Source organism: Fimbriimonadales bacterium (assembly GCA_035559795.1).
Lineage (GTDB): Bacteria > Armatimonadota > Fimbriimonadia > Fimbriimonadales > ATM1 > DATMAR01.
Genome location: DATMAR010000003.1, coordinates 576,714 through 692,056 on the forward strand (window position 1 = coordinate 576,714; position 115,343 = coordinate 692,056).

At 47.3% G+C, this 115,343-nt stretch carries 105 protein-coding genes and 2 tRNA genes (2 of these 107 cut by a window edge); 47 read left to right on the forward strand and 60 right to left on the reverse strand.

From position 1 onward, the window contains the following. Positions 1-2,123, forward strand: the 3' portion of a protein-coding gene (locus VNK96_03330) for a valine--tRNA ligase (GenBank protein ID HWP30746.1). The gene continues 580 nt to the left of window position 1, outside the view; 2,123 of the gene's 2,703 nt are visible here — the last part of the coding sequence; its start codon lies beyond the left edge, outside the window; its stop codon occupies positions 2,121-2,123. A gap of 175 nt (positions 2,124-2,298) precedes the next feature. Here VNK96_03330 and VNK96_03335 read toward each other — a convergent pair whose 3' ends face one another. The 7 genes from VNK96_03335 to VNK96_03365 form a co-directional block, all read right to left on the reverse strand. Beyond that, positions 2,299-3,567, reverse strand: a complete 1,269-nt coding sequence (locus tag VNK96_03335) for a ComEC/Rec2 family competence protein (GenBank protein ID HWP30747.1) — start codon at positions 3,565-3,567, stop codon at positions 2,299-2,301. A gap of 231 nt (positions 3,568-3,798) precedes the next feature. Then, positions 3,799-4,134, reverse strand: coding sequence for a DUF721 domain-containing protein (locus VNK96_03340; GenBank protein HWP30748.1), 336 nt, complete (start codon positions 4,132-4,134; stop codon positions 3,799-3,801). A 357-nt stretch (positions 4,135-4,491) separates the two neighbouring features. Beyond that, positions 4,492-4,962, reverse strand: coding sequence for a hypothetical protein (locus VNK96_03345; GenBank protein ID HWP30749.1), 471 nt, complete (start codon positions 4,960-4,962; stop codon positions 4,492-4,494). A gap of 28 nt (positions 4,963-4,990) precedes the next feature. Further along, positions 4,991-6,808 carry a hypothetical protein gene (locus VNK96_03350; GenBank protein HWP30750.1) on the reverse strand — a complete coding sequence of 606 codons (1,818 nt, stop codon included), beginning with the start codon at positions 6,806-6,808 and terminating at the stop codon, positions 4,991-4,993. Between the two features lie 29 nt (positions 6,809-6,837). After that, entirely contained in the window at positions 6,838-7,410 is a 573-nt protein-coding gene (locus tag VNK96_03355; protein ID HWP30751.1) for a hypothetical protein, read from the reverse strand. Between the two features lie 39 nt (positions 7,411-7,449). Further along, a complete protein-coding gene (locus VNK96_03360; protein HWP30752.1) occupies positions 7,450-7,917 on the reverse strand; it encodes a type II secretion system protein in 468 nt (155 codons plus the stop codon). Between the two features lie 78 nt (positions 7,918-7,995). Beyond that, the gene (locus VNK96_03365) at positions 7,996-8,340 is read right to left on the reverse strand and encodes a prepilin-type N-terminal cleavage/methylation domain-containing protein (GenBank protein HWP30753.1); all 345 of its coding nucleotides are present in this window, start codon (positions 8,338-8,340) and stop codon (positions 7,996-7,998) included. 476 nt (positions 8,341-8,816) lie between these two features. Here VNK96_03365 and VNK96_03370 point away from each other — a divergent pair, with 476 nt between their 5' ends. The 3 genes from VNK96_03370 (at position 8,817) to VNK96_03380 (ending at position 12,979) form a co-directional block, all read left to right on the forward strand. Next, positions 8,817-9,800: a DnaA/Hda family protein gene (locus VNK96_03370; GenBank protein ID HWP30754.1), complete on the forward strand. Its 984-nt coding sequence runs from the start codon at positions 8,817-8,819 to the stop codon at positions 9,798-9,800. Further along, a complete protein-coding gene (locus tag VNK96_03375; GenBank protein ID HWP30755.1) occupies positions 9,793-11,115 on the forward strand; it encodes a CBS domain-containing protein in 1,323 nt (440 codons plus the stop codon). Before VNK96_03370 ends, VNK96_03375 begins: the two co-directional genes overlap by 8 nt. A gap of 217 nt (positions 11,116-11,332) precedes the next feature. Beyond that, entirely contained in the window at positions 11,333-12,979 is a 1,647-nt protein-coding gene (locus tag VNK96_03380) for an AAA family ATPase (protein HWP30756.1), read from the forward strand. 48 nt (positions 12,980-13,027) lie between these two features. On the opposite strand, the gene VNK96_03385 is transcribed toward VNK96_03380, so the two are convergent. Both VNK96_03385 and VNK96_03390 read right to left on the reverse strand, forming a co-directional pair. Then, a complete protein-coding gene (locus tag VNK96_03385; protein ID HWP30757.1) occupies positions 13,028-13,651 on the reverse strand; it encodes a uracil-DNA glycosylase in 624 nt (207 codons plus the stop codon). A gap of 3 nt (positions 13,652-13,654) precedes the next feature. Then, positions 13,655-14,662, reverse strand: a complete 1,008-nt coding sequence (locus tag VNK96_03390; GenBank protein ID HWP30758.1) for an ATP-binding cassette domain-containing protein — start codon at positions 14,660-14,662, stop codon at positions 13,655-13,657. A gap of 65 nt (positions 14,663-14,727) precedes the next feature. On the opposite strand from VNK96_03390, the gene VNK96_03395 reads away from it, so the two are divergent. Next, positions 14,728-17,421, forward strand: coding sequence for an alpha-L-rhamnosidase C-terminal domain-containing protein (locus tag VNK96_03395; protein ID HWP30759.1), 2,694 nt, complete (start codon positions 14,728-14,730; stop codon positions 17,419-17,421). Between the two features lie 18 nt (positions 17,422-17,439). After that, entirely contained in the window at positions 17,440-18,825 is a 1,386-nt protein-coding gene (locus tag VNK96_03400; GenBank protein ID HWP30760.1) for a DUF512 domain-containing protein, read from the forward strand. 427 nt (positions 18,826-19,252) lie between these two features. Here VNK96_03400 and VNK96_03405 read toward each other — a convergent pair whose 3' ends face one another. From VNK96_03405 to VNK96_03445, 9 genes are all read right to left on the reverse strand, one after another. Continuing rightward, complete coding sequence (locus VNK96_03405) at positions 19,253-20,080, reverse strand: phosphatidate cytidylyltransferase (GenBank protein HWP30761.1); 828 nt, start codon at positions 20,078-20,080, stop codon at positions 19,253-19,255. Beyond that, positions 20,073-20,705 (reverse strand): response regulator transcription factor, encoded by a 633-nt coding sequence (locus VNK96_03410; GenBank protein ID HWP30762.1) that lies wholly within the window; start codon positions 20,703-20,705, stop codon positions 20,073-20,075. The genes VNK96_03405 and VNK96_03410 overlap by 8 nt, the downstream gene beginning before the upstream one ends. An 83-nt stretch (positions 20,706-20,788) precedes the next feature. Then, positions 20,789-21,430 carry an RNA polymerase sporulation sigma factor SigH gene (gene sigH, locus VNK96_03415; GenBank protein ID HWP30763.1) on the reverse strand — a complete coding sequence of 214 codons (642 nt, stop codon included), beginning with the start codon at positions 21,428-21,430 and terminating at the stop codon, positions 20,789-20,791. A 264-nt stretch (positions 21,431-21,694) separates the two neighbouring features. Continuing rightward, on the reverse strand, positions 21,695-22,519 hold the full coding sequence (locus tag VNK96_03420; protein HWP30764.1) for a hypothetical protein: 825 nt from the start codon (positions 22,517-22,519) through the stop codon (positions 21,695-21,697). A 72-nt stretch (positions 22,520-22,591) separates the two neighbouring features. Beyond that, positions 22,592-23,365 carry a TIGR00282 family metallophosphoesterase gene (locus VNK96_03425; GenBank protein HWP30765.1) on the reverse strand — a complete coding sequence of 258 codons (774 nt, stop codon included), beginning with the start codon at positions 23,363-23,365 and terminating at the stop codon, positions 22,592-22,594. Between the two features lie 130 nt (positions 23,366-23,495). Continuing rightward, the gene (locus VNK96_03430) at positions 23,496-24,437 is read right to left on the reverse strand and encodes a DUF4268 domain-containing protein (GenBank protein ID HWP30766.1); all 942 of its coding nucleotides are present in this window, start codon (positions 24,435-24,437) and stop codon (positions 23,496-23,498) included. 253 nt (positions 24,438-24,690) lie between these two features. Continuing rightward, entirely contained in the window at positions 24,691-26,259 is a 1,569-nt protein-coding gene (gltX, locus tag VNK96_03435; GenBank protein HWP30767.1) for a glutamate--tRNA ligase, read from the reverse strand. Positions 26,260-26,269: 10 nt separating this feature from the next. Continuing rightward, complete coding sequence (locus tag VNK96_03440) at positions 26,270-27,391, reverse strand: site-2 protease family protein (protein ID HWP30768.1); 1,122 nt, start codon at positions 27,389-27,391, stop codon at positions 26,270-26,272. A gap of 195 nt (positions 27,392-27,586) precedes the next feature. Beyond that, a complete protein-coding gene (locus VNK96_03445) occupies positions 27,587-29,548 on the reverse strand; it encodes a hypothetical protein (protein HWP30769.1) in 1,962 nt (653 codons plus the stop codon). Between VNK96_03445 and VNK96_03450 the strand changes: the two genes are divergently transcribed. The 4 genes from VNK96_03450 (at position 29,520) to VNK96_03465 (ending at position 32,737) form a co-directional block, all read left to right on the forward strand. Then, a complete protein-coding gene (locus VNK96_03450) occupies positions 29,520-30,737 on the forward strand; it encodes an alpha/beta hydrolase family protein (GenBank protein ID HWP30770.1) in 1,218 nt (405 codons plus the stop codon). The genes VNK96_03445 and VNK96_03450 overlap by 29 nt on opposite strands. Next, positions 30,734-31,507, forward strand: coding sequence for a GNAT family N-acetyltransferase (locus tag VNK96_03455; protein ID HWP30771.1), 774 nt, complete (start codon positions 30,734-30,736; stop codon positions 31,505-31,507). Before VNK96_03450 ends, VNK96_03455 begins: the two co-directional genes overlap by 4 nt. Before the next feature lie 108 nt (positions 31,508-31,615). Beyond that, positions 31,616-32,494 carry a type II secretion system protein gene (locus tag VNK96_03460; GenBank protein HWP30772.1) on the forward strand — a complete coding sequence of 293 codons (879 nt, stop codon included), beginning with the start codon at positions 31,616-31,618 and terminating at the stop codon, positions 32,492-32,494. A gap of 9 nt (positions 32,495-32,503) precedes the next feature. Beyond that, positions 32,504-32,737 (forward strand): hypothetical protein, encoded by a 234-nt coding sequence (locus tag VNK96_03465; protein ID HWP30773.1) that lies wholly within the window; start codon positions 32,504-32,506, stop codon positions 32,735-32,737. On the opposite strand, the gene VNK96_03470 is transcribed toward VNK96_03465, so the two are convergent. The 5 genes from VNK96_03470 to VNK96_03490 all read right to left on the reverse strand — a co-directional run bounded on the left by VNK96_03470 (position 32,734) and on the right by VNK96_03490 (position 38,255). Next, positions 32,734-34,080, reverse strand: a complete 1,347-nt coding sequence (locus tag VNK96_03470) for a phosphomannomutase CpsG (protein HWP30774.1) — start codon at positions 34,078-34,080, stop codon at positions 32,734-32,736. The two genes, VNK96_03465 and VNK96_03470, sit on opposite strands and share 4 nt — an antisense overlap. Positions 34,081-34,126: 46 nt before the next feature. Further along, positions 34,127-34,813, reverse strand: a complete 687-nt coding sequence (locus VNK96_03475) for an HD domain-containing protein (GenBank protein HWP30775.1) — start codon at positions 34,811-34,813, stop codon at positions 34,127-34,129. Between the two features lie 69 nt (positions 34,814-34,882). Beyond that, complete coding sequence (locus VNK96_03480) at positions 34,883-36,055, reverse strand: DnaJ domain-containing protein (protein HWP30776.1); 1,173 nt, start codon at positions 36,053-36,055, stop codon at positions 34,883-34,885. Positions 36,056-36,162: 107 nt separating this feature from the next. After that, on the reverse strand, positions 36,163-37,518 hold the full coding sequence (gene der, locus VNK96_03485; protein ID HWP30777.1) for a ribosome biogenesis GTPase Der: 1,356 nt from the start codon (positions 37,516-37,518) through the stop codon (positions 36,163-36,165). A gap of 50 nt (positions 37,519-37,568) precedes the next feature. After that, the gene (locus VNK96_03490) at positions 37,569-38,255 is read right to left on the reverse strand and encodes a hypothetical protein (protein ID HWP30778.1); all 687 of its coding nucleotides are present in this window, start codon (positions 38,253-38,255) and stop codon (positions 37,569-37,571) included. Positions 38,256-38,481: 226 nt separating this feature from the next. Between VNK96_03490 and cdaA the strand changes: the two genes are divergently transcribed. The 5 genes from cdaA to VNK96_03515 all read left to right on the forward strand — a co-directional run bounded on the left by cdaA (position 38,482) and on the right by VNK96_03515 (position 43,811). Further along, complete coding sequence (gene cdaA / locus VNK96_03495; protein ID HWP30779.1) at positions 38,482-39,315, forward strand: diadenylate cyclase CdaA; 834 nt, start codon at positions 38,482-38,484, stop codon at positions 39,313-39,315. After that, positions 39,293-40,234, forward strand: coding sequence for a CdaR family protein (locus tag VNK96_03500; protein HWP30780.1), 942 nt, complete (start codon positions 39,293-39,295; stop codon positions 40,232-40,234). The genes cdaA and VNK96_03500 overlap by 23 nt, the downstream gene beginning before the upstream one ends. A 2-nt stretch (positions 40,235-40,236) precedes the next feature. Then, positions 40,237-41,052 (forward strand): GNAT family N-acetyltransferase, encoded by an 816-nt coding sequence (locus tag VNK96_03505; GenBank protein ID HWP30781.1) that lies wholly within the window; start codon positions 40,237-40,239, stop codon positions 41,050-41,052. 31 nt (positions 41,053-41,083) lie between these two features. After that, entirely contained in the window at positions 41,084-43,396 is a 2,313-nt protein-coding gene (locus VNK96_03510) for an MFS transporter (GenBank protein ID HWP30782.1), read from the forward strand. A 76-nt stretch (positions 43,397-43,472) separates the two neighbouring features. Beyond that, the gene (locus VNK96_03515) at positions 43,473-43,811 is read left to right on the forward strand and encodes a hypothetical protein (GenBank protein ID HWP30783.1); all 339 of its coding nucleotides are present in this window, start codon (positions 43,473-43,475) and stop codon (positions 43,809-43,811) included. Between the two features lie 259 nt (positions 43,812-44,070). Here the strand turns inward: VNK96_03515 and VNK96_03520 are convergent, their stop codons facing one another. After that, positions 44,071-44,817: a sugar phosphate isomerase/epimerase gene (locus VNK96_03520; GenBank protein HWP30784.1), complete on the reverse strand. Its 747-nt coding sequence runs from the start codon at positions 44,815-44,817 to the stop codon at positions 44,071-44,073. 69 nt (positions 44,818-44,886) lie between these two features. Beyond that, entirely contained in the window at positions 44,887-46,281 is a 1,395-nt protein-coding gene (locus tag VNK96_03525; GenBank protein HWP30785.1) for a CCA tRNA nucleotidyltransferase, read from the reverse strand. Positions 46,282-46,325: 44 nt separating this feature from the next. On the opposite strand from VNK96_03525, the gene VNK96_03530 reads away from it, so the two are divergent. Genes VNK96_03530 through queE form a run of 5 tightly spaced genes read left to right on the forward strand, consistent with a single transcriptional unit; the run spans position 46,326 to position 51,122 of the window. Next, entirely contained in the window at positions 46,326-47,219 is an 894-nt protein-coding gene (locus VNK96_03530; protein ID HWP30786.1) for a hypothetical protein, read from the forward strand. A gap of 14 nt (positions 47,220-47,233) precedes the next feature. Continuing rightward, a complete protein-coding gene (gene fahA, locus VNK96_03535; GenBank protein HWP30787.1) occupies positions 47,234-48,523 on the forward strand; it encodes a fumarylacetoacetase in 1,290 nt (429 codons plus the stop codon). A 57-nt stretch (positions 48,524-48,580) separates the two neighbouring features. Beyond that, complete coding sequence (locus VNK96_03540; protein ID HWP30788.1) at positions 48,581-49,738, forward strand: GNAT family N-acetyltransferase; 1,158 nt, start codon at positions 48,581-48,583, stop codon at positions 49,736-49,738. A gap of 31 nt (positions 49,739-49,769) precedes the next feature. Beyond that, positions 49,770-50,480: a 7-cyano-7-deazaguanine synthase QueC gene (gene queC, locus VNK96_03545; GenBank protein ID HWP30789.1), complete on the forward strand. Its 711-nt coding sequence runs from the start codon at positions 49,770-49,772 to the stop codon at positions 50,478-50,480. Positions 50,481-50,483: 3 nt separating this feature from the next. Next, positions 50,484-51,122 carry a 7-carboxy-7-deazaguanine synthase gene (queE, locus tag VNK96_03550; GenBank protein HWP30790.1) on the forward strand — a complete coding sequence of 213 codons (639 nt, stop codon included), beginning with the start codon at positions 50,484-50,486 and terminating at the stop codon, positions 51,120-51,122. Positions 51,123-51,147: 25 nt separating this feature from the next. Here the strand turns inward: queE and VNK96_03555 are convergent, their stop codons facing one another. Beyond that, entirely contained in the window at positions 51,148-52,833 is a 1,686-nt protein-coding gene (locus VNK96_03555; GenBank protein HWP30791.1) for a ribulokinase, read from the reverse strand. Positions 52,834-52,923: 90 nt separating this feature from the next. On the opposite strand from VNK96_03555, the gene VNK96_03560 reads away from it, so the two are divergent. From VNK96_03560 to VNK96_03580, 5 genes are all read left to right on the forward strand, one after another. Then, the gene (locus VNK96_03560) at positions 52,924-53,310 is read left to right on the forward strand and encodes a hypothetical protein (GenBank protein ID HWP30792.1); all 387 of its coding nucleotides are present in this window, start codon (positions 52,924-52,926) and stop codon (positions 53,308-53,310) included. A gap of 70 nt (positions 53,311-53,380) precedes the next feature. Further along, entirely contained in the window at positions 53,381-55,147 is a 1,767-nt protein-coding gene (locus tag VNK96_03565) for an efflux RND transporter periplasmic adaptor subunit (protein HWP30793.1), read from the forward strand. A gap of 48 nt (positions 55,148-55,195) precedes the next feature. Further along, a complete protein-coding gene (locus VNK96_03570; protein ID HWP30794.1) occupies positions 55,196-58,486 on the forward strand; it encodes an efflux RND transporter permease subunit in 3,291 nt (1,096 codons plus the stop codon). A gap of 249 nt (positions 58,487-58,735) precedes the next feature. Continuing rightward, the gene (locus VNK96_03575) at positions 58,736-60,886 is read left to right on the forward strand and encodes an HD domain-containing phosphohydrolase (protein ID HWP30795.1); all 2,151 of its coding nucleotides are present in this window, start codon (positions 58,736-58,738) and stop codon (positions 60,884-60,886) included. Between the two features lie 244 nt (positions 60,887-61,130). After that, positions 61,131-61,799, forward strand: coding sequence for a DUF5602 domain-containing protein (locus VNK96_03580; protein ID HWP30796.1), 669 nt, complete (start codon positions 61,131-61,133; stop codon positions 61,797-61,799). 45 nt (positions 61,800-61,844) lie between these two features. Here the strand turns inward: VNK96_03580 and VNK96_03585 are convergent, their stop codons facing one another. Genes VNK96_03585 through VNK96_03595 form a run of 3 tightly spaced genes read right to left on the reverse strand, consistent with a single transcriptional unit; the run spans position 61,845 to position 64,689 of the window. Beyond that, entirely contained in the window at positions 61,845-63,236 is a 1,392-nt protein-coding gene (locus tag VNK96_03585; GenBank protein ID HWP30797.1) for an NAD(P)(+) transhydrogenase (Re/Si-specific) subunit beta, read from the reverse strand. Continuing rightward, positions 63,233-63,532 carry an NAD(P) transhydrogenase subunit alpha gene (locus VNK96_03590; GenBank protein ID HWP30798.1) on the reverse strand — a complete coding sequence of 100 codons (300 nt, stop codon included), beginning with the start codon at positions 63,530-63,532 and terminating at the stop codon, positions 63,233-63,235. Before VNK96_03590 ends, VNK96_03585 begins: the two co-directional genes overlap by 4 nt. Beyond that, on the reverse strand, positions 63,529-64,689 hold the full coding sequence (locus VNK96_03595) for a Re/Si-specific NAD(P)(+) transhydrogenase subunit alpha (GenBank protein ID HWP30799.1): 1,161 nt from the start codon (positions 64,687-64,689) through the stop codon (positions 63,529-63,531). Before VNK96_03595 ends, VNK96_03590 begins: the two co-directional genes overlap by 4 nt. An 86-nt stretch (positions 64,690-64,775) precedes the next feature. On the opposite strand from VNK96_03595, the gene VNK96_03600 reads away from it, so the two are divergent. Beyond that, entirely contained in the window at positions 64,776-66,053 is a 1,278-nt protein-coding gene (locus tag VNK96_03600; protein HWP30800.1) for an adenylosuccinate synthase, read from the forward strand. A 244-nt stretch (positions 66,054-66,297) separates the two neighbouring features. Further along, positions 66,298-66,371, forward strand: a tRNA-Gly gene (locus tag VNK96_03605). Positions 66,372-66,502: 131 nt separating this feature from the next. Here the strand turns inward: VNK96_03605 and speE are convergent. Beyond that, complete coding sequence (gene speE, locus VNK96_03610; protein HWP30801.1) at positions 66,503-67,423, reverse strand: polyamine aminopropyltransferase; 921 nt, start codon at positions 67,421-67,423, stop codon at positions 66,503-66,505. After that, on the reverse strand, positions 67,424-68,023 hold the full coding sequence (gene speD, locus VNK96_03615; GenBank protein HWP30802.1) for an adenosylmethionine decarboxylase: 600 nt from the start codon (positions 68,021-68,023) through the stop codon (positions 67,424-67,426). A 451-nt stretch (positions 68,024-68,474) separates the two neighbouring features. On the opposite strand from speD, the gene VNK96_03620 reads away from it, so the two are divergent. Further along, positions 68,475-69,353, forward strand: a complete 879-nt coding sequence (locus VNK96_03620) for an RNA polymerase sigma factor RpoD/SigA (protein ID HWP30803.1) — start codon at positions 68,475-68,477, stop codon at positions 69,351-69,353. A gap of 4 nt (positions 69,354-69,357) precedes the next feature. Here VNK96_03620 and flhA read toward each other — a convergent pair whose 3' ends face one another. Genes flhA through flgB form a run of 11 tightly spaced genes read right to left on the reverse strand, consistent with a single transcriptional unit; the run spans position 69,358 to position 78,636 of the window. Further along, positions 69,358-71,406 (reverse strand): flagellar biosynthesis protein FlhA, encoded by a 2,049-nt coding sequence (flhA, locus tag VNK96_03625; protein HWP30804.1) that lies wholly within the window; start codon positions 71,404-71,406, stop codon positions 69,358-69,360. Further along, on the reverse strand, positions 71,406-71,849 hold the full coding sequence (locus VNK96_03630; GenBank protein HWP30805.1) for a hypothetical protein: 444 nt from the start codon (positions 71,847-71,849) through the stop codon (positions 71,406-71,408). Before VNK96_03630 ends, flhA begins: the two co-directional genes overlap by 1 nt. Next, positions 71,846-72,424, reverse strand: coding sequence for a lytic transglycosylase domain-containing protein (locus tag VNK96_03635; GenBank protein HWP30806.1), 579 nt, complete (start codon positions 72,422-72,424; stop codon positions 71,846-71,848). Before VNK96_03635 ends, VNK96_03630 begins: the two co-directional genes overlap by 4 nt. Further along, a complete protein-coding gene (fliJ, locus tag VNK96_03640) occupies positions 72,421-72,843 on the reverse strand; it encodes a flagellar export protein FliJ (protein HWP30807.1) in 423 nt (140 codons plus the stop codon). The genes VNK96_03635 and fliJ overlap by 4 nt, the downstream gene beginning before the upstream one ends. Then, positions 72,836-74,176, reverse strand: a complete 1,341-nt coding sequence (gene fliI, locus VNK96_03645; protein HWP30808.1) for a flagellar protein export ATPase FliI — start codon at positions 74,174-74,176, stop codon at positions 72,836-72,838. Before fliI ends, fliJ begins: the two co-directional genes overlap by 8 nt. Position 74,177: 1 nt before the next feature. Further along, entirely contained in the window at positions 74,178-74,828 is a 651-nt protein-coding gene (locus tag VNK96_03650; GenBank protein HWP30809.1) for a FliH/SctL family protein, read from the reverse strand. Further along, complete coding sequence (gene fliG / locus VNK96_03655) at positions 74,821-75,831, reverse strand: flagellar motor switch protein FliG (protein HWP30810.1); 1,011 nt, start codon at positions 75,829-75,831, stop codon at positions 74,821-74,823. Before fliG ends, VNK96_03650 begins: the two co-directional genes overlap by 8 nt. A gap of 2 nt (positions 75,832-75,833) precedes the next feature. Then, a complete protein-coding gene (gene fliF / locus VNK96_03660) occupies positions 75,834-77,465 on the reverse strand; it encodes a flagellar basal-body MS-ring/collar protein FliF (GenBank protein HWP30811.1) in 1,632 nt (543 codons plus the stop codon). 42 nt (positions 77,466-77,507) lie between these two features. Beyond that, positions 77,508-77,816: a flagellar hook-basal body complex protein FliE gene (fliE, locus tag VNK96_03665; protein ID HWP30812.1), complete on the reverse strand. Its 309-nt coding sequence runs from the start codon at positions 77,814-77,816 to the stop codon at positions 77,508-77,510. A gap of 14 nt (positions 77,817-77,830) precedes the next feature. Beyond that, the gene (gene flgC / locus VNK96_03670; protein ID HWP30813.1) at positions 77,831-78,223 is read right to left on the reverse strand and encodes a flagellar basal body rod protein FlgC; all 393 of its coding nucleotides are present in this window, start codon (positions 78,221-78,223) and stop codon (positions 77,831-77,833) included. Next, positions 78,220-78,636 (reverse strand): flagellar basal body rod protein FlgB, encoded by a 417-nt coding sequence (flgB, locus tag VNK96_03675; GenBank protein HWP30814.1) that lies wholly within the window; start codon positions 78,634-78,636, stop codon positions 78,220-78,222. The genes flgC and flgB overlap by 4 nt, the downstream gene beginning before the upstream one ends. Before the next feature lie 231 nt (positions 78,637-78,867). On the opposite strand from flgB, the gene greA reads away from it, so the two are divergent. The 3 genes from greA to VNK96_03690 are packed head-to-tail and all read left to right on the forward strand — an operon-like array spanning position 78,868 to position 81,147. Continuing rightward, complete coding sequence (gene greA, locus VNK96_03680) at positions 78,868-79,362, forward strand: transcription elongation factor GreA (GenBank protein ID HWP30815.1); 495 nt, start codon at positions 78,868-78,870, stop codon at positions 79,360-79,362. Continuing rightward, positions 79,359-80,846: a lysine--tRNA ligase gene (gene lysS / locus VNK96_03685; GenBank protein ID HWP30816.1), complete on the forward strand. Its 1,488-nt coding sequence runs from the start codon at positions 79,359-79,361 to the stop codon at positions 80,844-80,846. Before greA ends, lysS begins: the two co-directional genes overlap by 4 nt. Before the next feature lie 25 nt (positions 80,847-80,871). After that, on the forward strand, positions 80,872-81,147 hold the full coding sequence (locus VNK96_03690; GenBank protein ID HWP30817.1) for a hypothetical protein: 276 nt from the start codon (positions 80,872-80,874) through the stop codon (positions 81,145-81,147). Positions 81,148-81,178: 31 nt separating this feature from the next. Here the strand turns inward: VNK96_03690 and VNK96_03695 are convergent, their stop codons facing one another. Beyond that, positions 81,179-81,550, reverse strand: a complete 372-nt coding sequence (locus VNK96_03695) for a hypothetical protein (GenBank protein ID HWP30818.1) — start codon at positions 81,548-81,550, stop codon at positions 81,179-81,181. 110 nt (positions 81,551-81,660) lie between these two features. On the opposite strand from VNK96_03695, the gene VNK96_03700 reads away from it, so the two are divergent. Continuing rightward, positions 81,661-83,505, forward strand: coding sequence for a bifunctional homocysteine S-methyltransferase/methylenetetrahydrofolate reductase (locus VNK96_03700; GenBank protein ID HWP30819.1), 1,845 nt, complete (start codon positions 81,661-81,663; stop codon positions 83,503-83,505). A gap of 8 nt (positions 83,506-83,513) precedes the next feature. Continuing rightward, on the forward strand, positions 83,514-84,575 hold the full coding sequence (locus VNK96_03705; protein ID HWP30820.1) for an XdhC family protein: 1,062 nt from the start codon (positions 83,514-83,516) through the stop codon (positions 84,573-84,575). A 1-nt stretch (position 84,576) separates the two neighbouring features. Here VNK96_03705 and VNK96_03710 read toward each other — a convergent pair whose 3' ends face one another. Both VNK96_03710 and selA read right to left on the reverse strand, forming a co-directional pair. Continuing rightward, positions 84,577-85,209 (reverse strand): HD domain-containing phosphohydrolase, encoded by a 633-nt coding sequence (locus VNK96_03710; protein HWP30821.1) that lies wholly within the window; start codon positions 85,207-85,209, stop codon positions 84,577-84,579. Beyond that, positions 85,206-86,561 carry an L-seryl-tRNA(Sec) selenium transferase gene (gene selA, locus VNK96_03715; GenBank protein ID HWP30822.1) on the reverse strand — a complete coding sequence of 452 codons (1,356 nt, stop codon included), beginning with the start codon at positions 86,559-86,561 and terminating at the stop codon, positions 85,206-85,208. The genes VNK96_03710 and selA overlap by 4 nt, the downstream gene beginning before the upstream one ends. 130 nt (positions 86,562-86,691) lie before the next feature. Here selA and VNK96_03720 point away from each other — a divergent pair, with 130 nt between their 5' ends. The 8 genes from VNK96_03720 to VNK96_03755 all read left to right on the forward strand — a co-directional run bounded on the left by VNK96_03720 (position 86,692) and on the right by VNK96_03755 (position 92,674). Further along, positions 86,692-86,937, forward strand: coding sequence for a twin-arginine translocase TatA/TatE family subunit (locus VNK96_03720; protein HWP30823.1), 246 nt, complete (start codon positions 86,692-86,694; stop codon positions 86,935-86,937). Continuing rightward, positions 86,888-87,793: a hypothetical protein gene (locus tag VNK96_03725; protein HWP30824.1), complete on the forward strand. Its 906-nt coding sequence runs from the start codon at positions 86,888-86,890 to the stop codon at positions 87,791-87,793. Before VNK96_03720 ends, VNK96_03725 begins: the two co-directional genes overlap by 50 nt. After that, a complete protein-coding gene (locus VNK96_03730; GenBank protein HWP30825.1) occupies positions 87,775-88,167 on the forward strand; it encodes a PqqD family protein in 393 nt (130 codons plus the stop codon). Before VNK96_03725 ends, VNK96_03730 begins: the two co-directional genes overlap by 19 nt. After that, on the forward strand, positions 88,164-88,763 hold the full coding sequence (locus VNK96_03735; GenBank protein HWP30826.1) for an FtsX-like permease family protein: 600 nt from the start codon (positions 88,164-88,166) through the stop codon (positions 88,761-88,763). The genes VNK96_03730 and VNK96_03735 overlap by 4 nt, the downstream gene beginning before the upstream one ends. Then, positions 88,760-89,515 (forward strand): ABC transporter ATP-binding protein, encoded by a 756-nt coding sequence (locus VNK96_03740; GenBank protein ID HWP30827.1) that lies wholly within the window; start codon positions 88,760-88,762, stop codon positions 89,513-89,515. The genes VNK96_03735 and VNK96_03740 overlap by 4 nt, the downstream gene beginning before the upstream one ends. Positions 89,516-89,684: 169 nt before the next feature. After that, positions 89,685-90,542 (forward strand): flagellar motor stator protein MotA, encoded by an 858-nt coding sequence (gene motA / locus VNK96_03745; GenBank protein ID HWP30828.1) that lies wholly within the window; start codon positions 89,685-89,687, stop codon positions 90,540-90,542. Between the two features lie 7 nt (positions 90,543-90,549). Then, complete coding sequence (locus tag VNK96_03750) at positions 90,550-91,341, forward strand: OmpA family protein (protein HWP30829.1); 792 nt, start codon at positions 90,550-90,552, stop codon at positions 91,339-91,341. 103 nt (positions 91,342-91,444) lie between these two features. Continuing rightward, positions 91,445-92,674 (forward strand): cysteine desulfurase family protein, encoded by a 1,230-nt coding sequence (locus VNK96_03755; protein ID HWP30830.1) that lies wholly within the window; start codon positions 91,445-91,447, stop codon positions 92,672-92,674. 80 nt (positions 92,675-92,754) lie between these two features. Here the strand turns inward: VNK96_03755 and VNK96_03760 are convergent, their stop codons facing one another. The 6 genes from VNK96_03760 to lpxK all read right to left on the reverse strand — a co-directional run bounded on the left by VNK96_03760 (position 92,755) and on the right by lpxK (position 98,810). After that, the gene (locus VNK96_03760) at positions 92,755-93,570 is read right to left on the reverse strand and encodes a hypothetical protein (GenBank protein ID HWP30831.1); all 816 of its coding nucleotides are present in this window, start codon (positions 93,568-93,570) and stop codon (positions 92,755-92,757) included. 175 nt (positions 93,571-93,745) lie between these two features. Beyond that, a complete protein-coding gene (locus VNK96_03765; protein HWP30832.1) occupies positions 93,746-94,732 on the reverse strand; it encodes a glycosyltransferase family 9 protein in 987 nt (328 codons plus the stop codon). A 148-nt stretch (positions 94,733-94,880) separates the two neighbouring features. Beyond that, positions 94,881-95,864, reverse strand: a complete 984-nt coding sequence (locus VNK96_03770) for a glycosyltransferase family 9 protein (GenBank protein HWP30833.1) — start codon at positions 95,862-95,864, stop codon at positions 94,881-94,883. A gap of 71 nt (positions 95,865-95,935) precedes the next feature. After that, positions 95,936-96,907 carry a glycosyltransferase family 9 protein gene (locus tag VNK96_03775; GenBank protein HWP30834.1) on the reverse strand — a complete coding sequence of 324 codons (972 nt, stop codon included), beginning with the start codon at positions 96,905-96,907 and terminating at the stop codon, positions 95,936-95,938. Continuing rightward, positions 96,904-97,833, reverse strand: coding sequence for a lysophospholipid acyltransferase family protein (locus VNK96_03780; GenBank protein ID HWP30835.1), 930 nt, complete (start codon positions 97,831-97,833; stop codon positions 96,904-96,906). Before VNK96_03780 ends, VNK96_03775 begins: the two co-directional genes overlap by 4 nt. Next, the gene (lpxK, locus tag VNK96_03785) at positions 97,806-98,810 is read right to left on the reverse strand and encodes a tetraacyldisaccharide 4'-kinase (GenBank protein ID HWP30836.1); all 1,005 of its coding nucleotides are present in this window, start codon (positions 98,808-98,810) and stop codon (positions 97,806-97,808) included. Before lpxK ends, VNK96_03780 begins: the two co-directional genes overlap by 28 nt. A gap of 108 nt (positions 98,811-98,918) precedes the next feature. Here lpxK and VNK96_03790 point away from each other — a divergent pair. Continuing rightward, positions 98,919-98,993 (forward strand) — tRNA-Lys (locus tag VNK96_03790). Between the two features lie 3 nt (positions 98,994-98,996). On the opposite strand, the gene VNK96_03795 is transcribed toward VNK96_03790, so the two are convergent. Continuing rightward, the gene (locus VNK96_03795) at positions 98,997-100,715 is read right to left on the reverse strand and encodes an Rne/Rng family ribonuclease (protein HWP30837.1); all 1,719 of its coding nucleotides are present in this window, start codon (positions 100,713-100,715) and stop codon (positions 98,997-98,999) included. Positions 100,716-101,021: 306 nt separating this feature from the next. On the opposite strand from VNK96_03795, the gene aat reads away from it, so the two are divergent. Next, positions 101,022-101,591, forward strand: coding sequence for a leucyl/phenylalanyl-tRNA--protein transferase (gene aat / locus VNK96_03800; GenBank protein HWP30838.1), 570 nt, complete (start codon positions 101,022-101,024; stop codon positions 101,589-101,591). Positions 101,592-101,851: 260 nt separating this feature from the next. Here the strand turns inward: aat and VNK96_03805 are convergent, their stop codons facing one another. From VNK96_03805 to VNK96_03835, 7 genes are read right to left on the reverse strand one after another with little or no spacing between them, the layout of a single operon-like run. Further along, entirely contained in the window at positions 101,852-104,044 is a 2,193-nt protein-coding gene (locus VNK96_03805; GenBank protein HWP30839.1) for a UvrD-helicase domain-containing protein, read from the reverse strand. Positions 104,045-104,053: 9 nt separating this feature from the next. Next, the gene (locus tag VNK96_03810; GenBank protein ID HWP30840.1) at positions 104,054-105,100 is read right to left on the reverse strand and encodes a deoxyguanosinetriphosphate triphosphohydrolase; all 1,047 of its coding nucleotides are present in this window, start codon (positions 105,098-105,100) and stop codon (positions 104,054-104,056) included. Continuing rightward, the gene (locus VNK96_03815) at positions 105,072-106,286 is read right to left on the reverse strand and encodes a glycosyltransferase family 4 protein (protein HWP30841.1); all 1,215 of its coding nucleotides are present in this window, start codon (positions 106,284-106,286) and stop codon (positions 105,072-105,074) included. Before VNK96_03815 ends, VNK96_03810 begins: the two co-directional genes overlap by 29 nt. A 3-nt stretch (positions 106,287-106,289) precedes the next feature. Continuing rightward, positions 106,290-106,985 carry a helix-turn-helix domain-containing protein gene (locus tag VNK96_03820; protein HWP30842.1) on the reverse strand — a complete coding sequence of 232 codons (696 nt, stop codon included), beginning with the start codon at positions 106,983-106,985 and terminating at the stop codon, positions 106,290-106,292. A 34-nt stretch (positions 106,986-107,019) separates the two neighbouring features. Continuing rightward, positions 107,020-108,042 carry a tRNA preQ1(34) S-adenosylmethionine ribosyltransferase-isomerase QueA gene (gene queA / locus VNK96_03825; GenBank protein HWP30843.1) on the reverse strand — a complete coding sequence of 341 codons (1,023 nt, stop codon included), beginning with the start codon at positions 108,040-108,042 and terminating at the stop codon, positions 107,020-107,022. Then, the gene (locus VNK96_03830; GenBank protein HWP30844.1) at positions 108,033-108,761 is read right to left on the reverse strand and encodes an HAD-IA family hydrolase; all 729 of its coding nucleotides are present in this window, start codon (positions 108,759-108,761) and stop codon (positions 108,033-108,035) included. Before VNK96_03830 ends, queA begins: the two co-directional genes overlap by 10 nt. Next, positions 108,743-108,982: a DUF2905 domain-containing protein gene (locus tag VNK96_03835; protein HWP30845.1), complete on the reverse strand. Its 240-nt coding sequence runs from the start codon at positions 108,980-108,982 to the stop codon at positions 108,743-108,745. Before VNK96_03835 ends, VNK96_03830 begins: the two co-directional genes overlap by 19 nt. Positions 108,983-109,076: 94 nt before the next feature. On the opposite strand from VNK96_03835, the gene mtnA reads away from it, so the two are divergent. The 4 genes from mtnA to dxs all read left to right on the forward strand — a co-directional run bounded on the left by mtnA (position 109,077) and on the right by dxs (position 114,053). After that, positions 109,077-110,048, forward strand: coding sequence for an S-methyl-5-thioribose-1-phosphate isomerase (gene mtnA, locus VNK96_03840; protein ID HWP30846.1), 972 nt, complete (start codon positions 109,077-109,079; stop codon positions 110,046-110,048). 114 nt (positions 110,049-110,162) lie between these two features. Beyond that, entirely contained in the window at positions 110,163-110,822 is a 660-nt protein-coding gene (locus VNK96_03845; protein ID HWP30847.1) for a lysophospholipid acyltransferase family protein, read from the forward strand. Then, positions 110,819-112,120 (forward strand): 3-deoxy-D-manno-octulosonic acid transferase, encoded by a 1,302-nt coding sequence (locus tag VNK96_03850; protein HWP30848.1) that lies wholly within the window; start codon positions 110,819-110,821, stop codon positions 112,118-112,120. The genes VNK96_03845 and VNK96_03850 overlap by 4 nt, the downstream gene beginning before the upstream one ends. Positions 112,121-112,148: 28 nt before the next feature. Beyond that, a complete protein-coding gene (gene dxs, locus VNK96_03855; GenBank protein ID HWP30849.1) occupies positions 112,149-114,053 on the forward strand; it encodes a 1-deoxy-D-xylulose-5-phosphate synthase in 1,905 nt (634 codons plus the stop codon). 16 nt (positions 114,054-114,069) lie between these two features. Here dxs and VNK96_03860 read toward each other — a convergent pair whose 3' ends face one another. Then, on the reverse strand, positions 114,070-115,343 hold the 3' portion of the coding sequence (locus VNK96_03860) for a nucleoside recognition domain-containing protein (protein ID HWP30850.1). Its footprint extends 148 nt past the window's final position; the window shows 1,274 of its 1,422 coding nt (coding positions 149-1,422); the start codon falls outside the window, past its right edge; it ends in the stop codon at positions 114,070-114,072.

A 115,343-nucleotide genomic window follows, 5' to 3' on the forward strand; every position in this document is an offset into this window, starting at 1 on the left:
TCGAAGTCTACGATGAAATTCGCAAAGGAAAACTCTATTACGTACGATATCCCTTCGCCGATGGAGAAGGATATATCGTCGTTGCGACGACTCGCCCCGAAACGATGCTTGCCGATGTCGCTGTTGCTGTGCATCCAGAAGACGAACGCTATCGAAAATTTATAGGAAGAAAATTAATCCTTCCGCTGGTCAAGCGAATCATTCCGCTCATTGCGGATGAATATCCTGATCCGAAATTTGGAACCGGCGCTGTAAAAATAACTCCTGCTCACGACCCGAACGATTTCGAAGTCGGTCAACGCATGGGGTTGGACTTTTCTAATCCTAATGAAGTACCCGTTTGCATAGATGAACACGCAAAAATTATCGCACCGGGAACGCCTTATCACGGCCTCGACCGATACGAAGCACGCGAAAAAATAGTCGAAGATTTAATTGCCGAAGGTCTTCTCGAAAAAGTCGAAGATTACGACGTCCCTCTAAAAATCAGCGACAGGAGCGGGCAAGTTATCGAACCTTTATTGAGCGAACAATGGTTCTGTAGAATGAAAGAACTCGCTCAGCCTGCAATCGAAGCGCTCCGAGACGAACAGATTCGTTTCATCCCAGAACGTTTCGCCGATGTTACGTTGCGATGGCTCGAAAACATCAAGGATTGGTGCGTTAGCCGACAACTTTGGTGGGGGCATCGCATTCCGATTTATTACACGGAAGACGGACATCAACCGATTGCGGCGTTTTCAGAAGAAGAAGCAGAAAAAAAAGCAGGATGCAAAGTCACACAAGACCCAGACGTATTAGACACGTGGTTCTCGAGCGCAATATGGCCCTTCGCAACGTTAGGATGGCCTGAAGATACCAAAGATTTGAGACGCTATTACCCTACCAATGTGCTTGTTACTGCGCGAGATATCCTCTACCTTTGGGTTGCACGCATGATTATAGATGGCCTCGATTTCATGAAGAAGATTCCATTTTATGATGTCTACGTACATGCAACTGTTCTGACGGAAACCGGTAAGCGAATGAGCAAATCGCTCGGCACGGGAATAGACCCCATCGAATTCATAGACCGCTACGGCGCAGACGCGATGCGATTCAGTCTTTTGGTGCAAGCAGGCCACAACCAAGAAATTCGTTTCGGTGAAAAACGCATCGAAGAGGCGAGAAACTTCTGCAACAAAATTTGGAACGCAAGCCGCTTTGTAATCATGAACTTGCCTTCTTCCAAAGATTCGGAAGAATATCGTGAATTCCAACAAAGACTCGAGGCTCTTTATAACAACCCTGAGGAAATTAAACTTTTTCTCGAATTGGAAGATGTATGGATTTTGTCTCGACTCCGCTCGTGCGCTCTTACGGTGGATGACTCTCTAAAAAACTACGACATGGCAGACGCTTGCAAAGCACTCTATTCGTTCTTTTGGAGCGAGTTTTGCGATTGGTACATCGAAATCGTGAAATCTCGTCTGCAAAATCCGGACACCCGCGTACTTGCACAATCGGTGCTCGTGTACGCACTCTCGGAATTCTGCAAACTCATGCATCCTTTTATGCCTCATATCACAGAAGAGATTTATCGAATCCTTCCCGGAATTGCAGAGCCGGAATTTTTAGACTATACGCTATTTCCATCTCTCCCGAGCGTTTTCACTGATACCGAAGCAGAAGCATTGATGGAGCGACAAATCGAAATCGTACGTGCCGCTCGTAACCTCCGTCATGAAATCGGAATCCCCCCCGGGAAGATCCTTCCGGAAATTTATATCGAGGGAGACGGCGTAAACGAAAACCTCCTTCGCTCGCAGGCTAATTTCGAAACCATACGAATCGGAAAACCGAAAGGAAACTTCGTCAGCGTAAATACGAATGGCGTGGATTTGCACCTGCCAGTCGAAGGACTCGTGGACTTCGACCGGGAAATTGTGCGTTTAGAAAAAGAATCGCAAAAAATTCAAGCGGAACTTGAACGATTGATGAGCCGCTTGAACGACCGTCGTTTTCTCGAACGCGCAAACCCAGAGATTGTGGAACGCGACCGAGAAACCGCAGATACCCTTTCCCAACAACTGCAAAAAATATTGGAACGAAAAAAACAGTTCGAAGAAATGAAAGAAAAGTAAGCCCCTTCTCTCTTTTTTCCATTCTCAATCCTTAATCCGAAACTAAAACGACGTAAGTGAAACCTAAAAACTCTGATTCCCCATATAGCGAAGCGAAGAGGGGGAACCTTCAAGGAGGGGTAAAAATACATCGCGACTACTCCCATCTCTAAAAATAAAAATTAACATCGCATCCCTACTGCTTCTCTTCCCAAAACGACGGAGGGATAATTACCGGACGACTCAATAAAATCAAGCCCAAAAAATAAACGACTGCCAAACTTCCCGGTAGCGATGCAGTCTTAATCGCCGCCCAGGGAAAAGAACCTAAAACATCACTTACAGAGGCTATCCAACTTGCAAAAGGACCTGTGATTAATCTATCGAACCCATAAGAAAGCGATTCCGAAAATGGTGCGCCGATCTGGGCAAGCGAATTACCCAAATATAAAAATGGAATGAACGGAGCGGTCAACAAATTAGCGAGCGGCGCGATTAAAGAAACATTTCCAAAATTCATCATCAAAAGAGGCGCTGCGGTTATCTGTGCGATGAGTGTGGTCATAACCCCGATGAACAACCAAACACAAACAACGCCTAACCCTTTCATCGAAAAACTTTTTGCCACTCTTCTAACAAAAAACAATACATGTGGCAAATACAAAAGCAACGACAAAACGATCATAAAAGTCAACTGGAATCCGACATCCCATATCGCTCCCGGCTCGTAAACCGCGTAACCCATACCCGCTGCAGCCCATGCGGAAAGTCCATCCGGACTTTTTCCGAATGCAGAAGAAATCAACATCACGAGCGTCATCAATGTAGCACGTACGACCGGAGGCCTCGCCCCCACTCCACCCATGTACGCTATGAGGATAAACAGAATAACGGCAACTATCAAAGCCCTCGGAATGGGAAGATGACTCAACAACAAAAACAACGCCCCGACGATAATAAGTACGTTTGCACCGCTCGTCGAAAGCATATGAAACGTGCCAGCGCGTTGCATATTTTCCATAAGGCTCTTATCCACTAATCCTTGCTGGCCAGCAAGCATCCCTATCGTCGCACCAGCCTCACGCTCCGGCAAATGCCTTCTTAATCGCTGCCATGTATCGTAAAACCATAACGAACCCAACGTTAAAACACCATCGCCTGGAGACAACATCTCGAAATTTCCGGAATAAGCAACATTCATCGAATAATTGACACCGCGCCTCTTCCAGAAAGAAGCGGAACTCTTGGGAAAACCGGAATACTCTACTATTCGCTCGAGTTCGCCTGTTACAGAAACCTTGTCTCCCGCTGCTACCAAAAACTCCTTCGGTGCAAAAACTAACACGCTCTCGTTTCGTACTCTCAAAACAAATCTCTGAAGTTTTTCTTCATGAGTTGGTGTATTCGATACGACTCCAACTATACGTTTCCAACCAGTTGGCAAACTCGGATTAACACTCTTCATGCTCATCGCGCTTATAAAACCGATAAGAAATAAACACGCACCTAATAGTAGATATCTCCGCGAGACGAACAAACCCAAAAACACACCAAGTATTGCAAGCGGATAAATAGGAACGATAACCCCAAAAAGGAAAAGGGGTGAACACGCAAGCAACGGACGAAACGCTATATGAGGATAGCGCTTTTCGAACTTTTCTGCAAACAAAAAAACAAACTTCGAGATTCCTTACCCTCAGTCTTCAGATTCTTTTCGAGAAATGTCCTTCGCGATATTTTGCACACGAAAGCGGATATCCTGAAATAGATTTTCTCCGGACCGCTCATTTAGACTGGCTAGAAGTTCCTTTTTACGCAACTGTAATTCTTGAACCCATAAAGAGGAACTCACCGAAACCCATAACACGCCGCGGCTATATCGATCCGGTGCGCTTTTCTTTGAAAGAATGCATCCTACGATATCTTCCCAGTGTTTTAGAGCGATTCTGGCTTTCGCCTCTCGCACAATCTCAGGTCTGCCAAGGATTTTTTCCAACGCTTTGCCTAAAACGGTCGGATGTCTTGTTTTCATATGTTAGAGTGAGTGGATCGAAAATGAGTATGGTCTTATCTAACCCTATAATTCCCTAATTTTAAAAGATTTTTAAGGGAGTTTTTGTTGTATTTAGGATGCAGAGCGAATGTGGAAAAACCTCCGAGTTCTAAGGTGAACTGAAAGAGAGAAAACAACTGGAAAACGCATGATGCTCTATGGAGAATGTGCTGAAAAATCGTCTTAAAACAGACGGTTATTCACTAAAGGCTAAAAAAAGCGATCTGAATCTAAGGTTTCCCACAGCGAACGCTCTCTTTCCCGGTGGTTTTGTTGAATTAATCCACCCTTACGAAGAAGCGAGACAATAGTAGATAACTATCTTGTCAGCCGTGTTTATTTCTTTGATTTTGTTCTGGTGAACTTCGGAGGAGCGTAATTTTTTTCGACCCATATACGAAAACCTATCCATGCGCCAAGTCCTAAACATGTAAAAAGCAAACCGAAGAAAAGCGAACGCCACCAAGTTTGTTTCCCTGCTGTTTGAATGGTCTCTTCCGCTGCTTTCAAGGCTTGTTCATCGTCAATTTTCCGCTTCCCACCACTCGGGAGAGATGTTACGGTTGGTTCATTATCCGTAGCACTTTTTTGTAACAGAGAGCTATCCGTCATGGATGGCGGCTCTATTGCACCGATTTGCGGAATGACTTGGTTGAACGAAAGTTCTTTTTCTAATTCTTGCTCATTGCGAACGCGGTCCTCTTTCCCGTCTGGTTCTGCTTTGATAATTGCAGAAAACCCACTTGCATAAAGGAAAACCGACAAACCGGCTGCAAAAAATCTCGCTATAAATTTTCTGTACACCATTTTCTTACTCCTGTTTTCTTTATAGTTATTAGCCTTTGTAAAGCCCTCTATCTTGCCAAACAGCCTGCGTTACGACTGGGCTTCTCGGTAGAAAAATATCTATAAGTGGCTGTTGAGTAGACGAGCGTTCACGGATTCTGTGGTCGTAGTTCATCACCATCGGCAGACTGTAAATCACCATCGCTTCATCCCTACTGATGATGGAGCCGTTGAACTTCACTCCCTTTCCGCCGTCCGCAAGTCTTCCACCACCTAAGAAATTCGTGTAAAGGATGCAATCTAAATTGTTGATCGGTTCGGCAATGGAATTTATTATTGCGTCACCGAAGACGCTTTGATAGCGTCTTTTGCCTGTCTCGTCTATTTGCATTGCGTCGAAAGGAGGTATCCAGTTCCCATTCTCGTCATATCGCCCCTTAGTAAATGGGGGGGTCATGTACTTCAAGGGATAAGGGAAGCCGAATTTTGCGGTATTCCCCATCATGATGCTTCCCCTTGCAGCCAATCCTAAAATGTCCTTCGCAGAGTTGTTCTTTTCTATCTGGTCGGGATTGTTTCCGCTGAAGATGGGGGGGTTTTTATAGTAGATGCTCCCTACGATATGAACATTTCGACCGGTGTAAATAGTCCCCTGTCCTTGAACATAACCTTTGATAACGCAATCCTGTGTGAATGTAACAGGGCCGTGGATTTTGATGGGATATCCGTTCGTGCCGATTAAGATCGCACTCCCCGCTACGACACCGTTCGTGTCTACGCGAACGTATTTTCTCAACGCGGTGCTATAGACTTCGACGTATGCGCCCTTCCCATAGTCAGGATTCGTAGCGCCATTATCGAATGTAGCCCTGGTATCTACATAAGTCGAGCTTATTGTGATGTATTTCGTGATGTCGTCCAAATCGGGCATTACCACTTCTTTCGTAGGAGTGGAGTCGAGGACTTTCCCGTCATAGGTTCTGTACCCTTTCGAATCTCCGATGACAGCGCCATATAAACGGTTGTTGATGACGGCGCCGTCTTTGTCGTAAAGGAAATCTCTCCATATTTCGAACTCTTCTGAACCTTTCACTCCATGTCGAGATTCGACCCATGCCTGTCGAACTTTGTCTTTGTCCGGTTGCGTGTTGTAATACGAATTAGACCACTGATTGGGTGTAAGGTTTACTAATCCCTTTGCCGGAGGAACGAGTTTATTGTTTGCTGCTGCAAACACCGACCCGTTAATCGTCGGAGTTCCTCCACTGAAATCGAAATCTCCGTTTGCCCGCATATCGCCATTTACGATGAGGTCGTTCGGACCGAAACCGTTCATCCAGCCGTAGTTGTTCACGAAATACGTGTAATCGAACACCTCACTGCGAGCCAAATTGAACGTCATCGTTACGTCAATGATTTTCCGAAACTCATCGGAATCCAACGCTCCGTTTTTATTCGAATCCTGCCAACCCACCGAACGAATAGTAACTAAGCGCTTGTAACTGTCAGGTTTCGAATACCCAATGATTGCCGTAGTATATGTGTCGTCTTTTTGAACGACTCCTGCAACAGGAAATTTCGGCAATACAGTACTAGCACCTGTCAAAACAATGTCCAGCTCATCGAAACTTTGCTTCATCTTGAAAGGCTTCCAAAGAGTGAGAACTAAATCTTGGATGCCTGCCTCGCATACATGCGATAGTCTCGATTCCAATTCGTTGAGTCTCGCTAAACGCACTGTGTGCGTTGCACGAGTAATATACGCAACAGTTGCCATCGCAACAATTGCCAAAACCCCCATTACGGAGATAAGAGCGATTCCTCGTTCTCTTTTTTGTTTTCGTAATACTTTTTGGGTGCTTTTCATACTAAATCCTCCCGTGAAAAGGATTTTTCTCAAAACCCGGCTGATGGGGCATTTCGCAAAACGACTATTTCGCGACATCGTCCGTAAGCCACATCGAGTGGATTGTCTTCACATTCTCGAAGCAAGCGTTTCGTAACGAGTTGCACCGCTAATTGGCGGATAATCGCTCCATTACCCGGAGTGAATGGGTCGTAATCCGTACCATCCGTATCCGTCAAAACGACATCGTGAAGCAATACTTTTTTATCCCCATCGCTAATTGAAACGAGTTCTGCTCCATCCGTGATTTCGAAACGTCTCTCTACTCCATCCCATACCATTGGATAAATAATGTTCCCATCTCCGTCCTTTTTGGGAAGCCTATATGTCACGCCTTCTCGGTCCGCATCTACCTCTACATAAAGCGCTTCACGAAGTGTGTCGCGCACATAGCGAAGTGCTTGCTGTACTTCCACTTCTGCTTGAATCCGCGCTTCACCCCGATACCAACCGGAAAGCGTAACCAAAAGAGCGACAATGCTCCCTAAGAGCACCAAACTGGTAATTGTCATGCTGAGAAGAGCCTCAGTGACCACAGCACCTCGAATTTTTCGAGATTTCATTTTCTTCTAACCCCTTGACTTCGTAAAATTGGATGTTTTTTAGAAGTTACCGATATAAGCACTCAAGGAAGAGTCGCGAACTGTTCCGCGTTCTGTCCATTCGACTTTCACGGTAACTTGTTTCAAGTCGAGTCTCAAATCCTTGATGAGTACGAAGCCCTTTCCCTGTGGCAACACTTGATTCGGCGCATCGGAATTCACACTGTCCGTATTAGAGAATTCGAACCTTTTCCAAGGCGGAATTGACGGAAGACCAGTGGGTGAATCCAGCAAACCGAGTGCAAAAAGACCATCGCCGGTTAAAGAAGAGTAACCACCGGCTTTTATCGCTTCGAGTTGTTTCTGCGCAATGTTTGTCGCTTTATTGAGATAGTCCGCTCGTGCGCGGCTCGTATTGGCGACGGGAAGAGTTGCTGCAATAATAGACGCGCATATTGCGACTAAGAAAATCGCGAACAAACTCTCCATTAACGAAAAGCCTCTCTCGTTCTTTTTTCTTTTTTTCATCGGCTTATTTCTCCTGAGGAAGGCAAAAGGGATAGCCGCCCATTAAGAACCGCTATCCCCCTCCAATACCCACGATGATTACAATGTGTGAGTACCACCAATCGAGCACGTTGGGTCTTCACCGACGTTTCCGACAGTGTACGTACCGCCCGATGGACATTCCGGAGTCTTCTTGATGTAGTCCGGAACCAAGTCACCCATGGTAACAGCATCGCCATCAGCGGCTTTGTTGTCCATCGCCCACTGCTCTTTACCTGCATCAATTTGGCGCAAATTCGATTGACAAGCCTTGGCGCGCGAAGTCTCACGAGCCTTGATGAAGTTCGGCACAGCGATTGCTAACAAGATGCCGATGATGAGAACAACGATCATGATTTCAACGAGGGTGAAACCCCGTTTGCGCTTGTTGATTAACCGATTCATACGTTTTTTCGAACCTCCTATAGGAATCCGTTAGAGTTAAGGGCGTGCGCCCGTTCAAAAAGTTGAATTCCACTAATACAACATCACCAGGCAGGTATTACTGCTAGATTGATTAGCGCTTTACCCACAAAGGCTTAGGCTCTCGTTCATATTTTCTTCAGGAAACTTCAACTTGAAACTTAAGAATCCACTTCAAGTTTTATGAATGCTGCGCCCCTCAGTTGCATAGAGCAAGCATAGGAAAGAATAAATTAAAAAGAGCATATCCGGGGGGGGCAAATTGTGTATTCGTAAAAGAATCCCCCAACAGATGTATAACGAGCTATTTTAGTTTCGTGGATTGAAGGCGTGATTTAACATATTTCGGAAATAAAGTTCCAGAATATCTTCAGGTTTTCCACACCTGTGCCCTTGCATGACTAAATCTCCATTGGATAAAGTAGTCCGCATCTTGACATGCGTAGAGGGGAAGAAATATGGAGAACAAGTGCTTGGCGAAACAAGGAAAGGGTTTTTACACATGGGCAGCCGATTCTTTTTCAGGAATTGCCGAATTCGATTCCAACCGTTCCGCGCTGAATGTCGCACGCGCATTCGCTCAAGGCTTTACTTCGTTTGCAGCGATTGTCGGACCTTCAGGTTGGGGTAAAACACTGCTGTTGCATTCCACCGAAAAGGCTTTGCAAAAACGTTTTCCCGGCGATGTCAAACGCCTTTCTTGTTCTGACTTTTTGTCGAATGCGCAACTTTATCAAAAAACGCGAGTGTTGATTCTGGACGACGTTCAAGAAATCTATCATTCTTTAAAAAACCGCCAATTGTTCTTCCGTCATCTAGAGCAGCGCATCCGCACGGGAAAACCCACATTCTTGGCGGCGTCTCCAAATGGCTTAACTACTCTTCGAAGTTTGCTCCCCTCTCCATCGCGATGGCAAGTAGTCACCCTCGATGAACCGAACATAGAAGAAAAGGTATCCGCAGTTCGTGAGATTTGCCACCTCGAGGGCATCCACCTTCGACCTGAGGCAATAAGGCTTATTGCGAAGAGCGTCGCAGGAAATGGGCGCTCACTTTTGGGGGCTTTGACCCGTCTAAAAATAAGCGTCGGGAATAAATTGAAGCGTCTCGACCCGCTCAGGCTGATGGGGCTCTTAGAGCCGTACCTGGCAGAAAAAACGTACGCTCACCTAAAAGAATTGACCGAGGAAGCCATTTCTCGATGCATGAACTTGCGAATTTGTAAAGGAAAACCAAAATGTTCATTGATGCTCGCGATTTATATCTTGCGTGGAGTTGCCGAAATTGGCGAAGAGAAGGTCGCAACCCTTCTCGATGTTGCTCCAGGAGAGGTTTTTCGCTTGTATAAGCAGTGCGAGCGAGCATTGAAAGACGGAGAACCAGGGTTGAAAAACTGCATTAGTCGTTGTTTATCGCGAATCAGAAAGAACCTTTATGGCTGATTTTTTCGGAAAATCGTTTTCTGCTTTCTCCCATGACGATACGTCTTATCCGCATCGAAAAGAGGGTAGCTCGCTTATCCCGCACATAAAAAGTGTTCGTGACCTTTCACTCTGGTCGCTATGGGTGAACCCAGAGCATCAAGTCAGAACAGCATTGATTATCATGAAAGGACATGGTGTGAGCGCATTGGGTGTTCTCGATAAAGAAGAATATGTAGGAGTTGTGTGTTTAGAAGATCTCGTCAGCGTTCCAGAAGATTGCAAAGTCGAAGAGGTCATGAGAAGGGAAATCGAAACCGTAGAACTAAATACGCCTCTCAATTTAGTTGCGGAACTGATGTCCAGAAAAAAACTCTCGAGATTGCCCGTTGTCGAATCCGGGCGTTTTTATGGGATTATCAGTGCGCACGATTTACTCCATGAGTTGGGCAGAAATTTCGATCCGCTTACGCGCTTACCCTGGAGTGATTCCTTGCGAGAATGGGGAATCAATAATTTGCGCCAAGGGAAAGAAATTTCCATTATCTTTATAGACCTCGATAACTACGGGGTTTTCAATAAACAATTCGGGCACATCGTCGGAGACCAAGTTCTCGAAACGATAGCTGAACTTTTGCGCTCTTTGATAGACCCCGCCTTGGAACATCTTTGTCGTTATGCTGGAGACGAGTTCGCGATTGGCACTCTCCGCCCCCGTGCAGAAGCAGAAAAACTTGCCAAAGAAATAAAAGCGAAAATAGATTCAATGAGAATCTCATCTGTCAATGGAAGCGTTAGCGCATCGGTAGGAGTTCAAGGCGGACGGAGAACGAAAGAAAGAAAAGACATCCACTACGCTGCAACCGTAGACAATTTAATTAATTTAGCGAGTAAATCATGTACCGCGTCGAAGCCATCTTCCAAACCAGAAGTTAAAGAAGTTAAAGAAACTACTGAAGAAAATACGCATCCACCGAAAGTGCATACCCCCCCTCGTTTGGTCGCTCTGAATGTAGGAAGGAATGCCGGCATCATGAAGGCGGTAGCGGTGCTCGAAACGGAAATAGGATTCATCCCTGGGGTGCACGTGGGTGCGTCTCAAGAAAGCTTTGCCGCCGCCGCCGCCGTTGCGGAAGCGCTAAAAGAACTTTTCCCGAATGCGGGAATTCGGTTGCTCGAGGTGATGGAGCGAAGAGCCGGTGCAGATTCCAGACAAGTCACAGTTCTAGCCGAGGCATTGGGCAAAAGGATTACAGGCTCTGCAAGGGTTACTCACACCGTCTCCGAGGCAGCAGCAGAAGCCACCTTGGAAGCGATTTTTGGCTCTTGTTTCTAACGGTTAGGTGGTTATAAGAAGCATCCTTTCAAAAAAAAAGATATCCCAGCCAGGAATTGTAATTGCTGTTATGGCGTTCATTAATTGAAACTACCTATAGCCCTTTACCTGAAACCTTGTAAGTTTATGTTTATTGTGGAATAAGTAGTACAATTACCTATAATCAAAACCTGGCAGGAGTATCTTTCGTCAAAATTTCGTAGAGAATAAGAAGTTTATGGAAAACCGAACAAAGACCAGACGCCTACTCGATGAGATTATTTCACTCATCCCTCAAGACAACACGCGCCTTCGGAACTATATAGCGGCTTTAGTAGACGCATTGGAAGAAGACGAAAAGAAGTACGAGGAGGTCGTAAGACTCGTCAAGGAGTACGAACAAGCCTATGAAAAACTGACTTCTCCTGCAAATAGAACCGGTGTTTTCCTGGAAATGCTAGACGAAGAGATAGCCCTTATCGCTGTGGGAGACAATGAGTTAGTCGTTTCTATAGACCCACGTATCGAGAAAAAGGAACTGAAAACAGGAGTACGCGTGAAGGTGAACGACGCCTATGCGATTATCGGAATCATGGAAACGCACACGGGCGGACAAATCATGAAGGTTACGGAGATTCTCGATGAAAATCGCTTGCGCGTGAGCCAAGACGCTACGGGAACCATCGGAAGAGTCGTCGTTCGCGCGCATTCGCTAATAGATGCGCAAATCAAACCCGGAGACGAGGTTCGCATCGAACCGAATTTCAAAGTTGCGACGGAGCATATTCCCAAAACGGAGACTCGTGAATACTTTTTCGAAACTGTGCCGGAAATTACCTGGGACAAAATCGGCGGTCAAGACGAAGCGATTGCACTCATCAAAGAAACCATCGAGCATCCTATCTTGTATCCGGAACTTTACAAGCAATACGATAAAAAACCGATTAAGGGAATTTTGTTATACGGACCACCCGGTTGCGGAAAAACATTGATAGGCAAAGCCACGGCATGGAATCTCACTAAAGAATACAGCAAAAAACTCGGAAGAGAAGTCAAAGAATATTTCATGCATATCAGCGGTCCAAAAATTTTGAACATGTGGCTCGGCGAAACGGAGCGAATGGTTCGCGAAATTTTCGAGACCGCACGCCAGCGCGCAAAAGAAGGCCATCTCGTTTTCATCTTTTTCGACGAAGCGGAGAGCGTTTTGCGTACCCGTTCCAATTCGAAATGGCTCAATATTAGCAATACCGTCGTTCCGCAATTCTGTGCAGAACTGGATGGGCTCGTGGATTTGGAAAACGTCGTTTTGATTTTGACGAGCAACCGTCCCGATTACATAGACCCTGCATTATTGCGTCCGGAAAGAATAGACCGCAAAGTGAAAATCGGTCGCCCGAACATGGAAGCGACGCGCGAAATTTTTTCGATTTATCTGCATCCTCGATTACCGCTCGACCCAGAAGCTCTCGCTGCAGAAGGGGGGGATGCCGAAGCGGCGCGTTCCTGCATGATCGACACGATCACATCTTTCATCTGGAGAACGAATCCGGAGACGGAGTTCATTCGTGTGTATTTTAGCAACGGCAGCATGCAAACACTTCATTGGAAAAATCTCATCAGCGGCGCATTAGTAAAGTCCGTCGTAGACAGAGCGAAGGATTTTGCGATTAAACGTGCCATTGCAGAACCGGATAAACCCCACGGGATTCGTTTGGACGATTTGAAGGAAGCCGTTCGCGCTGAGTATCGCGAAAACGAAATTTTCCCGAAAAGCGATTCCATAGAAGATTGGCTGAAACTGTTGGATTTCGAAGAAGAAAATGTAGTCGCCGTAAAACCGATTCGAGATTCTAAAACTGCCAAGCGAGACGCTGTGATTTAACGGCAACCGATTTCACCTCGACTTAACTTCGACGCGCCGGGGATTTTTTCATTCGATAGTAGTCGCAATGGTATACGCGAGAGCGATATCCTTTACGAGCAGCGAATAACCTCCGTCGCTCTCTTTGCCCCTTTGCCGAAGGATATAAGCAGGATGCAGTGTGGCAATAGCATATTTCGCATAACGACAAGGAAACAATTTTCCTCTATCTTTCGTGATTTGAAACCCTTTTTGGATTAATGCATTCGCACTCGGGGCACCAACACAAAGTATCACCTTCGGTGCGATAGCGCTTAATTGAGGAGCTAACCATTGTGAGCATGATTGTATTTCTTCGCTCGAGGGGGGGCGATTCGTCGCATGCTCGCCCAGCCAATCCGCAGCGCGACATTTTACGACGTTGCAAATATAAACATCGTTCCTATCGAGACCGTTGTCTAATAAAGCCCGGTCCAAAATCTGTCCCGCAGGACCTACGAATGGACGCCCAGTTTTGTCTTCTTGTTCTCCGGGCCCTTCACCCACCAAAACGAGCGGACTGCGCGGATTCCCTTCCCCGAAAACCACCGAACGACGCTTCAACGCAAGACCGCATGATGTGCATCCAGACGCGCGCTCCGCTAATTTGGAAATTACTTCTTCGATAGTTTCTTTGTTCTCTATCGCACTCATGTTTCATTTCCTTGTCGTTTCAGCAAAAGGTTCGTTTTGATGTCTTAAAAACATCTCACGCACGACGTCTTCGATATCTGCTTCCTCTATAGAAATATCCGCAATGGGAAATTCTTGAAGTAAACGCGATGCAATTACTGAAGTTTGATTGCGTGGAACTTCTATGATCGCTTCGTTATCACTCTGTTGAATCACACGTCCGTATTCTTCCAAAGAAGTTTTGATGCTTTCTTGAAAAATCAAATGTAATCTTTTCCCAGGGTTATAGGTATTCACGAGATGTGGTAAAGAACCATCGAAAATTAAACTTCCATGGTCAATCACAATCACCCGCTCGCAAACTTCTGCAACGTCTTGCATATAATGACTCGTCATCAATATCGTCGTTTCGTGCTTGCGGTTGTGTTCTTTGAGAAAATCGCGAATTCGTTTTTGAGAAACGACGTCTAATCCGAGAGTCGGTTCGTCCAAAAACAAAACGCGAGGATTGTGAAGAAGAGATGCTATCAATTCGCATTTCATTCTTTCGCCTAAACTCAAACGCCGAACTTGAATGTGGATTTTATCGCTGAGTTGTAGCATCTCTACGAGTTCATCTGTTCTTTTCTTGAAATCGCTATCAGAAACTTCGTAAATTTCTTTCAGCACGAGAAAACTATCCCATGCGGGCAAATCCCACCAAAGCTGCATTTTGTTTCCCATCACTAATGAGATCTGTTTTTGCATCTCCGGTCGCCGCTCCCATGGGATATATCCAAGAACCTCTGCACGCCCCGATGTCGGATATAAAATCCCCGTCAGCATTTTGAGTGTGGTGGTTTTTCCCGCTCCATTAGGACCCAAAAACCCCACGAGCTCCCCTTGGTCGATTTTTAGGTTAACATTTTTCACAGCCTCGATATGAACCCTTGTCGGTGCAAATAGACTTTTCAATGCACCAAAGACCCCCCCCTCTCGTTTCGTGGAAACGTAGGTTTTTGAAAGTCCTTCAGCCAACACAACTGGGTGCATTTTCTTTTCTGGTTATACCTACTGCCCTTTACGAACTAAAGTTCTGTGATAAATTCCATGTTTATATGTTTAAAGCGGCGAAATGGGTATGGGATTCGGAAAAGACAGTGGGTGAATGGAACTATTATACAGCCTTTCGAAAACCTTTTGTACTCAACAGTACACCTTCTAAAGCAGATTTATACATAACTGCAGATAGTCAATATTGGGTGTGGGTAAATGGAAAAAGAGTCGGCAGCGGCCCGATTCGAAGTTTCCCGAATCCGTGGTACTACGATTCTTATGACATAAGAAATTACTTAAAACCCGGAGATAACGAGATCCTCATTCTCGCCCATGCAATTGGCGTTGGAACCTTTCGCTATATTCCCGCACCATCAGGAGTTATCGCGGAGATTCAAGCCGACGGCAAACCTATAATCGGGACCGACTCTTCTTGGGAGTGTTCTCCTCGACCATTCGGAACTTTAAAAGAGTTTCGTATCTCTTGTCAGCAAGGATGGCTTGAACCCCCAGGATCCCCCCTACCCGAACTCATTCATTCTTGCTTTGCAAAGAAAACAACACCTGCAGTTGAAGTCACGCAAAACAGGGAACTAATAAAAGCCCCTCTTTCCATAGCCGATACTGGCATCGTTTCTGGAGTCTCTATAGCACGTTCGGCAGTGGTCAAACCGCCGGAAACGACCATCAATCTCTCGCTCCGACGTTTTTTGTTTCCTAATATCTTGGACGCTTCTCCGAGGGAAGTCTTTGGACTCGTCGGATTTTTGTTTCACGTGAAACATTCTCGAGAACTCATTTTCGAATTCCCGGCACCATGGTTTTGGATGGGCGCCAAAGGACGTTTGAACGGCGTGGAAATGACGAAAATCCCGACACGACACAGCTCGCTTGGGAACGGAACAGCACTCATTGGGCAGGCACAGCCAGGAGAGAATTTTATAGTGTTTGATGTTTCTGGAACGTCCCACGAGTGGACCTTGCAAACGACCGTCGACGACGTCGCTTTGCAAATCCCGGGCCCTTTCTATGTGCTCGGACCCTTCGATTCAGCGGAAGCAGTACAAAGCGCATACTCTATTTCCGATTTCGAAACGTTTACGAATCATCCCCTGGCAAAGATTGTCCCCTCAGATTCTCCTTGTGTTGATTTCGCTCCGGCGTTTTCACGAACAGCTTTCGCCAAGTTAATTTCCCCTGAACCTATCCCGCAACACCCCGATGAAATAAGACTCGGCAACCCGGGCGAAGGGGAATGCCAAATCATCCTCGACTTAGGGCGAATGACCGTTGGTCGCTGGGCTTTTGAAGCGGAGGCAGATGAAGACACCGAAGTCTTCTTCAACGAGTTCGAAGGCTTTCAAAACGGAGAGCCGGATTTTTGTTGGGAAATGAGCAATACATGGATAGTAAATGTACCAAAAGGTACATTTGCCTTCGAAAGCCTTCATCGGAGGGGTGGTAGGTTCGTTGTGATTCAGGGAAAGGACGTTTGTATAAGAAATTTTCGAGTTATTGAATCGACTTATCCTTGTAAGCCGATAGCAGTTTTTCAGTCTTCTGAAGAAAAGTTGAACAAAATTTTTGAAATGTGTGCCCTCACTTCGAAATTGTGCAGCGAAGACACATTTGTAGACTGCCCGACCTACGAACAAACTTTTTGGGTAGGTGATGCCCGTATCGAAGCGCTTGTCAATTATGCGGTTTTTGGGGACTATCCGCTCGCTCGAAGGTGTCTCGAACTTGCAGGAGAGAGTCTAACGCGTAGTCCACTCGTTGAAAGCCACGTTCCGAGCGCCTGGCCTGTGATCATCCCCGCTTGGAGTTTTCTTTGGGCTATCGCATGTTTCGAGCATTACTGGTTCACGGGAGATACCGAATTCCTCCGAAAGATTTATCCGAGAATGCTCCTTCAGGCGAAAAACGCCGCAAAGCATCTCAACGACCGGAACCTTTTCGAAATGGACGCTTGGAATTTGACGGATTGGGCGCCGATGGACCAACCGCACAAAGGGGTAGTCACAGCAAATCAAGGATGGCTTTGTTGGGCTTTAGATTCCACGGCGAAAGCCGCGACGGTTTTAGAAGAGCATAAAGATGCGGAATGGTGCAAAGAGGTCTCGCACCTTATCTCGGAAGCCTCAAACGAGTTTCTTTGGAACGACGAGAAAGGAGCATTTACAGACTGCTTGAAACCCTCCGGAGAACAATCCGACGTTTTTAGTGTGCAGACACAGTGCGTTCTTGCTTTAGCGAACATGCCAAAGCCCGAGAGAATGAGCAGGATCCAGGAGATTCTTACCGGAAAAGCTTCGGAGAGTTTCGTTCAGCCCGGCACGCCATTCTTTTACTTTTTCTTGTTCGAATATTTAGAGAAAATCAAAGAAAATGAACGAATTCTCGAAGTAATTCGCGAAAAATGGAGCTTTATGCTGGATAAGGGTGCTACTACGTGTTGGGAATTATTTCCTGGGTACCTTTCTGCGGGGAGATGGACTCGGAGCCAATGTCATGCTTGGAGTGCGGGACCAGGTTACTTCTTGAAAGGCAAGCAATTCGGTATTGTACCAATTAGTCCAGGATTTTCCAAAGTTCTTTTCTGCCCTTATCCCATTGGTTTATCGAAGGTTTCGGGTTCTTACCCAACGCCAAAAGGTGCGATATCCGTAGAGTGGGAGTATAAAGACGATGAATTCCGTTACTCTTTGACGGCACCAGAGGGAATAGAGGTCGTTACAGATTTGAGCAACGTGTAGGGTGGTTTAATCTCCTTCGTGTCTGAATTAATTGTCCCTAAACAAAAGGGTCTGGAAGTTTGTCGTGTTTCAGAAAATTCCCCGGCAGCAAGGGGAGGGGTTTTAGCCGGGGATGTAATTATAAAAGTCAACGACAAGCCCATAAAAGACGTCATCGATTTTCGCTACCTCTCTTCGGAAAAACATGTGCGCATCGGCCTTTTGAGAAATGGGAAGTACCTTCTAAAAAACATCGAACGAGATTGGGGGGAAGAGTTCGGTATCGAATTTCGCTTCGAGGTTTCGGATGGAATTCACACATGCAATAACAAATGTGTTTTTTGTTTTATTCACCAAATGCCCAAAGGCATGCGCAAAAGTTTATATTTGATGGACGATGATTATCGCCTTAGTTTTTTGCACGGAAATTACGTAACGCTCACGAACATGAGCGAGAAGGAATTCGAAAGATTAAAATCCCAAAAGATTTCACCCTTATACGTGAGCGTTCATGCAACGGATCCGAGATTGCGTGGTTTTTTATTAGGGAAAAACGAACCTCAGCCCATTCTTCCTCGCTTGAACGATTTGCATTCTCATGGAATCGACGTACATTGCCAGATTGTATTATGCCCAGGAATCAACGATGGAACTGCCTTAGAAAAAACGATACAAGACTTAGCGTCGCTTCATCCAAGAATGTCGAAAATGAGGGGGGGCGTTCTGAGTGTAGCGATAGTTCCGGTGGGACTGAGCAAATATCGGCATAATTTGTATCCTATCAGAGCGGTAACTTACGAAGAGGCGCAAAAATTGTTGAAGCAAACGGCAAAATGGCATAGACGTTTCCGTTCGGAATTGGGCACGAGGTTCGTTTTTCCCTCAGACGAATGGTTTTTTCTCGCAAAAAGGAGCGTGCCTTCCCGGAAATGGTACGAGGATTTTCCCCAACTCGAAGACGGCGTGGGCACGTGCAGATTGTTTTTGGATGAAGCCCAAAGAGGCCTCGCGAACTTGGCTCGTAAATCATCGAAGAAAAATATAGAACCCAAGATGCGTCTTACGTTGATCACCGGCGCTTTAGCGGGGGGGATTATCGAATGGTTCGCAGAGGAACTTTCTCGATGGACGAATTACGATGCGGATGTATGCGTGGTAAAGAATCACTTTTTCGGCGAAGGAATTACTGTTGCAGGGCTGCTAACGGGTCGTGACATCATTTCGACACTTCGAAATTACCCCCCCGAAAAGAAAGCGAGGGGAATTGTTCTTGTTCCAGATATCGCTTTGAAAGATGAGATGCTCTTTCTCGACGATTTGACGATTCATGATGTTCGTGCAGAAACCGGATTGGACGTTCGCGTCTGTCCTTCGAGAGCAAGAAATTTTTTTAGTTGGTACGAAAATTCACTAAAAGCAGCGTAAGTTGCGACTTCCGAAGAGTCGTCTTGCAAGCCTTATGTACTATAAATATCGCACATTAACCAAAAACCTAAAACCATTGACCTCGAGAACCTAAAGCAGGAGGACTATAACCCTATCCCTTAGCTCCAGAATTTAAAAAACACTGATTATAAGTTCGATTTGACCAAAAACCGGTTTCCCTTACGTAGCAAGAACCTTTAAAAGTGGGGAGTTTATTCTTTTTAATTCGTAAATGTTCAGAAACACGGTCATTTTAAAAAATTCACTAATGCTTTTAAAACTGGACCGGAATCGCCTAAAAAACGGTTCCCCTTGCGAAGCAGGGGGAACCTTTAAGGAGGGGGTTTTTCATCTAATGTTTAGGAAATACAAGCGGTGACCCACTTTCGTTCTCATTCTGAAAGAAAGTTTTTATGATCGAAATCGTTCACAGCGATAAAAATAAAGCGACGAAAGGGGCAGAAAAAATCCAGGAATCGCAGCGGTCGAGTATCCCCCCATGACCCGGTAGGAGATTCCCACTATCTTTAATTCCCCGCGTTCTCTTCCATGCACTTTCGACGAAATCGCCAATCTGTCCGAAAATCCCCACAATCCCCCCCACCATAGCGCCCTTGAAAATTCCTATGTCGAAAATAGATCCAAAAAGAATTCCGATCATCAGCGACGTTATGAAATTAGCAACAGCGCCTTCCCATGTTTTCTGCGGAGAAATATTCGGAGCGATTTTCCTCTTCCCGTATTTACTCCCAATAAAGAACGAAGCGCTGTCCCCACCCCAAAGGCATAGGAAAAAAAGCATGAGCATCGAGCCACTCGTGATCGTAAAGGAATTAGAAGTGTTGGGTAAATCGTAAGCGCGAAGTTGGACGATATTGATAAAAGGCAAAAGAATCCATAATAACAACCGAATAAGCGCTCGTACCTCCCCCCCCTTCCATAGCGTATCTCCCATGGCAACCAAAATCAAGCCACCGCAGGCAACGGAACTCCATGTGATATTCGGCTCGCTCTTAGATAAAAATATCGCTATCGGAAATGCACCCAATGCAATCCATGTCAAAGGACTTTTCGAAAAACCCTCTGCTCGCATGAATTCCCATGTGCAAAGTACGGCAAGAACTGCACAGACCGTCTTTATAGGGATCAAAGAATTCGCAAGAGCAGCGTACGTGAGTATGGGTATGCCGATCGCCGACGTGACGATGCGCGCAAACGTCCTACCAGTAACGCCAACGACGCGGTTTTCATTCATCGAGTAAACCCAGCTTCCAAAGCGCGATTTGAACGCGATTCGTCAAACCCAACTTCTTGAGTATTTTACTCACGATGTTTTTTATGCTTTGTTCGCTGAGGTTCAACTCTTGAGCGATGTCCCGATTCGATGCGCCTTTTGCGATATGATCTGCTATTTCGTTTTCACGCGGGGAAAGAGCAATCCCTCGGCGTCGTCTTTGTTCTTTTCGAACGAGAATGGGCTGTCGCCATTGCTTTCCTAATGCTATCGTCTTCACAGCTTCTAACAGAACTTTCGAACTTTGAGTTCTGAATACGACGGGCGCATGTTCATGGCTTAGAAGTGGAAAAAGGTCGTCAGGCTTGTCTGCAAGAAAAAGCAGCCTTTGTTTCTCGAAGGCTTTTTTCGACGCGCCCCCCGAACGATCTTCCATCTTCTTCAAAAACTCTGCGTCGAGAATGAGAAGATGCGATTTGGGCTTTTCGATAAAAGCCTTCAATTCATCAGGGCGAGTGAGGATTGTCGTAACCTCGTACCCTTCCTGTTCTAAGGCACGGGAAATCAACTCTGCCGAGAGGTGCTGGTCCGCTATCGCGATTGTGGTTTTTTCGGGTAAAAGCACCCTTTTTTCATGTGGTTTCATTTCAAAGCCAATAAAGGTAAATGTTTTGCCAATAAACGAATAGTCTTTTTGACTAACAGACGAGTAATATACCGGATCACACCTTAATCTTTCAAATATTGAGCAATTTTCTTCTTCACCCTTTGAAGCGCATTGTCGATACTCTTCGGACCGCATCGCAACTCAAGGGATATTTCCTCGTACGACTTCCCTTCTAAATAGCATTTTAAGACTTTTGCCTCCAAGAAACTTAAAAGATTAGGCACAGTTTCGAGAGGGAGTTTTCGATTCACGACTGTCTCTTCGAGATTCATGCACGAATCATCGGTAAGCACATCCACTAAAGCGCTGTTGCTGTCATCGGATAACGTTTGATGGAGAGATACGTAGCCATTCAAGAAAATATGTTTTTGCCTATTCGCTGTTTTTATGGCTGTGATAATTTGACGAGTTATACAAAGTTCGGCAAAGGGACGGAACTTAGAACGCCGCTCGCTCCGAAAATCACATATCGCTTTGAAAAGACCTATCATGCCTTCTTGGATGACATCTTCTTGGTCTGCTCCGAGAAGATAAAAAGTGCGTGCCTTGTTTTCGATTAGGGGACGATATCTTAAAAGAAGGCATTCCACCGCGCGCTCGTCTCCACGCTTCGCTCTTTGAACAGCCTCTTCGTCGGAAATTCCCCAAAGTTGTGGGAGTTCATCCGACAACACGAAAGCGGCAATCCTTTCACTTGCCCCCACAATGCACCTCCAAATCGTTGCAAAAAAATTCGAGTCTAAAAAGACCCGAGAAAACAATTTATAAAGAGTATAGAGGAACAGGATTCGTGATTGTCAAGGGTTTTGGAAAAAAGTCGGAGCGCTACGACGAATAATAGAAAATTTATCCACAACTTTCCCACATTTTTTTAGATTTGTCTTTTTCTTTGGTCTAACCCGTTGTCGGAGGAAAAAATCGAAACACTTTTTGCAAATTACTCTTTCTTATTGGTTGACAATTGATGTTTATGGGTTGACAACGACCGTGATCGTCCCTGTCCAGGGTTGCTTTAAACCGAACATGTCGCGAATTGTGCAGGTAATCGTGAACTCTCCCGGTATGCGGAATTTCCGATAAATGACTTGCCCGATAGCTTCTTCTTGAAGACCGTCTCTTGCATCGAAATCCCACACGTATTCCAGAATGCTGTATCCAGCCTCTGCAGTCGCATAGAGTTGAACCTCTTGTCCGCGTCCTAAATTTAATTCTCTGAAGGGTAGAGAACCCTGGATGGGAGTTTGGTCGGTGAGCACACGAATTTCTCCCACGTAAAACGTGGAACGCCCATCACCGCTGATGTAAATCGCCGAAAGAATTTGATTCGTTTTCGAAAAGCCGGGAATTTTTTGTAAGGGAATTCCTACACGTCGCCAGCGGTCTGTGTATGTCGTTCCCGAAGCTATGGGGAGAATGACCTCTGAGAGTTTTCCGTCCGTTGTCTTTAGAACGAGCCTGACATTTTCCATTTGTCGCACCTTGGATTCACCGCCAGGCGCAACCCCTATGACATACACACTCAAACCCAAAAGGTTTTCAGGGCTTTTAGAGGCTTCCGCCAACGAAATCGGATTTGGTAATTCGATAAGTCCGCCCTGGTAAAAATTCGTCGTGACGATTTTCAGCGAGCGACCACCGATAAGCGAAACATCACCGGAGTCTTCGATGCTCCCACTTCCCCATGGTGAGAGCTTCAGCCCGTTTTGGGATATGGGTGTCCCATTGTAAATGTTGATGTCCACTTGCTGGAATCCAGAACTGAACAGTAAGACTCCTAATGCGAATCCGAACATTTGTTTTGCCTCCGTTTGTGAACTGCCATTTTTACACAATGTGCTTTCTCTTTACATGGTCCTTTTTATTTTTCACGTGATGTCCTTCCAGAACACACGCTCGATATGCGTGGCTGTTCCATCCTCAGCGACTTCGATAACCACGCCATTGATGATTCCGGCGCCAGACGCTGGTTCGAACTTTTCTGGCATAAGGGTGAGGAACCGTTTGAGCACCTTTTCGCGCTCCATGCCGATTACGGACTCCTGTGCGCCGCACATTCCCACGTCGGTGATGTAGGCGGTTCTTCCATTTAAGATCCGTTCGTCAGCAGTTTGAACATGGGTATGCGTGCCTACGACGGCGCTGGCTCTATCGCTCATATACCATGCGAAAGCGTTTTTTTCAGAAGTCGCTTCTGCATGGAAATCTATCAGAATCGTCGTCATTCCGAGGTCACGAATCAGACGATCGGCAGTTCGAAATGGGTCATCGTATTCCGCCATGAAAATCCTGCCGCAGAGATTGATTACCCCTAACTGGTGGTCTCCTTTGGTTAGGGTCATCCAGCCTTTTCCGGGAGCATCAGAGGGAAAATTGGCTGGGCGAATAACGCAGGTCGTCTGGTCGAGATAGGGGGTGATTTCCTTTTTCGCGAAGGCATGATTTCCGAGAGTTATGCCGTCAATTCCCCAACCGAGCATCTCATCGGCGAGTTCAGGGGTGATTCCGATCCCCGCAGCCGCATTCTCGCCATTGGCAAGTACGAAATCGGGTTTATAAGTTTCTTTTAGTGAGGGCAAACATTGCTGAACACACCTCCTCCCCACCCTTCCTACGATATCTCCGAGAAACAGTATCCGCACGCTTTCGATAGTAGCACGAGACTTAGAAATTATTGGTGCTAAACAGAGTTATTTGACTCGACAGTTTCTGCCGTAACTGGCCTTACAAGTGGGGGACATGTCCCATGCAGCCAAGCACTTGCGATTCGTATTAGCGGTTTTTAAACGTCCTTAGACGAGGCAAAAATACATTTCTGAATTTGAGTAATTCTTGAATCGCCCAGGCTCGGATTTCGTCTAATTTTTCTACTTCATCAATCGAGCCATCTCGATAAATTGCAATTCGTGAGGCACGACGTTCATCCAATCTTTCCCAATCTAAAGATTCTCCCAGTTCGCTTTCGATGCTTTGTTTTTGCTCATAAAGCCAATCGAATAATTTTTTGTTTTCATCGGTTTCGCCCATGTCAAGATATAATTCTACTCGCACCCGCCCCCCGTATGAAAACGCTACTGCATAGGTTATTCCAGAAAAACCAGTTGGAAAAGCGTACCAACTTTGTGGCTGGGCTATTCTCGCTTTCGTGAATGAGTGCTTGGTTCTTAATTCGTCAATCAGCGACTGGAAAAATGCACGATATGCTTCCCCTCTTGCGGATGGGGTTTCTTTTCGACCTTCTTTTTTGGATTTGCGCCATTCATTGGGAAAAACAATCGGCTTGAAGTTGTAAGCCGGCTTAGAATCATCAATTTTGAATACTTCAATCTCGATGGCGAAAAACTGCGTGTCAGTATCGGTACGCTGATTCAACCACTCGATAGTTTGTCGATGTTCATCGCGCACGTTTTCAGAAATCCAGATTACTTTCGATGCGTCAAACCCTGCGGCATAGGTCAACATTTTTCCTAAGTGGTCGAAGTCGGTATCTCCGAATTGATTTTCAATGATAACAAGATGTCCTGTGCTTAAGTCTTTCGCAAGAATATCGAGGGAAAAATTACCGACGCTGGATTCTTGCTCAACCAATTCTAAGTCCATACCAACGGCTTCGCCGAGTTTATCCAAATTTTTCGCGAGCCAGGGCGTGAAATTGTAGGCTTCATGCTGCCAAATTTCTCTGATATTGAGTTTCTTGATTTGTCCAAATTCCATAGCGAGTCATTCCTATTTTTTAGTTTATTATTTATCAGAAGAAGATCACTTTAGGTATTCCCATGGCGTCGATCCAACACATCAAACACCATCTGTGGTCTTAAGTCCCGGCTGTCTGGTTGATGGAGTTCTTCGAAGATTTTACCTTATCCCAACCTTGTGCAGGCTCAAGCCATGAGCCGAACTCGTTACCTTACAATGGTGGCCTTGCTTGAGGGATCGTCGTTCTTATTATCCACTCGTTGCCCTATTCTTATTGCTTACTCAATACAATTTCTTTTGCGCGGTGGAGGCGTTCGAGGATGCGGGTGGGGCCTAGGAGTGCCATGAGTTCGAAAAGACCTGGTCCATAGGTGCGTCCTGTAAGTGCAACTCTGGTGGGGTGAATTGCCAAACTTCTTTTTTCTAAGCCGAGTTTTTCTGTGGCTTCTGTGATTGCCTTTTCGCAATCTTCCACCGTTAACGAAGTTTTGACTTCTGACGAAGTTTTGAGTTCGGTTAGGGTTTTATCTGCTTGCGTGGTTTCTTCTCGAGTGATTTTCTTTTCGAAATACGCAATCAAGAAATCGAAAAGTTTTAGCACGTATTCTTGTGAGAACCATTTTTCCACTGCGGCGGGATCGAGTTCGGGTTCTTCCTCGAAAAAGAAAGCGCATGCCGATGCAAATTCGGAAAGAAGTTTTACGCGTTCTTGTTCCAAAACTAACGCTTTGGTTACATATTCTTCTGGGAATTTTTCGAGTGCCTCATGGAAGATTTTTCTTTTCGGAGAAGAAAGGTATTCTTGATTTTTCGTCGTTGCATCATATTCTTTTACCGTGCGATACAATTCTTGGGGGGATAGTTGTCGAATGTAATGTCCATTCATCCACTGAAGTTTCGTGATATCGAAGATTCCCGGCGAAGGTTGGATGCCTTCGAGAGAAAACAACTCTTCCATTTCTCGGAGGGTCATCAATTCTCTTTCCCCCCCCGGAGACCAGCCTATCAGCGCAATGAAATTCACGACGGCTTGCGGCAGATATCCTTTTTCGCGAAACTCCAAGCATGCAACATCGCCGTGGCGTTTGCTCAACTTTGCGCCGTCGGGACCTTTGATGATCGGTGCGTGCGCGAAAACTGGCAGTTCCCAGTCCATTGCCCGATAGAGAACGACATGTTTCGGTGTGGAACTAATCCATTCATCACCGCGAATGACATGCGAGATTTTTTGATAATGGTCGTCCACCACATTGGCGAGGTGATATGTGGGCCAGCCGTCGCTTTTCAGAAGGATTTGGTCGTCAATGAGTGATGCTTCATATTCCACCAAGCCCCGGACAGCATCTTCGAAGGCGATAGTGCCTTCGGTCGGCATCGCCAATCTAATGACGTAGGGCATCCCGCTTTGTTCGAGTTTTTCGATTTCGCTTTGTTTTTTCCAGCGACAGCGGCGGTCGTACATCGTGGGGAGTTTGTTAATGCGTTGGTATTCGCGCATTTTCTCGAGTTCTTCTGGGGTGCAGAAACATTTATAAGCCGCCCCCCGTCGAAGAAGTTCTTGGCAAACTTTGTGATAGAGTTCTAATCGCTGGCTTTGAAAATAGGGTCCGTATTCTCCGCCTTTTTCTGGACCTTCGTCCCAATCGAGTTTTAGCCACCGCAAACTTTCGAGAATTTCTTCGACCGCTCCTTCTACTTTTCGAGTTTGGTCGGTGTCTTCGATGCGCAGGATGAATTTGCCCTTGTATCTTCTCGCCATGAGATAGTTGTACAGCGCAGTTCGAATGTTTCCGACATGTGGGCTTCCCGTTGGGGAGGGAGCGTAGCGTACGCGCACCATTTTACAGAAGTTACCCAGTTCGTGTTTCGATGGAAGTATTTCCGCTGCGCGCGTGTTCGAGCATCATGAATTCACTGAGGTTTTCGATGGTCAAAATGCCGACGAGGCGGTCTCCATCGAAAATCATAATCGGCGCACGGTTTCCTTCCATAAAATGATTCAATGCGGCTTCGAGAGGGTCTGTGGGGCTCATCCGTTTGAATTCTCTTTGCATAAATCCGGAAACGTAAGCGTCGTCGCCTCCTGTTTGCATACCTCGACCGATATCTTCTCGCGTTAGGATTCCTAAAATTTCGTCACCGAAAACGACGGGGAAGACTTGCTGAGAACCTGCAAGGAGCATTTGCGCTGCTTTACGCAGAGAATCTGTGTGAGAAATCGTTCGGAAATCCGTCATCATTGCATCGGCAACTCGTTTTTCTTTGACGAGTGAATATCCGACGGTGACGACCATTTCTTGTCCTGCGCCTAAAAAGATAAAGAAGGCAATCAACATCCACAACACATGTCCGATGAAAAGGGCAAAAATACCGAAGGCGATTGCTAAAAATTGACCAATCCATCCTGCGATCTGAGTGGCTGTGGTTTCCGGCATTTTTAGTGCGAGAAGAGCACGCAGTACACGCCCCCCATCCATGGGGAATGCAGGAATCATGTTAAAAAGCATCAAAACGATATTTGCGCTAAAGAGCGCATCCCAGAACGAAAATCGTTCGAGTGAAATGGCGACGGAAAAATCCGGCAATCTTTTTTCGAAAAGTAAAAGCCCGATGCCAATTAAAAAAGAAATTATGAGATTGACGAAGGGTCCTGCAATCGCAATCCAGAATTCTTGAGTTGGTTTTGGACGTCCTGCGAGTGTGGCGATGCCACCGATGGGGTAGAGGGTGATGTCTTTAGTTCGAATACCGAAGCGTTGCCCAGTGAGTGCGTGCCCTAATTCGTGCAAAACGACACAAAAGAAGATAGCGGGGATGAGCGCCATGATATGAGCGGAATGCGGGGCTTCTCTCGATACGAAGGCTAACCAAAACATAAAGAGAATGAAGGTGAAATGAAGCCGGATGGGGATTCCGGAGACTGTGGCGATTCGAATCGCCCAGATAGAAAAACCTTCCTGTCGTCTTTGCACGTTCTTATTCCTTATTTAAAGAGTACCCGTATCGAAATTGACCTATCCAGTCGAACCGATAAGTGGTGGCATGTAAATCGCGCCTTACGGCGTTACTACTACTATAAATCGCGTCTTACGACGCTCCTACATTTATTGTTTACGCTGGAGTCATTTTTTTCGTGCATGAACTAAAACATATTCATTCCCAAAACATTATTCATCCCAAAAAACGCCGAGTTGACTTTGAGCAGGTTTTTCATTTTGCTTTGCCCATTGAATACTTTTTTTCGAATTTCCGCACCAGGATAGAGAATCCGGATATTTGTCGTTTCCTGCCAAGTCTACGAACAATCCCAAGCAAAGTGCGAACTCTCTAAGGGTTCCGACGTCTCCTGGATTGGCTTTACCCAGCGTCGTTCCTCGAGAAATGTAAGAATCGTTTCCTTCGTAATCGAGAAAGACGCCGATACCGTTTGCGTTTCCTGCGCCTAAAGAAAGATTGGGAGCGATGTGTGTATCGTCACCATTTCTGTCTATTAAAAAACCTATGCTGAAATCGTGTCCAGCGCCTTGAGCCATATTCATGGTGGCAGTGTATGCATCGTTACCGTTGCTGTCTTCCAGCGCTCCGAAAGCAAAATGTGCGCACGCACCTTGCACATACCAAACTCCTCGATAGACATCGTTGCCATTTTCATCGAATAAAATTCCGATCCCTTGCCAGTATCCGACACCTTGAGCAAAAACACCGCAAGAATATTTATCGTTTCCGGAAAGGTCGAATAGAACTCCTAAACCGCCTCCGAGACTATGGCCATGGGAATAATCCGCACGAACGCCGAATCCCGTGCCTTGCGACATGTTGACGTTGTGTTCTTGTGTTTGCGCAGAAGGGAAATCGAGTTGTTCATCGTTTGCGCGGTAATCGTCATCGCCATTACCATCGAGCAAGAAACCGACACCACGCACGATTCCACATCCTTGCGTTTGAAAAAATCCGTTATATTTATCGTTTCCCGACGTATCGCATAAAATTCCGATGCCGCAATGTCCATAGCCTTGGGAATTGACATAAGCGTCGTAGATATCGTCACCTTCCTTATCGAGCAGGACACCGACGCCGTATTCGCCGCTTCCTTGGCTCGGGCGATAACTTCTATAAACATCGCTGCCTTTTGCATCAACGAGTATTGCGATTCCGAAGAGTGCCCCCCCAAAGGCGGGAATTCTGGTTTCACTTTTGCGTTTTTCTATTTCCGCGACAGGTGCTTTAGCGCAATCTTCCGAGGAGAAATATTTATCATTGCCCTGATTATCTATCAACACGGAAACCCAATTATTCGAAGAAGCGTTGCTTGCGCCTCCGAAGTACGTATCGGAACCACCGGTATCTATAATCAAAAAATATTTTCCAGCCGGAGTGATGTTGTCGTCTCCGCCTCGTAAGATAATTTTTCCTAAGGGAGTCGAGAACTCGACGGAATATTTTTTATCCGGTGGGACGTTAGCAATCCAGTCGGCGGCAATTTCGGTTGCCAGAAGGAGGTCGTGCGCTCCTGAGTAAAGATATTTTAAATCGGTGTTTTGTAAGTACTGCAATTCACGATTAAATTCATAGATTCCTTCGCTAGGATGCGATACATTTTCATAGGCTTTTTCTAAATTTGGAATTTGGTTGAATGCGAGTTCTCGAAACGGTTTCAATTCTTGGGTCGCTTTGAGAATTAAGGCTGCTGCTTGTTGGACTTCTTTAGGAACTGTTTTTAGTCGATTTATTTCGATTTTCCATTCTTTGAAGATTTGAGCGAGGGTGTCTTGATTTTTGGCTTGCTGTTGCCACTGTGCAGTGGGGTCTCCTAAGAGCGTTCTTCGTGTAGCTTCTCCTGTCCATGAGCGGGTTGTCATTAGGAGTTGACTCGGCTTAGGGTATGCGCTTTTCAAAGAGTTTTTCAGAAGGCCGAGATAAAACGGTGTTCGAAAAGGGTCTGATTCGAAGATGCGGAAGGAGGGAAGTGTAAACTGTTCGAAAGAATAAAAGCGGAGAAATTGCGGGTCGAATTTCGCGTGATCGCGAGATAAGCCTGCGAAGTTCAATACGTCATCGAAAATGTCTGCATATAAAGTAGGACACAAAAATAAAAGCAAGATGGTAATCGTTGCCGTTTTGCTCGCCATGAGTGCGTTTTACCCCTCGTGTGCGCAAGAACTTCCGAAGCCGTCAGCGGATCTTCCCTCGGTTACAAGCAGTCCGGAGCCATGGAATGATTTTCGTGAGTTCGTTCGTCCGAGTCCTCCTGAGAGAACGGTTACGCTTGTTCGTTTTGCAAGCCCGATTCAATCGAATGTGAAGGAAAACAACACTGTAGAAGCGGAAATATGGATACCGAGAGATGCACCGAGGCCAATGCCGGTTGTAGTGCTTCTTCATTATTGGGGTGCGAGTGATTTCGTCGTAGAAGAGCGTTTTGCGAAGGAGTTGAATTTTCGTGGAATCGCAGCCGTGATGATGACGCTTCCTTATCATATGCGACGTTCGCCTTCCAATGTTGCAAGCGGTACTTTGGCAATTCGTCCGGATACGAAGCATCTTCGAGAGGGGCTTACGCAGGCGGTTTTAGACGTAAAGCGTTTAGTGGATTATTTATCTACGAAATCGGAATTCGATATGCAACGTTTGGGAATTTCGGGCGTGAGTTTAGGTGGCATAGTTGCTTCGCTCGTGTACAACGTGGAGCCTCGTTTTCGATGCGCTGCAATTGTATTAGGCGGGGGGGATATCGCACACATTATTTGGAACAGCAGTTTTACCGTAGATATAAGGACAGATTTTCGGAAAAAGGGTTATACGGAAGAGCAACTAAAAGAAGAGTTGCGTCCCGTAGAACCTCTCGAATATATCGACCCTCATCGAGGGGATAACGTGCTCATCATCGGTGCAAAATACGACGAGGTGATTCCTCCGGAGAGTACGCAAAAACTCGTGAATGCGTACGGTAATGCGCAAGTGGTGTGGCTAACGACGGGACATTTCGGAGGTGCTTTGGTCGAGAGGAAACTTTTCAGAACTGCTACTGGTTTTTTCGAATCGAAATTCTTTGCAAAAACTTTTGAAATCCCCTCGACGATTTCGGCGCCTACATTGCGACTGGGAGTTGTGCTGGTTCCGGATTACGAATTGACGATTGCAGCGGGAATGGATGTTTGGAGACCGAAGAGATTGCGAAATATTGTCGTCAATGGTTGGATAACGCCAGAAGGTCCTTTATTGTGGGCGAATTTGGAGTTGGAAAGTGGGTTTAGTGTAGGTTTTGCTCTTACGAAGGAGAGATTGACATTCGGAATCGGTTGGAGTGTTGTGCTTTGACACCGACTCTTACAATAGAAAAATTAGAAGCATTGAGAAACAACTTTGCCGAAACGATGATTGGTTTGGCTCGTGGCGCACCAAGAGTTCGTATCACGAAAAGAGACGGTTATTGGATGAGCAGAAGTCCATTCGAACATCCGATTGCGAATTTTGCGGTGAGGCTCGATTTAAATCAGCAGGAGATAAAGACGTTGGTACGAATGGCGACAAAAAATCCTTCCTTTAGAATTTATGTTATGCCAAGAGATAACCCTGCGGAAATCGGAAAGGAATTCGAATCGTGGGGACTCGTTCCATCCTTTCGTATCGTAGGGATGGCGCTCGAGCGACCCCCCCTTTTTGCTGATTCGTTAGCAAGACTTGCGATGCGAGAGGAACGGGAAGAAATACTTCGATTCATCGTGGAACATTTTTTTTGGAAAAGCCCGCGCTCGATTAAAACAATGCTTTTTCAGGTGATGTCGAAAGCGAAAGCCCATGGTCATGAGATGTATGTAGTCCGTGATGAGAAGGGAATTGTCGCGGTGGCGAGCATTGTAGTTGCGGGAGATACAGCCGGGCTGTATAATATTTGCGTGCGTAATGACATGAGAGGGAAAGGCTTGGGTAGCGAATTGGTGCGACAGTTGTCTTGGTTGGGTGCTTCAAGGGGTTTGAAAGTAGTTCTCCAATGCGAGAAAGACTTAGAAAACTGGTATTTTTCGTTGGGTTTCACGACTCTTGGTGAGATAAAGGCTTATTCTTCGGCGGCGATTAAGGAAAGGTAAGTCAAAATGGAATGGGAAGAAAATTCAGAAAAAACTAAACCTGGTAAGGAAATATCCGAACTTTTGTCGAAAAAGGGTTATAATGCTTAGTAACAGGCGGGTGAACAAATGACTCGGCGGGGCTTTACGCTAACGGAACTTTTAGTCTCCGTAGCAATATTGGGAACGCTCGCTGCCTTGATGTTCCCAATATTTCGTTCCGCCATCGATTCAGCCAAACGTACCGAGTGTGGGGCGCATTTTCGTCAAATCGGCTACGCACTCACGCTCTATTTGGGCGATTACGATGACCGTGTGCCTCCCGTGAATTACCAACCGGTGAGGATGGACAACCCCATAGCAGACCGCACATGGGTTCAGACTCTTCTTCCTTATACGGGGTCACTTTCGTTGTTTATTTGTCCCTCGGACATCGGGCGAACTGGCTCGGAATCGCAAATGACGATCGAGAAGGACGGTACTGTTGCTGACCCATGGATTTTGTATTACGAGCAGTCTCTTCGTTCGAATTTGGGTTACAACTATCTCTATTTAAGTCCTTTGGTTTTTTTGAACAGCGGTGTTTGGGAAGCGTTTCCCATTCGTTTGAATGAAATTGCCAATAAATCGTTGACAATCGTGTTTATAGATTCGCTTTGGGATAGAACGAATAACGGTGTTCCTTACGGTGGGGGGAGCTGGGCAGTAGAGCCTCCTTGTCGTTATGCTATGTCTGGGGGGGAAGTTAAAGATACTTTCAATTTCCCGAACGGAACAATCATGTATTTCGGCTTTAAGCCAGAGGGATGGGCTCCGGAGGAATCGAAGATGTGGCAAACATACGGGGGGGCTTGGCCTTGGCATCGTGGGAGATTCAACGTGATGTATGCAGATACACGCGTAAAAAACGTTACGGTGAGCGCTCTCACTCAAGGTTGCGACTTCAAACCTTATTGGGAAGGGCTCATCGATGATAGTGAATTGTATCCTTGGGATATTACAGAGTAGGTTGCAGTAATGGCAAAATCTTTTTTCGCGAACAGGCACTGGACATATTGGTTATGGTATAGCGTTTGTATCGTTATGTCCATAGGGCTTGCGTATGGTATTGCATGGTGGACTACGAATACGAATTTACCGACGAAGGCATCGGAAAGAACACAAATCACCACAGCCATCTCGGTAGAAGAATCTCCCGAAGGTCCCGACGTTCTCGATACCGTGACTCCTCATAAACGCCAATCGCGTTAAGACGTGCTTTCCAGAATCTCCAATATTTCTTTGACTTTTTGTTTTACTAAATCCGGATCACCTCGACTTTCTACGTTGAGACGCACCACCGGTTCCGTGTTGCTCGCTCGCAGGTTGAAGCGCCATGTTGCGAATTCTATAGAGATGCCGTCCGTTCGATCTACTTTTCCTCCGGGAAAGGCTTTGAGTACTCGTTCTAAAGCCTCTTGTGGGTTTGCTATTTTTCGATTGATTTCTCCGCTGACCGGATATTTTTTCATCATTTCGGAAACCATCTCTTTGAGGGAATTTCCGGATTGGCTGACCAATCGGGCGATCATCAAAAAAGGGATCATTCCACTGTCGCAATACCAATGGGCTTTAAAATAATGGTGCGCACTCATTTCCCCCCCGTATTCTGCATTCTCTTTTCGCATACGTTCCTTGATAAAAGCATGTCCCGTTTTGCTAAGTACGGCTCTTCCGCCCATTTTTTCAACGATTTCCAAGGTGTTCCACGTGAGTCGTGGGTCGTAAATGATGGTAGCGCCGGGACGATGCCTCAAGATGTCTTGCGCTAATAAGCCTACGATGTAATAGCCCTCGATGAATGTTCCATCCTCGTCGTAGAAGAAGCACCGATCGTAATCTCCATCCCATGCCACTCCAAAATCGAAATTTCCCGCTTTCATCCGCGCTATGGTGCTGGCTCTGTTCTCTTCTAAAATAGGGTTGGGGACTCCGTTGGGAAATGTGCCGTCCGGTTCGAAGAACATTTCTTCGATTTTTAGAGGGATATGAGGAGCGAGTTCTCTCACGATAAGACCAGCGCACCCGTTTCCTGCATTCGCGAGTACTTTCAAGGGTTTCAAAGTTTCCGGTGGAACGATTCGCAAAAGATGTTGAATGAAGTCTCGCGAGACGTTTTTATTTTCGACTTTTCCTTTTCCGGTGCGTTCGAATTTTCCTTCTCGAGTTCTTCTTTCGATTTCGAGAAGCCCGGTATCTCCGCTGATCGGTCGGCTTTCTTCGCGAACGAGTTTCATACCATTGTATTCGGGGGGGTTATGGCTTGCGGTAATCATGACTCCTGCGCCGAATCCGTAATAGGCGGTTGCGAAATACACCATTTCTGTTCCGCACAAGCCGATGTTCGTTACGTCCACACCCGCGTCGCAAAACCCAGAGGTGAGCGCGTTAGCGAGTTCGGGACTGCTCAACCTGACGTCGTATCCGATGACTGCAGTTTTTGCGCCGGTTTCATCAGCTATTGCCCTCCCGATGCGATATGCAATATCGGCATTCAACTCATCGGGAAAAATGCCTCTTATATCGTATGCTTTGAAGCAGGACAAACGCTCCATGAATTCACTCTTCATACCTTAAATCGTTTTTTCTAAACTTTTCGGTTTATTGGAGAGCCACACCGTTTATCGTTAATTTAAAACGACATCCCAGCACATCCGCGCTTCTTCGACACATCACCATACGCGAAAGAAATATTTCGAAATATTCCATCACTGTCGCAAAATCGGTGTCAATTTCCAACACCAATTCGATGATGCGCGAACGAGGTTCTACTTCCACTCTGCTTTTTTGCACGGCGTAATTCACTCGGTCGTGAATATCGAAAGTTTCCATGATTGGATTCTGAACACGACTGTGATGAACATCGGATTTGTCTGCGATAATCAACGCGGCAGACATTCTGCTTACTGCTGTTCCTTCGTGTTCCTCGTGATTGCCGATGGCTCCTGCTATTTGCGCGATTTCGTCCGGCGCCATTCCCATGTCATAGAGAATGTTCGAAGCAATTACGGCTCCAATCATAGGGTGGTTCAAACGATTCACTACGTTTCCGATGTCGTGGAGATATGCAGCGATAGCACCCAATTCGGCTTCGCGTTCGGGAGCCTCGAGAGAATTCAAGATGTATCGAGTGATGCTGCTTACGATGTTCGAATGCCGATGACCATGCTCCGTATATCCCATAGCATTCAGCAGGTCGTTCGCACCTTGTATGTAACTTTTAACCCGTGAGTCGGCTTTGACTTCTTTTAGGGTTACGACTTTTTTGAGTTCTATGATTTCGCTCATTGAGAGTTCCGCTTATATTGATTATGGATGTTAGTGACGTTTCTATGAATCGCGTTCGGAGATTCTGTCTTATGCTTCCGCGACATGCTCCGCGATTTCAATAGACCAAATCGAGACGACTCTATCGAGTCCTCCGACAGCGAACAAGCGCCCATCTTCCGAGAAGGCGAGTGCCTTTATCGGACCTGTGTGACCTCCGAGATGTGCGATTTGAGTCGCTCCTAAGGCGTTCCATAAACGAGTTTCCCCTTTGCGGCATCCGCTTGCGAGCATCCAATTGGAGGGATGGAAGGCGATAGCCTCGATGGGTGTTTCATGACCCCATAGTGGTTTTCTGGTCTTTCCTGTACGCATTTCAACGATTCGGATGCTGTGATCCGCGAGCGCAATGGCGAGGAGGCTGTCGTCTGGTGAGAAAGCGGAATGTACAGGGGCGAAGCCGAAACCATCGAAAGAAGCCATTTCAATTCCGTGAGCGGCTTCGTAAACGGTAACTTTATCACTCCCACCGACAGCCAGCAATCCTCCATTGTTGCTGTATGAGAGAGTGGTTACGGGACCATCCGGAGAAGTCATTACGAATCGTGATTTGCCACTCGAGGCGTTGAAGACTTGAAGTGTTCTGTCAACACAGCCGATAGCGACATCACCTTTCGGGCTAATGGCAACTTGTGAAGCCCATTCGACCCTTTTCGTTTTGGAGTGCTCGAGACGGTGATTCGAAATTGCCCATGTCGAAAAAAGTCTATCGCCTGTTCCTGCTGCGATGATCTTGCGTTTTCCAACCGATTTGATGCTCGAGACTCCGCCGCCATTCAAGTCGAGTTTTCCTAAGGTTTGACCGGTGAAAGGTTGCAGAAAATGAAGAGCATTATCGAAACATACGGCGGCGAGTTCCTCTCTGCCTGTGAATGCGAGGCAATAGACGGGCGAGGGCAAATCCACGATAGAGAGCAGATGGCTGACTCTCACTTCTCCTGCTGCAGTCGGTGGAGGAGGTGAATTCGGGAATCCCGCTTCTTTTTCCGCATCGTATTTCGACCTTTTCGCGGCATCGGAGAGTACGCGGTAGGCTTCGATGACTTCTTGCATTTTTCTGAGAGCATCGGGGTCGCGATTTACGTCGGGATGGAGTTTCCGGGCGAGACGACGGTAAGCGCGCTTGATGTCTGTAAGACTCGCGGCTTTTTCTACGCCTAAGATGCGGTAGTGGTCAGGATTCACAAAACGATTCGACGCCACGGGATATATATTTTGACACAAATTTGGATGAAGAAAAGTTCCAAAAAGCAAACGCGAATTACGGAAGATAAATCCCCTACCCAGTGTGTGGGGGGGCTTATTGCTTCCTACGCGTTTTTAGGCTCGTGACTTTGGCGGAAAAGTAAACGAATAGGAGTCCCTTCGAGGGGAAATTCTTCTCGGATTTTGTTTTCTAAGTATCTCACATAACTGAAATGGACGAGGCTCGTGTCGTTACAAAACAACACGAACGTAGGGGGGGCAGTACCGACTTGGGTACCATAATATATGCGCAGTGGTTTGCCTTTTCTCGTGTAGGGTTTTTCGTAGGTCGCTTCTCGAAGAATGCGATTGAGAGTCCCTGTTTGAATTCGGAAATGATAATTTTCTATGACCTCCAGACAAGTTTCCAGTAATGCTTCCAATCCGGTTTTGGCAATTGCGCTTACGAAACACACAGGTGCGTAGGAGAGTTCCGGAATTTCGATATGTATTTTTTTAGTAAAGTTCTTCTTTTCCGCACTTTTTTTATGCGGATTCCCATCGGGTGGTTCGACGAGGTCCCATTTATTCACGGCGATGATGCACGCTTTACCCGCGGAATGCACCATTTTTGCAGTGCGTTTGTCCATATCTACGAAATCCAATGAACCATCTACGACGATGATTCCGATATGAGCGCGATGCAAGGCGCGTTCTGCACGCAACGTCAGATAGTATTCCAAAGAGCCTTGAACCTTTCCTGGGCGTCGAAGACCGGCGGTATCGATGAGAAGGATTTTTTGTCCGCGAAACGAAATTTCTGTGTCGATGGCATCGCGAGTAGTTCCCGGGATTTCGCTCACTATAGCGCGCTGTTCTCCGACCAATGCATTCAACAGAGAAGACTTACCGACGTTCGGGCGCCCTAAGATGGCAATTTTTATGGGTTCTTCTTCCTCATCGGTGGGGGTAGTTTCGGGAAGAAGTTGTATGGTTTTCTCCATTAGTTCGCTGATTCCGCGATTGTGCAATGCACTGATTGGAAAAATTTCACCGAGCCCTAAAGCATAAAAATCGCTTACGAGAGACTCGCGCTCGGGGTTATCGACTTTATTCACCGCAATTAAAATCGGTTTACCGATTTTGCGCAATTCGTCTGCAAGTTCTTGGTCTGCCGGGGTAACTCCATCGGTTACATCCACGACAAAGATAACGACATCGGCATCGGTCAACGCGATGTTCGCCTGGGTGCGAATTTGTTCGATGAGCGGGTCGTCTCGTGAAAAGAGTATCCCCCCCGTATCCACGACTTCGAATTTTTTATCGTCCCATTCGGCGACATGATAGAGTCTGTCTCGCGTAACTCCCGGTTGCGCTTCGACGACCGCTACTCGACCACCCACGATGCGGTTGAAAAGAGACGACTTCCCAACATTCGGTCGCCCTACGATAACGACGCACGGCAGTTTTTTCTTTTCCATTTGTTCTTAGTTTGAGTCGAAGGTAATCCTCTAAAGGAAAGTTAGAAATTTTATGCCGCTAATTTTTCTTGTTGCATTCGGCGAGCCTGATCGTAGTAGGCTTCCGAATAATCTTTACGCGTGGTGAGAATTTTTATACAGCGGATGCTTTTTTGATTCGTGAGAATCGAGTCGTAAATAAATCGAGCCGCTAAATCTGGATTGGCTCGATGTTCGAAATAATTCCAGTCATCGGTCGGGTCGGGGACTATGTATGTTGCGACATTTAATTTCTCCCCTTCTTTTATTGCGTTCGTAAAAGCGGTTCGGAATGAGTTTTTGGTTACTATTCCTTTTTCGTTGTAGATGTTCGTGATGATCAGGTAACGGCATGGCAGGCGACGCACAGGAAATGCGCGAGCTGTAGTCGGAGGGTATGGGGCGCCCCTTTCAATAGTATCGTCGAGGCGATAGTCAGCTTTGTCTCGAATCGTTTTCGCCATCCCCTCCCCGAGATATCCTGTCTCGTTACAAAAGGTGATGAAGGCGTCGCCTTTTATTTTTCTGAGGCTCCAGAGAGGGATGCAGTAGATTTCGACACGGCTATCCCCGATTTGAAATACCTGGAAAGGACGAACTTGAAGTTTATAAAAAAGGCCTATGCCCAAGGCGAAGACGATGAAAAGTAAGACTACGAGCCAAATCAAAGCATACGGACTTATCAGTGCAAGGTGTGTAAAAGAAGATAAAAGTGACATAGAAGTGTCGGTTTCCGAGGCTTTGCTCCTTCTTTTGTACCCTATGCGGCGATAGCGAAAACAAAGGCTCTCCTTTTTGAAGACTCTAACTGTTCTTTTCAACTATTCGCGGAGATAATGCTGAAACTTTTTACGTAAAAAAGTGTGTTATCTTTCGAGCAATCAACCTTCTTACTAAACGATTACTGAGTACACTTAATCATGTTCTTGGATTAGGCGGCAATCGGTGGAACGAATCTGGCAGCGATGGTGGGAAGACACTGGTGTAGCGGTTATTCAACTGCTCGATGTGCTTCTCGTCGCCTATCTAACCTACCGGCTGTTGCTATTAGTTCGGTCGTCGCGTGCATGGCGAGTTTTGGGCGGAATCGGCATTTATATGGTCGTTTGGTGGTTGAGCGACCGGTTCGGATTGCGAACACTCCATTTCATTTTGGACAAAGGTTTGGCGCTCGGGCCTGTCGCATTGGTCATTCTCTTTCTGCCGGAACTTAGGAGCGCAATCGAAGGGTTCGGGCGGTTGGGGTTTTGGGCAGTTCGTCGCCCAGGGACTTATCGTATGAGTATTCCGATCATCGAGGAAATCGTTTCAGCGGTTACTCAACTCAGCCAAAATCGTACGGGTGCTCTCATCGTCGTGGAACGAAACGACCTTCTTCCCGAGGTGGAAAAAAACGGCATTCCTTTGGATGCTCAAGTTTCCGCACCTTTGCTCTGTTCGATATTCTATGGCACGAACCCGTTGCACGACGGAGCTGTCATTATTCGCAGGGATCGTGTGGTTGCAGCGGGTTGCATGTTGCCGTTGAGCGAGACGAGATTGCGCTCTCATCTCCATTTGCGTCATCGGGCAGCATTAGGAATTACAGAAAATAGCGATGCGATTGCGATCGTCGTTTCCGAAGAACGTGGCTCGATATCTCTCGCTGTCGAAGGGACAATAAAAGAAGATTTGACTCCATCCCTGCTAAGGGAATATTTACATCAGTTTTTCATAGAAGAAGAAACGAAGAAACAGAAAGGAAAAGAGAAGACCGATGAAAATCTCATTGTTCGATAATTGGGTGTATAAAATCGCAGCGCTCATCATAGCGGTGATTTTATGGACGATGGTTTTGACGATCGAACAGCCAGAATTGCAACGGTCTTTCGATGCAAGGCTTATCTATATCAATATTCCTCCGACGTTGTCCGTTATCGATGGTCCGAGCACGATCCGTGTAGAAGTAAATGCTCTCGGGAGCAAAATCATAGAGATAGACCCGGATGAGGTGATGGCATTCGTAGATTTGCGAAATGCGGAAGCAGGGACGGCTACATATCCTGTCCGATTGAATTATGCCGAACGAATCCGGAGAGTAGCGAAATTAACCCCCCGTCCCGAACAAGTGGAAGTAACTTTAGAACACAACATAGACAAGACGTTACCCGTCGAAGCGCAATTCGTTGGAAAGAAGGAAGGTTTTCAACTGGATAGTTACAGTTTAGACCCACCCAAGATAAGAATTTTCGGTCCGGAAAGTTTGGTATTGAGCGCTGTAAAGGCTCGCGTTACGATAGATTTAGCAAAACTCGAGCCAGGGGGGGCGTACGAGCAACCTGTGGAAGTATTGGATAGAGAAAATCGTCCCATCGGGCGGTTAACCGTAGACCCCCCCCGTGTAACTTTTCGAGGTTCTTTACAGGGTCTCGTTCCGATGAAGACTTTGATTGTTTCTCCTGTTTGGAAAGGTTCGCCTAAAATCGGTTATCGAGTCGTGCGTTATACTGTCGAACCGAATCAGGTCAGAGTTTCTGGAAATGCTGCGCTATTAGCCGAATTGAGTACGGTGGAAACAGAACCGATAGATATTAATGAAATCGATAGCACGAAAGAATTTCGTGTTAAACTTGTCCTTCCTCCAGAATTAAAGGTGCAAGGTTCTCAATACGTTACTGTTGTCGTTGAAGTCGAAAAACAACCCAACCCTTCGCTTTAATCATGACGACATCGTATACACATACACTCGTCCGAACAATTCGTAGGGAGGAAGTAGATACATTTTTGCGTTTACTATGTGACGTATTCGATTTGGATTTTCATCACGCGAAAGTCGTGTTTACGAAAGAGCCATTTTTCGACCTCGAAAGAAAATGGGCAATATTTTTCGAAGGGAAAATGATCGGTTGTTTGACGACGGTTCCGGTGCAATTCGGTGATGGTCGTGCGATTGGAATTGCCGGTGTCGCCGTGCGAGAGGAATATCGGGGTCAAGGTTTCGGGAGTGAACTCATGCGAGCAGTCTTGCGAGAGAGCGACGCTCGTGGGGAAGGGCGCGCTCTTCTTTTTGCGCAAGAACCTCGATTTTACGAAAAGCACGGTTTTCGCGTTTTGGACGACGTGATTTCTGGGGAAATTATCGGCATGGGAAATGTGGAGGGGAATCGAGTTTTACCGATACAAACGGTGCGAAAGATTTATGATGCGTGGGCATCGGAATCTCCTATCCGACTTCGTAGGGATAGTCGCAGGTGGGATTTTTGGTCATGGTCCGGGAAAGTTCCTTATGAGATGGGAGAAGATGGTTACGTTTGTATGGAGGGAATGCGAATAAGGGAGCTTTTGCCGAAGTTTCAGCCATTCGGTTCGAAAAAACGCATAAGTTTGTGGAACGATGAGAAAAGAAGGGAATGGTACGGACTGAAAACTATGGTAGAGAAGCTCGAAATTCCTATTGGGAATTATTCAGTAGATTTGAAATTAATGGGGTTAGGGTTTAACGAAGTTCCCGAAATGTTTCTTTCCGACCAGTTTTAAAGTCGGTATGATTACCCACGAATAATTCACCGTGTCACAACCAGACCGGTTACAGGCGTTACGCGCTCTACGGACAGCCAATTACGATATGGCTTTTGCAACTGCGTTCGGAGCGCTCGTTGCAGGGAACTTTCTGGCTGAATTCATCCGCATTCTCACACGTGATGACCGTCTGCGTGCGTGGATTACGGCGGTGTCTGCTATTTTGGGTTTGCTTCAAATTCCGGGGAGTGTGCTTGCGGAGCGTTACGAGAGTTATAAAAAATACGTTGCCTACGGGGGTTTTTTCTGGCGTTTTTGGTGGATTCCCATCGTATTTCTTCCGTTGGCTCCTGAAAGCTTTCCGCGGCTCGAAGTCCTCACGCTTTGCATCGTTTTTCAAGCCATTTCGATTCACTTAGTTCAACCTACATACAATGCATGGCTTGGCGCACTTGTTCCCTCTTCACATAGGGCATGGTATTTTTCGCGGCGAGTTGCTTTAGCGACTTTGGTGGCTGCAGCGATTGGCTTTCCCTTTAGTTGGTTCGTAGATTGGATGCGGGGACGCGATTTATTAAACGTCGCGTTGAGTTTGAGTTTCGGTGTCGGAGTTTTATTCGGCTTCATCAGTTTTTATTTTTATATGCGCATGCCGGATACGAAACGCCAAGAAGTGAGAGCAGGTTCCATCCTGCATGATTTCGCTTCTTTGAGGCGACCGTTTAAGGACCGCACTTTTCGGCGTTTGTTGGTATTTCTCATCGTGTTTACTACGTCGCAGTTCATGGCAGGTCCTTTTTTCTTTTACTATGCGAGAGAGATTTTAGATATCGGATTGTTGGAATTGCAGGTTTACGGGGGGGTGCATGCGGTAACTTCCATTCTTGCTGCGCCTTTATGGGGATATCTCAGCGATAAGTATGGAAACAAACCTGTTTTATTTCTTTCGGGACTGCTCCTTTCGATTGGTCCGCTTATGTGGGTGTTCGCCATTCCTCAGGGGGGGCTATGGAACTACGGGATATTGACATTCGGCCATATATGCGCCGGTCTTGCTTGGACGGGTGTTTCTTTTGCGCAATTCAATTTTATGCTCGCTGTGCTTCGCCCTGAGATTCGAGAACCGGCTTTAGGCGTGATACAAGCATCGAATGCAGTAATCACGGGTCTTTCTCCGATGGCGAGTGGTTTTTGGTTGCATTGGGCTACGGGAATTTTCGGTGAGGCATGGAGTTATCAAGCACTGTTCGTATTGAACGGGGTTTTGCGAGCAGGTTCTGTGTTTTTGTTAGGCTCGATTACCGATCCGAGTTCTGCCAAGATCCCAGAATTTTTAGGACAAATCGCAGGAGTTCGACCAAAAGGAGTTTTCGCCATGCGCCGCTTATCCCTCGAGAAAGAACCTGAAAGAAAAGAGGAAGCCATTCGGCAAATTGGCGAAAGTGGAATGAAGTTAGCAGAAGTCGAACTGATTAAACTTTTGCATGACCCGTCTCCCAATGTAAGAAGACAAGCGGCAATCGCTATGGGGAAAGTGGGGGGGCGCGAATCGGTTTCGGCTTTGGTAGACCTTATTCAACACCATCCCCACCTCGTAGAGGAGGAAATGGTGGAGGCTTTGGGCGCGATAGGAGATACCGAAGCGATACCTGCATTGATTTCGCTTCTGAAAAATCCCTCTTCTGTTTTGCGTAGAGCGAGCGCGAAAGCATTAGGAAGGTTGGGTTCGAGGGAAGCGCTCGAGCCATTAATGGAAGCGGCGGAAACTTCGGGTGATGTGGAACTTCGACGTGCTGCAATTCAAGCACTCCGCATGATAGGCGATAGAAATTGCGAAGAAGTGATTATGCGCGCGTTGCGAGATGAGCATCCGTCGGTTCGCATTGCAGCCGCGGAAGCATGTGCGGAACTGGGATTGAAGCGTTGTGCCGACGTTTTGCGAGAGAGTTTGGCGAGTTATCGTGATGAAGCGGCTGGAGAAATGGCATATGCACTGGCGCATGTCGGAGATACCAACGATATTCCACTTATTTTGAAGGTTGCGTCGCAATTAGAATCGCCTGTCGTTCGATGGAGGTGTTTGCTTGCTGCAGCGCGCCTGCTCGGTGTAGAGCATCGGTTTTACGAGTTGCTGATGGGAGGAGTAGTTCAAAGAGATAATTTTTTGGTAAACCTCTTGCAGAGTCGGCATCGAGAGGTGCGAGGTCTTCGTCGAGCGATAGGGCTTTACCATATGGGGGAGGAGAAGGAGGCATTGAGACACCTTGCGCAAAATAACCCCGACAAATGGTTGCTGGCGTTAGCGGAGTACGCCCCTGAGGATGGGTTTTTGCTCGCTGCGGCGTTGCTCGAACGCTCCTGATAACAGGCAAATTTGGGTAAAACTAACTACGCATACTTCGGACGTCCGAAGTGTATGCTAATTTTAGGAGGTGTTTATGAAAAAGAAACTTTTGTTACTTTTGGTTGGTTTGCTCGCTGTTTCCGTAGCTCTTTACGGTTGCCCAAAAGAAGAGACCGGAGAAGGCGGTGCTACGGCTGGTGAAAAGATCAAAACAGCCGAACCTGGGACTCAAGAAACCGGAGCCACGGAAACCGGGACTGAAGCTGGAAAGACAGAAACCAGCACAACAGAAACCGGAGCAACGGGAACTACCGATACCGAAGCGAAGGATTCTGGGAGCACTGATACAGGCACGTCTGAATCAGGCAAGACCGACACGGGAACAACCGGAGGCGGCGAAACCGGCAGCACCGGGACTGACTCTGGCAACTAAAATCTCGTAGTTCGTTAGAGCAGTTGTCAAGTACAATTGTTCTAAAGATGATGACGGTGGATGTGCATGCATTCACCGTTTTCGTTTTTGTACTACTAATGTATAAGCCTCAAATAAAAAGCCTCAACAGCAGGAGCTGTTGAGGCATATAAGTTAGGAGCTTTTGAGGCATATAAGCTTTTGAGGCATATAAGCTTTTGAGCATAGATAAAATTTCTAAGATTTCTTCGGGTTTTCTGCAAAAAGGAAAAAACTTTATTTAGATTTCTGCGATAAACTTTTTTAGATTTTCTAAAGATAGCTTTGCGCTCACGAAAGGTGCGAGTTTAGGAAAGTCCATTTCGACAATAAGGTCTTTCGTGCCTGCGACTTTACAGGCTCTCAGAATTTTGTTCCATGGCAATGTTCCAGTTCCTATTTCCGTATCACTGCCATCCTGTGCGAGATCTTTTGCATGAATCTGATGCACTTTTCCTTTCATTTTTTGAATTAGTTCTACGGAATCGTAATTCGCTTTATGCACCCAGAAAACATCTATTTGCGCTGCTAACTTCGGTGCATGGGCGAACAAGATTTCCCATAATGTTTTTCCGTCGAAGTTTCGGAATTCTACATCGTGATTGTGATATGCGAGTTGCAAACCTGCGTCGGCGAAAATTTGAGCACTTTTTTCGATTTCATTTGCTGTTCTTATCCAGTCGTCATACGTTTTTCGCATAGATTCCGGCACGCCTGGAATCGTAACGATGTCACATTCCATTTCACGATGGTGTTCGATTACGATTTCGGGAGTTTGCAAGACGGATTCGATGGAGACATGAGAACCAATCAGCTTTAATCCGATATTGTCGAATTCGCGTTTTACTGCCGTTGGCGAGTGCCCTCCGAAACCTGCCGCTTCGACGTATTCGTAGCCGATATCTCGAACTTGTTTACAGGCTCCGAAGAAATCTTTTCCCGTTTCGCCTCGAATCGTATAGAGTTGGAGTGCAATTCTGAATGCCATAGCGATGTCAACTATTGCATTAACACGCGGTTATGTTATAGGGAGGTGTCAGGCGTTTTTGTGCGGGTGTTAAGTCGAAGTGTTCGACTGGAGAGATTTTTTGTAGGCTTCGTGGAGAAAGGAACGAGCGGCTGCTTTGTCGCCTGGGGGGATTTCCCCTTCTAAAACTGCCTGCTCCAAGACTCGTTTCCATTTTCCGACTTCCGGTCCTTCGGTAATGCCGAGTTCTTGCATGATTTCTTCGCCGTTCAGGGGTGAAGTCAAGCCCGCCTCTTTAATTTCCGTTTGCACTTCAGCGATTTTTTTTCGGATTGCGTCGAAATCTATTCCTTTCGGGATTTTGCCGACAGCACGCGCGTCTGCTTCGCATAGAAGGAGTAGAGGCTCTGTAAGTTCGCCCATATCTCGGATGAGTTTGCGCGCAGCGGATGCGGTGAAGGTGGGGGCAGAGCCTAAGCGCATATGATTCCGCACTAACTTCGCTACGCTATCGCAATCCGCCTTGGGGAATTTCAGTCTTTTCATAATTTCGTACGTCATCTCCCCCCCTACTCTTTCGTGTTCGAAAAAACGAATTCGTCCGTCTTCGTCTATGCTTTTGGTTCTCGGTTTTGCAATGTCGTGAAACAAAGCTCCTAATACTATGAGATATTTTTGGTGCGAATCGGGAATCTCGAGATGGGCTGCATTTCTCACGACATCTAAAGTGTGTTCCCAAACATCTTTGGTGTGATAAGTTCCCTGCTCAACACCGATGCCTTCTTCGAGTTCCGGAATAAATTTTGGTAAGAGTCCGAAATCCATGAGTTCTTCGAGACATTCTGCTGCGCTCGGATGGGAAAGCATCTTCGTCAGTTCCTCTTGAATTCGTTCCATGCTGACGATTTCGAGGCGGTCACGCTCTTGTTTAATCGCTTCCGTCAGGCCCGGAGCATAGGAAAGAGAAAGTTGATTTTTGAAGCGCACCGCACGAAGCATGCGCAGGGGGTCGTCTCGAAACGTCGCAGCCGGTTCTAACGGGGTTCTCAGGATTTTATGCTTGATATCCTCCAAGCCACGTCCTGTGAAATCGAGAATGTCACCGGTATGTAGGTTCTTGAAAAGGGCGTTTATCGTGAAATCGCGTCTCAATGCATCTTCTTCGAGAGTGGCTGGCACTACATCGGGCTTTCTGCTTTGCGGGTCGTAACTTTCTCGTCTAGGACTTGCGAGTTCGACTTTCGAGTGATTGACCATGACGAGCGCCGTTCCGAATCTGGGATAGGTTACGGGTTCGATGCTGCTGATTCCTTTTTCTCGGAGAAAATACCCAAACTCGAGTGCGTCGCCATCCACGAGGATGTCTATCTCTTGAGGACTCGGGAGACCTAAGAGCGGATCCCGCACGGCTCCGCCAACCAAATAGAGGCGGTTTTCCCACTGGGTACCGCGGGTTGCTTCGGCAATTTTCTCTGCCGCGTTCATTGAAAAGAATTATGCGTCCTTAGAGTCTGCTAATATCGAAAGATATGATGCCGCGTTCCGTTGCTGTTTTATTAGAGAACTGTTTGGATTACGCAGGAACGTTTCCCCCTGCTCGATTGGATTTGAAAGTGGCGTTCGAGAATTATCTTCGTTATCGAAAAGGAGCAGAAAGAGCGCTCGTGCGTTCTTTCGTTTGCCCTGTTTCGGTATTGAAGGATTTGCCTGAACGTGTCGAATCTGAAGTCGTTCTTTCTGTCATTGGAACGCGTGCAGAAAATTCGATAAAGGAAACCGTAGAGAAGGATTTTGCGTTGTTGAGTGATTTTTCTAAAACTCATTCGAGAGATTATCGGGTTCAATCGTACGAAATCCGAGCGAATTCACCGTTGGAAATCCACGGTTCATGGTTCGAAGACCTTCATCGAATGTTTCCGGGAATTCGAGCCTTCATCGAAATTCCATTCGACGAAACAACGCTTTCAGATTCCTTGAGTGCATTGAAAACTGAAAACTTATTCGGAAAGGTGCGTATTGCAGAACGAGATTCCGTACTCTCCGGCGAGCAATTGGCTCGATGGCTTGTTTTATGCGCCAATCTTCGTTTGCCTTTCAAAGCGACAGCGGGTTTGCATCATCCGATTTATTTGGATGAGAGGGGGACATACAAACATGGCTTTTTAAATCTTTTTTGCGCTGGGACGATTGCGTATTTCGGTGGGGATGAATTCGTCGTAAATTCTATTTTAGAGTGCGGGGATTCTTCCGAATTTCGTTTCTTAGAGGATGCGTTCGAGGTTCTCGGTCATCGAGCGGAGATCTCTCGCATTCGCGAGGCGAGGGAGTGGTTAATTTCTTTCGGTTCCTGTTCCGTTGACGAACCTATCGAAGGGCTCGAAGCGTTGGGATATTGGGAAGCGGCGCATGCAGAAATTCAATAATAATTTAAATCGAAGTGAATCCAACTAATCTTCCTCATCTTCGTTCGTGGGTTCCATATGGTCCCGAATGTGATTTCCCTATTCAGAATTTGCCATACGGTGTATTTTCTCGTCTCGGCGAACATGCGCGCGTAGGTGTGGCAATCGGGGATTATGTTTTGGATTTGAGCGTGCTTTACGATGAGGGGTTGCTTTCCTCAAGGCACGTGCCGCTGAACGTATTCGCTTTACCGCGGTTGAACGAGTTTATGGATTGTGGTCTTTTGGCTTGGAGAGAAACGCGTTCGAGGGTTTCGGAAATTTTGCAAGAGGATAATCCGATTTTGCGCGACGATACGATGCTCCGATTGCGGGCGCTCCTTCCTTTGCATGAGATAAGACTTCATGTGCCCGTTTCGATTTGCGATTACGTAGATTTTTATTCTTGTGAACAACATGCTACGAATGTGGGGAGAATGTTTCGTCCCGAAAACCCGCTTTTGCCGAATTGGAAGTACATGCCCATCGGTTACAACGGTCGTGTGTCGAGTATTGTCGTTTCTGGGACTTCGATTCGCCGTCCTAAGGGGCAAATTAAAACAGGTGACGCCCCTCCGAAATACACAGCGACGAAAAAATTGGATTTCGAAACGGAAGTGGGTTTTTTCACGGGGAAAAGGAGCGAACTCGGAAAACCAATTTCGATAGAGGAGGCGGAGGAATATATTTTCGGTCTCGTTTTGGTGAACGATTGGTCTGCGAGAGATATCCAGCAGTGGGAATATCAACCGTTGGGTCCGTTTTTGTCTAAATCGTTTGCGACTTCGATTAGTCCATGGGTTGTATCTTGGGAGGCGTTGGAGCCGTGGCGAGTGCAAGGACCGAAGCAAGAGCCAAAGCCGCTACCTTATTTGCGTTCGAAAGGGAAATGGGGGCTCGATTTGCAATTGGAAATCGCTTTGAAAACGGCAAAGGCTGCTTCTCCTAAAACGATATCGAAGGTGAATTTCAAAAAGATGTATTGGAATATGGCGCAGCAACTCGCGCACCAAGCATCGAACGGCACGAATATACAAGTCGGAGACCTTTATGCATCGGGAACCGTTTCGGGGGATTTTTGCGATGGGTCGAGCCCCCCACCGGCGACATTGGGATGCTTGCTCGAGTTGACCTGGGGGGGGAAGTTTCCGATTCGCTTGGAAACGGGTGAGAGCCGGACATTTTTAGAAGATGGCGATACGGTAATTATTCGGGGATATTGCTTAGGGGATGGATATCGTATAGGTTTCGGCGAGGTTTCCGGAACGATTCTTCCTGCTTTGTGATTTTCGAGACATTTGTTGCGATGGAAAATGCGTGAAAGTCAGTAATATCAGCAAAGAATGAAAGAACTTCATTTTCGACCTTATCAGCCGAGCGATTTCGAAGAGGTAGCGAATATCTGGTCGGTGGCTTTCAGCGCAGGTCGTCCTTATCGGTTCGGTGAAGAACTCGAAGGGGAAGAATCTAAGATATATGTTGCAGAAAAAGAAAAACGGGTGCTTGCAGCGTTTCGATTACATGAGATGAGGGTTACTCGTGGAGAGAGCGACTTACATTGCGCTGGTGTTGCGGCTGTGGCAGTGGCGATAGAAGCACGAAATACGGGCATCGGCAAGGAAATGTTGCGTTGGTCTCTGCGAGAAATGCAGAAAGCGAATTGGCACATTTCTTCGCTTTATGCTTTTCGAGAAAGTTATTATCGCGCATTCGGGTGGGCATGTGCAGGTAAGAGCATTCGTATTAAGTGCCCGAGTCAATTTCTAAGTAAATTTCAAACCGATTTACTTATTCGCAAGTTTCCATTCGAGAAATGGAAAGAATTAGAGTCTGCATATCTTCCTTTTGCGAGGAAATATTCGGGAATGACTTTACGGACGGCAAAATGGTGGCGGAGATTATTGGAGCACCCCGACAATCCCCCCCTGATCTACGCTATTGGTGAGCCCATTCAGGCTTATGCGGTTTTTCGATTGACGCAGGATTTTTGGGTGGAGCAGCAGATTCTCGAAAGTGCATGGAGCACTCGAGAGGGTTATTTAGGACTGTTAGCTCTGTTCAGCGCGATAGGAGTGAATCGAGAGTCGGTTTCATGGCACGAGCCATCGGATAGCCCTTTCGTTGCAGAAAGCCTGGATACAGGAGTAAGTGTTTCGATGTGGTCACCGACGATGTTTCGCGTTATCGATTTGCCGTCGGCATTTCGCGCATTGAAACCGGACGAGTCGGGTGAGTTTACCTTTCGTGTCTTCGACCCGGAACTTCCGGAGAACGAGGGACCTTGGCATGTGCGCTTCGGCTCGGGATGCGTGGAGATAGAGCGGACGCAGAGTGCGGATGTGGAAATCGAGGGGGGGCGACTTTCTCAGGCGTTTATGGGAGAGCCGTCTTTAGAGGATTTAGTGAGACAGGGAATGGTAAAAGTGCATTCCGAGAATGCTTTAAAACATATGCTTCGTTTACTCCACCCGAAACCGGTTTATTCTTTGGACCGCTTTTAGTGCTTTTTTAATAGTATAACTTTTCTTAGAGATGAGTTCTAACAAGGCTGTCGTACTGCTCAGCGGAGGGATGGATTCCGCTGTGTGTTTAGCCTTAGCCAAAGAAAGGGGCTATCGCACTCATGCTCTTTCTTTTCGCTATGGGCAGCGGCATTCGTATGAACTCGAATGCGCCAAAAGAATTGCGAGTTCTTTAGGAGTCGAAGAACATCGCATCATAGAGATTAACCCGAATGCCTTTGGGGAGTCAGCACTCACTTCTGATATCGAAGTTCCGAAAAACCGTTCACTCGAAGAAATAACAAAAGAGATTCCTGTTACCTATGTCCCTGCGCGTAACACGATTTTTTTAGCCTTCGCTTTGGCATATGCCGAAACGCTCGATGCATCGGATATTTTCATAGGTGTGAATGCTTTGGATTACAGCGGCTATCCTGATTGTCGTCCGGAATATATCGAGGCATTCGAGGCAATGGCGAATCTCGCTACGAAAGCGGCAGTCGAAGGAAAAGTAAAAACGAAGATTCACACACCATTAATACAAATGCACAAGTCGGAAATCGTTCGTGAGGGTTTACGTTTGGGAGTAGATTTTTCTTTAACGAACAGTTGTTACGACCCATCGGAGAGCGGTGAAGCATGCGGGGAGTGCGATTCTTGTTTGCTTCGACTAAAGGGATTTCGTGAAGTGGGGGTACCCGACCCGATAAAATATCGCATACGACGCGCAAGGGTTCGCTGATTTATGGCACGTGTATATTCGGTAAAAGAAATTTATTACACATTACAAGGGGAAGGCGCCAACGCGGGGCGTGCGGCTGTTTTTTTGCGTTTTTCAGGGTGCAATTTATGGAGTGGGCAAGAAGATGATCGCGCCGAAGCAATTTGTTCGTTTTGCGATACGGATTTCGTGGGTACAGACGGACCCGGCGGAGGGAAATTCGTTTCCCCACAAAAGTTGGCAGAAGCAGTTTCCGAGAAATGGAAACAGAAGGGGGGGCGGAAATTCGTGGTATGCACAGGCGGAGAACCGCTTTTGCAACTGGACATTCCGCTCATCCGTGCCCTGCATGAAAAAGGTTTCGAAATCGCCATCGAGACGAACGGGACGATTCCAGCCCCGCCTGGAATCGATTGGATTTGCGTAAGCCCGAAAGCCGAAGCACCTCTTCGCCAAATTTCAGGAGACGAATTGAAATTGGTGTTTCCGCAAGATGGGTTGGACCCAGCGCAGTTCGAAAATCTTTCGTTTAAACATTTCTTTTTGCAGCCGATGGATTGCAAAGATTTGGAGAAAAACATTCAGTTGGCTGTCGAGTATTGTTTGCAGCATCCGCGCTGGCGTTTAAGTTTGCAGATGCATAAATTATTGGGTTTACCGTAAGATGAACTTTGCGATGCAGTTATCTCTATATTTTTCTCGTGCGGTTTCGTATGGCAATCAGTTCTTTCATGACGGAATAAAGGCATTCGTTATAATCCGGCGTTCCGAAGGCATCATGGAGTTTTTTATAAAGGGCGTACAACTCTGCATAGATTTTTGCGTTTTCAGGATTCGGTTCATAGACGAAAGGCTTGACTCCAGCCATCGCCTGTTGCGCTTCGGGAACATTTCGATGCGCCCCCCCGACCACGGCTCCGAAGATTGCAGCGCCTAATGCGCTGCTTTGCGCGGAGCGGCTCACTTTCATGGGACGATTCAAAACGTCGGCATAAATCTGCATGACGAAAGGATTTTTCTCTGCTATTCCTCCGCAACCCACGACCTCTTCGATGGGCACTTCGTATTCTTCGAGTCTTTTGATAATCGTCAATGCGCCGAAAGCAGTGGATTCGACGAGGGCGCGATAGACTTCTGCAGAAGTAGTATGAAGCGTCATGCCTATGAGCAATCCGGAGAGCAGTGGGTCGGCTAAAACGTTGCGATTTCCATGATTCCAATCCAATGCGAGAAGGCCGCTTTCTCCGGGCCGAAGTTTTTCTGCGTTTTCCGATAGTTTTTTATGGGATTCCGAAGGCGTTGCTGCCTCTGGGCAAAGATTCGAAGCGAACCAATTGAAAATATCGCCGACTGCTGCTTGCCCTGCTTCCAAGCCCACCATATCAGGAATTACAGAACCGAAAACGATTCCCGAAATGCCAGGGATATCTCGAAGCGAACCTTGTGAGACGGCAATGTCGCAGGAACTCGTGCCGATGATTTTTACAAGAGTTCCCGGTTTTACACCGGAGCCGACCCCCCCCGCATGTGCGTCGATCGTTCCGACAGCGACGGGGATTCCCGCAGGCAAGCCGACGCGCTTCGCAATCTCTGCGCATAAAGTTCCTGCTGGTTTATCCGAAGGATAGGCTTTTTCGTAAAGCCTTTTCCGTAAGGCAGCGAGAGAAGAGTCGAGAGAGCCGAGGAATTCCTCGTCCGGCAGACCCCCCCATTCTTCGGAGTACATTGCTTTGTGCCCTGCTCCGCATACACTGCGAGCAATATGGAGTGGATTCGTATTGCCGGTGAGAATTCCGGGAATGAAATCGCAGAGTTCTATCCACGAAAAAGCGGCATCGAATACTTCCGGTGCAACCTTTTTGCAGTGCAAGATTTTCGACCAGAACCATTCCGAAGAATACGCCCCCCCGCATTTCGCCAAAAAGGGACGTTTCATTTTTTTTGCGCGTTCGGTAATGCTGGCGGCCTCTTCATGCGCGGTGTGATCTTTCCAAAGCCATGCTTGCGCGGCGAGATTGTCTTTGAAACGTTCTTGAAAGGATAGAGGTATGCCTTGTTCATCCACGGGGATTGGCGTGGAGGCAGTGGTGTCTACACCGATTCCTACGATTTGTTCTGGCTTGATCCCTGCTTTTTTTGCACTCGTTGCGATTTCGGTGAGAACTGCATAAAGCCCGTCTATGTAATCTCGAGGGTTCTGCCTGGCAAGGTTAGGGTCACGAGGGTCAGTGAGAATCCCTGCTTCTCCAGAAGGGTAGTCCCAGACGGCGGTTGCAACTTCTTCGCCTGTTGCCGTGTTTACCAGAATGGCGCGTGTGCTATTCGTGCCGTAGTCAAGACCGATAGAGTAAGTCGTATTGCTCGAATGTTGCATAGACGTCTTTCTAAGCATGATTATGAGCCGAAAGACCTACCTTTGAGGGTACATTTATTACTCTATCCGACCGTATATTAAGGTGAACGCTTGAAACCTACACTGCTCGGAGTAGCGATTGTCCTGATGCTTTCTCGCATGGGGGGCATGCTCTCGCAGTGTGTTTGTTCCGAGGAGAAAAACACTTCGGTTTCTAGCAAATCTGCCTGTCACGCCCAGTCCAAAGCAGACGGGTGTCAATGCTCTGTGCCGAATCACAAGGGCTGCAAGAAGGTCCTTTCCGCTCCAATCGAAGACGTAAGTGTGACGGCATTGCCGAGTTTCACTTGGCCAGAAATGGAAGCGGTATTGCTTTTCGAGACCATCGTGCTTCCTCTTAGTTTCGAGCAGCCATGTGATATTTTCGAACGCGGTCCACCGATTTCATTTTTCGATCAATCTACACACTTCCTGCGCGCACCTCCTCGACTCGCTTAATTTCGGGTAGCCCCCCCGTCTCGTCTTTCCAGATTTTTTGCCCATTTGCACACTTAAGCGAGGTTTAACTATGAAAATTGCATTCGAATTCGTAAAAAAACATTGGTTTACATTGTTGCTTCTTGCAGGAAGCGTTTATTTGGCACGTTGGATTGTCATAACGAAGCGTCCGCCCGGAGCGATGACGCCAATCGAGGCGCAGGCAATGGATATGACTACAATGAAAGCCCCCCCTGGTGTTCACCCTGTCGCTGTGGAAACAGTCGAGTATCAGGAGATTCAAGGGAAAGAAATCTTTCCTGCGACAGTGCAAGCCTACAACGATGAAGAAATCACCGCGCGCATTCAGGGAAGAGTTGCGCAGATTTTTGTATATCCCGGCGATACTGTGCGCCCTGGACAACTCCTCGCCCGCTTGGAAGCGGATGAATATGGAGCGCAATATGCAGAAGCGATTGCGCGAGCGGATGCTTCATCCGGGTGGGTAACGGTTGCTGAGCGGGAAGTCGAGAGGCTTCGAACAGCGAAGAGCCGCGCTCGAGAAGAAGCGAATGCAAAGCAGGCTTTTTTAAATCGCGCACAAGCCGAACGCGAAATGTCGCAAAGCGAACTCGAGCGTGCAAAAGAGGAAGCGAAATCGAAACAGGCTATGATTTCCGAACGCGAGGCGGAACTTATTTACGCTGAGCAAAAATTCGAACGCGATAAAAAACTCTACGAAGGGGGGGCGATTTCCCTAAACGAGTTTCAGGCTTCCCAATCGGAGAGAAAAACAGCCGCGGCGAAATTGGAAAGCGCGAAAGCCGAGGCGCGTGCTGCCGAGCGCATGATTGCCGTAGCGGAAAAGCGATTGAAGGCTGCAGAAGGTTCTTTGGAAGAAGCACGTGCACAACTCGCTTCAGCGAATACGTTCGTAAAAGAAGTCGAAAAGGAATTGCAAAAGGCTCAATCAGAAGTCATCGCGAGGCAACGCGAAAGTATCGCAGAGAGAAAAGGTGCAGGAATGGCTGGTGCATTTTCGAGTTATCGAGAACTACGCGCGCTCGGGAGAGGTGTCGTAAGCGAACGAGTGCTCAGTCCTGGAAGTTTGGTTATGCCTGGTCAGACAGTTTTGCGAATCAAGGTTACAGAAAAAGTTCGTATTCAAGTTCAACTTCCTGAACGTTTGTTGGACGTGGTGCGTGAAGGGACGCCAGTGGAAATCATCAGCAACGGGAATGCACGAAAGGCGTTCATCACCAGTATTTTCGGAGCGGTTCGTCCGGAGACGAGAACATTCACTGCGGAAGCGCTCATAGACAATTCCGAACGCATATACTTCCCGGGTCAATTCGTGGAGGTGGCGGTTGCGAAAGGAAAAAGAATTCATGCGCTTGCTGTTCGTTCATCTGCAGTAAAAACGGACGCGGATGGAAAACGATTCGTGTGGGTGATGGTCGAAAAAGAAGAAAAGAATGGTAAACCGACAGATTGGACATGCACGATGCATCCAGAGGTCAGCGAAAAGGGTCCCGGGATTTGCCCCATATGCAAAATGGACCTCGTTCCGCGAACGCGCACCGGGAAATACATCGCAACGCGTCGTTATGTAACGACAGGGGCTGAGGATGGAAAATACACTGCGATTCTCAGTGGCTTGCAAAAAGGCGATAAAGTGATTTGGGCTGGTCATGAAAACCTCACGGAGGGGGCAGCGGTCGAGGAAACGGAATGGAGCGAGAGCGGTCCGAAAAAACTTCCTATGGGAACAGGGAAGACGACGCATATTCATGGCGCCCCCCCAATGACTTCGGAAAAAGAAAGCATGCGAGAAGAAGAAGCTCATAAAGGACATTGATTGCATGCTGACTAAATACGCTATGACTCAATAAAAGTGAGGGAGTATGTGAACGAAGAAAAACAAGGTTTCAATTTCATACGCTGGTCGGTTGACCATCCCTATGCGATTGCTGCGTTTTATCTTGCGATGTTCGTGTTGGGTGTTTTAGCGATCGGTTATTGGATGCCGAGAAGGTTCATGCCGTATGTAGAGAGTCCGATGATCGGCATAGTCACCGAGATGCCCGGTCTGAGCGCAGAGGAGATGGAGCGATATTTCAGTGCGCCTATCGAACAGCGAATGATTAACATCCCCAACGTTCGCTACATTCGTTCTGTAAGCCAAGACAGTTTCAGCATGGTCACGTTGGAATTTCCTTATGGAACGGATATGCAAAAGGCGCAAACGGAAGTCCAAAGTTTGCTCAATATTGTTCAAGCAGATCTTCCGGCGACGGGTGCGAATTTAAAGCCTTCTTGGATTCTTCGCGTAGACCCGTTGAACCTTCCGGTTTTGACTTTGAGTCTCACGGGCGATGAAAAGATGGGCTGGGACCTCGCCCGTTTGCGTGATTTGGCAGATAACGAAGTGATTAATCGTTTGAAGGCGGCGAGTCGTGATGTATGGACGGTTTCCCCTTTCGGTGGTTATCGCCGACAACTTCAAGTTCGTGTTGACCGTGAAAAACTCGTTGCCTATGGTCTTTCGATTTTGGATGTACGAGATGCGATTGACGAATATAACGTTGCCAAATCTGCTGGCCAAGTAACTAACGAATCACAAGAGCCTATTTTCCGAGTAGACACTTTAGGAACGAGCGCGGAAATCGTCGGTTCTTATCCCATTAAAGCAATTGGTGACCAAGTAGTCAGGGTACGCGATGTTGCAGAAGTGCGAGACACGGTCATCGAGCATCGTTCTGCATATCACCATCTTTACCATGACCCTCGAAATGGCGCGCGTGTTGATAAAGCGATTGCGATTAATGTCTTACAAAACCCCGACGCATCCTCACCTAAAACGATTCAGGCGGTAATGAAGGTTGCAAAAGAATTAGAGAAGGATTATCCGGGAATTCATTTCGAGATTGCGTACGATAATTCCTCGTTCGTGAATGTTCTTTTCAAGAATATGTATGAAGAAATTGTCGTAGCAATCATTTTGACGGGTTTGGCTGTGCTTTTCTTCTTAGGAGAATGGAGGGGGACCATGATTGCGCTCACTGCAATCCCCACCTCGCTCGCTATGTCTTTGTTGGCGATGGCTCCTTTGGGGATGAGTCTCAATTCCAGCACGCTCGTGGGTCTTCTGATTGCAATAGGGCGTCTCGTTGACGACGCGATTATCGATATTCACGCGGTAGAAAGGCACATGCGAATGGGGAAAGACCGTCGTACCGCGACGATTGATGGAATAACGGAAGTTCGTCGCTCTGTTTTTGCGGCGACCATCGTGTTGATTATCGCGCTCGTTCCTCTTTTATTGAGCGGGGGCATCACGCAGTTGATGTTCGTGGGACTTTGTTTTCCGATTATATTCGGTTTGATTTTCAGTTTTATCGTCTCGATGACATTGACCGCTGTTCTTTGTTCAGTTTTCATGCAACTCCCCGAGCAGCGTCCGCAGACGTGGTTTACGAGATTATTTTTACAGCCATTCGAGCGCCGATTGGAAAGATTGGAGCATGCATACGAAAGATTGATTCGTTGGCTTCTTAAGCACCGGTTCGTCAACTTCGTACGAATTGGCATTACCGTTATTTTAGGATTTACGTTTTATTATTTCATCGGTTCTGAAATGATGCCTTTGGGAGACGTGGGACAAGCTAGTCTCCAGATGGAGATGCAGCCGGGAACTTCGTTTGCAGCCACGGAACGTGCCGTTAAGAAACTGGAACAGATTTTGATAGAGGAAGGGGTGAAACAAGGTTGGATAAAACATGCATCTATCGAAATCGGCATGGAAGGCGGACCCGGAATGACAGGGGGGGCTTATTTCACGGGTTATGGAATTACGATGGTGAACGGTGCGAGTGCGATGCTTTCGCTGAGTGACAAGGATAGCGGGCGACCCGATGTTTGGACGATTCTCGACAAGATACACGACCGCGCCATGAAAGAAATTCCCAATATAAGACGTATTCAACTCAAAGAAATGGGAAGCGATGTAATGGCTACTTCGCTTGCCCCTATCGCTCTCATTATTTATGGATACGACCTTGCAATGCTTCATCGGATGGGTAAAGAAGCTCTGAGGATTGCGAAAGAAGATGTGCGAAATCCGGCAACGAACAAAGTGGATATCTATCAGCCTTTTTTGAGTTGGGAAATGACGAAACCGACTTACACTTTGAAAATTGACGAAGAGAAGGCAGCGAGACACGGATTGACCCCTGCGAAGATCGCCGAACAAGCGTATTATGCATTGCGGGGGGGATTTACTAACGAATTTTATCGTTTACCCAATAAAAGAATAACCACAGTGCAAGTTCGCTACAAGGAAGAGCATCGCATGAATGTGGATGATTTGGAAGGAATGTATATCCAAGACATGAATGGCGAAGAAGTGCCGTTACTCGAATTGGTTCGTTTGGAAAAACGCGAAGCACCCACCGCAATCGAGCATGACCAATTGCGAAGAGTCATTGGCATCGGTGGATATTATCGAAAAGAGGGGCGCCCGAGCATGGATGTTACGATGGATTTGCAGATGCGAGCACAAGCGCAATTGAATTGGCCTCCCGGATACGGCATCGAGGCACGCGGCGATATGACGCAGATGATGGATTCCTTTCGCATCATGCTCTATGGATTGTTGATTGCTTTAGTGTTGATGTATTTCGTTTTGGTTGCGCAATTCGGTGGATTTTTACAACCGTTGCAAATGATTTTCAGCCTGCCTCTGGAATTGAGCGGTGTCTTTTTGATGCTTTGGCTGATGCATCAAGCCTTTAGCACCGTTTCTATTCTCGCTGTGATTATTTTGAGCGGCATGGACTTGGTTACCGCGATTTTATTGATAGACCTCATTTTGCATTTTCGCGCAGAAGGGATGCCCAGAAACGACGCGGTTGCAAAGGCGTGCCCTATTCGTTTGCGTCCGATTCTTATGACTTCTTTGATTACGATTCTCGTTATGGCACCCGTTGCGTTCTTCCCGAAGTCGGGTTTAGATGCATATCAACCGATGGGCACGGTCATTATCGGCGGACTCGTTTCCGGGACGATTCTTTCGCTTTTGGATATCCCGATTATGCATACCATCGTGGACGACATCGTGCGTTGGATCAGAGTTCGCTTTTTCAAAGTAGACCCTGCTTCCCTTCCTCCCATCGAAGGAGAAAAACCCAAGGAGTAGGTGCGGATTTCAATGGTATCGAAAAGGTATTGGCACCAACGACAATAAAATTTCATAGATAACTCGAGGGTTTTTCAATGTTTCATGGTTTCCTGCGTTCCATGTATTTTTAATCAAAGGAGAGGGAATTTTTCTATTTGGATTTGCCGATGATAATAAAGTAGGTGCTTAGGGGAGAAGCATATAACTTGAAGTTATTTGTGAGCGTTGCGTTAAGCATCTTTGGAAGTGGAGAAAGTCAGTTCATCTATGCGGAAATCACTTCGCGTTAAAATTCAAGTATTGTTCACGCTCGTGCTCTTTGCATTGGCGACGATCGTTGTCGTTACCATTGCGTTTATTGTAAAAAAGGAAATCGAGGCTCGAATAGAATCCAGCGTAGACAGATGTAGAGAGTATTTGACGAGCACTCTTCACGAAAATAAACTAAGCTTGTTGCGGCAGCTCAGGTTCGCTACAGGGTTATCGGCTTTGGAGGTGAACTTTTTAAACAAAAGTTCCATCTCCATCACAGAATTAAGTCGGTTTATCGTAGAACAATCGGGGGCAGATGGGCTGACGTTTACCGATATCCAAGGCGAAGTAATCGCAAAGGCGGGTGAGGTTACAGAAAAACTCACGATGCAATCCGAAAATCCTGGAGTTTCTATTGCTTTGAGGGGGGGGAGCTGGGCAGGGATAAGGAGTTATCCGTCAGGTTTGTTTTTGGTAGCGACGGTGCCTTATACCGAAGGAAATCGAATTTGCGGAACGATAACAATATATTCAAAGATCGGTTCGGAAATAGCCGAAAGCATCTATAAAATTTTAGGTGTGCATGTCGCGTTCGTAGACGGAAATAAAATCGTGGGCTCCTCGATGCCCATTTCCAGCCCATTGCCGATTCAAAGCGGCGTCTTTCACAAAGTTTTCGATGGGGCAAAAGAATACCTCGGGATTTACTCTTCACTTCCTGATTCATCGTACAACCCTCGAGCTGGATATGTGGCTTTTATCGACGTTGATGAAATTGTGACTCCCTATCGTAATATTTTCTATGCTTTTTTATGTGTCTTCTTGTGCATTCTCGCTATAGGAATGTTGATTTTCGGAAAATGCGCAGGATATATCACGCATTCTTTGGCACGACTCGTGGATGCTGCGTTGACTGTGCAGGAAGGGCGTTGGCCTGAAAAGTTTGAAGTAACGAGGGAAGACGAAATCGGTGTGTTGCAAACGGCGTTCAATGAAATGACGGACTCTTTGCAAGCCTCTCAACAACGACTTTTGGCAATGTCAGATTTAGATCCTCTCACGAATTTGGAGAATCATCGTTGCTTCAAAGAGTCTTTGCAAAGAGAAATCACGCGATGTGATGCATCGAAAGAGACTGCTTCTTTGCTCGTGATAGACGTAGACCGCTTCAACTCGTATAATTCCAATTATGGGCACCATGTGGGAGACGAGGCTTTGAAACTCGTGGCAGAAGTCTTGCGGGAAACCGCGCCTGAATTTGCCACTATCGCGAGATACGGGGGGGAGGAGTTTGCAATTTTACTTCCCCTTTATCATATAAACCAGGCGATGTCGCTGGCAGAAAATATACGAAACAAAGTCAAAGCAGCCTTCTCTGAAAGAGACATCCCTTGTGTAACAGTAAGTATAGGGGGGGCTGAATATCGTGTCAATACCACAGAGCCGGAAGGTTTATTGCTCGCCGCAGAAATTGCGATGAACCGTGCAAAACAACTCGGGCGCGACCGCATCGCTCGTTTCGACCAAGTTCCCGGAGTCAATTCCAGCGCCGACCCTTACCAACTTTTTCTCTACCTTCAAGACGGCTCTTTCGCTGCAATGCAGGCACTCGCCGCCGCTGTAGATGCCAAAGACCATTACACCCAAGGGCACTCCGATAGAGTCGCACGATATGCTGCACATTTCATGCGTTTCATCGGCGCATCAGAGCAGGAAATCGAATTAGCCTATCGAGCAGGCACGCTTCACGATGTCGGAAAAATCGGCGTTCCAGATTCTATCCTGCAAAAGCCAGGACCATTGACAGATGAAGAGCGTGAAGTTATGCAAACGCACACCGTAGTGGGGGAACTCGTCGTCCGTAAGGTCCCGCAACTCGAAGACGTGTTACCAGCTGTGCGTTCCCATCACGAACGTTGGGATGGAAACGGTTATCCCGACAAATTGAAAGGGGAAGAAATTCCGAAAATCGCACGCGTCATCGCCCTTGTGGATGCCTATGACGCGATGACGAGCGAAAGACCCTATCGCAAGGCATTATCGAAAGAAGAAGCCCTACGTGAAATCGAAAAGGCGAGCGGAACACACTTCGACCCAGTCCTCGCTCCGTTATTCGTTGAAATGATACGGCAGTCGGAGATTTCGGAAGAAGAATTCGCTGCGTAGACTGGATTTTAGGATTAAAAATTCTTTTTTTTGTGGTAAGATTATTTCAAATAAAATTCAAAGGGTTCCCTCGTTTAAGGGGAGGGAGCTAGATGTAGGAGGTTTTATAATAATGATTTTGCTTGTCAATCGCGTCGCCCTCCTTTGTTCTGCGGTGATAATGGGAAGCCTCATTCCATCGTTCACTTACGTCTGACCATTTTGTCAACAAGCCACAGGTGTGGCTTTGGGAGAACCCAAGATTATGGGGAATGGTCTTGTGTGGACATGGGTGCATCTCGACAAAGAAAACAAACCTAAAGCAGTCGGCATCTCATTCACGGAGACTGCCCTTACCGGGTTGCCAACGGAAAAACCGGATAACGGTATGGACGGTTATGAATTTACTTTGTCTTTGCCTAAAGAGGCTAGCGTTTTACCTTTTGACCACGTAGCGGTGGATTGGAATCCTAAAGGGCACATTCCTCCAGGAATTTATGACGTTCCTCATTTCGATTTTCATTTTTATATGTGTTCGACCAATGTGAGGAAAAAAATTGTTTTGGATTCGCAAGACATGAAGCGATGCCAAAAACAGCCCCCCGCTGAGTGTTTGCCGGAAGGTTACATCTATGCACCGCAGAGTGAAATTAAATATATGGGGGCGCATTGGGTGGATTTATCTTCACCGGAGTTCAACGGTAAACCCTTTACGCATACATTCATATACGGAAGTTATGACGGCAAGGTCGTGTTTATGGAGCCTATGGTTACGCTGTCTTATCTGCTGACGAAACCGAGTGTTAGCGCTCCGATAAAGCAGCCTCGCAAAGTTCAAAAACAAGGCTTCTATTATCCTTCGAGTTATTCAGTTACATACGACGAGGTGAGAAAAGAATACACGATTGCTCTCGGAGATTTCGTAAAGCGATAATTCCAGATCCTCCCCTTTGTAAAATAAGGGGGGGATCTTCAAATTTTAGTATTGGTTGACTGCAGAGATAAGTTTCGTGATTACGGCTTTCGCATCTCCGAAAACCATACTCGTGTTGTCCATCGTGAAGAGTTCGTTATCCACCCCTGCGAAACCTCGCGCCATAGAACGTTTAATAACAACCACGCTTCTTGCCCGATCCACATCGAGAATCGGCATTCCGTAAATCGGACTATTTTTGTCGTAACGAGCCGCAGGATTTACGACGTCATTCGCACCAACGACCAAAACGACATCCGTTTGCGGGAAAAGAGGATTGATTTCTTCCAAATCGTAGAGCAAATCGTAGGATACATCGGCTTCCGCTAAAAGAACATTCATGTGCCCAGGCATCCTTCCTGCGACGGGGTGTATTGCAAATTTCACATCGATTCCGCGTTCTTGTAACTTCGTGGTCAGTTCTTTTACGACGTGTTGAGCTTGCGCGACTGCCATTCCGTATCCGGGAACAATCACGACGTTTTCCGCATTAGAAAACATGATGGCGACGTCTTCGACGGTGTAGCTTTTGATGCTTTTTCCGGAGGAAAGGGATGTTGCCATCGTTCCTCCTTCCGCGCCGAAAGCGCCAAAAAGAACGTTTTCCAAAGAGCGATTCATCGCAGAGCACATCAAAAAAGTCAAGATGAGACCGCTCGCACCGACGAGTGCCCCCCCTGTAAGTAAGGCAGTGTTTCCTAAGACGAATCCTGCTAAGCCGGCAGCGACTCCGGTGAAAGAGTTGAGAAGAGAGATGACGACCGGCATATCAGCCCCCCCTATTGGAAGCACGAAGAGAATCCCGGTCAGTAAAGCGAGACCAATCATCGCGCAAAAAAGCCAAACCGAAGGAAGTCCCGTCCACAAAACACCGGCGAGAACCACGAGCGAGAAAAGGAGAAATAAATTGCTTTCTCGTTGCCCTTTGTAAGTAAGCGGTCGGGTCGTGATGAGTTCTTGGAGTTTTCCGAAAGCGATTAGACTTCCGGAGAAACTTAACGACCCGATGATTGCGCTGAGCACGGAGGTGATTAGCCCAACCCAAGGGAGGGACATTTCTGCGTTCACTGCGTTTCGGTATTCGCTAAGAGACACTAAGGCGACAGCCCCCCCTCCGACGCCGTTGAAAAGAGCGACCATTTGAGGCATGGCTGTCATTGCGACTCGGCGTGCCGCAACGAATCCGACGATGCTTCCCAGCAGTACTCCGACGACAATCCACTCGTAATGTCGAATCGCTTCGTTCAAAAACGTTACTGCGAGAGCGACTGCCATACCGAGCATGGCGAGCCAATTTCCACGTCTTGCCGTTGCTGGAGAATTCAACAGTTTGAGGGAAAGAATGAAACACAACGCTGCAAAAAGATATCCTGCTTCAATCCATTCTGCGCGAGTCACGATTTACTTTCCTTTTTCGCTGGTCTGCGTTTGAACATTTCCAACATCCTATCGGTAACGGCGAATCCCCCTACCACGTTGAGCGTACCGAAAATAACGGCAATCAAACCGAGGACGATCGAAAGCGGGTCTTCTGCACTTCCTAAAACGATGAGCGCTCCGACGAGAATCACTCCGTGAATCGCGTTCGTCGCCGACATCAACGGGGTGTGTAGAGTGGGGGGGACTTTGGAAATGATTTCTAAACCTACGAAAACAGCGAGGAGAAATATGGTGAGAGCAGTGATGAGCGTCATAAAGTAATTCCTCTTTCCATGGCTAAGCGAGTCGGTTCGTGCATAATTTTTCCTTCGAATGTTACCATTGTGGAACGAGTGATTTCGTCTTCCATGTCGAAATAAAATTGACCGTCTCGAACGAGATGGAGAAGAAATTCCGTAATGTTTTTCGAATACATGATGCTGCTGTGCGTTGCCATTTCGGATGGCAAATTTAGCGGCGCGACGATGGTGATACCATCATGCTGAGTGACTTCACCAGGGGTCGAAAGTTCGCAATTTCCGCCATTAGGAGCGGCGATATCGACGATTACGGAACCTTTCGGCATTAATTTCACCATTTCTTTCGTAAGCAAAACTGGTGCAGGTTTGCCTGGAATCAACGCAGTGGTGATAACGATATCGCATCGCGGCAGTTTCGAGGCGATTAATTCGAGTTCCTTTGCGTAAGTATCGGCAGAGACCTCTTTTGCATATCCGGATGCATCTTCGAGTTCGTCAGCGGTGAGTCCGAGACCGACGAAGCGGGCACCTAAACTTTCGACTTGTTCTTTTACAGCGGGACGCACATCGAACGCTTCTACGGTAGCGCCGAGGCGCTTGCATGTTGCAATGGCTTGCAAGCCCGCAACTCCAGCGCCGATGACAAAGACGTGTGCGGGGGGGAGCGTGCCAGCAGCTGTCATCATCATCGGCAAAAATTTCTGAACTGAATTTGCAGCTATCAAAGCGGCTTTATATCCGGCGACAGCGCTCATCGAACTCAAAGCGTCCATGCTTTGCGCGCGAGAAATGCGAGGCACGAGGTCCATCGCAAATGCGGTGATTCTTTTTTCTGCCAACCGCTTGACCGTTTTCGGGTTGCTCATGGGAAAGATAAAGGAAATCCAGACGCATCCCTCTTTTAGGTTTGCGAGGAGGTCGTGTTCGCTGTCGTCATCGGAAGGACCGGAAACCATAAGCACGCAATCCGCAGAAGAAAACAAAGCACGACGGCTCGTTTCTATGGAAGCGCCCGCTTGAGTATAGTTTTCATCGGAAAAGCCCGCATTTTCCCCTGCTTTCGATTCTATGGATACGGTTAATCCTTTGTTTACGAGAGTTTTGCATCCTTGTGGCACGAGCGCAATTCTTCTTTCGGAAGGGCTCGTTTCTTTGGGTACGGCGATTTTCAAAATTTCTTTCTCCTTAAAGTTTCGCAGAATATTGTACGCAAAATGGTATACTTTTTCAGCACGAGAGGATTAGTGCATTATTCCCAATGCCCACTATAGTCGTCGTGGGTGCCCTGTGGGGCGATGAAGCCAAGGGCAAGATTATAGACGTTCTTGCAAAAAATGCAAACCTGAACGTCCGTTTTTCGGGAGGTAACAACGCAGGGCATACCGTCCAAGTCGGGCAGAAGACTTATAAATTTCATCTCATTCCATCGGGAATTCTTCATCCCCAATGCACTGCGGTGATAGGTTCTGGGATGGTGGTGTGTCCGAAATCCCTACTCGAAGAGTGGAACGCACTTTGTGAGACGGGAGTTTCACTGGGGAAACTCGTCGTTTCGAGAAACGCACATGTGGTTTTTCCCTATCATCGAAAGCAAGAGGAGTTGGAAAATATTCGAACGCGAATCGGCACGACGGGGCGTGGGATCGGGCCTGCTTATGAGGATAAAGCCGCTCGCATCGGAATTCGAATGGGTGATTTCATTGATTCCGATGCCCTTTCGGAAAGACTGAAGGAAGTTTTGGAAAAGAAAAATCGCTTGTTTGCTGGTTTCGGCGAACCGAAAATGTCTATGGAAGAAATTTTAGCGGAATATTCTGGTTATGCCGAGCAAATCGCACCTTTCGTAGGGGGGGCGGAAAACTTGGTGAACGAAGCGGTTCGAAAAGGAAAGAACTTGCTCTTCGAAGGGGCTCAAGGTTTTATGCTCGATTTGGATTACGGGACATATCCTTTCGTTACGAGCAGTTATCCATCTGCAGCGGGTGCATGCATAGGGACGGGACTCCCCCCCAATGCTATCACGAACGTTATCGGGGTTTGCGCCGCATACAGTACTCGAGTAGGCGCAGGTCCTTTCCCTTCGGAATTGAACAATGAAACGGGTGAAAGAATACGCCAACAAGGCAAGGAATTCGGGACGACCACCGGGAGACCTCGCCGTGTAGGCTGGTTGGATTTGGTCGCTTTGAGATTTTCTGCGCGCATTAATGGTTTCAAGAGCCTTGCAGTAACTCGTTTGGATGTGCTTTCCGGGTTTTCTGAAATCGGCTTATGCACCGGCTACGACTTAGACGGTGAACACACGGATGAATTTATTTGCGAGACTCGACAATTACAGCGCGTAGCACCTCGCATCGAGACATTCGATGGTTTCGATGGTGAACTATCTTCGGCGCGTTCCTTGAGCGATTTGCCTTCCGAGGCGCGTGTCTTTTTAAATCGCATCGAAGAATTTCTCGAAATACCGATTTCTATTGTATCGGTAGGACCCGAAAGAGAGCAGACCATTATCGTTCGACCGGATTTGCTTTGGTGAGTGGAACATTTCGATTCCCCTTATTGTAGGAGCGCCGTAAGGCGCGACATTCGAGCGCTTTGGTAAGTGCAAAGTTCTCCTCGATTCTCTCTGTAGGAGCACCGTAAGGCGCGATATCAAAAACTTTGTAAGTGTCGAAGTTTTCTCGCACGAAGTTTCCCGAGGTATCCTTTCGTATGGAGCATTTCTGAAGGTTCTTACGGGAATTGTCGTTCCACAAGACACGTTTTAGAGTTGTAGATGCGCGGCTGTAGCTCAATGGTAGAGCCCCTGCCTTCCAAGCAGGTGACGTGGGTTCGATTCCCATCAGCCGCTCCAATTAGATTAGGGAAGTTGTGAGTTTTATAGGGCGAGAAGCCTCCCTATTTCGTACGTCTTATTGGCTCATCCCAAAGGATGCGAATTCGCGGATGACGATGTCGCGACTTACGGCGCTCCTACAGGATGCGTTATGCTGACCAAACGAAAGGTTCCGCATCCGTGACGACTCGGCTATTTTTTTCTATCGCTTCCAGCAAGTAATCCGGGGGGGTGAAGACAGAGGTATGAAAGCGAGGAGTGTAGTAGCGTGTAGAAACTCCGCGTTCTTTATGTCTTTTTGCAATTTCCGATTCTGTGAGTTGCAATGGGTCGTATTTATTGCTTGCCAATACGAAGCCCCATGCCATCATGAAGGTTGTCATAATGGCGTAATACGGCCGGACGATCGGGAAAACCTCTTTTAGTGTTTGTACACAAGCGGCGAAGCATTCGGGATAAGAAAGATTTGCGCATCCCGCTTGCATTGCGTATACGCCATCCTCGGTCAAACGGTCGCGACAAATCGAAAAGTATTCTTTCGTGAAAAGGTAAATCGCCGGTCCTTCTTCGACGGGGTCTGGCAAATCGCTCAAGATCACATCGAATCGTTCGTCTGTCTCCTCCAAATATTTGCGCGCATCTGTATGTAGGAGAGTGGTGCGCGGGTCGTCGAAGGCACCTCGATGCCATTCCGGCATATGCTTTTTCGTCATTTCGACCAACTCAGCGTCTATGTCCACCATAACCGCTTTGGTAACCGTGTTATGGGAGAGTGCTTCTCGAAGGGTGGCGCCTTCTCCCCCCCCTGCTACGAATACGGTTTTCGGATTGGGATGCAGCGTCATCGCGGGTTGGCTCATACATTCGTGAAAAATGTACTCATCCAAAAGACTGCTTTGGATTTTCCAATCCAAAAACAGCGTTTTCCCGAAGCGGGGAATTTCGACGATTTGATATTCCTGATACTTCGTGTTTCCTGCTGCTAATATTTTTTCTACGGTGAAGGACCATTCGATCGCTTTTGTATGAGTTTCGCTGATGAAAAGCCCTTCACGCTGCGAGAAACGCATTTATTTTTCCACCTCGTTTTGCAATCCTCGACGAACTAAAAGAAAACGGACGCGCTTAGGTTGAAAATGTTTTCTCAGTGCTTCCAGCGCTTGTTCCACTTTTACTGCTTCGCTGCAATAAAACAAATCCACGGCGGCATAGCGATGCTCGGGCCAAGTGTGAATCGTGTAATGAGACTCTTGAATGATTACTGCGCCTGATACGCCGAACGGTTTGAATTCGTGGAAAGAACTCGTAACGACCGTTGCGTTGCTTTTTTCGGCTGCGTCCTCCATTGCTTCTCGCACGGAATCTTCTTGTTCCAATGTTTCTCTTGCGCAGCCGTAGAGTTCGACGAGCAAATGACTTCCCAACGCGGGTTTCATGCGAGGGTCTTCGGGATTTTTGAAATCGTCTCGACTTACCCAATCGCGAAAACGGACAGCGTCGTCGCTTGGAAGCACGAGCCAACCTCGCCCGATGGTTCTGGGACGGAGGGCAGTTGCGTTTTTGATTTTGGAAAACAGCCTGCCAAGCCAAGCGCTAAAGGAGAAAACCCTCGAGGAACCGGCTACTGCCGAAAGGACGAAAAGCCCGATAAAGGCACTTAGTATCGCCATCGCCGACACCCCTTTATTCGGTCACAGAGGCGCCCACGCGCCGACCCAACCCCCGGCATAAAGTCCGGGTTTACGCAAGTTAAGCCATGCTTATACATTTTTGTTTTTTAACGTGGAAGCCGCCCCTGCCGAAAAACCGGGTTCGGCGGCATTTACTTTTTCAGTATACCGTTTTTTATTAACGCAGAAGATTTCGAAAAAGTCTGAAAAAAAGGATTTTTTTCAAGAGGGGTGGAATTAACAAATAGCCCGGGGCGAGTAGCAACCGGGTAACGAAAGACGGGTAATCTTTGCCGTAAGATATTCCGCGGAGTGTGGCTCCGCAGCGTTGCTAAAGCCCCGGGTGGCATGATAATTGCATCACCCGTTGGAGACTTTTTTCGGAGGACTTACTGGGATAAACGGACTTTACTGGTAAAGACCCCAAATCAAGCATAAAAACAGGTGTCCGATGTATTGGGAGATTCAAGTCCCAGAAGGTCAAGACGAAGAGCGTCGAGATGAGCTTCCGTCTTATCTTTCTCGTTTAACCCAAACCCCACTTCTCACTCCAGACGAGGAGAAGAAATTAACTCGACTCGCTCGCACGGGTAACGAGGAGGAGAGGAGAGAGGCGAAGAGGAAACTCGTCGAAGCAAACATGCGCTTGGTCATCAATATCGCCAAGCACTACAAGAATCGCAGCATTCCTTTCGAAGATTTAGTTCAAGAAGGGGCAATCGGTTTGATGAATGCGGTGGAGCGATTCGACCCAGAATTGGGCTATCGCTTTTCGACCTATGCCACCCATTGGATTCGTCAGACGATAGGTCGTGCACTCGATTCGAAAGCGAAAGCAATCCGCGTTCCTTCCCATATTTCGGAAAGCATCCGCAAATTAGAAAAGGAGAGAGCGAAACTTGTTCGACAGTTAGGAAGAGACCCTACAGCCGATGAGTTAGCCGCCGCATTGGGAATTAGTAGGAGGAAATTGCAAGTTCTTTTGCAATCCTCGCAAGACACGGTTTCTTTGGATATCATCATCGGCGATGACGAAGAGACCGATTTGGTTTCTTTGTTGCGAGATGCGAATGCTGCGAACCCCGAGGAGCATTTGCTCACGGAAGAATTGCTCAATTATTTACAGCAAATTCTTCAAGAATTGACGGAAAGAGAACGAAAGGTTATGCAACGCCGGTTGGGTATGGACAGCGACAAAACCGCCACAGCGGAGTTTTCAGAAGAAATGAAAATCTCTAAGGAGCGCATTCGGCAAATCGAAGTACAAACGATTCGTAAACTCCGCGCTTTAGTGCAGCGCTGGAAACTTAGAGATTTTTTTCACGAGTAAAACGTTACGCAGCGACTTGACCGACGAATTCGACATCTACATTTGCGACAACTTCGTTGAAAGCCAAGATCGGTGTTTGCACGCGGTAGCGCTCGAGCAATCTTTTCAGAGGCAATCGCATTGAGTTGGTCGTAAGAACAACTGCTGAACCGTGCTCTGCAATCGCTTTTTCGCTGTGTTGCGCGATTTCTTTTGCCAATTTTTGCGCTTGCTCAGGCTCCAACGCGAGCGTCGCTCCGTAGGGAGTGTGCTGGATATGTTCTTGTATGGCGTGTGTGAATGTCGGATCGAGTGTAATGCACGCCAATTTCCCTTCACGATTAGCGTATAGGCGCGAAATCGTGCGCGCGATTGCTGCTCTCGCGAGTTCTCCGAGTTGGTCCGGTTCTTTCGTTCTGTCGGCGAAATCCGCTACCGTTTCCAAAATGGTGACCAAATCTCGAATGGGAATTCGCTCGCGGAGCAAATGTTGCAAGACCTTTTGGATATCGCCCACAGTCATTTTCGAAGGAACTAAATCTTCGACGAGTGCGGGATTTTTTTCTTTTAGATTGTCCAATAGATTTTGTACGTCTTGGCGACTGAGCAGTTCTGCCGCATGTGCTTTTACAATTTCACTGAGATGAGTGCACATCATCGCACTCGGTTCGACCACCATATATCCGCTACGTTCGGCTTGTTCTCGTTGTCCTTTTTCGATCCACATCGCTTCGATTCCGAAAACAGGTTCGATGGTTTTCGTGCCCACTAAAGGGTTGATGACATTTCCGCTATCGATTGCGAGAATTTTGTCGGGATAGCATTTACCGTTTGCGATTTCTTCTCCGCGGATTTTGATTCGGTACTCGTTTGCAGAGAGTTCGATGCTGTCTCGAATGCGAACACTGGGCATAACGAAGCCCATTTCGAGCACGAGTTGGCGTCGCAATGCAGTGATGCGTTGCGGTAAATCCCCCCCCTGTCTCGGGTCTGCGATTTTCGTAAGCGCATATCCGACTTCGATTTCGATGGGATCTACATTCAATAATGGCATTACAGCATCCGGACCGGATGTCGTTTGCGGTTGTTCTTGTTTTCCTTCTTGCGATTTCGATTTTTGTAGATGAAAGCCTTGTGCGAAACGATACGAACCGTATGCTATGACAGCCATGCAGAGAAAGGTGATTGTCGGGAACCCTGGAACAAAAGCAAGTGCAGCGAGGGCAGCGGATGTACCGAGCAATGCTTTCGGTTGTGAAAAAACTTGACGAAAAACGGCGCTTCCCATTCCGGAATCTTGCCCGGAGCGTGTGACCATCAATCCAGCGCTCGTACTGATAAGCAGTGCTGGGATTTGCGATACGAGTCCTTCTCCCACGCTGAGCAGGGCATAGGTTCTGAGGATGTTTAACAACCCTCCTTCACCCCTCATACTCCCGACAATAAGCCCCCCGATGATGTTGACAAGAATAATGAGAACAGCGGCAATCGCATCCCCTCGGATGAATTTGCTTGCACCATCCATCGCGCCGTAAAAATCAGCTTCGCGTTTGATTTCTTCTCTTCTTGCCTTCGCCTCTTGCTCGGTAATGAGGCCTGCATTCAAATCTGCGTCTATGGACATTTGCTTTCCTGGCATGGCATCGAGTGTAAACCGCGCGACGACTTCTGCCACTCTGCCTGCGCCGTTCGTAATCACCACGAACTGCACGATGACGAGAATGGAAAAGGCAACGAGCCCGACCACGAAATCCCCCCCCATTACGAAGTTTCCGAAAGTTTGGATGACATATCCGGCGGAAGCAGTGCCGAGAATCAATTTCGTGGCAGCGATGCTGAGAGCGAGTCTGAGCAATGTCGTGATTAATAGAACGGACGGAAATGTGCTGAATTCTAAGGGATGGGAAATGTTCGTTGCAATCAATGCGATCGCCAAAGAAGAGCCGATGCTCACAATGAGAGCCGCGTCCAATAACCATTCGGGTAAAGGCAGGACGAGCATCACGACAATCGTAATGATTCCGACTGCCAGCAATAAATCCGAACTTTTTAAAATTCGTTCGAAGGCATTCATTATTTCTGCCCGCCTTTCGGCATGGTTTTGATGCCTTTGCTCAATGTAGCCGCACGCTCAGGTGGAAGTTCCGCTAAAAGTTCGGCAAGTTTTTTGTCTTCTAATCTTGCCAGAACAGGGAGTGCATCGGCGTCATCCCATTTTTCGAGAATTTTTACGAGTGCTTCGACATCCATAGCCGACCATATTTTCGCTAAGCGCTCCGTACCGTCTTTACGGACGGGGGGGCTCATGTCGGGGGGCGAGAAAGGGTCGCCTAAGGAAGACTTACGATTCATCGAAATTTCTAAGGGAGGAGAAAGGACTTCTTGCTTCTCTGCTTCGGATGATGCGGGGGGTTCAGGTTTCGAAAATAGAGGAAGTTCGATAATCCCGGTGAATCCCAATGCAAGGAACAATCCACCGAGTAAAAAGAGAAGAGTTATCCCATGAGTCCATTTCATCTTTCAACCTCCGAAAGAATCTTTCGGACGTAATTTTGAGTTTCCGGATAGGGAGGAATTCCTCCATATCGTTTCACTGCGCCTGGACCTGCGTTATAGGCAGCGAGCGCTAATTCGTAACTCCCGAATTCGTCGAGCATTTGCCGCAAATATTTAGCCCCCCCGCGAAGGTTTTGTATCGGATCGAATGGGTCTAAAACTCCCAGCGCTTGTGCCGTGGAGGGCATTAACTGCGTGAGTCCTTGTGCACCTTTAGGGGAAACCGAATTCGGATTCCATCCGCTTTCTGCACTAATCAATGCTCGAAAAATATTGCGGTCTAATCCGAATTCGTCAGCCACCATGTTGGCGTTTTCTAATAAAGTCTGCACATCGATGGAAAGATTGGAAGGAAAAACATTCAACGGTTGTAAAGGGGCAGCGGAAATTCCGCTCGTATGCAGATGAAATTGTTCTCTTAGACGGTTCGGATTGGTGGGGGAGGGTCGCTCGCGATGGAAAAGGGTTTTCAGCCGGTCCTCGATTTCTCGGATACGAGACTGTATTCGCTCTGCGCCGAATGGAGTAATTCTCATTTAGCCTCCCTTTTTAGAACCGTCCATTCGTCTAATTGTTTTTGTTCTGTTTTTTCGATTTCCTTAGACCAGGCTTCTTTCGCGATGTCGCAAAGTTTCTGCAAAGATTTGCGCGATTTGCGAGCCTCACGCCAATTTGCGAAAGCGGTGGCTTCTTCTTTTTTCCTAATTTCGATGAGAGCGATTTGTTGTTCGATTTCGTCTTCTAAGCGTTCGATATACGTTTCCCAAATCATCATCTCTTCGATGGTTTCTCCGGGCGTTTTCAAAGCGTCAGCGAGTTTTTTTCTCATTGCTTGAAATTTGTTCTCGGCTTCTAAGGAAGCGGCTCGGGCGAGGCGATATGCTTCTTTCGCTGATTCTTCCAGCATCATGCGATAATCGAGCACTTTTTGGAATCGAAAACGGAATTTATGCATCGGTAATTCCCATTAAGTTCGCTAACGTGTTTTGAAAATCTGCCACCCGTTCTGTTTTGTTTTGGCGTAAGAACGCATTGATCTTTTCCCATCTTTCTATTGCGCAATCCGCAACGGGATTCGTGCCTGGTTTATATGCACCAATCATCAAAAGGTCCTCCACATCGCGATATGCAGCAAAGAGTTCACGAAAGCGATTTGCGGCACGCTGATGCTCTTCGGAAACTATCGAAGGCATTACACGACTAAGACTATTCAGTGGGTCGATTGCCGGATAATGCCCACGGTTAGAAAGTTTTCTATCGAGAACGATATGCCCATCCAAGATCGCACGTGTTGCGTCGGCAATCGGTTCATTCGTGTCGTCTCCTTCCACCAATATCGTGTAAAAGGCTGTAATCGAACCTTTATGAGAATTTCCCGCTCGTTCCAAAAGACGAGGAAGAAGGGCGAATACGCTCGGTGTATATCCTTTGGTGCTCGGAGGTTCTCCGATCGCCAATCCTACTTCTCTTTGCGCCATGGCGAATCTCGTGATGCTATCCATCATCAAAACTACTTTTTTCCCGTTTTCTCGAAACCATTCCGCGATTGCGGTTGCCGTGAATGCAGCCTTGATTCGTACGAGTGCAGGTTGTTCGCTCGTAGCGACGACGACGACGCTTTTTTTTAGCCCCTCTTCTCCCAAGTCGTTTTCGATGAATTCTCGCACTTCCCTTCCACGCTCCCCGACGAGTGCAATGACGTTTACGTCAGCACTCGAATTCCTAGCAATCATGGCGAGTAACGTACTTTTTCCGACGCCGCTCCCCGAGAATATGCCTACGCGTTGACCTTCTCCGCACGTTAGAAGTCCATCAATGGCGCGAACACCCAATGTAAGCGGAGTGCGAATGAATCGTCTCTGCAATACATGGGGGGGGACATTGAATACGGGTTGAACATCTCGTGTATCGAGATTCCCTTTTTTGTCTATCGCTTCGCCTAATCCGTCGAGCACGCGTCCGAGCAGTGCCTCTCCGACCGGAACCTTCAAGCATTCCCCTGTATTGATCACGAGATTTCCCGCCTGCACTCCGGTCATTTCCCCGATAGGCATGAGCAGAACGGAATTTTCTCGAAATCCAACGACTTCTGCGCGTATGAGATTCTCTTTTTCAATCTTCGATGTCGTGGAATTGCTGATCCAACAAATGTCACCTATCCGTGCTGGAGGTCCTGAAGATTCGATGATTAAGCCAACGACCTTTCGAACTTGCCCATAAATTCGAAACGGCTCTGCGACTTCGAGCGCTTTTCGTTCTCTATCGAATGACGCAACCGGAACTCGCATGTTATGCCACCTCCTTTCGACATAAATTTTCCAACTGCGTTTCGATGCGAGCATCCAGGATTCCGTTTTCCGTTTCGATGATGACGGAACCTCGTTCGAGGGTTTCGTCTCCTGCGATTTCTATTCCTCTCACCCCCGCCGCGATTCGGAAAAGTTCCTCTTTGCGTTCGTTTAAAGTATTCAAATCGAAAGGATTCACGCGAATACGAACATTTGTGGTATTTCGGACTCGTTTTATCGCTTCTCGCGCAAGCGATACAATGGCTTCCGGACGCAATGTCAACTCTTCTGCGAGGATTTTCTTGGCGATGTCGCTCGCGTATCGTGCGAGTCCTGATTCTGCTTTTTCGTACCACAGTTCCATGGCGTGTTCGATGCGAGCGAACAACGTTTCGAGATCGCTTTCGAGACGTTTCAATCTTTCTAATTCGTATTCCTTAGCGCAGTGAAGTCCTTCTCGGAATCCCGCGTCGTATCCTTTTGCAAAACCATCTTGATAACTTTCCGTTGCAATGGCATGAGTCGTTGAAACGAGCGGAAGGGGGGGCTCCTTTTCTTTTGCAGACGATAGTTTCGGAATCTCGGGCAATTGTTCTTCTAATTTGGAAAATTTAGAACCCGATTCCCGAGGAAGAATGCGCTTTTTAAACAAGGACCTCCTCCTCTCCGCGACCGATGGAAATCTCGCCAGCCTCTTCTAAACGTCGGATAATGGCAACGATGCGTTGTTGAGCCTCTTCTACGGTGCGTAGTTTTACAGGACCCAAAAATTCCATGGTTTCTTTCACCATATCTGCTGCTCGCTCCGACATGTTCATGAAAATCTTTGCGCGAACTTCTTCGGAAGTCCCTTTCAGAGCCAAGGCGAGTTCTTTCATTTCGATTTCTCGCAGGATTTGCTGAATGGCTCTGTCGTCGAGTTTCGCGACATCCTCGAAAACGAACATCATATTTAGCACTTCGTTCGCCAATTCTGGATTTTTCGAATGTAGATTATCGAGAATCTTGCGCTCCGTATTGCGGTCTACATGATGCAAAATATCCACGAGGCTTTTCAGCCCCCCCGAAGATGCCAAACCTGTATTCGCCATCCCGCTGGTTTTTTGTTCCAATACATTTTCCACCCGCCGAATGACTTCAGGGGGGGTGCGCTCCATAAGGGCAATCCTCTCTGCGACATCCACTCGGAGTTCGGGATTGAGCCGTTCCAAAACTTGCGCCGCTAAACCAGTGGGAAGGTTCGATATCACCAAAGCGATGGTTTGGGGATGCTCGTCCGTCAAAATCGTCGCTAATTGCGCTGGGTCACTGCGCCTCAAGAAATCGAAGGGAACTCCCTCCAATGTTTGGTTGATTCTCTCAATCATATCTGTCGCTTTTTCGCTACCGAACGCGGCGAACAATAATTTCTTAGCGTGTTCCACCCCACCTTCGGCGATATAGTCCTGCGCTAAAGCCATTTGATGAAATTCTTCGATAACTTGATTCCTTATTTCCGGTGTTACGCGGTCTAAACGCGCAATTTCTAACGTGAGAATCTCGACATGTTCCTCATCGAGATGCTGCATCACCTTTCCACTTATCTCGGGACCGAGAATCATCATCATAATCGCCGCTTTTTTGCGATTCGAAACCGGATGGGAAGCACTTCTCATGGTTATCGAACCTCCTCCAGCATCCAACTCTTGATAAGCAATGCAACTGATTCCGGACGCGTATCCGCAGTTTTCAGAATTCTCAAAAGGTTTTCGTTGAACTTTTCGGGAATTTCACCGACATCGGGGATGGCTTGTTTGATAGCATAAGCACGTTTTTTCGCGCTTTCGCTAAGGTCTTCATCTTGCAAACTACTCGCTACGAGTTGTCTTTTCGGCGAGGCTGGCTCGTATCTCGTTTCACTATCCGAATATACTTCCGGCAGCGGATGCGCGCTGAAAATAATATTTCGATTATTAGCAGTAAGTTTACTTATCGAACGTACGATGAGAAATCCTACTATCAATAAAGCAATAATCGGAATCATAGATAGTGCTTGCTGAAAGAACTGCGATCTTTTCGCGGCGGCAAGTTCTTCGGAGGCTTTCTCTGCTGCGGTTTTATCGAAATTGGATGTCGTTACCGAGACTTTGAAATTTTCCGGGTCTTTATCCGCACCGATGAGATTTACTGCGAATTGCTCGATTTGTCGAGCGGATGCTGCAACAGATTGGTCGAGCATGATGCTCACACGCGCCGCGATGATTTTTCCCGGTGCAACCATCTTTTCGCTTTTTTCTTGCACCGTGGCGTTGTTCACTACTTCTTGTACGAGCGAGTAGTTTCCTTGTCCCGATGTCGAACTCGCGGTTCCTGGTGCTGCATAAGAAGACGCAGGTCCACCTGCTCGATTCGGAGCGCCTTGAGAATAGGTTTCGGTAACGGATTCTTTGCTTACAGGAGATTTCGTAGGTGTTTCCGAACGTGTGATGACTTCCTCTTTATCGAAATTCATTTCGACGCTCGTGCTTACGATTGCCTTTCCTGGTCCGACGACTTGCGTAATCATGCTGTCGAGTGCGTCCTTGAGTCTTTTCGCTTCCGCGAGTTCTGCTTCTCGTTTTCGCAAAGCAAGACCTGTAGCGTTCTCTACTTCCGTTTTTCCGTTGAATAAAACTACACCCGTCGAATCGGAAACGGAAATGTTTTCTCGTTTCAATCCCGTTACCGCTCCCATCAAAGTCGTTACGATGGCTTCTGCTGTTTCACGCGGTTGGGATGTTCCTGGTTTTAGACCCACTACGACACTCGCGGAAGGTTCTACTTTCGAATCTGCGAAAGGGGAATCCGAACCCGGACTGATGTGCACTTTCGCTGCAGTTATAGGAGCGAGCATCATGATGGTTTTTGCGAGTTCTTCTTCTAGAGCGATTCGGATTTTTTCTTCTTGCAAAGGAGCAGGGTCGGTAAATCCCATATCGTTTAGGCGAAGTTTTCCTAACGTGCCAGAAGAGGGAATTCCTTGCATCGCCAATTTCGCGCGGACTTCGGGAATGAGGTGCGATGGGACGAAAATGCTGCCATCCGCTTCTTGACGATAGGCGATTTTCATTTCTTGCAGTTTTTGAATGACACGACCTTGCTCCGTCGGTTCTAAGGGGGGGAATAATTGGCGCATGTCCGGGGATTTGGAAAAATAAAACACAGCGGACAAAAGTGCAAACAGCAGAACGCACCCGACGATACTTACCGTCTTAGTCGTTTTATCGGCGGTTTCCCACCACGCTCTGATTTTAAGCAAAGTTCCACCCATAGGCGTTTCCTAAGCGTGGTCGAAAGGGGGGGCTTCGTGTGTTCAGATTTGCAAGCGTTGAATTTCTTGATACGCTTCCAGAAGTTTATTTCGCACTTGTAAAGTCAGGCTCAATGCCAAAGAAGCGCGGCTCATTGCAATCATCACATCGTGATAATCCACCTTCCGACCCGCCATAAGTTCTGACTGCAATCTCGTTGAATCCAATTGCGCGAGATTGACTTCTCTTATGGCGTCCATCAGAAGTTGGGAAAAACTCTCACCGGAATCAGGTGCTTCCGTTCGAGTCGAAGATAAAAGATTCTGGTCTATGGGCGGGATATCTTCGATCCTCATTTCTTTTTTCAGCAAATTCCTTGCATGGATTAAACTCTTCCGATATCCAATGCGCTTTGCAACATTTGTTTTGTCAAATTGAATGCATTCAAATTCGCTTCGTACGCTCGACTTGCGCTAATCATGTCTACCATTTCCGTAATAGGATTCGTATTACTGTAATATACGAGTCCTTCCGAATCTGCATAAGGATTTCCCGGGTCTTGCACGACTCGGAAGGGAGACATGTCTTCCACGATGCCATTGATGCTTACGCTTCCATCGTAATTTTCCAGGAGTGAAACGATTTTCCTGCGATAAGGATCGTTTCCTCCGATTCGCATCGTGTTAGCATTCGCTAAATTCGTCGAAATCACATCCATTCGGAAGCGTTCTGCCGCGAGTGCGCTTGCGCTAACTCCGAGTGTGTGAATTAAGTTCATGTGCTTCTACCCTCCTTGATCACTTCATGCATGGACTGGAAATACCTGCGAGCCATCTCGCTCAATGTGCTGTAATGAAGTTGTGTTTCCGTCAAAGCGGCGACTTCGCGTTCTAAATCTACGCTATTCCCATCCTGCCGAATCGATCGCTCTTCCCGTACTATTCCGTTCATGGCGTTTTTGAAAAATTTCGATTCGGAAATATGATTTGGATGAGTAATCCGAAGACTGCGCTGCTGCTCTCTCAGCCCTGCCTCTTCGAGTGAAAGAAAGAAGGACATGTCTTTTCGCTTGTATCCCGGTGTACTCTGATTCGCCAGGTTTGCGCTTAAAAGAGCATGTCGTTGCACAGCGCGGTGCATTGCGAGTTGCAATCTTTCCGTGAAGGGTCCGAAGAGGTTTTCGAGAATCATCGCAGGTTTTTCGAGCCTAAATCGGCTCAATTGGATATTCGGCGGAAAAGGCTTCCTCTTCAGATGGGCAAATCTCGAGTTCTGCTTTCGGTTCTACGCTTTTCGCCATTAAATAGGTTATAATGCGCCTCTTGCAGAGGCTCTAACCCCAGCACCTTGTCTCCGAGGCTAATAAACCTCAGTACAGGAATGAGAGTTGTCGAGCCTTTTAGAGAAACTACTTAGGAAAATATGCCACTCAACGAAGACGCAATCTATTTGACCCCATCGGGCTACTCGAAACTGAAAGAGGAACTCGAGCGGCTTTCTACTTTCGAGCGCCGTCAAATCGCAGAGCGTATCCGTGAAAGCATGGAGCACGGGGAATACAGTGAGGAGAACACAGAACTCGACGAGGTGAAATTCGAGCAAGCCGTCGTCGAAAACCGCATCGAGGAGTTGAAATCCATTCTCGCGAACGCCCATGTTTTAGAGCCTTCTGAGGTTTCCACGAAAGTCGTGAGCGTCGGGACGAAGGTGACCCTCAAAAATCGCAGATCACGCAAAGAAGTGACGGTAACGATAGTGAGCAGTGCCGAGGCTGATTTGAATGCAAATTATGTGTCCGACGAATCTCCCCTGGGTATGGCACTTATTGGCAAACAAAAAGGAGATATCGTAACCGTCGAAACGCCTTCCGGTAAAGTGACTTATGAAATTCTAAAAATCGGGAAGGCGGTGAAGTGAGTGAACAAGAACTAACCGAAATTCGCCTGAATAAGTTAAAGAGGCTTAGAGAACTCGGACACGACCCGTATTCTTTCGAAGAGTTCCCTACGAACCACCTGCCGCACGAAATCAAGGGAGACTACGATGCTTTCGCAGGAAAGGTTGTGTCCCTTGCGGGACGCGTTACTTCTTTGAGACCCATGGGCAAGGCAGGGTTTTTCGACATCACGCGCGAGGCAGAGCGCATGCAGGTGTACGTCAAAAAAGAAGACGTAGGGGAAACGCTTTGGGAAATTTTTAATCTCATCGATATCGGCGACATTGTCGGAACGAGCGGAGAAGTTTTCAAAACGAAAACGGGCGAAATCTCGATTCATGCGCGCGATTTGAAAGTTCTCGCCAAGTGCATTCATGTCCTTCCCATCGGCAAAGAAAAAGAAGGAAAACACTGGTACGGGTTACACGATGTAGAGGAACGGCACCGGAGACGATATCTGGATATCATCGCAAACCCGGAATCGCGGGATATTTTGACTAAACGCGCGAAACTGGTTTCTGAAACGCGAAGGTATTTGGATGCTTTGGGCTTTCTCGAAGTGGAAACTCCGGTGCTGGAATCGGTAGTCGGGGGGGCTGCTGCGAAACCCTTCGTTACCTATCATGAAGCGTTGGAGATGGAGTTGAAACTTCGCATTTCGTTAGAACTTCACCTGAAACGCTTGATTATCGCCGGTTTCGATAAGGTTTACGAGATAGGGCGTGTATTTCGCAACGAAGGAATCAGCACGCGCCACAATCCGGAGTTCACTCTCTTGGAGCTTTATCAAGCGTATTCCAAAATGGAACACATACAGAATTTGGTGGAAGAACTTTGCCGTCATTTAGCGAAAGAGGTTTATGGAAGCGAAGTTTTGCGGGTGCGCGATGTGACTCTCGATTTCACGAAACCGTGGAAGCGCGTGAAATTGCTCGAGGCAATCGAGGAACATTGCGGAGTGAAACCTTCGGAATTCGAAAGTCTCGAATCTGCAAAAGAGGCGATGCGACGGGTGGGGCTCGACCCATCGCAGGAAACCAGCGTGGGGGGGATCATCGAGAAACTATTGGAAAAGTTCGTCGAGCCTCGTTTACAGGAACCGACCTTCGTGGAGGATTATCCGATAGACACCTCGCCGCTTGCGAAGAGGCACCTTCAGAACCCGAAATTGACGCGCCGCTTCGAGGGATATTTGCGTGGACGTGAAGTTTGCAACGCATTCAGTGAATTGAACGACCCGTTCGACCAGCGCGCACGCATGGAGGAACAGCATCGTATGCTTTTAGCGGGTCATCACGAGGCGAACCCGCTGGACGAGGATTTCCTTTATGCGATGGAATTGGGCATGCCGCCTACGGGGGGGCTCGGTATCGGCATGGACCGCCTTGCAATGCAATTGAGCGGCGCTGACTCGATCCGCGAAGTGATTTGGTTCCCGATATTGAAGCCAGAGAAGAAGGAGTGAAATCGTGCGTAGAAATAATAAAAGTATGCCTCTTTCGTCTATTGAAATCGAAGCATATGATTTGGCGCAAGAAGGCGTGATTCTTGTAAAGCGTGCTATTCGACGTGTTTTTCAAGCTCATCCTGAAGGTTTGCGGAATAGCGTAATTGGGCGTTTATTAGGTGTTAATGCGGATTTCCTTGAAGACCAGCAGGGCTGGTTTCAGTATACAGTATTAAAAATCATGGAGCGTGAACGAACGGTTGAACAAGTTAAACCAAGAGGATCATGGCGACTTATGCGAATGGATATTGATAAGTAGAATCAAAAAAAACGAGCGCAATTCGACAAAATCATAAACTCCAATATTTTCTTTTTATTTTGTAAAGACGTACGCCATTTTCTTCACAATATTGAATGAAGCGCTGCTCTATCTCATTATTTTGAACTGGACGAGATTGTAGGATTTTATTAATGGCATTATTAGTTATGCGTCCATCTTTTTCTTCATCTCTCTTATGCTCAGGCATGTTGTTAGCAACATATCCTAAAAATCTACTGGGCGCAAAGTGAGCGCCATTTTCATCAACAACAAAGCACTTCCCCCTTGAGAGTGACTCACGAAAAAACTCTCGTTCTGCTTCAAGATTCGATTTCGAGTAAGATACAAAAGTTTGCAGGTTATTTAGAAGTTCTTGTTTTGTGGATATTAGTTTTCTTGGCATGCCGTTTATATTTTATATTATATTGTGACCGAGCTTTTCGGTCACATGACCGCTTTTGTGGGTCAACAGAAGTAGTAAGTGACCTGTTCCTTCTCGCATAATCTCAAAAAATGACCTTTCTTGAAGCCATACGCAGCCGAATCCTCATCGCTGATGGGGCGATGGGGACGCTTTTGGGCATGGAAGGGTATAGGAGACTGCCTTATTGCCTCGCGAATTTAGAAGCCCCCGAACTCGTACGAAAGGTCCACCACGAATACGCCGAGGCTGGGGCGGAAGTGGTCGAAACGAACACCTTCTGGGCGGGGAGTATCCGATTGCATTCCTTCGGGAGTAACGCTTCTACGAGAGAAATTTGTCTAAAAGGAGCCGAACTCGCACGGGAAGGTGCTCCGAACGCGTACGTCTTAGGAGCAATCGGTCCTTGCGGGAAGCCACTCGCTCCGGTGGGAATCCTTCCGGAGGAACAGGTTTTTCAGGATTTCGCCGAGCAAGCATCCGCCCTTTTCGAGGGGGGGGTAGACGCCATCATCTTAGAGACTTTTTCCGATTTGGAAGAGATGGGAATCGCGATACAGGCGGTGAAATCCGTTTGCGATTTGCCGATTGTGGCATGCAAGAGTTTCATCGAGGATGGAGAGACACTTGCAGAAGGTTTTCCGCTGCATGCCGCTCGCAAAATGCTGGAATTGGGCGCCGATGCGGTGGGGGCGAATTGCGTGGTCGGTCCGCAAAGAATGCTCGACATCGTTCGCTGGATGTCGGAAGTCGGTGAAACGCCTGTTGTCGCAATGCCGACGCCGGGGATGCCGCAATTGGTGCGCGGTCAGCAAGTTTACGATGTAACTCCGGAGTATTTCGGTCGCGCCGCGGCAAGATTAGCAGATGGGGGGGCTAACCTGATAGGAGGCTGCTGCGGTACGACTCCGGCGCATATCCGAGCACTGAGCGATGCATTGCAAAATAGAAACTTGCGCAAAAGAACGATAACGAAAATCATGGAGGAGGAGCGCAAGACACCTCTTCCCGAAAGCGAACCAAGCGAATTGAGTCGTAAGTTGTTCAAAAAGTTCGTGATTACGGTGGAGTTGGATTTACCGAGAGGATTGGAAACGGAAAAAGTTTTAGAGGGTTCGCGCGCATTGAAAGAGAGGGGGGCGGATTTGATTGACATTAGCGATGGCGCACGCGCTCGACTGCGCATGAGCCCGATGGCGATTTGTCATATCATTCAGCGCGATGTGGGAATCGAAACGATGATGCATGTCGCATGCCGAGATAGAAATATGCTGGCATTGCAAGCAGACTTATTAGGTGCGCACGCTTTGGGAATTCGCAACGTTTTGCCGGTTACAGGTGATCCGACAAACATCGGCGATTTTCCCAGCGCAACGAGCGTTTTCGATATAGATGCCATCGGATTGGTAGGAATCATTTCGCGTTTCAATGAAGGGCGCGATTTGGCGGGCAATTCCATCGGAAGAAAATGCGCGTTTACCATAGCTGTCGCCTTCAATCCTGTAGCGCGAGATTTAAATGTAGAGTTAGAGCGATTAGAAAGAAAAATGGCAGCGGGGGCTCATTTGATTTATACGCAACCACTATTCGAGATGCGAGATGCGGAATTTGCGTGCGAAATAGCGCAAAAGTACAAACGCCCGATTATGGTGGGGGTAATGCCGTTGCGCAGTTATCGTCATGCGGAGTTTATGCACAACGAAGTTCCGGGGATACGCGTGCCCGATTGGCTCCGGAAACGACTTGCGGAAGCAGAAGAATCGGATGCGTTGAAAATCGGCATCGAAGTTGCGCAGGAGTTTGCAGCGAAATTGCCTTCGATGGCACAGGGGCTTTATCTCATGCCGCCTTTCGGGAATTGGAAAGTTGCAGAACGTGTGATGGATGCAGTGTTGCCTGCGCAATCCCAACGTGCGGCGAGTGAGAAATCATCATAGAGAAAGAGATGGACATTATTAAAAAGGCACTCGAATTGCATGAAAACGGGGAGGAGTTTTGCCTTGCCGTATTGATTGCGAAAAGCGGAAGTGCGCCGCAAGTGCCTGGAGCGAAAGGAATTTTTTTGCGAGACGGTCGTATCTTCGGGACGATTGGGGGGGGATGCTTGGAGATGGAATGCCGCCGATTGGGTTTGCAGGCGCTTTATTCCGGAAAGCATCTCGTTCGAGAGTTTCAATTGGATGATGATTTCGGCTGGGACGATGGGCTAATTTGCGGGGGGCGTGTGCAGGTTTTGCTTTTACCTAAACCGGAAAAGTACATATCCGCTTTTCGGCAAGCGTTGTCTTCACGGGGTTGTTTGGTATACGATTTGAAAGAGGGGGGGGTAAGATTCGATTCTATAGAGGAAATCGAGAGAAGACCTTTAAGAAAGGGGGATTTGTTCATCGAGCCGATTTTGCCGCCAGAGCGTCTGATTATTTTCGGTGGAGGTCATATCGGGAAAGAACTCTCGAGATTGGGAAAGGAATTGGGGTTTTTCGTTACCTTGGTAGATGACCGACCAGAATTCGTTTCGGAAGAACGAGTTCCTTGGGTGCAGGAGAGGATTTGCGAGCAACCTGAGGAGTTCGCAAAAAAGATACGAGAAAGCGTGATGAGCCTTTTGCAAGGGAGGGTAGTTTCGTCTGACATAAGTGAGCAGCAAGCCTCTTTATGTAAGGACATTTCGAATATCCAACCCGATGAGACCTATATTTGCATCGTAACGCGAGGGCATCGTAACGATTCGAAAGTTTTGCGCTCCTTAGTCGGCTTGCCATGGGCATATCTCGGGATGATTGGAAGCAACAGAAAGCGAGAAATGATAAAAAAAGAAATGGTTTCGAGTGGTTTGTGTAGCGAAGAAGAATTCGAAAGGGTTCGTTCGCCGATGGGTTTGGAAATCGGAGCAGAAGGAGTAATGGAGATCGTGGTGAGCATTGCTGCCGAACTCGTTCAGGTTCGCTCAGAATATCGTGGACCGATTGCGGCTCGTTGCGGGCAGAAGCGTCTTGTTTCGGAATAAATTAGGGTTTCCAAGATATAGGAAAAATCGGTTGAATTAAATGACGTATTTTTAGAAATGCTTCGACGACTTTAGGATCGAATTGTTTTTCTGAAAGGTTTTGTATTTCACGAATAGCCTCGATTTCCGATTTTTCTTTGCACCAGGGTTGCGGAGTCACCATAACATCGTAAGCGCAACAAAGATGGAGGATTCGCGAAGCAAGGGGGGCTCTATCGGATGGCAATCCTTCGTATTGATGAAGAAGAATTTCTTTGCAAGCGCGAATAAACTCCTCTCGCGAAATGCGGGATTCGAGAGGGAAAGAGAAATTTCTTTTTTCGAATTCTTCCGCAAGAATCTCCCCCCCGGATAACACGCTTCTTCGAATCGCGCTTCTCTCTTCTTCCGTTATCGCGGAATTTCTTTCTAAGATTTCACGGGATATGCTCAATTTTCCGATATCGTGCAGCATAGCGGCGAATTTCAGCGAATACAAATCTTCGTCCCGCGCACCCAACTCGTAGGCGCAGGCGACGGCATAAACGCTCACGCGGTCTCCATGCCCTTTTCGAGAAGGGTTGTGCGATTCGAGTTCGTTTAGAAGATTTCGCGCGATCCGATTGGCGGTTCGCCAATCTTCCACGTCTTTCACTTCAGACTCTCCGATACTCTTTCGATGCAAGATGCGATAAGAGGGATTTCTTCCTTTTCTACGGTCCGCATATCGAGATGGAAAGTGTCCTCTGCGATATATCCTATAACAGGGGGGTCACCCTTTCGAAGCGCTTTGGCGAATTCTTGAGCATTCTTTTTGAAGGAAACGCGAAAACTCGGTAATCGCACTCCCGGCAACGAACCTCCCCCCACCTCGCACTCAGCGGGAGTAACTTCGCTTTCTATGTTTCGTTTATTCAATTGCTCCTTTAATTCTTGCGCTAACGAACGTACTTCGTCGTTGCTTCGCGCGATATAACGAATCACGGGAATCTCTTCTTCTTTTCCCTCTTCGTATAAACGGAGTGTCGCTTCCAATCCTGTTGCGGTCAGTTTATCGATTCGCACTGCACGCACGAGGGGATTTCGCGCGATTTTATCCACTAATTCCATTTTTCCTAAGATAATGCCGGCTTGAGGTCCTCCCAAAAGTTTGTCGCCGCTTGCCGTTACGATGTGGCTTCCCGATTTCAAAGAATCACGAATTGTCGGTTCATGCGGAAGGCCATATCGAGTCGTCTCGATAAGACAACCACTTCCTACATCGTCAATCAAAACTAAACCATGCAAAGAAGCGACTTCGGCAAGTTCTGCAATAGATGGCTCTTCCACGAATCCTGAAATCGTGAAGTTGCTCGGATGGCATCGTAGCAAGACTTTCGTTTCGCTGTCTGTCGCCTCTTCGTAATCCGAAACTTTCGTTTTATTCGTGCATCCGACGTCAACCAAAATCCCCCCCGCAGAGCGAACGACGTCCGGCATGCGAAACGACCCTCCGATTTCCACGCTCTGCCCGCGCGAGAGCAACACCTTTTTCCCATTAGCGAACGTATTTACAGCAAGCATTACCGCTGCCGCATTGTTATTGACGACTAAAGCGCTTTCTGCTCCGGTTAGCCTGCAAAGAAGTTTTCTAAGGCTGGTTTGTCGGTTCCCGCGTCTTCCGCTTTCCAAGTCAATTTCCAAAGTGGAATGGGAAAGCGCGACTTTTGCGATGGCTTCGGCAACGGGCTTTGCCAGCCTCGCTCTGCCTAAGCCAGTATTCAAAATCGTTCCTGTGCAATTGATTACGGGACGGAAATAGGGGACCGCCATCTCTTGGGCAATTTGAACGGCTCGAGAGAATATGCTCTGCGGATCTGGGAGCTTTTTACTCGCTTGGGCAATTTCGCGCGCTTCGTCTATTGCTTTTCGGCATGCCTCGAGGGCAAGCGTGTGTGGGTATTTCGACATCTCTTCGGAATCCAAGAGAGTCGCTACGCTCGGAAGCCCACGGAAAAGTTCATTCACACGAAGATTCTATCCCTTTTCGGGAAATGGTCAATTTAGGCTGCAGGCAGATTTTTGTGCAGGAGAGGTGAGGCAAAGTGCCCGAAAAGCGTATAATTGTGTAGTGACACTGTATATTTTAGGGGAAGTTATGTTTTTACCACTCGGCTGGATTTCCGGAAGCGAATGGATTGTCGTCGCTCTCGTTATCTTGTTACTTTTCGGAGGGACAAAGATTCCACAACTGATGCGTGGCCTTGGCCGCGGGGTTGGGGAGTTCCGTCGTGGAATCGAAGAAGGAAAGCGCGTGTTAGAAGAGGCAGCCAACGAGGCAGCCAAAGGCGACAGTGGGACGGAAAAGTCTTCCCCGAAGAACGAGACTCCAACGACAGGTTGAATTAGACGCGCTCGTACCTTTGCAACAGCGCTTTTCCTGGCAGGGAATTTCTTTCCCTGTAAACGAGGATTGGCGTCCAGTCGTTTTTAGCGGAACGGAACGGGAAGGCTATGTTCGCTTAGAAGGCGAAAACGAGGGAAAAATCCAACTTCGCTGGAATCTTTCACGCGTTTGTCCGAATCTCGAAAGAAACCTCGCTAAATATTTCGACGCACTCAAGCGAGGTGCAAAAAAGCGAGGTTTCGTTTTCCAGGGGGGGCACGAAAACTCGAGTCCTCATGCGCTCCTTTTCGAATGGCACGCCGGAAATAAAGGTTACGGATGTATTGCCTATCAATCAGCGACAAAACATGTAATCTTGCTCGAACGTTCGGGAAGGAGAGAAGATTCCTTCAAAAGAGAGGCGCGCATTCTTTGGGAAAACCTCCAAACGTATCCTGTAGAAACACAAGCCGATGTTTTGCGCCCGTGGGAGGTTTATGGGCTTTCTGTGCGTTTGCCCGTAAAATACAAGTTGGATTCCTTTCGTTTTTTAAGCGGACGAACGACGCTTTTTTTCCGTTCGAAAGGCGCACGACTGAAAGCGGAGAGGTGGGGGTTCGCGAAACAATTAATCGAAAAACACGGTTTCGTGGAATGGGCATGCGCGGCCACAGGTTTACAGAATGTGCTATCCCTACAAACAGAAAACGATGAAGAAAAACTCGTGCTTTCGGGGCGACCTGTTTTATGGAAGCGGTTTTTGTTTCGAGAAGCGAAGGCTTTGATTTCGTATCATCGGAATCGCAATCAAATTGCACTAATCCAAAGTGAATATTCGAAAGGAAACGAACCTCGATGGGAATGGCTTGGTTGAAATTTTTTTCTCGACACAAACAATGGTCGAAAAAGCAAATACGCAAGGCGAAGCCTTTGCGGAATTCGCAAATTCCTTACACGGAGTTGGAATCCGGTGCAGTTCGTTTGCATGTGCCATTGAACTTGCGCAAAGGGATTTATAAATGGGTCGCCCGTTGGACGGAAATCCCGCCGACTCGTGATGTGGAATTGGAGCCGATAGGGGCTTTCGTGTGGAAACTTTGCGATGGTTCACGCACCCTCGAGAACATCGTCGAACGGTTGCGGCAAGAATTCAAAATTTCCAAAGTAGAGGCGGAGGCATCGCTATTGAGTTTTATGGAAACATTAGCGAAAAGGGGATTCATCGTTTTATCTATTCCAGAGCCGTGAAATCGAACATAGGAAAACTAAAAGAGCCTCCGCTGTCGGTAGCGCTGCAACAGGCAGTAAAAAGCATTCGAATGAGACCCATGCGGCAATTGTTTACTGCATTGGGTGTCATGCTGGGAATTGCGCTTTATGCTGCGGTGCGAACGATGCAGATGTTTTCATCGGTCAGCGAAAAAGGCGGCATAGCGGAAACGGAGAACCGTTTGCGGTGGCTCGTCTTCGTCTCGCTCGTCATGTGCTTCGTCGGGATAATGAATTCGATGCTGATGAGCGTTACGGAAAGATATCGAGAAATCGGCACGTTGAAGTGTTTAGGGGCACTGGATAGCTTCATCGTGAAGTTATTTTTTCTGGAAGCGCTTATCCTCGGCACTATCGCTTCCATATCGGGGGGGCTTTTCGGAATTCTCATTGCTTATGTGGTAAAAGGTTTTTCGGGGGGATGGAATGAAATTGCTCAGGCGGGATTTCGCGCGGTTCCTATCTTCGGCACTTCGCTTCTATTGGGTGTGACGATTGCGATTATTGCTGCCATCCTTCCGGCAATTCAAGCGGCGAAAATGCCTGCTGCTGCAGCGTTGAGGGTGGAAGTATGACCGCCGTGAACCAACGCAATGGCGAACTGATCGTACGCACGCGCGATTTGGTGAAAGAATATCGTTTGGGGGATTATTCGGTTTTCGCTCTCAATGGAGTTTCTCTCGATGTACGTCGCGGTGAATATGTAAGCATCATGGGTCCAAGTGGAAGTGGAAAAAGCACTTTATTCAATATGATTGGAGGGTTGGATAAGCCTACGAAAGGGAGTGTGTATATCAACGAGGTAGATATCGCTCAGTTAACACCGGTAGAGTTGGCGTATCTCCGAAATCGCACGATAGGCTACATCTTCCAAACATTCAATTTGATTCAAGTGAGAACTGCGTTGGAAAACGTTACGCTCCCGATGCTTTTTGCTGGACTGACTGCAGAGGAAGCGGATGAAAAGGGGGCGCAATTGTTAGAATCGGTCGGCTTGGGTGATCGTCTGCATCATCGCCCCCACGAACTTTCGGGGGGGCAGCAGCAGCGCGTTGCTATCGCGCGGGCATTGGCGAACGACCCTGCGATACTTTTGGCGGACGAACCAACGGGAAATTTGGATTTGAAAACCGGAAAAGAAATTATCGAATTGCTGAGAAGGCTGAACGAAGAGAGGGGGCTTACGATTATTTCCGCGACCCATGATTTGAAGATGCTCGACGTGAGCGACCGGATTGTATGGATACGAGATGGGCAGATCGAAAAAATCGAGACACGCGCAGATGTGGAGCTACAGGTTGGGCACGTAGAAGGTGTGGAAGGATAGGCTAGGACTTAGGACGCACAACACACTGTATCGAGTTAGAGGAAAAGGCAAAAAGGCGGAAATTCCACCAGCATAAAAGGCGCCTTTCCAGCCGATATTAAAGATAACAAATGCCCGGGTGTTTTTTGGGGTCCTGTGGGGTGAAAAGACCACGCAGAGGTGACTTCGCATGCTGATCTTAGGTCTTCTGGTCGTCGCCTTTGCGGTGGTCGGGGGCTTCGTCATCGGTGGAGGGAATGTCTTCGTCCTCGCCCAAACGGCGGAAATCGTCGTAATTTGCGGGGCGGGCTTGGGCTCGATATTGGTCTCGAATCCACCTTCCTTTTTGAGAAGAATCATGAGAGAGACCCTCGGATTGCTCAAGCCGAGCCCGTACTCGAAAGAAGGGTACATCTCCCTGCTCAAGATGCTTTTTTACATGTTCAACCACGCCCGGAGAGATGGGCTTTTGGTTTTAGAAAGCCACGTCGAGCGACCCCACGAGAGCGAAATCTTCCAACGATGTCCTGAACTTCTTGCACATCCTGAAGCCTTGGCATTCTTGACGGATACAACGAAAGTGATTTTGACAGGGGCAATTAATTCTCAAGATTTGATGGAGATGATGGAAATCGATTTGGAGATTTTCGAGCACGAATTGAATCGTCCAGCGCAAGTTCTCGAAAAGACGGGCGAAGCGATGCCGGGATTCGGAATCGTGGCTGCGGTTTTAGGAGTGATCATCACGATGGCATCTATCGGGGGGGATCCTCGCTCTATCGGGCAACATATTGCGGCTGCATTGGTCGGCACGATGTTGGGCGTGTTGCTTTGTTACGGTGTCTTTTCTCCCATTGCACAGGCTTTGTATCATCGCAATAAGCAAACGATGCAGTACCTTCACAGTATTCGTTATGCGCTTTTTAGTTTTGCGCGAGGGGAGAGCCCGATAACTTGTGTCGAATTTGCGAGGCGGAACATAGACCCCGAATTGCGTCCGAGTTTTTCCGAAATGGAAAGTACGGTGAGACAAAGATTAGCGGCATAAAATTAACATGGCAGAATCACCGACACCCATTATCATCAGAAAAGTTCGCAAAAGCAGAAGCGCGTTTACTGTCGGCACGTGGAAAGTAGCCTTTGCGGATTTTATGACGGCATTGATGGCATTTTTCTTGGCGATGTGGGTGTTGGGATTAGACCAAGACACACGAAGTGCGATTGCCGGTTATTTCAAAGACCCATTACGGAATTCGAAAAAATATCAAGGAAGAAAAGTAAATAATTCGACGAAGCCGACTCCGTTCGAGGGGGGGTCGGTCCTTCTTACCGAACAAGAGATAGCCAAGGAGAAAGACTCCTTGCAAAAACTACAAAGAGAGGTGGAACAGAGCCTTCGAAACGACGATGAAAAATTAGCGAATCTCGTAGAGATTCGAACGAGCGAGGAAGGCTTCATCATAGAGTTTTTGGAAGGGGTAGGAGAGGCGTTTTTCGAAGTGGGCAGTGCCCAAATTTCTCCGAAAGCGAAACAAATGTTTTCCCGAATAGGAAAAGCGCTTGCGAAGAGCAATCGAAAACTCGTTATAGACGGTCACACGGATTCTCGCCCTTACGCTCCTGGTTCGAGTATAGACAACTGGGATTTGTCTCAGCAGCGCGCGAACGCACTTTTTAGATTCTTATGCCAAAGCGGAGTTGAAGAAAAAAACGTTTTGGCGATAAGGGGATTTGCGGACAGGAGATTAAAAGTACCTGACGACCCCTTTCATTCGTCCAACCGACGTGTTGCAATCCTCGTTCCGTATAGTTGGAAAGTGCGAAATGTGATACGTTCTCCCATGTAGATCTCACTGAGGGAGAGGCACTTTTGTCAATACTTTCGCTAATCTAAAAACAGCCCACGAGAGTTTCGGTCTTTACGGATACCAATCCGTCAAAATAAATTCCGTGCGAAAGGTTTATCTCGACCATGCTGCGACTACGCCTCTCGACCCGATGGTTTTCGAGGCGATGCTCCCATGGTTGACGGAGAATTTTCACAATCCGAGCAGCCTTTACGAAGGGGGAAGAAAAGCGCGAATGGCGATTGACGAGGCTCGTGAGCAAGTCGCATCTGCAATCCGCGCGTTACCGGGCGAAATCGTGTTTACCTCCTCTGGAACGGAAGCGGCGAATGCGGCGATTGTGGGGACAGCGCTCGCATATCGAGGAAAAAGTCGCAACAGAATTCTTTTCGGTTCGACGGAGCACGTTTGCGTTTTAGACACGAAAGAAATTTTGGAATCTTTCGGTTATCGTGTCGAAATCATTCCTGCAACACTTTTCGGAATAGATTTCGATGCTTTCGAAAAGATGATGAAAGAGGATGTGCTTTTGGTAGCTGTGATGCATGCGAATAACGAAACGGGTGCGATTTACGATGCATCGCGTGTTGGTGAGATTTGCAGGCGATATGGCGCTTTTTATGCGTGCGACGCTGTGCAGTCCTTCGGGTTGATTCCGGTAGATGTAGAAAAGTTTCATGCCGATTTGCTATGGGTTGCATCTCATAAAATCTATGGACCAAAAGGTGTCGGAGCGTTGTATGTTAGAGCGGGAGTGAAACCGAAACCGCTCATCGTAGGGGGGGGACAAGAGCGAGAAATGCGTGCAGGAACGGAGAACGTAGCAGGCATCGTAGGATTTGCGAAGGCTGTGGAATTGGCGTCGAAGGATACAGAAAGAGCGCAAAGGATAGCGAATTTGCGAAATCGTTTTATCGTCGAGGCAGAGGAGAAATTCGAATCGTTGTCGCTTCCTGAGGCGGTTTCGAAAGAGACATCGCAAAATCCCCCCCCTGTTGTCGAGAACAGAATAAAACCTCTTTGGACGCTTCCCTATCTAAAAGAAGGCTCGCGTGTTCTTCCCGGTCATGCTCATTTTCGCATTCCGGGAGCGAACGCAGAAGCGGTTTTGATTAATTTAGACCAAGCAGGTATCGCCGCAAGCAGCGGTGCGGCATGCAGCAGCGGTAGTTTAGAACCTTCTCACGTTATGCTTGCTCTCGGTTTTTCCGAAAAGGAAGCGAGGGAAGCGCTTCGTTTTTCTTTCGGAAAAGATAACACCGAGGAGGATATTCACCAAGGCGTTTCGGCACTCGTTGATTCGGTGGGAAGGGTTTTGAGGATCAAAAATTAAAAAGCGCATTAAAAATTTTCGCGCCTTACGGCGCTCCTACAAGTCTTTCATCATTGGAGCACGTTTAGGCACGAAGTGAATCATCCTGTTTCTCGTGCCCAAGCCTCGACTCCTTTCGCAGCGCCTGAGCCTCCGACGTCGCGAAATTCGAGAACGGGGCGGTCACCCCAAAACTCTTTTTGCCTCGTCCCGGGAACGATTTCGAGTGGAGAAACGGTCGAAAATGCAGTTTGATTAGGCATCATCGGAATGCCGATAAGCACCTGCTGACCAGCGGAAATCAACATTCGCACTGCCACGTCCTCCAAGTTTCGTGGGATGCCGTACATTTCGAATTCTGGCTGGTCGAATTTGATTAAGCCACGGGTGCTCACCCAGATTCCATCTGAAAGAGAATAGGCTTTTACGGAGCAGACCTCTCGAAAATCTATTCTCGGGTCGAGTCGTTGAGGCAAAAGGAACTCGTCGGGCATCCGATAGGTTTCCGCAAGTGGGTCGGCGATAATGCCATCCGTGAGTTCCGCCAATCGCTTGGCGCAGGCAAGCATAAATTGGACAGAAGGGTACACATCTGGATCGTATCCCTTGAATACCAAAGTGCAAATCGCCTGCATTTTCTCTGCGCGCGAGAGTTTTTCGGGAGTCAGGTTGGTCTTGAGACGCTCCTCGGGAGTTTGTGGAAGTGTGAAATTGACATTTTCCTTCGTGGTTATAGTGGCTTGGAGCACAGTTAGTTTATTTGTAGTAGTTAGTACATAACTTCCTGTGGTGACGGGTTGGTTCAAGATATCCTTAGAAGCTCCTTCGAAAAGGGGTGCGCCTAACCCTTGGACTGCGTTGTTGCTACCTGCAGGATTCAGCCATTGAAGAAGAGGCGGAAAGACGCCCTGACCCATGAGAACCGAGAGATAGAAATTGCGGTTGATTCGGAGGGGAGTTCGCTGTGGCTTTTTTTTGAAAGGAAAAAACCGCATTCAGATTTCAGTCTACCGAATCGTTTCCCGAATATCCTCGGCGTCCAGTGTTTTGTATTTCAGTAATGTTGTCCAAGCCGTTATGGTTTTTCGTAAATTACAATTTTCGAATTTCTGTGCGTTCATCGGTGATTTCGATAATTTGCTCTACCTTCTCGAAAACTTCTTCCGGTGTGATTTGAGAGATCCCATCTGGTCCTTTATATAAAATTGCAGAGCGTGAGTTTTGCAATGGATACGGTCCGCTTCTTCGAGGGTCTGTGGGTCCCATGATACAGACGACAGGAGTGCCGAGTGCTGCAGCAATGTGAATCGAGCCCGTATCTACACCGACATGCGCATCTACTAACGAAATCAATGCAACGAGTTCGCCGACAGACGTTTTCCCCACCATACTGAAGGGACGATATTGAAGCTCTTTACACAATTCCTCATAAAGGACTTGCTCATGAGAGGAACCTACAATCACACATCGCCAACCGTTTTTCTCCGCACGATTCACGAGTTTTGCAAAGTGCGGAATCGGCCAACATTTGAATGTTTTTCCTGCCCCTAAATTGATTGCGAGAAGTTTTTCACCTAATAATTCGGAGATCTTTTCTTTCACGCTAGTAATTGCGTCCGGTTGTGGTCGTAATCCGAATTCCACATCCGCTTTACGATTCGTAATCGCTTCTGCAACGACGAGGTAATGCTCGATGACATGAAGTGCGTCTTGGGGGGGTCTTATGGCTTTACTGAAAAGCCACGTGTATTCTCTTTGATGATAGTAACCTAATTTTACGGGCGCACCGCTCAAGAAAACGACTACCGCGCTTTTCAATAGACCTTGCATGTCGAGAGCGATGTCGTATTTTTCCTTTCGAGTTTTCTCGCGAAGGCGCCACCATTCTGAAATTGGCGAACGCCTTCGGAAAGAGATGATGTTATCCACCGCAGGATGATTCAACAACAAATCCGCAAAATTCGTTTGCACGACCCAATCCAATTGCGCATCGGGGAGCGCTTTTTTTATCGCCATCGCGGTCGGCATAGCGTGAACGATATCACCCATAGCGGAGAGTCTGACGAAGAGGATTTTCATAATTACGCGTATTCCGAAGAGATTATGACTTATTCAACTACATAAAAATTATTATGTAACCATAAAAACTTTTTTTCCTGCGAGGCATGGAAAACTTTTATAGAGAGTTTATCATTTTTCTGCATCGCAAGCCAAACGAATAAACGGATTACTGTCGGGCAGTTACTTTCGCTCCGATTCTGTCTAAACATCGTTCCAATACGGTTTCCACGCGAACTCCCAAAATATCGCCACCGGAATCGATTACTGCATCGGGTTGTAAATAAGGATGAAATACTGCAGGTGACATATATCCGAATACGGTTACACAAGGCACTTCGAAGACAGCGGCAATGTGAGCAGAGGCTGTGTCGTTACTAAGATGGATTCTACTACGGCGAATGATTTCACTAAGTTGCATTAAGTTCGTTTTTCCGACCCAGTCTTCCGCATTTGCTATTTTGAGGAAACGGTTTCGCAATTCTTCTTCGCCAGGACCTCCGACCAATACAATGCGAAATCCTTCTGCTGCGAGATGTTGCGCGACTTGTGCAAACCTTTCGGGGGGCCATTGTTTTCGAACGTTGCGCGTTCCGAGATGAACAGTGATCCAGCCTCCATGGCCGATATTTTCGTCAACGAATTTGCGGTGTTCTTCACGAATGGGTATTGCAAATTCGTAGGTGCGTTTCGTGAAGCCCGCTGCAGAAACTGCATCCAGATTCGCTTCGACAGCGTGTTGATTCGGTCGAGAATAGACGGAATGACCTGCAAGAAAACGGACAATGGGTCTTTTTGGGTCGAGCGTTACGAGTTTTTTGCCTTTCGATAACCATGCAGCGAATGCGATGCGGTCGCTCGGTTGCAGATTAATAACGACATCGGGTCGGAACGAACGCGCTTTGAGATATTCTCGTATCAGCGCGCGCCATAAAAATGGGTTCCATTCTCTGCCCTTGAAGCGTTTGCGGTCGAAGGTGAAGACTTTGTCTACGCGTTTGTGACCATCCACGAGTTCACGAAATCTCGTATCCACGAACCATGCTAGTTCGACATCGGGATTGCTTTCTTTGATGGTCGCTGCAGCAGGATAGGCGAGAATGATATCACCTATCCAATTCCATCGCATCAAAAGAACACGTTGGCTTGCCATCTTCGATTCCTTAGTTTTGTTCTTTGTGATGTCCTTCGTATTTCATTTCGTATTTCACTTCGACAGTTTCCTTACACGGGAGCAAGTTCGAGTCTCTCGAAACATTTTTCGACTACCTCTTCGGGTTGCACTGCCAAAACGTTCCCCCCCGCTTCAATGACTGCTTCGGGTTGTCGAAACGGGTGATAGACGCATGCCCTTTTTCTACCAAAAATCGTTACGCACGGGACGCCGAGTGCTGCAGCGATGTGTGCAGATCCAGAATCGTTGCTGATATGCAAGCGACTTCGGCGGATGGTCTCAGCGAGTTGCAGTAAGGTCGTCCTTCCCACGAAATCCTCCGCTTTTGTAAAATGCAAAAAGCGGTCTCGCAAGGGTTCTTCGCCTGGACCTCCTAAGAGCACAACGCGCAAGCCCTCCGCTCGCAGTCTTTCTGCGACGATGGCGTATCTCTCGGGGGGCCAAACTTTTTTCGGGTCGCCACTTCCCAAATGAAGCGTTACCCACCCCCCCGAGCCGAGACGAGAATCTACGAATTTAGAATCTTCCGGAGAGATGGGCAAATAAAAGTCATAGATTCGTTTGGAAAAGCCTGCCGCTTCCACGACGTCGAGAAATCTTTCAACGACATGGCGATCTTTTTCAGGGTGAACGGCTTTCCCCCCCAGAAGTGTTGCGAGCATTCCTCGAGGCTGGAGAGTGTAGCGCTCTTTTGCTCCCGAAAAGGCGACGGATATCGTTTCCCGCAAATGTCCACGCAGACAAATCACGACATCCGGGTTGAATCTTCTGGGTTGCATTAAATTTTTCCAATAGAGTCTCCAAGAAAATGGGTCGAGTTCGCGTCCGCGGAAGCGTCCTCTATCGAAGGCGAATACTGTGTCTATGTGGGGATTATCCTGTACGAGTTCTCGAAATCGCGCATCCACGAACCATCCCAAAGTTACATTAGGTTGGCTCGCTCTTACCGTTGCTGCTGTAGGCAACGCCATAACCACGTCGCCTAAGTTGTTCCAGCGGATAATTAAAACGCGTTTATTCACTTCGTTTCGAGTAGCCCCAACTTTCTTGCAGAACGCCACCGATCATGCATCCAAAGCCATTGTTCGGGATGTTCGCGAATTTTATCTTCGAGGACTTTGTTAATGACGGTCATGATCGTTCGAATGTCTTCTTCTTGGTTTCCGGTCGCAGGTGGAAAAGTCGGGCGTACAAAACTTACCCTATACTGACCTTTTCCATTTTCTAAGCAAAAGCCGATGAGGATAGGAGCACCGGTTCTTAGGTGCAAAACTGCAGGACCCGCCACGGTTCCAGCGGGGAAACCGAAGAAGGGGACGAACACATCATTGGCGTTTTGGTCTACGAGAATCGCCACAGCCTCGTTGCGCGAGAGGGCTCGCAGCAAGTCTTTAGCGGCAGAACCCCTGGAATAAACCTCTGTACCTTGTTCGCGTCTCGCTCGATTGACGATTTCTCCGGTTAGTTCGTCATCCGCGTCTCGGGCAACGGTGTTGATTTTGTATCCTTTCGCGTTCATGTATTGTGCTGCACGTTCCCAGTTGCCGAAATGCGCAGTAACGATGATGAGCCCTTTTTGCAATGCTTTGGCTTGTTCGAGTGCATCCAGGCCTTCTTCGGCAACAATCGTGTTCAAGATTTCATGGGGGGGCATTTTATAAGAGCGAAAGAAACGAGCAGCGGTTCGACCGAAATGTTCGAAGACGGCTCGCGCGGTTCGTTTTACTTTGTTTTCGTCCCATTCCGGAAAGCACATTCGCAGATTTTCGATGGCACGAGTTCTATATTTCTTTGAAAAGAAGTAAGCCAATTTGCCTATCGAAGAACCGAAGCCTTCCGCTATTCCCTCAGGGAGCCTAAGAACCAATCGGCTCGCCCCTGCAATAAATAACCCGGCGATTTTTTTATACCAGTGTCTTTTTAGAGGTTTATTCTTTCCCTGAGCCACTTCGTTAAGTTTTCCTCATCATTAAATTTCATTTCCATTTCGAGAGCGTAAACTCCGCAACGGGGAAGATGATGTTTTTCGAGTTTAACCGCGTCCTTTTCCGTGACGACATAGGGCAGTGTGCTTTCCGTCAGCGTCTCGAGCCACGCATGATCGCCTCGAACGATTTTCCTTTCGACGTGTGCGCCTAACGCCTCTAAGGTTTCGAAGAACTGCGTTGGCTTCCCGATGGCGCATGCAGCGTTGACATTTCTGTCTTTCAGCCAATTCACTTCGATAATTTCGTTCGTCGATAGATTGCGCACTGCGGGAAATCGTTTTTCGAATGTGAAGGTCGTTTTGTTTATGCCATCGAAGCCGTGGGAACAGTTTTCCGGGACAATCAAAGCGTCGGCACGATGAATTCCAGAAATCGGCTCACGCAGAGGACCTGCCGGCAAACACCTCGATTTCTTCGTAGATTCAGTCCACATGAGAAGATTGATATTTCTATGCAAGCGCAGATGCTGAAAGCCATCATCGAGAATTAGAATTCGGTAATCGAGTGTTTCTGCGAGTTCAGCTGCACGCACACGGTCGCTTCCGACAATCAATCCCACTTCGGGAAGTTTTCTGCGAATAAGGCTCGCTTCGTCTCCATATTTTTCTGGGTCGAGGTTTTTAGTAAATGGCGCTGTGTTCGCACCCTTTGCAAAGGAACTTTTATAACCACTGCAACTCACGGCAACTCGAGATCCTTCTTTTTGCAAAATTTTAGCGAGTGCGATGGTCATCGGCGTTTTCCCCGAGCCGCCTGCTTCTAAACTTCCGACACAAAGAATAGCAATCGAAAATCTTTTCGGATGTAAAATGCGAAATTGATAGAGTTTTTCGTACGTCTTCCATCCGGCAGCATATATCCAAGATAAGGGAAGGAGCGCATTGGAAACAACTTTTTCAGTCGTTGTATTCGGATAAAAAATTCGTTCCCAATTCATCGCGATAATCGTTTATTCGAAGTGCTAAAAAGAACGTTTGGATTCATACGTCTGTTCGAATTGTTTATTAAAGTTCTTCGAAATAGGGTAGAACATGGCGCAAAATCCGAGCCGGTAGCTCAGTGGTAGAGCAACGGCCTTTTAAGCCGTAGGTCGTGGGTTCGATACCCACCCGGCTCACCATGATTAGACCAACTCTCGAGCGACGCCAGGAAGGATCACACTTCCGAAGGCGAAGGAGCGGCGTACATCCTCGAGGCATACCTTGACACGTTGCCCGACATAAGCATCTGCATCGGAGAGTTCGACATAGTATCCCGAATCGGTCCATCCGACAGGTTTGGGATTCGATGGTAGGGTGCTCGGACGGACGTTGCATTCGACGACTTGGGCACGGCGGTAAGGCAAAAGACTTTTTTCGAAAGATTCTATAGTCCCGGAGTGGATTTCATATTCATCGTATTGCAAAGTGGGATTTGCGCGCACGTAGATACCCCGTCGAAGGAGATGTTCTAATTCTTCGATGTTTTCTCCATCCGTGCCGATTAATGCTTCACATACAGCGGGACTGCACTCGACATAGAAAGCGTTTCCAGGTTCTTCGAGTCTACGACGCAAATCACGTTCGACCCACAAAGAGACGGTTTCGCTGCTGGGAATTCTTCCGCGTCCTCCGCAGGTGGGGCAAGCGGAACTCAATGCTTGTGTAATCGAAAGGTCGGTGCGTTTGCGTGTTAGTTCAACTAGACCGAGGCTGCTGATTCTTCCGATACGTGTTCTCGCTCTATCGCGTTTCAATAGGTTTTGAAAATGCTGCAGGAGTTGTTTTCGGTCTGCCGGATTCGTCATGTCAATGAAATCCACTACGATGATTCCACCGATGTCTCTCAGTCGAAGTTGTCTGGCAACCTCTTCCGCTGCTTCCATGTTTGCTCGAAGAATCGTATCGGCAAGGCTCGTCGTTCCGACGTGTTTTCCTGTATTTACGTCAATTGCCGTAATCGCTTCCATTTCGTCAATCACGAGATAGGCTCCGCTTTTCAGCCACACTTTCGGTTTGAGGAGTTTTTCTAAATCTTTTTCGATTCCATAGTAATCGAAAATGGGAACGTTTCCGTCGTAAAGGAAAATACGATTTTTTAAATCCGGATTTACGATGCTGACGATTGCGTGGACTCTTTCGAATTCATCCGGGTCGTCGATAATGCAGCGAGTAACGTCTTCAGAAAGAATGTCACGAACCGTTCGATACAAAAGTGTCAAATCTCGATAGACACAAGCGGGGGCGCGCATACGTTTTGCGTTTTCTTCTATTTGTCGCCACGTTGCGAGCAAAAATTGCACATCGCTTTTGAGTTCCCTTTCCGTTTTTTGTTCGCATTCTGTGCGGATGATTAATCCGAAGCCTTCCGGTCGAAGTTTTTCTCCGATGCGTCGCAAACGTTCCCTTTCTTGACGGTTTTCGATTTTTCGGCTTACGCTGACGAGGGAGGCAGTGGGCAGAAGAACGACATATCGTCCTGGCAATGCGATGCGGCTCGAAACCCGTGCGCCTTTAGCGCCACGTGGTCCTTTTATAACTTGCACCATGATTTCTTGCCCTGGTTTCAATAAGTCTTTAATTTGCCGTCTTCGCAATTCGGAGCGCTTGATGCTGGCGGGGCTTTCGCCGTTCGTCTCTTCTTCTTGCAAGATGTCTGCAACATACAAAAAAGCGTTGCGCTCCATACCGATGTCTACGAATGCGGCATCCATTCCAGGCAGAACGTTTTGAACGATTCCTTTATGGATACTTCCGACAATACGTTCCTCCCTTTCGACTCGCAACTCCATCAATTGGCCGTCTTCTAATACTGCAATTCGAGTTTCTCTCGGAGTGACATTAACGATGATTTCTTTGTTCATAAATAAACCCTTTATGGTTATATTCTTCTGTAAACGGCTGAAGCCGCTCGTAGGGATTCCATCGGGTTCGTGTAGTGCGTGTATTGTAAATTTATTTTCGATGAATTCGAGGCGTGTTTTCGTTTGTCGAGTTTATTAATATTTCGAGTTCTCTCGCTTTATTTTGCATGCTTGCCATTTTTTACAATTCGACTTTACAAATTCTTTTCTTGTCTTTCTCCCGGATTTCCGCAAAACCGAGAGAATCGCTTTCACCCGCCCCCGATGGAGGATATTTTAGTATACCCAATTTCTTATAATAATGTCATGGCATGGCTCGAGCCTTGGATGGTGGAAGTGGCTTATCGTGAAGGATGCTTCCCGATGGGATTGGAGGATGGCACGATAGGTTGGTACCAACCGCGAAAGAGGGCGGTTTTCTTCCCCGGTGAATTTCGAGTAACACGTTCTCTTCGCCGCTCGGCGAAGAAGTATCGGATTACATTCGACATGGCCTTCGAGGAGGTGATGCGGTGCTGTGCGAATCGTGAAGAGGGGACATGGATTACCGAGGATTTCTTTCGAGTGTATGGCGAGTTGTTTCGGGATGGGAAGGCGCATTCCGCGGAAGTATGGTGGGAGGAAAAACTCGTGGGGGGCGTTTATGGAGTGCGCTTAGGAAACGCGTTTATGGCGGAATCTATGTTTCATACGATGACGGATGCCGGAAAGGTCGCGTTGTGGAAACTCATCGAGAAATTGACACGAGAAGGGGTGGAACTCGTTGATGCTCAATTCGTAACTCCGCATCTTCTTTTTTTGGGTGCTAAAGAAATTTCCCATGAAGAGTATTTACAGCGCTTGCACTCTGCACTCGATAAAAGCGCCGTTTCGTAAACTTTGGTTTTATTTTCTATGCCGATTAGGGAAAAGAAAGAACACACAATTTTCTTTAAGCCCCTCCTTAAAGATTTTCCCTTCTTCGCAAAGGGAACCGCTTTATACTCTTGCGTTTGAAACACTAAGAACTGAGTTTTTATGCCTCAACAGCCACTGCTGTTGAGGCTTTTTTGTACTAGTTTTTATCCAGGTTCTAATTTCGCGATATTTATATGCCTCAACAGCTCCTGCTGTTGAGGCTTTTTTTGTACTGGTTTTTATCCAGGTTCTAATTTCGCGATATTCTGCATGAGTCGCTTTACTCCGATCACGCCTGGAAATGAGACGGTTACTTCGCAATCGTCTTTTACGGGAATGCAGGAAATCACGATGCCCACTCCGAATTTCGGATGTCTCACTTGCTGACCGACTTGGAAAGGAGCCGTCCATTCCGGACCGCGCAGCGGACGCGAGGCGGTTGAATCGGTACTCATCATTGCCCATTCGCGAGAAGGACGACGGTCTTGCAGAATCGAAGGAATCGGTTCGCGAAGCGAAGATACACATTCTCTCGGAATAGAAGCCAGAAAGCGGCTTGGTGCGTTGAAACTCGGTTGTCCGTAAGTACTGCGACGTGCAGCATGAAGTAAATGCAATTCTTCTCGCGCGCGTGTCATTGCGACGTAACAAAGTCGTCGTTCTTCTTCGAGTTCTGAATCTGTGTCCATCGAACGCGCGTGTGGAAAGATTCCTTCTTCCAATCCGACGATGAAGACTACAGGAAATTCGAGCCCTTTAGCCGTATGAACCGTCATCAACGTGACAGCCTCTGCGCCTTGTTTAATTTCGTCCGCATCGGTAAGAAGAGAAATTTCATGTAAGAAAGAATGCAAGCCCGGTTCATCTGCATTTGCGTCATGTTGTGCGGCGACGTTGACTAATTCTTGTAAGTTTTCTAAACGGCTTTGTGCTTCTTCTGTATTTTCCGAACGCAAAGCATCTAAATATCCAGTTGTTTGCAAAAGTGTGCGCAAAATAGGTTCCGTGAAACCCTTTTCCACCAAGGGGGCGGCATGTTCGATGATTTTTACGAATTGTGAAATGGCATGTCGAATTCTCGGTTGCAGGAGAAGGAGGAATTCGTTATCGGTAATTACCGTCCATAAGGGTTTTCCTGCCGCTTTCGATTCGATTTTTTGTATGGTATTTTCGCCGATTCCTCGCATGGGGACGTTGATGACTCTTTTAAGACTAATGTCATCGTATGGATTTGCTACGACGCGGAGGTATGCGACCATGTCTTTGATTTCTTTGCGCTCGTAGAACCGCTGACCTCCAATCAGGAGGTGGGGGATGCGCATCATGAGGAAAGTTTCTTCGAGGACTCGGCTTTGTGCGTTCGTTCGATAAAGAACCGCGAAATCGCTGAAGCGTCTTTTTCCTGTGTGTACTCCTTGCAAAATGGTATCGGCTACGAGCATCGCTTCGTCTTGTTCGGTGCCGACTTCTGTAATGGTGATGGGCGGACCTGGCTCGTTTTCTGTCCATAGTTTTTTCGGTGCGCGTTTGCGATTCGATTTGATGACTTCGTTCGCGGATTGCAAGATTCTTTGCGTTGAGCGATAATTTTGCTCGAGCATAAGAATCTTCGCGTTTTCGTATTCGTTGGAGAATTTCAATATCAGCGAAACATCCGCTCCTCTCCAAGCATAGATGGATTGATCGTCATCTCCTACAATGAGAATATTTTTGTGTTTTCCGCAAAGGATTTTGACTAACTCGTATTGAGATAGGTTTACGTCTTGAAATTCATCCACTAAGACGTGCAGGAAACGCTCTTGGAGTTCTTTTCGGATCTCTTCCCGTTCTTTCAAAAGACGAACGGTGTAATAAATCATATCGTCGAAATCGAGGGCTTTGTTTTTTCGGAGTTGTTCTTGATAGAGGGGATAGATTTCGGCTGCAATTCGCTCGATGAAGCCTGTCGCAAGGGCTGAAAATCTTTCGGGTGAGATTAATCTTTCCTTAGCGCGACTAATTTCGTTTAGAATGTTTCTCGGAGTTATAGATTTTTCATCCCAGTTTTGCTGTTTTAGAATCCCCCGTATTAAAGAGATCTGGTCGCTTTCATCATAAATAACGAAGTTGCGTTCGAGACCGATGGAATGACCGTATTGTCGCAATATGCGTCCGCAGATGCGATGAAATGTGCCCATCCATATCCCTTTCGCTCGTTCTCCTACGAGTTCTTCCACTCTCGTGCGCATTTCTTCAGCGGCTTTGTTCGTAAAAGTGACGGCTAAGATTCGATGCGGAGGGATTCCTTGTTGAATAAGCCAAGCGACGCGGTAGGTAATGACACGTGTTTTGCCACTTCCTGCCCCAGCGAAAACCAAGAGCGGACCTCCAGGATGTGTTACCGCTTCGTATTGTTTTTCGTTGAGCCTTTCTTTGAGTTCGCCTAAAGTCATAGATGGGATTTAATCGCTTTCTTTTTCCGTTCCGATTCCCCATGAGACAGGAACGAAAAGTTTGATATACGTTTGTATTGCAAATCGGTCCGTCATTCCTGCGACGTAATCAATCGCCCCTTGAAACCCGGAAAAACCTTCCGGCAGGCGAGAAGAATCGGATAAATAATAATGAAAAAGAGTTCGCGTCAAATGTTTCGCTTTTTGGATGTCGGGATATCGTTTCGGATATTCTAAGTATACCCGTTCGAATAGAAAATCTTTCATTGCATTTACATTCGCAAGAACTTTGTCGCTAAAGGAGATTACGGGTTTTCCGAAACTGTTTTCGATAAGGTCGGTAACCATATAACCGATGCGTTGGCCCTGGGGTTCTCCCATCTTTTGAATCTCGTCCGGCACGTCGCTCCAACGAAGCATTCCTGCACGCAAAGCGTCATCCAAGTCGTGGTTGAGATAGGCGATGCGGTCGGCTATGCGTACCACGGCGGCTTCTAAAAAAGGACTTTCCGAAGTATCCGGCGATAAATCCAAATGCCCTTTGCTGTGTGCTCGGATTCCTTCGATCGTTTCATATGTCAAATTCAATCCTTTGCCATCTTTTTCTAAAACTGTAAGTACGCGAACGCTTTGTTCGTAATGCTTGAATGTTTTCGCGGGTTCGAATTCCCTTATTGCTTCGTCGAGTGCCTCTTCACCCGCATGCCCGAAGGGTGGGTGTCCCACATCATGGCCCAATGCAATTGCTTCTGTAAGGTCTTCATTGATTCGTAAGGCTCGTGCAATCGTTCGCGCGATTTGCGCGACTTCCAAAGTGTGTGTAAGGCGCGTACGATAATGGTCTCCCGACGGATCTATAAAAACTTGCGTTTTGTGTTTCAATCTACGGAAAGATTTGCAATGCAAAATTCTGTCCCTGTCTTGTTGAAAGCATGTGCGAACAGGGTCGGGTTTTTCTTCACGAGCGCGTCCCGCTGAAGCGCATGCGAGTTTTGCGTAGGGAGAAAGTAATTCCCTTTCGAGTGCTTCAGTTCTCTCGCGTATCTGTGTGGGCATGGATTGTGCTCCATGAATCCTCTTTCGGAAATGGGGGGGAAATTCTTTCACGAGTCGAGAGCACGTTTTCGTAAACTTCGAGAACGCTCTCAGCCATATCACGGAATGTCCATCGTCGCGAGGATTTTCGGGCATTCGTTGAAATTCGTCCCCAAAGGGCAGGATTGGAGAGAAGCATAAGAACAGAATTCGCAAACTCATGGGACTCATTATCTACAGCGAAGCCGGTTTCTCCGTTTTCGAGCATAACGCTTGCCCCCCCTCCTTTTACGGCGACCACAGGAAGCGCGTAAGAAAGCGCTTCGCCGATAACTAATCCTTGTGTTTCCGTCGTGCTCGGGAAAACGAAAACATCGGCTGCTGCATAATAGTTATCAACTTTCGAACGCGGGACTGCACCGGTGAAAACGACGTAATCGCCGATTCCGATTTGGCGCACCGTTCTCTTGCAATTTTCCATGTCTGGACCGTCTCCCACGAGCCACAATTGCACGTCTTTCCTCTCCGCAAGAATTCTCTTTAACGCTCGGAATAGAAGAATGAGATTTTTTTCTGGAGCGAGACGGCCGACGTAGAGTAAAAGTTTCGCATCGCCCTTCGCTCCGATTTCCGTGCGTGCTTCTTCTCGAGGTATTTTTCTGGGTGCGGGGTTTCCTGTCGGAATAATCGAGATCGGTTTGATAACTTTATGTTTGAGTAGATTTTCTTTTGCGATTTCACTTGGAACGATGATATGCGCACATTGGTTGTAATATGAATTCGTGATGCGCGCAATTACGAATTTTACGACACGCTTCGGAACGAAAGGCACGTAGTGGGCATATTCTTCGTATAAAGTGTGATATGTGCTTACGAGCGGTATTTGCGATTGCTTTGCCCAACTTTTTCCGATGAGCCCCACCGTGAATGGCGTGTGCGTATGCACGATGTCGAATCGAAAGTGAAGGAATTCTTTTTTGAAAGGGGAGAAAGGAGGAATCGCGAGGGGATAGGATTTTGCATAGCGTGTAACGATGGAACGGAATCGAATGACATTCGGGTCTTTTTCAGTGTAGTTGGGATAGGAAGAGGTAAACACGTGGACGGAATGCCCTATTTTCCGCAGTTCCTCGATAAGCCCTTCGATGCTTACCGATACCCCGTTGATGATCGGTGAAAAACTGTCGGAGAATATTGCAATTCGCAAGGCTCACTCCGGATGTCTGCCATGTTTTTCTACGAATTCTACGATTCCAGATAGTCGGAACCTTCTTTGATTTCCCGCCGTTCGGTGATGCTTCAGCCAATTCCGGTTCGTATACCGCCTTACGGTGGCAGGGCAAACACCTAATAGGCGCGCGGTTTCTTCTAAAGTGAGTTCGGGGTCAATTAAATTGCGAATTAGTTCTTCGCGGGATTCTTTGAATCGCGTCGAATAATACTTTTGTGTGATGTTATCATCGAAAAGTTGAGAAAGAAATTTGAGATTTTTCGGCGCTTGCTGAATAATTTTTTCGAGGTCGGAGGAAATAGGTACGGATTCCACGGGCGTTCTTCGCTTGCGAGGTCGTGGAGCTTGCATTTGCCCTTTTTTTTCTGCTGATGGTTTCTTTTGAGGAGCGGGTGGTGGCGAAATTTTTTCTGTAATTTTTTCCGCAATGGAAGGGGCTGGCTCGAGTTGCACGGCGATGGTTTCAGAATGCCGCTGTTCTTCTTTTTGAAACAAATTCTCCTTTTTGGGAGTTTGTTCTTCAGTAGGTTCTCTCAAAATTTTCGGCAGAGTGGTGATATCTTCCGGAAGGTTTTCTTCTAATTGCGTGAAAAAAGTTTTTTGGTCTTCTTCTTTCGTGATATCGAGGAACGCATTCTCGATATATTCAATCGGGTCATCGAATTTTTTTGGCATAGTCATTACCTCCGTTTTAGATGTTGCTATTATGTTAGATGTTATTTTTCGGGAGAATAAGCATGCTGTCTCCGAAACTCAAAAAACGATATTCGAGTCTAAGTGCCTCATGATAGGCTTTCATAAGAAGTTCTTTACCGCAGAATGCCGCGACTAAAAGAAGCATAGTCGTTCTCGGCATGTGAAAATTCGTAATGAGTCCATCCACGATTTTGAAAGAATAGCCCGGTGTAATCATAAGCTCTGTTACTCCTTCTCCTGATTTTATTTTTCTTTTCTTTATTGCGGCTGATTCTACCGCACGAACGGAAGTCGTTCCTACTGCGAAGATACGACCGCGGCAGTTCTCTATTTTACGCGATGTTTCTTCGGGAATCTCGTATCGCTCCCCATGCATTTTATGGTCGCAAACATCGTCGGTTCGGACAGGGCGAAAAGTGTCGATACCGATATCCAGTGTGATGGTCGCTTGCTGAACGCCTTTTTCTTCGAGCGCTTCTAAAACTCTCGGTGTAAAGTGCAAGCCCGCTGTTGGCGCAGCGGCGCTTCCCGGTTTTCGGGAATAAATCGTTTGGTAGCGTTCGGAATCTTCCAAATCGAAAAACACATAGGGTGGCAAAGGAACTTTACCGAAACTTTTCAGTTCTTCATAAGAAACTGGGGGGGAGAATTGCAGAACGCGCATTCCGTCATCTAAAATCGAATGGACTGTTGCACGAATTCCATTCGAGAATTCGATGCATGTTCCGAGTTGCAACCTTTTAGCCGGTCGTACGATGGATTCGAACAGCCCATCACCCGTTTCCCTGAGAAGCAATACTTCCACTTTCCCCCCCGTAGTTTTCCGTCCGTAAAGTCGCAGCGCAGTAACTCGCGTATCGTTGAGAATCAAAAGATCTCCTTCTTCGAGATAATTAGGAAGTTCGTAAAACAAACGATGCTCGATTACTCCGGTATTAGGATGAACAACGAGCATCTTTGCGTTATCGCGAGGTTCTAAAGGCGATTGCGCTATGGCTTCTCTTGGCAACGTATAATCGAACTCGCTTATACGCATATTCCCACCACTTGCGTGACTTCGAGTAGAGATTGGAGCGGTTTGTCTTCTACGAGAAAATGCGGCCGTTCACCATTTCTAATAATCAAACGCGCATTCCAACCTGCGTCCTTTGCCCCTAAGTAATCGTCTTCGAAGGAATCGCCGATATGGAGCGCTTCGCTCGGCGCGACATTTGCTCGATGCAATGCTTCTCGAAAAATTCCCTCATTCGGTTTTTCGATGCCGATTTCTAAAGAGGGAATGACGAAATCGAAGTATTTTCGTAACTCGAGATTATCGATAATCTTATGCAGTGAACTATCCCAATTGCTGAGCACTCCGAGTTTAAAATTCGATTTTCGCAACTGTCGCAGTGTAGGAACGACATCCGAATACAATCGAAAAACCATCCCATCGGTTGAAAAAATGTTTCTTGTGAGCCATTCGTATAATTCGCGAGATAGCGTCGGGTCTTGACCGATGGATACTAACCATTCTGCAATTTCCCCCTGCCAAAAAGCTCGAATTTCCGCAGGATCTTTGCGGAGTTCTACTTCTTCATGCTCCGCTCTTTTTAGGGAATGGATTTTTTCGAAATTTCGTTTTGCAATTTCTTTGTCTAAAAGAATTCCATGCTCTTCTGCAGCACGCAAAATCAACTCTGCAGGTTCCCAACGACTCTCGATGAGAGTTCCTGCAGCATCGAATGTAATTAACTTTATCCTCTTCTCAGCCATGCGATAAACCAAAGCACCAAAGTTAACACGATGCTCAAAAGAATCATCGTTACAATAGGAAAGTAGAAAGTGAATCCGTCTTTTTGAATCAAAATATCGCCTGGCAATCTTCCGATTCGAAACCCACTTCCCTTCGAGGCGAGCCACAAAAGAAGCCCGAAACCAGCCAAGCTCAAACCTATAAAAATCATGAACTTCGCGAATACGGCAAGTTCGTCCATGATTTTCGAGTATGGCAGAAAAGGGATAAAAGAGCAAGTTTTTACGATAATCTGGGAGATTCTCTATCGGTTCTAAGCGGTATCCTTCAAGGATATGGAACTTCAACCCGTCCGATGGGAGGGGAATTCCCTTTTCGTGCTCGACCAGCGCTTCCTTCCCGAAGAGGAGGTTTGGTTGGAATGTAAAACTTGGAAGGATGTAGCCGAAGCGATTCGCAACATGGCGGTGCGAGGTGCTCCTCTTATCGGAATTGCCGCAGCTTACGGGCTCGCATTAGCGCAACGACAAGGCGAAAACGTAAAATTTGCATACGAAGAGTTATCGAAAACTCGCCCGACTGGAGTGAACTTGGCATTCGCTTTAGAAAGAACGATAAATTCGAGCGACTTCCTCGAAGAGGCACAAAAAATCCATCGAGAGGAGCGCGAGAGAAACGAGAAAATCGGAAAACACGGTGTTACGTTACTGAAAAATCGCGGAAACATCATGACACTTTGCAATACAGGAAGTTTGGCAACGGCTGGGATAGGAACTGCTTTGGGTGTGATACGCACTGCATTTCGGATGGGCATGTTGAACGAAGCGATTGTTTTGGAGACTCGTCCAAGATTACAAGGCGCGAAACTCACCGCATGGGAATTGCAAAAAGACGAAATACCTTTTCGCATTATCACCGATGGAGCGGCTGCATACTATATGAAAACTAAAAGCGCAGAGTTAATCGTCACAGGAGCGGACTGTATCGCAGCGAATGGAGACACAGCGAATAAAATAGGGACGTATGCTCTTGCAATTCAGGCTTCGTATCATAATATCCCTTTCGTCGTGGCGGCGCCATCTTCGACGATTGATTCCCGAAAGCATTCCGGAGACGAGATTCCTATCGAAGAGCGAGGAGTAGAAGAAGTTATGAATATTTTGCATTCCTCGAAAATAAAAGGAAACGTATGGAACCCTGCATTCGATGTAACTCCAGCGCATCTCATTTCTCACATCGTTACCGAAAACGGGATTTACAGTCATCCCTATGATTTTCGGCATGTCTATTCCACACAAGGTGTATGAAAACGATTTCAGAATAATCTGAAAAAACTTTTTTAGCAAATTAAAGTGAAAACGCTGAACTCCAAAGAGTCTTCCTTCGAAAAAACTCCGGTAAAAAAGGAATTGCGTAAAAAAATGTCGCTTGGAGAGTGGTGGAGTAGGAATCAACCGAGGCTTTACGGCGTTCTTATACACTGGTTGGCGAGAATCATAGGTCTTACGATGAGAATCCGTGTTATAGGAGAGGAAAAGTTAAAAGAATATGCGGGGGGAAAAATCATCGCCGGATGGCACGGACGCACATTTTTGGCGGCGATATATTTTCGGAATCGAGGTTATTACACTTTAATCAGCCATTCCAGAGACGGAGAGATGCAATACGGGATATTTCGGCGTTTCGGTTTCAAAACCGTGCGAGGAAGCACCGGTCGAGGGGGGGCAAGGGCAGCGGTGGAGTGTGCGAAGTTATTAAGAGAGAACAATACTTTCGTGTGGACACCGGATGGACCTCGTGGTCCTTCGCAACGCGTGCAGAGAGGGATTTTATGGCTCGCGCAAAAAGGAAATGCTCTCATCTTCCCTGCGGCCTCTTCAGCAAGACCGCGCAAAATTCTTTCCAGTTGGGATAGTTACATGATCCCCTATCCGTTCAGTAAAGGAATTATTATCATCGGCAATCCGATATCTGTCTCTGATCATCTCGGAGAGGAAGGGCTTTCGGAACTGGCTGAAAAGTTAGAAAGCGAATTGAATGACTTACAGAAACAAGCAGAAACGGCGTTGGGTTATTCATGATACGCATCTTTTACAATATTTTGATGATCGTTCTTTCGCCAGTTTGGCTAGTTTGGATGGTGTATCGCACCCGAAAGCGACAACAGCAGCCGAATTGGTCGGAAAGGTGGGGCAATTATTCGATTTCTCCTGACGATACGCGCAAACGGATATGGCTTCATGCTGTTAGTGTGGGAGAGGTGATGGCGGCGAAACCGATTTTGAAAGAACTGCGAGCGTTGCTCCCAGACGTTCGAATCGTCGTAACGTGCACGACGAGCACGGGTTATGGAGTTGCACGGTCCTTGTTGGGAATGGAGGCGGATTATTTATTTTATTTTCCTTTAGATCTGCCGAGTGCTTGCAAACGTGCGATGGCGAGTGTATCTCCTTCCGTGGTCGTGATTATGGAAACGGAATTGTGGCTCAACTTCGTTTGGGCTGCGAAAAAATTTCTGGCTAAGGTATGTATTGCAAACGGAAGAATGTCAGAAAAAAGTTTTCGCAAAGCCTCGCGCATTTCGTTCTATTATAGAAGTGTGTTTTCGTACATAGATGCTTGCTTCGTACAGACAGAAGGAGACGCAGAAAGATTTAGCAAACTGGGGGGGAAAAACATACGGGTTCTCGGAAACTCCAAATATGACGAGGCATCGAGGATAGAAACTAAAAGAGATTGGCGAAAAGAAATCCATCTAAGCCCTTCGGAGAGATGGATCGTAGTCGGGAGCGTGAGAGGAGAATACGAAGAGGATTTCGTTTTGGAGGCATTGCGCGGTATCGAAGCACGCATTCTTTTCGCTCCTCGTCATATCGAAAGAGCGGAAGAAATTTTGAATAAAGCGCAGAAAATGGGATTTCGAACGGGAAGGCGTTCGCGGGGCGAAAACGAAGCGCAATTTTTGGTTTTGGATACTTTCGGTGAACTTGCATCTACCTATTGGCAAGCCGACCTTGCAATTATCGGAGGAGGTTTCGATAAACTGGGTGGTCAAAATATCATCCAGCCCATGGCAGCAGGGTGCCCTGTTGTGTGTGGTCCGCATATGGATAATTTTAGGGAAGCATTCGAAGAAGGAATGGAAGCTGGGGCTTTGAAAGTCGCCCATACTTCGCGTGAACTACGGGAAATTGTCGAAACTCTTCTCGATGATGCAAAACTTCGGGAGGATATGGGCTCTCAGGGGAAAGCGTTGGTCGAACGGCATCGAAACGCTGCTAAAAGATACGCTCTTGCAATTGCGGAATTGGTGAGTGTGTATCATAAAGAAATCGAACCGAATTATCCGACTGTAGGAGCATCGAAGGACGCAGGATAGCGATATGCAAGAACACAACAGTTTCCCTTTGCTTGAAACTATAACGAAACCATTGGATTTACACAAACTCACTCGGCAACAATTGCATGAAATTTGCACGGAAATACGGCGCGCCCTCGTCGAAAACGTTTGCAGAACGGGGGGGCATTTCGCCAGCAATTTAGGAACCGTTGAACTGACCGTAGCCTTATATGCCACCTTTCGCCTTCCTCCCGATATAGTCTGTTGGGATACGGGTCATCAGGCTTATCCTCATAAGATGCTAACAGGGCGATTATCGAAATTCGGAACGCTGAGACAATACGGGGGGCTGAGCGGTTTTCTTCGAATGTCAGAAAGCGAATACGACCATTGGGGTGCAGGGCATGCGTGCACTGCGCTCTCTGCGGCACTCGGCTATGCCGTGGCAAGGGACAAAAAAGGAACGGACGAAAAAGTCGTTGCCATCGTCGGAGACGCCGCTCTTACGGGGGGGATGAGTTGGGAAGCGTTGAATAATGCCGCGCTTTTGGAAACGGATATTTGTGTAGTTCTCAATGATAATAAGATGTCCATAGCGGAAAACGTGGGTGTTCTTACTCACCATTTTGCGAAACTTCGCAGCCGGCCATGGTTTACCAATGCGGAAGAAATTGCAAAACGCATGGTGGAAAGACTTCCCAAGCCGATTCAACGCGCGGCGGCAGGATTACGACACGGTGTTACGCACTATTTCGCTCCCGAGGATGCGGGTGCGATTTTCGAGGAACTCGGCTTTCATTATTTCGGACCCATAGATGGTCATAACTTGGATGTGATGTTGGACGTGTTTGCGAATTTGAGGGAATTGAAAGGTCCTATTTTCGCGCATTGCATCACCGTGAAAGGAAAAGGATACGAAGTTGCAGAACAAGATGCTCGCAAATGGCATGGTGTTATTCCTTTCGACCCGGATGCTTGTGAAATGCCGAAGAGTTCGGGACCTCCCACCTATACGCAAGTTTTCGGAGACACCATTTTGGAACTTGCAAAAAAGGACCCGACCATCGTCGCTATCACCGCAGCGATGCCGGATGGCACTGGACTCGCAAAATTCGCAAAGGAACTTCCGAATCAATTTTATGATGTAGGGATTGCAGAGCAACATGCAGTAACTTTCGCTGCCGGTTTGGCTGCGGGGGGGCTCAAGCCTGCTTGCGCGATTTATTCCACTTTTCTCCAGCGCGCTTTCGACCAAGTTTTGCACGATGTGGCGATTCAGAATTTGCCTGTACGTTTGTTCCTCGATCGTGCTGGCTTAGTCGGGGCGGATGGTGCGACTCACCACGGAGCGTTCGACATCAGTTATCTTTCGCTCATTCCGAATTTGGTTATTCTCGCACCGAGAGACACGAACGAACTCGATGAGATGATTCGATTTGCAATGAACTACGGAAAAGGACCTATTGCCGTGAGATATCCGAGAGGTTCTTCGGATTCGATTCTTCCGGAGAGCAGAACTCCTATCGAATTCGGTGTCGCTGAGACGTTGCGCAGGGGTTCGGATGTCGGTCTCATCGGAATCGGAACGACGGTCGCAATGTGTTATCGAGCCGCTTGCGCACTCGCAGAAGAAAACATCGAAGCGGAAGTGTTGAATGCACGTTTTGCCAAGCCACTCGACGAAAACGCAATTCTCTCGCTTGCTAAAAAAACGAAAAGGTTGGTCGTTGCGGAAGAAAACGTGGCTACGGGGGGGTTCGGAGAAGCAGTCGTTCGCCTTTTACAATTGCATCATCTTGCGGATATTCCTGTAATTGTGATGGCTCTTCCCGATAGATTTGTCGAACACGGTTCACAAAAAGAGTTAGCGGAAGAGGTGGGTTTGACGGTGGAGAATGCCGTTCGAAACGCGAAAGGGTTGTTGGATTATTCGAAAAAGAAAATTTCTTCGAATGTGATTCGATTTACTTAAACACTCGCTATCGCTCCTACGAACCGATGCCGAATAGCAATCGCGCCGTCTGTGCCACGATGAAACAGACGAGGAAAGCAAGCGCAAGCGGCAATAAAGTGGCGATGGCAGTCCATTTTATACTTTTTGTTTCTTTATAAATCGTGAGGATTGTCGTAGAGCAAGGGTTATGCAAAAGGGAAAAAAGCATCAGCGAAATCGCAGTTACGATTGTCCAACCTTGGTCAACGACTAATAGGTGACGCAACTGTTCCATGTTTTCCACTTCTACCATCCTATCCATATTCATGTATCCCATCAAAATCGTAGGAACGACGATTTCATTAGCAGGAATCGCGATGATATAGGCTAACAAAATGATTCCATCCAAACCGATTGCTTTCCCGAGTGGGTCTAATGCACCGGCGATGTGAGCCATCAAACTTTGATCACCGGCGTAAACATTCCCTAAAATCCAAGCCAAGCCTCCGCATGGCGCAGCCATGATAATAGCTCGCCAAAGAACGAATATCGTTCTATCGATCATCGAAGTGTAAAGAATCTGAAGAATTCGAGGCTTTCTATAGGGCGGTAATTCCAAAGTGAAATTCGAAACATGCCCTTTCAATACACTGCGCGATAAAAACCAAGAAACCAAAAGAGTAACGGCTATCCCGAAAAGCGTGAGTGCGACTAAGGAAGACGCTGCAGCGATAGATGCGATTCCGGCAGGAAATGCAGCTGCAACGAAAATCGTAGCCAACATAATCAACGTGGGCCATCTCCCGTTGCATGGCATAAAGTTGTTCGTGATGATGGCAATGAGTCTTTCTCGCGGAGAATCAATGATGCGTGTGGAAATCACTCCTGCTGCATTACAACCGAAACCCATCGCCATAGAAAGAGCCTGTTTGCCATGAGCCCCTGCGCGTTTGAAAACTCGATCCACATTGAAAGCCACTCGCGGTAAATAACCTAAATCCTCCAAAAGGGTGAAAATCGGGAAGAAAATCGCCATGGGGGGGAGCATGACCGAAATGACCCATGCGAGACCGCGATAAACACCGTGCACGAAAAATCCGGTGAACCAAGTTGGAGAACCAATACTCGTAAACAGAAATTCGAGTTGATCTTCGAGCCAAAATAACCCTGTTGCAATCATCTGAGAAGGGTAATTCGCACCTTTTATCGTTACCCAAAACACCCCCATCAAAAGTAATAGCATTACGGGAAAGCCCCATATTTTGCTCGTCAGGATTCGGTCTATTTTCTCGTCCCAGTTCGTCGCAATTTTTCGCGTTCGCTTAACTG

Coding starts and splice junctions, on each gene's coding strand:
- VNK96_03810 (HWP30840.1), bottom strand. CDS start 105,100: ATGCCCACACAGATACGCGAGAGAACTGAAGCACTCGAAAGGGAATTA.
- mtnA (HWP30846.1), top strand. CDS start 109,077: ATGGAACTTCAACCCGTCCGATGGGAGGGGAATTCCCTTTTCGTGCTC.
- speD (HWP30802.1), bottom strand. CDS start 68,023: ATGGCGATACTAAGTGCCTTTATCGGGCTTTTCGTCCTTTCGGCAGTA.
- motA (HWP30828.1), top strand. CDS start 89,685: ATGCTGATCTTAGGTCTTCTGGTCGTCGCCTTTGCGGTGGTCGGGGGC.
- VNK96_03770 (HWP30833.1), bottom strand. CDS start 95,864: ATGGCAAGCCAACGTGTTCTTTTGATGCGATGGAATTGGATAGGTGAT.
- gltX (HWP30767.1), bottom strand. CDS start 26,259: ATGGTGCGCGTACGCTACGCTCCCTCCCCAACGGGAAGCCCACATGTC.
- VNK96_03525 (HWP30785.1), bottom strand. CDS start 46,281: ATGAACGCGGCAGAGAAAATTGCCGAAGCAACCCGCGGTACCCAGTGG.
- VNK96_03720 (HWP30823.1), top strand. CDS start 86,692: ATGTTTTTACCACTCGGCTGGATTTCCGGAAGCGAATGGATTGTCGTC.
- VNK96_03705 (HWP30820.1), top strand. CDS start 83,514: ATGGACATTATTAAAAAGGCACTCGAATTGCATGAAAACGGGGAGGAG.
- VNK96_03805 (HWP30839.1), bottom strand. CDS start 104,044: ATGACTTTAGGCGAACTCAAAGAAAGGCTCAACGAAAAACAATACGAA.
- fliJ (HWP30807.1), bottom strand. CDS start 72,843: ATGCATAAATTCCGTTTTCGATTCCAAAAAGTGCTCGATTATCGCATG.
- VNK96_03630 (HWP30805.1), bottom strand. CDS start 71,849: ATGAAATGGACTCATGGGATAACTCTTCTCTTTTTACTCGGTGGATTG.
- VNK96_03390 (HWP30758.1), bottom strand. CDS start 14,662: ATGCACCCAGTTGTGTTGGCTGAAGGACTTTCAAAAACCTACGTTTCC.
- VNK96_03695 (HWP30818.1), bottom strand. CDS start 81,550: ATGCCAAGAAAACTAATATCCACAAAACAAGAACTTCTAAATAACCTG.
- VNK96_03690 (HWP30817.1), top strand. CDS start 80,872: ATGCCTCTTTCGTCTATTGAAATCGAAGCATATGATTTGGCGCAAGAA.
- greA (HWP30815.1), top strand. CDS start 78,868: ATGCCACTCAACGAAGACGCAATCTATTTGACCCCATCGGGCTACTCG.
- VNK96_03460 (HWP30772.1), top strand. CDS start 31,616: ATGACTCGGCGGGGCTTTACGCTAACGGAACTTTTAGTCTCCGTAGCA.
- VNK96_03335 (HWP30747.1), bottom strand. CDS start 3,567: ATGAAGAGTGTTAATCCGAGTTTGCCAACTGGTTGGAAACGTATAGTT.
- VNK96_03380 (HWP30756.1), top strand. CDS start 11,333: ATGGAAAACCGAACAAAGACCAGACGCCTACTCGATGAGATTATTTCA.
- VNK96_03350 (HWP30750.1), bottom strand. CDS start 6,808: ATGAAAAGCACCCAAAAAGTATTACGAAAACAAAAAAGAGAACGAGGA.
- VNK96_03760 (HWP30831.1), bottom strand. CDS start 93,570: ATGGGTCAGGGCGTCTTTCCGCCTCTTCTTCAATGGCTGAATCCTGCA.
- VNK96_03795 (HWP30837.1), bottom strand. CDS start 100,715: ATGAACAAAGAAATCATCGTTAATGTCACTCCGAGAGAAACTCGAATT.
- VNK96_03465 (HWP30773.1), top strand. CDS start 32,504: ATGGCAAAATCTTTTTTCGCGAACAGGCACTGGACATATTGGTTATGG.
- speE (HWP30801.1), bottom strand. CDS start 67,423: ATGCGTTTCTCGCAGCGTGAAGGGCTTTTCATCAGCGAAACTCATACA.
- VNK96_03450 (HWP30770.1), top strand. CDS start 29,520: ATGGTAATCGTTGCCGTTTTGCTCGCCATGAGTGCGTTTTACCCCTCG.
- VNK96_03365 (HWP30753.1), bottom strand. CDS start 8,340: ATGAATCGGTTAATCAACAAGCGCAAACGGGGTTTCACCCTCGTTGAA.
- VNK96_03515 (HWP30783.1), top strand. CDS start 43,473: ATGAAAAAGAAACTTTTGTTACTTTTGGTTGGTTTGCTCGCTGTTTCC.
- VNK96_03555 (HWP30791.1), bottom strand. CDS start 52,833: ATGCAACATTCGAGCAATACGACTTACTCTATCGGTCTTGACTACGGC.
- VNK96_03730 (HWP30825.1), top strand. CDS start 87,775: ATGGGAATGGCTTGGTTGAAATTTTTTTCTCGACACAAACAATGGTCG.
- VNK96_03505 (HWP30781.1), top strand. CDS start 40,237: ATGACGACATCGTATACACATACACTCGTCCGAACAATTCGTAGGGAG.
- VNK96_03845 (HWP30847.1), top strand. CDS start 110,163: ATGTCGCTTGGAGAGTGGTGGAGTAGGAATCAACCGAGGCTTTACGGC.
- VNK96_03490 (HWP30778.1), bottom strand. CDS start 38,255: ATGTCACTTTTATCTTCTTTTACACACCTTGCACTGATAAGTCCGTAT.
- VNK96_03830 (HWP30844.1), bottom strand. CDS start 108,761: ATGGCTGAGAAGAGGATAAAGTTAATTACATTCGATGCTGCAGGAACT.
- VNK96_03750 (HWP30829.1), top strand. CDS start 90,550: ATGGCAGAATCACCGACACCCATTATCATCAGAAAAGTTCGCAAAAGC.
- fliG (HWP30810.1), bottom strand. CDS start 75,831: ATGAGAAGTGCTTCCCATCCGGTTTCGAATCGCAAAAAAGCGGCGATT.
- VNK96_03540 (HWP30788.1), top strand. CDS start 48,581: ATGAAAGAACTTCATTTTCGACCTTATCAGCCGAGCGATTTCGAAGAG.
- VNK96_03385 (HWP30757.1), bottom strand. CDS start 13,651: ATGAGTGCGATAGAGAACAAAGAAACTATCGAAGAAGTAATTTCCAAA.
- VNK96_03375 (HWP30755.1), top strand. CDS start 9,793: ATGGCTGATTTTTTCGGAAAATCGTTTTCTGCTTTCTCCCATGACGAT.
- VNK96_03370 (HWP30754.1), top strand. CDS start 8,817: ATGGAGAACAAGTGCTTGGCGAAACAAGGAAAGGGTTTTTACACATGG.
- VNK96_03530 (HWP30786.1), top strand. CDS start 46,326: ATGATGCCGCGTTCCGTTGCTGTTTTATTAGAGAACTGTTTGGATTAC.
- VNK96_03565 (HWP30793.1), top strand. CDS start 53,381: ATGAAAATTGCATTCGAATTCGTAAAAAAACATTGGTTTACATTGTTG.
- aat (HWP30838.1), top strand. CDS start 101,022: ATGGCATGGCTCGAGCCTTGGATGGTGGAAGTGGCTTATCGTGAAGGA.
- VNK96_03360 (HWP30752.1), bottom strand. CDS start 7,917: ATGAAAAAAAGAAAAAAGAACGAGAGAGGCTTTTCGTTAATGGAGAGT.
- lpxK (HWP30836.1), bottom strand. CDS start 98,810: ATGAATTGGGAACGAATTTTTTATCCGAATACAACGACTGAAAAAGTT.
- queC (HWP30789.1), top strand. CDS start 49,770: ATGAGTTCTAACAAGGCTGTCGTACTGCTCAGCGGAGGGATGGATTCC.
- VNK96_03580 (HWP30796.1), top strand. CDS start 61,131: ATGGGGAATGGTCTTGTGTGGACATGGGTGCATCTCGACAAAGAAAAC.
- VNK96_03765 (HWP30832.1), bottom strand. CDS start 94,732: ATGAAAATCCTCTTCGTCAGACTCTCCGCTATGGGTGATATCGTTCAC.
- fliF (HWP30811.1), bottom strand. CDS start 77,465: ATGGGTGGAACTTTGCTTAAAATCAGAGCGTGGTGGGAAACCGCCGAT.
- VNK96_03635 (HWP30806.1), bottom strand. CDS start 72,424: ATGAGAATTACTCCATTCGGCGCAGAGCGAATACAGTCTCGTATCCGA.
- VNK96_03420 (HWP30764.1), bottom strand. CDS start 22,519: ATGTTCGGATTCGCATTAGGAGTCTTACTGTTCAGTTCTGGATTCCAG.
- VNK96_03575 (HWP30795.1), top strand. CDS start 58,736: ATGCGGAAATCACTTCGCGTTAAAATTCAAGTATTGTTCACGCTCGTG.
- fliI (HWP30808.1), bottom strand. CDS start 74,176: ATGCGAGTTCCGGTTGCGTCATTCGATAGAGAACGAAAAGCGCTCGAA.
- VNK96_03475 (HWP30775.1), bottom strand. CDS start 34,813: ATGAGCGAAATCATAGAACTCAAAAAAGTCGTAACCCTAAAAGAAGTC.
- VNK96_03500 (HWP30780.1), top strand. CDS start 39,293: ATGAAAATCTCATTGTTCGATAATTGGGTGTATAAAATCGCAGCGCTC.
- VNK96_03740 (HWP30827.1), top strand. CDS start 88,760: ATGACCGCCGTGAACCAACGCAATGGCGAACTGATCGTACGCACGCGC.
- VNK96_03700 (HWP30819.1), top strand. CDS start 81,661: ATGACCTTTCTTGAAGCCATACGCAGCCGAATCCTCATCGCTGATGGG.
- flhA (HWP30804.1), bottom strand. CDS start 71,406: ATGAATGCCTTCGAACGAATTTTAAAAAGTTCGGATTTATTGCTGGCA.
- VNK96_03445 (HWP30769.1), bottom strand. CDS start 29,548: ATGGCGAGCAAAACGGCAACGATTACCATCTTGCTTTTATTTTTGTGT.
- VNK96_03345 (HWP30749.1), bottom strand. CDS start 4,962: ATGGTGTACAGAAAATTTATAGCGAGATTTTTTGCAGCCGGTTTGTCG.
- VNK96_03600 (HWP30800.1), top strand. CDS start 64,776: ATGCCCACTATAGTCGTCGTGGGTGCCCTGTGGGGCGATGAAGCCAAG.
- flgB (HWP30814.1), bottom strand. CDS start 78,636: ATGATTCTCGAAAACCTCTTCGGACCCTTCACGGAAAGATTGCAACTC.
- flgC (HWP30813.1), bottom strand. CDS start 78,223: ATGAACTTAATTCACACACTCGGAGTTAGCGCAAGCGCACTCGCGGCA.
- VNK96_03410 (HWP30762.1), bottom strand. CDS start 20,705: ATGAAACCACATGAAAAAAGGGTGCTTTTACCCGAAAAAACCACAATC.
- VNK96_03405 (HWP30761.1), bottom strand. CDS start 20,080: ATGAATGAAAACCGCGTCGTTGGCGTTACTGGTAGGACGTTTGCGCGC.
- VNK96_03470 (HWP30774.1), bottom strand. CDS start 34,080: ATGGAGCGTTTGTCCTGCTTCAAAGCATACGATATAAGAGGCATTTTT.
- VNK96_03835 (HWP30845.1), bottom strand. CDS start 108,982: ATGGACGAACTTGCCGTATTCGCGAAGTTCATGATTTTTATAGGTTTG.
- VNK96_03340 (HWP30748.1), bottom strand. CDS start 4,134: ATGAAAACAAGACATCCGACCGTTTTAGGCAAAGCGTTGGAAAAAATC.
- VNK96_03590 (HWP30798.1), bottom strand. CDS start 63,532: ATGACGCTCATCACTGCTCTCACCATATTTCTCCTCGCTGTTTTCGTA.
- queE (HWP30790.1), top strand. CDS start 50,484: ATGGCACGTGTATATTCGGTAAAAGAAATTTATTACACATTACAAGGG.
- queA (HWP30843.1), bottom strand. CDS start 108,042: ATGCGTATAAGCGAGTTCGATTATACGTTGCCAAGAGAAGCCATAGCG.
- VNK96_03430 (HWP30766.1), bottom strand. CDS start 24,437: ATGGAATTTGGACAAATCAAGAAACTCAATATCAGAGAAATTTGGCAG.
- der (HWP30777.1), bottom strand. CDS start 37,518: ATGGAAAAGAAAAAACTGCCGTGCGTCGTTATCGTAGGGCGACCGAAT.
- VNK96_03850 (HWP30848.1), top strand. CDS start 110,819: ATGATACGCATCTTTTACAATATTTTGATGATCGTTCTTTCGCCAGTT.
- VNK96_03820 (HWP30842.1), bottom strand. CDS start 106,985: ATGCCAAAAAAATTCGATGACCCGATTGAATATATCGAGAATGCGTTC.
- VNK96_03355 (HWP30751.1), bottom strand. CDS start 7,410: ATGAAATCTCGAAAAATTCGAGGTGCTGTGGTCACTGAGGCTCTTCTC.
- VNK96_03395 (HWP30759.1), top strand. CDS start 14,728: ATGTTTAAAGCGGCGAAATGGGTATGGGATTCGGAAAAGACAGTGGGT.
- VNK96_03620 (HWP30803.1), top strand. CDS start 68,475: ATGTATTGGGAGATTCAAGTCCCAGAAGGTCAAGACGAAGAGCGTCGA.
- VNK96_03520 (HWP30784.1), bottom strand. CDS start 44,817: ATGGCATTCAGAATTGCACTCCAACTCTATACGATTCGAGGCGAAACG.